Annotated in this window: 123 protein-coding genes, 1 pseudogene and 4 riboswitches (1 of these 128 cut by a window edge); of the genes and pseudogenes, 40 read left to right on the forward strand and 84 right to left on the reverse strand. The window is 46.5% G+C overall.

Going from position 1 to position 110,205, the window contains the following annotated elements:
- From ltrA (BQ4305_RS04735) to modA, 7 genes are all read right to left on the reverse strand, one after another.
- On the reverse strand, nt 1–33 hold the 5' portion of the coding sequence (ltrA, locus tag BQ4305_RS04735; protein ID WP_110926706.1) for a group II intron reverse transcriptase/maturase. 1,227 nt of this gene lie to the left of the window's left edge; only the first 33 of its 1,260 coding nucleotides appear in the window; its start codon is at nt 31–33; its stop codon lies beyond the left edge, outside the window.
- Between the two features lie 158 nt (nt 34–191).
- Entirely contained in the window at nt 192–362 is a 171-nt protein-coding gene (locus BQ4305_RS21300) for a hypothetical protein (protein ID WP_199880500.1), read from the reverse strand.
- 271 nt (nt 363–633) lie between these two features.
- Entirely contained in the window at nt 634–783 is a 150-nt protein-coding gene (locus BQ4305_RS04745) for a YvrJ family protein (protein ID WP_110926868.1), read from the reverse strand.
- Between the two features lie 87 nt (nt 784–870).
- Nucleotides 871–1,089: a DUF2922 domain-containing protein gene (locus BQ4305_RS04750; protein WP_110926707.1), complete on the reverse strand. Its 219-nt coding sequence runs from the start codon at nt 1,087–1,089 to the stop codon at nt 871–873.
- A gap of 35 nt (nt 1,090–1,124) precedes the next feature.
- Nucleotides 1,125–1,343 carry a DUF1659 domain-containing protein gene (locus BQ4305_RS04755; RefSeq protein ID WP_110926708.1) on the reverse strand — a complete coding sequence of 73 codons (219 nt, stop codon included), beginning with the start codon at nt 1,341–1,343 and terminating at the stop codon, nt 1,125–1,127.
- 128 nt (nt 1,344–1,471) lie between these two features.
- Nucleotides 1,472–2,128 carry a molybdate ABC transporter permease subunit gene (gene modB, locus BQ4305_RS04760; protein WP_110926709.1) on the reverse strand — a complete coding sequence of 219 codons (657 nt, stop codon included), beginning with the start codon at nt 2,126–2,128 and terminating at the stop codon, nt 1,472–1,474.
- Between the two features lie 5 nt (nt 2,129–2,133).
- Entirely contained in the window at nt 2,134–2,940 is an 807-nt protein-coding gene (gene modA / locus BQ4305_RS04765; RefSeq protein ID WP_110926710.1) for a molybdate ABC transporter substrate-binding protein, read from the reverse strand.
- A 215-nt stretch (nt 2,941–3,155) separates the two neighbouring features.
- Between modA and BQ4305_RS04770 the strand changes: the two genes are divergently transcribed.
- From BQ4305_RS04770 to BQ4305_RS04800, 7 genes are all read left to right on the forward strand, one after another.
- Nucleotides 3,156–3,632 (forward strand): GNAT family N-acetyltransferase, encoded by a 477-nt coding sequence (locus BQ4305_RS04770; RefSeq protein WP_110926711.1) that lies wholly within the window; start codon nt 3,156–3,158, stop codon nt 3,630–3,632.
- A gap of 171 nt (nt 3,633–3,803) precedes the next feature.
- Nucleotides 3,804–4,097: a DNA-binding protein gene (locus BQ4305_RS04775; RefSeq protein ID WP_110926712.1), complete on the forward strand. Its 294-nt coding sequence runs from the start codon at nt 3,804–3,806 to the stop codon at nt 4,095–4,097.
- A 256-nt stretch (nt 4,098–4,353) separates the two neighbouring features.
- Nucleotides 4,354–4,926, forward strand: coding sequence for a DNA-3-methyladenine glycosylase I (locus tag BQ4305_RS04780; protein ID WP_110926713.1), 573 nt, complete (start codon nt 4,354–4,356; stop codon nt 4,924–4,926).
- Nucleotide 4,927: 1 nt separating this feature from the next.
- On the forward strand, nt 4,928–5,242 hold the full coding sequence (locus BQ4305_RS04785) for a nucleoside triphosphate pyrophosphohydrolase family protein (RefSeq protein WP_110926714.1): 315 nt from the start codon (nt 4,928–4,930) through the stop codon (nt 5,240–5,242).
- 21 nt (nt 5,243–5,263) lie between these two features.
- Nucleotides 5,264–6,178, forward strand: a complete 915-nt coding sequence (locus BQ4305_RS04790; protein ID WP_110926715.1) for a helix-turn-helix transcriptional regulator — start codon at nt 5,264–5,266, stop codon at nt 6,176–6,178.
- Nucleotides 6,179–6,430: 252 nt separating this feature from the next.
- Nucleotides 6,431–7,561 carry a DNA polymerase III subunit beta gene (gene dnaN / locus BQ4305_RS04795; protein WP_110926716.1) on the forward strand — a complete coding sequence of 377 codons (1,131 nt, stop codon included), beginning with the start codon at nt 6,431–6,433 and terminating at the stop codon, nt 7,559–7,561.
- Nucleotides 7,562–7,742: 181 nt separating this feature from the next.
- Nucleotides 7,743–8,567 carry an exosporium glycoprotein BclB-related protein gene (locus BQ4305_RS04800; protein ID WP_234396874.1) on the forward strand — a complete coding sequence of 275 codons (825 nt, stop codon included), beginning with the start codon at nt 7,743–7,745 and terminating at the stop codon, nt 8,565–8,567.
- A gap of 174 nt (nt 8,568–8,741) precedes the next feature.
- On the opposite strand, the gene BQ4305_RS22205 is transcribed toward BQ4305_RS04800, so the two are convergent.
- The 5 genes from BQ4305_RS22205 to BQ4305_RS04825 all read right to left on the reverse strand — a co-directional run bounded on the left by BQ4305_RS22205 (nt 8,742) and on the right by BQ4305_RS04825 (nt 12,520).
- Nucleotides 8,742–8,876, reverse strand: coding sequence for a DnaA N-terminal domain-containing protein (locus BQ4305_RS22205; RefSeq protein WP_110926869.1), 135 nt, complete (start codon nt 8,874–8,876; stop codon nt 8,742–8,744).
- A gap of 3 nt (nt 8,877–8,879) precedes the next feature.
- On the reverse strand, nt 8,880–9,194 hold the full coding sequence (locus BQ4305_RS04810) for a hypothetical protein (RefSeq protein ID WP_199880562.1): 315 nt from the start codon (nt 9,192–9,194) through the stop codon (nt 8,880–8,882).
- A 21-nt stretch (nt 9,195–9,215) separates the two neighbouring features.
- A complete protein-coding gene (locus BQ4305_RS04815) occupies nt 9,216–11,627 on the reverse strand; it encodes a DEAD/DEAH box helicase family protein (protein ID WP_110926718.1) in 2,412 nt (803 codons plus the stop codon).
- The gene (locus BQ4305_RS04820; RefSeq protein WP_110926719.1) at nt 11,620–11,946 is read right to left on the reverse strand and encodes a nucleoside triphosphate pyrophosphohydrolase; all 327 of its coding nucleotides are present in this window, start codon (nt 11,944–11,946) and stop codon (nt 11,620–11,622) included. The genes BQ4305_RS04815 and BQ4305_RS04820 overlap by 8 nt, the downstream gene beginning before the upstream one ends.
- Before the next feature lie 175 nt (nt 11,947–12,121).
- Nucleotides 12,122–12,520 (reverse strand): hypothetical protein, encoded by a 399-nt coding sequence (locus tag BQ4305_RS04825; RefSeq protein ID WP_110926720.1) that lies wholly within the window; start codon nt 12,518–12,520, stop codon nt 12,122–12,124.
- A gap of 252 nt (nt 12,521–12,772) precedes the next feature.
- Between BQ4305_RS04825 and BQ4305_RS04830 the strand changes: the two genes are divergently transcribed.
- Nucleotides 12,773–13,171: a (deoxy)nucleoside triphosphate pyrophosphohydrolase gene (locus tag BQ4305_RS04830; protein ID WP_110926721.1), complete on the forward strand. Its 399-nt coding sequence runs from the start codon at nt 12,773–12,775 to the stop codon at nt 13,169–13,171.
- A gap of 19 nt (nt 13,172–13,190) precedes the next feature.
- Here the strand turns inward: BQ4305_RS04830 and BQ4305_RS04835 are convergent, their stop codons facing one another.
- From BQ4305_RS04835 to BQ4305_RS04855, 4 genes are all read right to left on the reverse strand, one after another.
- Nucleotides 13,191–16,001, reverse strand: coding sequence for a DEAD/DEAH box helicase (locus BQ4305_RS04835; RefSeq protein ID WP_110926722.1), 2,811 nt, complete (start codon nt 15,999–16,001; stop codon nt 13,191–13,193).
- A 178-nt stretch (nt 16,002–16,179) separates the two neighbouring features.
- Nucleotides 16,180–17,330 (reverse strand): IS3 family transposase gene (locus tag BQ4305_RS04840; RefSeq protein ID WP_110926723.1). Its coding sequence is split into 2 segments (ribosomal slippage): nt 16,180–17,057 and nt 17,057–17,330, totalling 1,152 coding nucleotides; the frame shifts between segments, so codons are not numbered across the junction.
- Between the two features lie 179 nt (nt 17,331–17,509).
- Complete coding sequence (locus BQ4305_RS04845; RefSeq protein WP_110926870.1) at nt 17,510–19,018, reverse strand: malate:quinone oxidoreductase; 1,509 nt, start codon at nt 19,016–19,018, stop codon at nt 17,510–17,512.
- Between the two features lie 713 nt (nt 19,019–19,731).
- A complete protein-coding gene (locus BQ4305_RS04855) occupies nt 19,732–20,079 on the reverse strand; it encodes a carboxymuconolactone decarboxylase family protein (protein ID WP_110926871.1) in 348 nt (115 codons plus the stop codon).
- A 156-nt stretch (nt 20,080–20,235) separates the two neighbouring features.
- Here BQ4305_RS04855 and BQ4305_RS04860 point away from each other — a divergent pair, with 156 nt between their 5' ends.
- From BQ4305_RS04860 to BQ4305_RS04870, 3 genes are all read left to right on the forward strand, one after another.
- Nucleotides 20,236–20,487 carry a transcriptional regulator SplA domain-containing protein gene (locus BQ4305_RS04860; protein ID WP_110926725.1) on the forward strand — a complete coding sequence of 84 codons (252 nt, stop codon included), beginning with the start codon at nt 20,236–20,238 and terminating at the stop codon, nt 20,485–20,487.
- Nucleotides 20,484–21,512 (forward strand): spore photoproduct lyase, encoded by a 1,029-nt coding sequence (splB, locus tag BQ4305_RS04865; protein WP_110926726.1) that lies wholly within the window; start codon nt 20,484–20,486, stop codon nt 21,510–21,512. Before BQ4305_RS04860 ends, splB begins: the two co-directional genes overlap by 4 nt.
- Nucleotides 21,513–21,597: 85 nt before the next feature.
- Nucleotides 21,598–21,771 carry an asparagine synthase gene (locus tag BQ4305_RS04870; RefSeq protein ID WP_110926727.1) on the forward strand — a complete coding sequence of 58 codons (174 nt, stop codon included), beginning with the start codon at nt 21,598–21,600 and terminating at the stop codon, nt 21,769–21,771.
- Between the two features lie 16 nt (nt 21,772–21,787).
- Here the strand turns inward: BQ4305_RS04870 and BQ4305_RS04875 are convergent, their stop codons facing one another.
- The 13 genes from BQ4305_RS04875 to BQ4305_RS04935 form a co-directional block, all read right to left on the reverse strand.
- Nucleotides 21,788–22,618, reverse strand: coding sequence for an ABC transporter ATP-binding protein (locus BQ4305_RS04875; RefSeq protein WP_110926728.1), 831 nt, complete (start codon nt 22,616–22,618; stop codon nt 21,788–21,790).
- Entirely contained in the window at nt 22,618–23,643 is a 1,026-nt protein-coding gene (locus tag BQ4305_RS04880) for a FecCD family ABC transporter permease (RefSeq protein ID WP_110926729.1), read from the reverse strand. The genes BQ4305_RS04875 and BQ4305_RS04880 overlap by 1 nt, the downstream gene beginning before the upstream one ends.
- On the reverse strand, nt 23,640–24,674 hold the full coding sequence (locus tag BQ4305_RS04885) for a FecCD family ABC transporter permease (RefSeq protein WP_199880563.1): 1,035 nt from the start codon (nt 24,672–24,674) through the stop codon (nt 23,640–23,642). Before BQ4305_RS04885 ends, BQ4305_RS04880 begins: the two co-directional genes overlap by 4 nt.
- A 1-nt stretch (nt 24,675) precedes the next feature.
- Complete coding sequence (locus BQ4305_RS04890; RefSeq protein ID WP_110926730.1) at nt 24,676–25,728, reverse strand: iron-siderophore ABC transporter substrate-binding protein; 1,053 nt, start codon at nt 25,726–25,728, stop codon at nt 24,676–24,678.
- Between the two features lie 415 nt (nt 25,729–26,143).
- On the reverse strand, nt 26,144–27,205 hold the full coding sequence (locus tag BQ4305_RS04895) for an enoyl-CoA hydratase/isomerase family protein (protein ID WP_110926731.1): 1,062 nt from the start codon (nt 27,203–27,205) through the stop codon (nt 26,144–26,146).
- 15 nt (nt 27,206–27,220) lie between these two features.
- Nucleotides 27,221–28,000: an enoyl-CoA hydratase-related protein gene (locus BQ4305_RS04900; protein ID WP_110926732.1), complete on the reverse strand. Its 780-nt coding sequence runs from the start codon at nt 27,998–28,000 to the stop codon at nt 27,221–27,223.
- A 15-nt stretch (nt 28,001–28,015) separates the two neighbouring features.
- Nucleotides 28,016–29,470, reverse strand: coding sequence for a CoA-acylating methylmalonate-semialdehyde dehydrogenase (locus tag BQ4305_RS04905; RefSeq protein WP_110926733.1), 1,455 nt, complete (start codon nt 29,468–29,470; stop codon nt 28,016–28,018).
- Entirely contained in the window at nt 29,467–30,372 is a 906-nt protein-coding gene (locus tag BQ4305_RS04910; protein WP_110926734.1) for an NAD(P)-dependent oxidoreductase, read from the reverse strand. Before BQ4305_RS04910 ends, BQ4305_RS04905 begins: the two co-directional genes overlap by 4 nt.
- A 20-nt stretch (nt 30,373–30,392) precedes the next feature.
- Entirely contained in the window at nt 30,393–32,096 is a 1,704-nt protein-coding gene (locus tag BQ4305_RS04915) for an acyl-CoA dehydrogenase family protein (RefSeq protein WP_110926873.1), read from the reverse strand.
- A gap of 73 nt (nt 32,097–32,169) precedes the next feature.
- Nucleotides 32,170–33,084: a methylisocitrate lyase gene (gene prpB / locus BQ4305_RS04920; protein ID WP_110926735.1), complete on the reverse strand. Its 915-nt coding sequence runs from the start codon at nt 33,082–33,084 to the stop codon at nt 32,170–32,172.
- A 15-nt stretch (nt 33,085–33,099) separates the two neighbouring features.
- The gene (locus tag BQ4305_RS04925; RefSeq protein WP_110926736.1) at nt 33,100–34,533 is read right to left on the reverse strand and encodes a bifunctional 2-methylcitrate dehydratase/aconitate hydratase; all 1,434 of its coding nucleotides are present in this window, start codon (nt 34,531–34,533) and stop codon (nt 33,100–33,102) included.
- Between the two features lie 85 nt (nt 34,534–34,618).
- Nucleotides 34,619–35,761, reverse strand: a complete 1,143-nt coding sequence (gene mmgD / locus BQ4305_RS04930; protein WP_199880582.1) for a citrate synthase — start codon at nt 35,759–35,761, stop codon at nt 34,619–34,621.
- Nucleotides 35,762–36,123: 362 nt separating this feature from the next.
- Nucleotides 36,124–36,320, reverse strand: a riboswitch (cobalamin riboswitch).
- Nucleotides 36,321–36,519: 199 nt separating this feature from the next.
- The gene (locus BQ4305_RS04935; RefSeq protein ID WP_110926737.1) at nt 36,520–37,407 is read right to left on the reverse strand and encodes an AbaSI family restriction endonuclease; all 888 of its coding nucleotides are present in this window, start codon (nt 37,405–37,407) and stop codon (nt 36,520–36,522) included.
- Nucleotides 37,408–37,840: 433 nt separating this feature from the next.
- On the opposite strand from BQ4305_RS04935, the gene BQ4305_RS04940 reads away from it, so the two are divergent.
- The gene (locus BQ4305_RS04940; protein WP_110926738.1) at nt 37,841–41,353 is read left to right on the forward strand and encodes a bifunctional 2',3'-cyclic-nucleotide 2'-phosphodiesterase/3'-nucleotidase; all 3,513 of its coding nucleotides are present in this window, start codon (nt 37,841–37,843) and stop codon (nt 41,351–41,353) included.
- A 55-nt stretch (nt 41,354–41,408) separates the two neighbouring features.
- On the opposite strand, the gene BQ4305_RS21305 is transcribed toward BQ4305_RS04940, so the two are convergent.
- The 4 genes from BQ4305_RS21305 to BQ4305_RS04955 form a co-directional block, all read right to left on the reverse strand.
- Nucleotides 41,409–41,561, reverse strand: coding sequence for a hypothetical protein (locus BQ4305_RS21305; RefSeq protein WP_199880564.1), 153 nt, complete (start codon nt 41,559–41,561; stop codon nt 41,409–41,411).
- A 110-nt stretch (nt 41,562–41,671) separates the two neighbouring features.
- Nucleotides 41,672–42,655 carry an aldo/keto reductase gene (locus BQ4305_RS04945; protein WP_110926739.1) on the reverse strand — a complete coding sequence of 328 codons (984 nt, stop codon included), beginning with the start codon at nt 42,653–42,655 and terminating at the stop codon, nt 41,672–41,674.
- 165 nt (nt 42,656–42,820) lie between these two features.
- A complete protein-coding gene (locus tag BQ4305_RS04950; RefSeq protein WP_110926740.1) occupies nt 42,821–43,012 on the reverse strand; it encodes a hypothetical protein in 192 nt (63 codons plus the stop codon).
- Between the two features lie 284 nt (nt 43,013–43,296).
- The gene (locus BQ4305_RS04955; RefSeq protein WP_199880565.1) at nt 43,297–44,109 is read right to left on the reverse strand and encodes an ABC transporter ATP-binding protein; all 813 of its coding nucleotides are present in this window, start codon (nt 44,107–44,109) and stop codon (nt 43,297–43,299) included.
- Nucleotides 44,110–44,395: 286 nt separating this feature from the next.
- Between BQ4305_RS04955 and BQ4305_RS04960 the strand changes: the two genes are divergently transcribed.
- A complete protein-coding gene (locus BQ4305_RS04960) occupies nt 44,396–45,187 on the forward strand; it encodes a peptidoglycan-binding protein (protein WP_199880566.1) in 792 nt (263 codons plus the stop codon).
- Between the two features lie 51 nt (nt 45,188–45,238).
- On the opposite strand, the gene BQ4305_RS04965 is transcribed toward BQ4305_RS04960, so the two are convergent.
- From BQ4305_RS04965 to BQ4305_RS04995, 7 genes are all read right to left on the reverse strand, one after another.
- Entirely contained in the window at nt 45,239–45,796 is a 558-nt protein-coding gene (locus tag BQ4305_RS04965) for a competence protein ComK (RefSeq protein ID WP_110926742.1), read from the reverse strand.
- 695 nt (nt 45,797–46,491) lie between these two features.
- Nucleotides 46,492–47,235 carry a CPBP family intramembrane glutamic endopeptidase gene (locus tag BQ4305_RS04970; RefSeq protein ID WP_110926743.1) on the reverse strand — a complete coding sequence of 248 codons (744 nt, stop codon included), beginning with the start codon at nt 47,233–47,235 and terminating at the stop codon, nt 46,492–46,494.
- Nucleotides 47,236–47,453: 218 nt separating this feature from the next.
- Nucleotides 47,454–48,440, reverse strand: a complete 987-nt coding sequence (locus BQ4305_RS04975; RefSeq protein WP_110926744.1) for a 2-hydroxyacid dehydrogenase — start codon at nt 48,438–48,440, stop codon at nt 47,454–47,456.
- 23 nt (nt 48,441–48,463) lie between these two features.
- The gene (locus BQ4305_RS04980) at nt 48,464–49,765 is read right to left on the reverse strand and encodes an MFS transporter (protein WP_110926745.1); all 1,302 of its coding nucleotides are present in this window, start codon (nt 49,763–49,765) and stop codon (nt 48,464–48,466) included.
- A gap of 250 nt (nt 49,766–50,015) precedes the next feature.
- Nucleotides 50,016–50,585 (reverse strand): MEDS domain-containing protein, encoded by a 570-nt coding sequence (locus tag BQ4305_RS04985; protein ID WP_110926746.1) that lies wholly within the window; start codon nt 50,583–50,585, stop codon nt 50,016–50,018.
- 123 nt (nt 50,586–50,708) lie between these two features.
- A complete protein-coding gene (locus tag BQ4305_RS04990; protein WP_324611562.1) occupies nt 50,709–51,140 on the reverse strand; it encodes a hypothetical protein in 432 nt (143 codons plus the stop codon).
- 2 nt (nt 51,141–51,142) lie between these two features.
- Nucleotides 51,143–51,343 (reverse strand): helix-turn-helix transcriptional regulator, encoded by a 201-nt coding sequence (locus BQ4305_RS04995; protein ID WP_110926747.1) that lies wholly within the window; start codon nt 51,341–51,343, stop codon nt 51,143–51,145.
- A gap of 298 nt (nt 51,344–51,641) precedes the next feature.
- Between BQ4305_RS04995 and BQ4305_RS05000 the strand changes: the two genes are divergently transcribed.
- Nucleotides 51,642–52,415: an acetoin reductase gene (locus BQ4305_RS05000; RefSeq protein ID WP_110926748.1), complete on the forward strand. Its 774-nt coding sequence runs from the start codon at nt 51,642–51,644 to the stop codon at nt 52,413–52,415.
- A gap of 46 nt (nt 52,416–52,461) precedes the next feature.
- Here the strand turns inward: BQ4305_RS05000 and BQ4305_RS05005 are convergent, their stop codons facing one another.
- Both BQ4305_RS05005 and BQ4305_RS05010 read right to left on the reverse strand, forming a co-directional pair.
- On the reverse strand, nt 52,462–53,535 hold the full coding sequence (locus BQ4305_RS05005) for an AAA family ATPase (protein WP_110926749.1): 1,074 nt from the start codon (nt 53,533–53,535) through the stop codon (nt 52,462–52,464).
- Between the two features lie 63 nt (nt 53,536–53,598).
- A complete protein-coding gene (locus BQ4305_RS05010) occupies nt 53,599–54,648 on the reverse strand; it encodes an aliphatic amidase (protein WP_110926877.1) in 1,050 nt (349 codons plus the stop codon).
- Between the two features lie 256 nt (nt 54,649–54,904).
- Here BQ4305_RS05010 and BQ4305_RS05015 point away from each other — a divergent pair, with 256 nt between their 5' ends.
- Together BQ4305_RS05015 and BQ4305_RS05020 are read left to right on the forward strand one after the other, a co-directional pair.
- Nucleotides 54,905–57,184, forward strand: a complete 2,280-nt coding sequence (locus tag BQ4305_RS05015) for a transporter substrate-binding protein (RefSeq protein WP_234396875.1) — start codon at nt 54,905–54,907, stop codon at nt 57,182–57,184.
- A gap of 72 nt (nt 57,185–57,256) precedes the next feature.
- Entirely contained in the window at nt 57,257–57,448 is a 192-nt protein-coding gene (locus tag BQ4305_RS05020; RefSeq protein WP_110926750.1) for a hypothetical protein, read from the forward strand.
- 44 nt (nt 57,449–57,492) lie between these two features.
- Here the strand turns inward: BQ4305_RS05020 and BQ4305_RS05025 are convergent, their stop codons facing one another.
- Nucleotides 57,493–58,458, reverse strand: a complete 966-nt coding sequence (locus tag BQ4305_RS05025; RefSeq protein WP_110926751.1) for a peptidoglycan-binding protein — start codon at nt 58,456–58,458, stop codon at nt 57,493–57,495.
- 145 nt (nt 58,459–58,603) lie between these two features.
- Nucleotides 58,604–58,663: riboswitch (Fluoride riboswitch) on the forward strand.
- A 43-nt stretch (nt 58,664–58,706) separates the two neighbouring features.
- Between BQ4305_RS05025 and crcB (BQ4305_RS05030) the strand changes: the two genes are divergently transcribed.
- Together crcB (BQ4305_RS05030) and crcB (BQ4305_RS05035) are read left to right on the forward strand one after the other, a co-directional pair.
- On the forward strand, nt 58,707–59,096 hold the full coding sequence (crcB, locus tag BQ4305_RS05030; RefSeq protein ID WP_199880583.1) for a fluoride efflux transporter CrcB: 390 nt from the start codon (nt 58,707–58,709) through the stop codon (nt 59,094–59,096).
- Nucleotides 59,093–59,452, forward strand: coding sequence for a fluoride efflux transporter CrcB (gene crcB, locus BQ4305_RS05035; RefSeq protein WP_110926753.1), 360 nt, complete (start codon nt 59,093–59,095; stop codon nt 59,450–59,452). The genes crcB (BQ4305_RS05030) and crcB (BQ4305_RS05035) overlap by 4 nt, the downstream gene beginning before the upstream one ends.
- 39 nt (nt 59,453–59,491) lie before the next feature.
- Here the strand turns inward: crcB (BQ4305_RS05035) and BQ4305_RS21310 are convergent, their stop codons facing one another.
- The gene (locus BQ4305_RS21310; RefSeq protein ID WP_199880568.1) at nt 59,492–59,647 is read right to left on the reverse strand and encodes a hypothetical protein; all 156 of its coding nucleotides are present in this window, start codon (nt 59,645–59,647) and stop codon (nt 59,492–59,494) included.
- A gap of 321 nt (nt 59,648–59,968) precedes the next feature.
- Nucleotides 59,969–60,059: riboswitch (cyclic di-GMP riboswitch) on the forward strand.
- 476 nt (nt 60,060–60,535) lie between these two features.
- Here BQ4305_RS21310 and BQ4305_RS05045 point away from each other — a divergent pair.
- Complete coding sequence (locus tag BQ4305_RS05045) at nt 60,536–61,711, forward strand: MFS transporter (RefSeq protein ID WP_234396876.1); 1,176 nt, start codon at nt 60,536–60,538, stop codon at nt 61,709–61,711.
- Nucleotides 61,712–62,037: 326 nt separating this feature from the next.
- On the opposite strand, the gene BQ4305_RS05050 is transcribed toward BQ4305_RS05045, so the two are convergent.
- Nucleotides 62,038–62,754 (reverse strand): 3-ketoacyl-ACP reductase, encoded by a 717-nt coding sequence (locus tag BQ4305_RS05050; protein ID WP_110926756.1) that lies wholly within the window; start codon nt 62,752–62,754, stop codon nt 62,038–62,040.
- A gap of 160 nt (nt 62,755–62,914) precedes the next feature.
- On the opposite strand from BQ4305_RS05050, the gene BQ4305_RS05055 reads away from it, so the two are divergent.
- Complete coding sequence (locus BQ4305_RS05055) at nt 62,915–63,238, forward strand: four-helix bundle copper-binding protein (RefSeq protein ID WP_110926757.1); 324 nt, start codon at nt 62,915–62,917, stop codon at nt 63,236–63,238.
- Nucleotides 63,239–63,413: 175 nt separating this feature from the next.
- Nucleotides 63,414–64,643 (forward strand): type I restriction endonuclease, encoded by a 1,230-nt coding sequence (locus BQ4305_RS05060; protein ID WP_110926758.1) that lies wholly within the window; start codon nt 63,414–63,416, stop codon nt 64,641–64,643.
- A gap of 8 nt (nt 64,644–64,651) precedes the next feature.
- Here BQ4305_RS05060 and BQ4305_RS05065 read toward each other — a convergent pair whose 3' ends face one another.
- Nucleotides 64,652–65,446, reverse strand: a complete 795-nt coding sequence (locus tag BQ4305_RS05065; RefSeq protein ID WP_110926759.1) for a DUF817 domain-containing protein — start codon at nt 65,444–65,446, stop codon at nt 64,652–64,654.
- 175 nt (nt 65,447–65,621) lie between these two features.
- Here BQ4305_RS05065 and BQ4305_RS05070 point away from each other — a divergent pair, with 175 nt between their 5' ends.
- Nucleotides 65,622–66,146: a hypothetical protein gene (locus tag BQ4305_RS05070; protein WP_110926760.1), complete on the forward strand. Its 525-nt coding sequence runs from the start codon at nt 65,622–65,624 to the stop codon at nt 66,144–66,146.
- A 15-nt stretch (nt 66,147–66,161) separates the two neighbouring features.
- Entirely contained in the window at nt 66,162–66,326 is a 165-nt protein-coding gene (locus BQ4305_RS21315) for a hypothetical protein (RefSeq protein WP_199880569.1), read from the forward strand.
- Between the two features lie 27 nt (nt 66,327–66,353).
- On the opposite strand, the gene BQ4305_RS05075 is transcribed toward BQ4305_RS21315, so the two are convergent.
- The 3 genes from BQ4305_RS05075 to BQ4305_RS05085 form a co-directional block, all read right to left on the reverse strand.
- On the reverse strand, nt 66,354–66,920 hold the full coding sequence (locus tag BQ4305_RS05075) for a YdhK family protein (RefSeq protein ID WP_110926761.1): 567 nt from the start codon (nt 66,918–66,920) through the stop codon (nt 66,354–66,356).
- 155 nt (nt 66,921–67,075) lie between these two features.
- Nucleotides 67,076–68,383 carry an ammonium transporter gene (locus BQ4305_RS05080; RefSeq protein ID WP_110926762.1) on the reverse strand — a complete coding sequence of 436 codons (1,308 nt, stop codon included), beginning with the start codon at nt 68,381–68,383 and terminating at the stop codon, nt 67,076–67,078.
- Nucleotides 68,383–68,745, reverse strand: coding sequence for a P-II family nitrogen regulator (locus BQ4305_RS05085; protein WP_110926763.1), 363 nt, complete (start codon nt 68,743–68,745; stop codon nt 68,383–68,385). Before BQ4305_RS05085 ends, BQ4305_RS05080 begins: the two co-directional genes overlap by 1 nt.
- Nucleotides 68,746–68,961: 216 nt before the next feature.
- Between BQ4305_RS05085 and BQ4305_RS05090 the strand changes: the two genes are divergently transcribed.
- The 4 genes from BQ4305_RS05090 to BQ4305_RS05105 all read left to right on the forward strand — a co-directional run bounded on the left by BQ4305_RS05090 (nt 68,962) and on the right by BQ4305_RS05105 (nt 71,801).
- Nucleotides 68,962–69,432 carry a helix-turn-helix domain-containing protein gene (locus tag BQ4305_RS05090; RefSeq protein ID WP_199880570.1) on the forward strand — a complete coding sequence of 157 codons (471 nt, stop codon included), beginning with the start codon at nt 68,962–68,964 and terminating at the stop codon, nt 69,430–69,432.
- Nucleotides 69,425–70,666: an MFS transporter gene (locus tag BQ4305_RS05095; protein WP_110926765.1), complete on the forward strand. Its 1,242-nt coding sequence runs from the start codon at nt 69,425–69,427 to the stop codon at nt 70,664–70,666. Before BQ4305_RS05090 ends, BQ4305_RS05095 begins: the two co-directional genes overlap by 8 nt.
- A 67-nt stretch (nt 70,667–70,733) precedes the next feature.
- Nucleotides 70,734–71,180 (forward strand): GNAT family N-acetyltransferase, encoded by a 447-nt coding sequence (locus BQ4305_RS05100; RefSeq protein ID WP_110926879.1) that lies wholly within the window; start codon nt 70,734–70,736, stop codon nt 71,178–71,180.
- Nucleotides 71,181–71,207: 27 nt separating this feature from the next.
- Nucleotides 71,208–71,801, forward strand: a complete 594-nt coding sequence (locus BQ4305_RS05105) for a YdeI/OmpD-associated family protein (RefSeq protein WP_110926766.1) — start codon at nt 71,208–71,210, stop codon at nt 71,799–71,801.
- A 64-nt stretch (nt 71,802–71,865) separates the two neighbouring features.
- Here BQ4305_RS05105 and BQ4305_RS05110 read toward each other — a convergent pair whose 3' ends face one another.
- Together BQ4305_RS05110 and BQ4305_RS05115 are read right to left on the reverse strand one after the other, a co-directional pair.
- Nucleotides 71,866–72,276, reverse strand: coding sequence for a GNAT family N-acetyltransferase (locus BQ4305_RS05110; protein ID WP_110926767.1), 411 nt, complete (start codon nt 72,274–72,276; stop codon nt 71,866–71,868).
- Between the two features lie 64 nt (nt 72,277–72,340).
- The gene (locus tag BQ4305_RS05115; protein WP_110926768.1) at nt 72,341–72,556 is read right to left on the reverse strand and encodes a hypothetical protein; all 216 of its coding nucleotides are present in this window, start codon (nt 72,554–72,556) and stop codon (nt 72,341–72,343) included.
- A gap of 200 nt (nt 72,557–72,756) precedes the next feature.
- On the opposite strand from BQ4305_RS05115, the gene tnpA reads away from it, so the two are divergent.
- The 3 genes from tnpA to BQ4305_RS05130 all read left to right on the forward strand — a co-directional run bounded on the left by tnpA (nt 72,757) and on the right by BQ4305_RS05130 (nt 74,766).
- Nucleotides 72,757–73,155, forward strand: coding sequence for an IS200/IS605 family transposase (gene tnpA / locus BQ4305_RS05120; RefSeq protein WP_110926769.1), 399 nt, complete (start codon nt 72,757–72,759; stop codon nt 73,153–73,155).
- A 10-nt stretch (nt 73,156–73,165) separates the two neighbouring features.
- Nucleotides 73,166–74,299 (forward strand): IS200/IS605 family element RNA-guided endonuclease TnpB, encoded by a 1,134-nt coding sequence (tnpB, locus tag BQ4305_RS05125; protein WP_110926770.1) that lies wholly within the window; start codon nt 73,166–73,168, stop codon nt 74,297–74,299.
- 212 nt (nt 74,300–74,511) lie between these two features.
- Nucleotides 74,512–74,766, forward strand: coding sequence for a hypothetical protein (locus BQ4305_RS05130; protein WP_110926771.1), 255 nt, complete (start codon nt 74,512–74,514; stop codon nt 74,764–74,766).
- Nucleotides 74,767–74,983: 217 nt separating this feature from the next.
- On the opposite strand, the gene BQ4305_RS05135 is transcribed toward BQ4305_RS05130, so the two are convergent.
- The 10 genes from BQ4305_RS05135 to BQ4305_RS05175 form a co-directional block, all read right to left on the reverse strand.
- Nucleotides 74,984–75,412 carry a hypothetical protein gene (locus tag BQ4305_RS05135; RefSeq protein WP_110926772.1) on the reverse strand — a complete coding sequence of 143 codons (429 nt, stop codon included), beginning with the start codon at nt 75,410–75,412 and terminating at the stop codon, nt 74,984–74,986.
- A gap of 19 nt (nt 75,413–75,431) precedes the next feature.
- On the reverse strand, nt 75,432–75,665 hold the full coding sequence (locus BQ4305_RS05140; protein ID WP_110926773.1) for a hypothetical protein: 234 nt from the start codon (nt 75,663–75,665) through the stop codon (nt 75,432–75,434).
- A 60-nt stretch (nt 75,666–75,725) separates the two neighbouring features.
- A complete protein-coding gene (locus BQ4305_RS05145; RefSeq protein WP_110926774.1) occupies nt 75,726–76,097 on the reverse strand; it encodes a hypothetical protein in 372 nt (123 codons plus the stop codon).
- Between the two features lie 43 nt (nt 76,098–76,140).
- A complete protein-coding gene (locus BQ4305_RS21985) occupies nt 76,141–76,269 on the reverse strand; it encodes a hypothetical protein (protein WP_267888090.1) in 129 nt (42 codons plus the stop codon).
- Between the two features lie 65 nt (nt 76,270–76,334).
- Nucleotides 76,335–76,958, reverse strand: a complete 624-nt coding sequence (thiE, locus tag BQ4305_RS05150) for a thiamine phosphate synthase (protein WP_110926775.1) — start codon at nt 76,956–76,958, stop codon at nt 76,335–76,337.
- Nucleotides 76,945–77,772 carry a bifunctional hydroxymethylpyrimidine kinase/phosphomethylpyrimidine kinase gene (gene thiD, locus BQ4305_RS05155; RefSeq protein WP_110926776.1) on the reverse strand — a complete coding sequence of 276 codons (828 nt, stop codon included), beginning with the start codon at nt 77,770–77,772 and terminating at the stop codon, nt 76,945–76,947. Before thiD ends, thiE begins: the two co-directional genes overlap by 14 nt.
- Nucleotides 77,769–78,521, reverse strand: coding sequence for a hydroxyethylthiazole kinase (thiM, locus tag BQ4305_RS05160; protein WP_110926880.1), 753 nt, complete (start codon nt 78,519–78,521; stop codon nt 77,769–77,771). The genes thiD and thiM overlap by 4 nt, the downstream gene beginning before the upstream one ends.
- Nucleotides 78,508–79,191, reverse strand: coding sequence for a thiaminase II (gene tenA / locus BQ4305_RS05165; protein WP_110926777.1), 684 nt, complete (start codon nt 79,189–79,191; stop codon nt 78,508–78,510). Before tenA ends, thiM begins: the two co-directional genes overlap by 14 nt.
- A gap of 156 nt (nt 79,192–79,347) precedes the next feature.
- Nucleotides 79,348–79,448: riboswitch (TPP riboswitch) on the reverse strand.
- Nucleotides 79,449–79,641: 193 nt separating this feature from the next.
- A complete protein-coding gene (locus tag BQ4305_RS05170) occupies nt 79,642–79,827 on the reverse strand; it encodes a hypothetical protein (protein ID WP_110926778.1) in 186 nt (61 codons plus the stop codon).
- 158 nt (nt 79,828–79,985) lie between these two features.
- Nucleotides 79,986–80,276, reverse strand: coding sequence for a hypothetical protein (locus BQ4305_RS05175; RefSeq protein ID WP_407640136.1), 291 nt, complete (start codon nt 80,274–80,276; stop codon nt 79,986–79,988).
- Nucleotides 80,277–80,453: 177 nt separating this feature from the next.
- Between BQ4305_RS05175 and BQ4305_RS05180 the strand changes: the two genes are divergently transcribed.
- On the forward strand, nt 80,454–81,041 hold the full coding sequence (locus BQ4305_RS05180; RefSeq protein ID WP_110926779.1) for an undecaprenyl-diphosphatase: 588 nt from the start codon (nt 80,454–80,456) through the stop codon (nt 81,039–81,041).
- Between the two features lie 60 nt (nt 81,042–81,101).
- Nucleotides 81,102–81,416: a PadR family transcriptional regulator gene (locus tag BQ4305_RS05185; RefSeq protein ID WP_110926882.1), complete on the forward strand. Its 315-nt coding sequence runs from the start codon at nt 81,102–81,104 to the stop codon at nt 81,414–81,416.
- A 324-nt stretch (nt 81,417–81,740) separates the two neighbouring features.
- On the opposite strand, the gene BQ4305_RS05190 is transcribed toward BQ4305_RS05185, so the two are convergent.
- Nucleotides 81,741–82,154 (reverse strand): PadR family transcriptional regulator, encoded by a 414-nt coding sequence (locus BQ4305_RS05190; protein WP_234396877.1) that lies wholly within the window; start codon nt 82,152–82,154, stop codon nt 81,741–81,743.
- 32 nt (nt 82,155–82,186) lie between these two features.
- Here BQ4305_RS05190 and BQ4305_RS21810 point away from each other — a divergent pair.
- A pseudogene (locus tag BQ4305_RS21810) lies at nt 82,187–82,312 on the forward strand (EamA family transporter); the annotation flags it as partial.
- Nucleotides 82,313–82,350: 38 nt separating this feature from the next.
- Here the strand turns inward: BQ4305_RS21810 and BQ4305_RS05200 are convergent.
- Both BQ4305_RS05200 and BQ4305_RS05205 read right to left on the reverse strand, forming a co-directional pair.
- Nucleotides 82,351–83,058: a DNA alkylation repair protein gene (locus tag BQ4305_RS05200; RefSeq protein ID WP_110926780.1), complete on the reverse strand. Its 708-nt coding sequence runs from the start codon at nt 83,056–83,058 to the stop codon at nt 82,351–82,353.
- A gap of 80 nt (nt 83,059–83,138) precedes the next feature.
- Entirely contained in the window at nt 83,139–83,756 is a 618-nt protein-coding gene (locus tag BQ4305_RS05205; RefSeq protein WP_110926781.1) for a LysE/ArgO family amino acid transporter, read from the reverse strand.
- A 126-nt stretch (nt 83,757–83,882) separates the two neighbouring features.
- Here BQ4305_RS05205 and pdxR point away from each other — a divergent pair, with 126 nt between their 5' ends.
- Complete coding sequence (pdxR, locus tag BQ4305_RS05210; RefSeq protein WP_110926782.1) at nt 83,883–85,331, forward strand: MocR-like pyridoxine biosynthesis transcription factor PdxR; 1,449 nt, start codon at nt 83,883–83,885, stop codon at nt 85,329–85,331.
- Nucleotides 85,332–85,381: 50 nt separating this feature from the next.
- Here pdxR and BQ4305_RS05215 read toward each other — a convergent pair whose 3' ends face one another.
- From BQ4305_RS05215 to BQ4305_RS05260, 9 genes are all read right to left on the reverse strand, one after another.
- Entirely contained in the window at nt 85,382–86,329 is a 948-nt protein-coding gene (locus BQ4305_RS05215; RefSeq protein ID WP_110926783.1) for an ABC transporter permease, read from the reverse strand.
- Nucleotides 86,313–87,266: an ABC transporter ATP-binding protein gene (locus tag BQ4305_RS05220; RefSeq protein WP_110926883.1), complete on the reverse strand. Its 954-nt coding sequence runs from the start codon at nt 87,264–87,266 to the stop codon at nt 86,313–86,315. Before BQ4305_RS05220 ends, BQ4305_RS05215 begins: the two co-directional genes overlap by 17 nt.
- A 361-nt stretch (nt 87,267–87,627) precedes the next feature.
- Nucleotides 87,628–87,915 carry a hypothetical protein gene (locus BQ4305_RS05225; protein WP_110926884.1) on the reverse strand — a complete coding sequence of 96 codons (288 nt, stop codon included), beginning with the start codon at nt 87,913–87,915 and terminating at the stop codon, nt 87,628–87,630.
- A 379-nt stretch (nt 87,916–88,294) separates the two neighbouring features.
- Nucleotides 88,295–89,002 (reverse strand): hypothetical protein, encoded by a 708-nt coding sequence (locus BQ4305_RS05235; protein ID WP_110926785.1) that lies wholly within the window; start codon nt 89,000–89,002, stop codon nt 88,295–88,297.
- Between the two features lie 288 nt (nt 89,003–89,290).
- Complete coding sequence (locus tag BQ4305_RS05240) at nt 89,291–89,995, reverse strand: hypothetical protein (RefSeq protein WP_110926786.1); 705 nt, start codon at nt 89,993–89,995, stop codon at nt 89,291–89,293.
- A 130-nt stretch (nt 89,996–90,125) separates the two neighbouring features.
- Nucleotides 90,126–90,890, reverse strand: coding sequence for a hypothetical protein (locus BQ4305_RS05245; RefSeq protein ID WP_199880571.1), 765 nt, complete (start codon nt 90,888–90,890; stop codon nt 90,126–90,128).
- 287 nt (nt 90,891–91,177) lie between these two features.
- Nucleotides 91,178–92,245: a SirB2 family protein gene (locus BQ4305_RS05250; protein ID WP_110926788.1), complete on the reverse strand. Its 1,068-nt coding sequence runs from the start codon at nt 92,243–92,245 to the stop codon at nt 91,178–91,180.
- A 371-nt stretch (nt 92,246–92,616) separates the two neighbouring features.
- Nucleotides 92,617–93,711, reverse strand: a complete 1,095-nt coding sequence (locus tag BQ4305_RS05255) for an L-dopachrome tautomerase-related protein (protein ID WP_110926789.1) — start codon at nt 93,709–93,711, stop codon at nt 92,617–92,619.
- 79 nt (nt 93,712–93,790) lie between these two features.
- Nucleotides 93,791–94,546 carry an AAA family ATPase gene (locus BQ4305_RS05260; protein WP_110926790.1) on the reverse strand — a complete coding sequence of 252 codons (756 nt, stop codon included), beginning with the start codon at nt 94,544–94,546 and terminating at the stop codon, nt 93,791–93,793.
- Nucleotides 94,547–94,823: 277 nt separating this feature from the next.
- Here BQ4305_RS05260 and BQ4305_RS05265 point away from each other — a divergent pair, with 277 nt between their 5' ends.
- From BQ4305_RS05265 to BQ4305_RS05290, 6 genes are all read left to right on the forward strand, one after another.
- Nucleotides 94,824–96,176, forward strand: a complete 1,353-nt coding sequence (locus BQ4305_RS05265) for a 6-phospho-alpha-glucosidase (protein WP_110926791.1) — start codon at nt 94,824–94,826, stop codon at nt 96,174–96,176.
- 143 nt (nt 96,177–96,319) lie between these two features.
- Complete coding sequence (locus BQ4305_RS05270) at nt 96,320–97,081, forward strand: MurR/RpiR family transcriptional regulator (protein ID WP_110926792.1); 762 nt, start codon at nt 96,320–96,322, stop codon at nt 97,079–97,081.
- A 79-nt stretch (nt 97,082–97,160) separates the two neighbouring features.
- Nucleotides 97,161–97,658: a PTS sugar transporter subunit IIA gene (locus BQ4305_RS05275; protein ID WP_110926793.1), complete on the forward strand. Its 498-nt coding sequence runs from the start codon at nt 97,161–97,163 to the stop codon at nt 97,656–97,658.
- A gap of 94 nt (nt 97,659–97,752) precedes the next feature.
- Nucleotides 97,753–99,333, forward strand: a complete 1,581-nt coding sequence (locus BQ4305_RS05280; RefSeq protein WP_110926794.1) for a PTS transporter subunit EIIC — start codon at nt 97,753–97,755, stop codon at nt 99,331–99,333.
- 13 nt (nt 99,334–99,346) lie between these two features.
- Nucleotides 99,347–99,628, forward strand: a complete 282-nt coding sequence (locus BQ4305_RS21320) for a hypothetical protein (RefSeq protein ID WP_199880572.1) — start codon at nt 99,347–99,349, stop codon at nt 99,626–99,628.
- A 410-nt stretch (nt 99,629–100,038) separates the two neighbouring features.
- Complete coding sequence (locus tag BQ4305_RS05290; protein WP_110926796.1) at nt 100,039–100,257, forward strand: hypothetical protein; 219 nt, start codon at nt 100,039–100,041, stop codon at nt 100,255–100,257.
- Between the two features lie 102 nt (nt 100,258–100,359).
- Here the strand turns inward: BQ4305_RS05290 and BQ4305_RS05295 are convergent, their stop codons facing one another.
- From BQ4305_RS05295 to BQ4305_RS21325, 11 genes are all read right to left on the reverse strand, one after another.
- The gene (locus tag BQ4305_RS05295) at nt 100,360–101,229 is read right to left on the reverse strand and encodes a cation diffusion facilitator family transporter (protein ID WP_110926797.1); all 870 of its coding nucleotides are present in this window, start codon (nt 101,227–101,229) and stop codon (nt 100,360–100,362) included.
- A gap of 192 nt (nt 101,230–101,421) precedes the next feature.
- Entirely contained in the window at nt 101,422–101,961 is a 540-nt protein-coding gene (locus tag BQ4305_RS05300; RefSeq protein WP_110926798.1) for a GNAT family N-acetyltransferase, read from the reverse strand.
- A gap of 100 nt (nt 101,962–102,061) precedes the next feature.
- Nucleotides 102,062–102,610: an NADPH-dependent FMN reductase gene (locus BQ4305_RS05305; RefSeq protein WP_110926799.1), complete on the reverse strand. Its 549-nt coding sequence runs from the start codon at nt 102,608–102,610 to the stop codon at nt 102,062–102,064.
- A 199-nt stretch (nt 102,611–102,809) separates the two neighbouring features.
- Complete coding sequence (locus BQ4305_RS05310) at nt 102,810–103,520, reverse strand: YjjG family noncanonical pyrimidine nucleotidase (protein WP_110926885.1); 711 nt, start codon at nt 103,518–103,520, stop codon at nt 102,810–102,812.
- A gap of 63 nt (nt 103,521–103,583) precedes the next feature.
- Complete coding sequence (gene tatC, locus BQ4305_RS05315; RefSeq protein ID WP_110926800.1) at nt 103,584–104,342, reverse strand: twin-arginine translocase subunit TatC; 759 nt, start codon at nt 104,340–104,342, stop codon at nt 103,584–103,586.
- A gap of 57 nt (nt 104,343–104,399) precedes the next feature.
- Nucleotides 104,400–104,606, reverse strand: coding sequence for a twin-arginine translocase TatA/TatE family subunit (locus BQ4305_RS05320; protein ID WP_110926801.1), 207 nt, complete (start codon nt 104,604–104,606; stop codon nt 104,400–104,402).
- Between the two features lie 17 nt (nt 104,607–104,623).
- On the reverse strand, nt 104,624–106,378 hold the full coding sequence (locus BQ4305_RS05325) for an alkaline phosphatase D family protein (protein WP_110926802.1): 1,755 nt from the start codon (nt 106,376–106,378) through the stop codon (nt 104,624–104,626).
- Nucleotides 106,379–106,756: 378 nt separating this feature from the next.
- Nucleotides 106,757–107,305 (reverse strand): hypothetical protein, encoded by a 549-nt coding sequence (locus BQ4305_RS05330; protein WP_110926803.1) that lies wholly within the window; start codon nt 107,303–107,305, stop codon nt 106,757–106,759.
- 83 nt (nt 107,306–107,388) lie between these two features.
- The gene (locus tag BQ4305_RS05335) at nt 107,389–108,000 is read right to left on the reverse strand and encodes a class I SAM-dependent methyltransferase (RefSeq protein WP_234396878.1); all 612 of its coding nucleotides are present in this window, start codon (nt 107,998–108,000) and stop codon (nt 107,389–107,391) included.
- 390 nt (nt 108,001–108,390) lie between these two features.
- Nucleotides 108,391–109,650, reverse strand: a complete 1,260-nt coding sequence (gene ltrA / locus BQ4305_RS05340; RefSeq protein WP_110926804.1) for a group II intron reverse transcriptase/maturase — start codon at nt 109,648–109,650, stop codon at nt 108,391–108,393.
- Nucleotides 109,651–109,808: 158 nt separating this feature from the next.
- Nucleotides 109,809–109,979 (reverse strand): hypothetical protein, encoded by a 171-nt coding sequence (locus BQ4305_RS21325; protein ID WP_199880500.1) that lies wholly within the window; start codon nt 109,977–109,979, stop codon nt 109,809–109,811.
- Nucleotides 109,980–110,205 lie beyond the last annotated feature (226 nt).

A 110,205-nucleotide genomic window follows, 5' to 3' on the forward strand; every position in this document is an offset into this window, starting at 1 on the left:
GTTTTCCCGTGACAGAATCAGATCCATTAACATGTGATATTTCCTTTCGACGTGAACGTAGAAATCTAATTATGTTATTCCTGCTCCACCCTCATGAAGTCCCCTGTGGAATTCACCACTTCCTCCTTCAAGTAAGTCCTTTCGGATTGTCTGCTTCTATACAGGAATTATATGCCTAGTTCTCGTTCTTCCTAATAGTTCAGTCCTTCCCATTCCATCTCGAGTTGGAATGGTACTATGACCTCGGCTGACTTCTGATTGTTCAGCTGTCCATCGCTGGATAGGTTACCAAGGGAACTTGGCGTTCCAATCAGACCTCCCCGGGTAAGAGTACAGTCTTTCCCTCCATCTATCTGCTTCATTTACTCTGTACCACCTTCGGCAGTAAGGACTTCGTTTTGTTGTGCAAACTCATCCAATGGTACCTAGCCTTATATGAAGTTCGTGTTCCTCAGACCGGAGGTTTGCCGCTCGCTTCCTTCAGATTCTGCGTCACCACAGACACCCTTGCGTTAAGCTAACCATTACTACTGCCTTCATGGTTCGGGACTCTCACCCTATAGACTGCACCCATGCCGGGCGCACACAAAAAAGCATCGTGAATGATTCCATTCACAATGCTTCTCTTTTCGGCTATTGCTGAAGTCCGTCTCTCAAGCGATCCGGCAGCTCAACGATGGTCTGATTCAATGTGTCCAGCTTTGTTTCAATCCGGTGAAGCAAATACAGGGTCACAATGATCGGAAACCCGATATCGCTGATAAATGGCAGGATTTGATCCACTTCAGTCACCTCCTCATTTTTTTGAAAAAAGCAGGCTCCCCGCTCTTCAGGAATGATCCCTCCAAACAAGAAGCCTGCCTTCATTGATTAGACGATTTCCACGTCCTCCACATTCCGTTCCACGAGACGCGCGCTTTTCGCACTGACGTAATCTCCTGAAGAAGAGGTGAAGATGTTCTGGGTCAGGATTTCCTCCATCGCCTGCTTGACCATTCCTGCATCAACCGGTTCAATCGGGTTGTCGAGGGCGATCGTTGCTGATTTCCCTTCTTCTGTCACAAACACCATTTCAAGTGTCTTCGCCATTCCTTTCACCTCCTTCCTTCACCGCCTGACGGATCTTAGTTGATCAGGGCGTGTGTGTCCTGACGGGAAACCTCGCTCAGCGGATAGCCTTGAAGGCCTGCGATCGCGCCGGCAGTCGCAAACAGCTGATCCGGCGTTGCATTCGTCTTGATGTTCGCAAAGGATTTGCGTTTGTAAACCGCTTCTCCCTTCTCGTTCACGCCGGCTTCGAAATCGAGCCGCAATGCGCTTGTTAAGATAACTTGGCTGGCCATGTGTCTCACCCCCTTTCGCTTTCGTCTTATATATCCATTTCGCAAAGGGGAAAGTAGCAACGTTTTTAAAAAAGGTTTTTGGCCAATAAAAAAAGACATCCTTCTCAAAAAGGATGCCTCGGTGAAAATTACGTTCTGATTAAATGCACACTGATCAGCATGAGAAAGGAAATGACAATCATACTGATCACCCACAGCCAGGCCAATTCCATATTGCCCGAATCAATGGCTACATAGATGGCGGTGGGAATGGTCTGTGTTTTTCCCGGAATGTTTCCGGCAAACATCAGGGTGGCGCCAAACTCGCCAAGCGCTCTTGCAAAACTGAGGATGGCCCCGGAAATGATCGCTTTAAGGGCAAGCGGAATCGAAATAAACAGCAGGATTTTCCATTCATTGGCCCCGTCTACGCGTGCGGCATTTTCAATATCCCGGTCGATCGCTTCGAATCCCACTCTTGAAGACTGATACATGAGCGGAAATGCAACGACAGACGACGCAATCAAAGCGGCCCACCATGTGAACATCACAGGCTGCTGAAAGATCCACTCAATCAGCTGTCCCGCCGGACTGTTCCGCCCGAAAATCATGATTAGCAAAAATCCAACAACGGTAGGCGGCAAAACGAGCGGCAACAGGAAAAGGGTATCAACCAGCACTTTTCCTTTAAATTCCCGATTCGCCATCAGCCTCCCAAAAAACAGCCCCAACAGCAGGACACAAACGGAAGATACAGAAGCAATCTCTACCGACAGGACAACCGGTTTCCAAAAACTAGTATCCATGATGATTACGTAAGGTCTTTAAATCCATACTTTTCTAACACCTGCATCGCCTTCTCACCTTGCAGATAGTCATAGAATAATTGAGCTTCTTTCACATGGGCGCTGTTCTTTATGATGCCGACTGGATAAATGATCGGGTCATGGGTGCTGTCCTCCGCAGCCGCTGCAATCTCCACCTTGTCGGAGGTCAAAGCATCTGTCTTATAAACAATGCCCGCATCCACATTTTTCGTCTCTGCATATGTAAGGACCTGGCGGACATCTTTCCCGTATACCACTTTGTCTTCGATTTCTTTCCAGACATCTGTATTTTTCAGTGTTTGCTGCCCATACTCCCCTGCCGGCACAGATTCCGGTGTGCCGAGTGCGATTTTATCGGCTTTTGTCAAATCTTCAAATGATTGAATTCCTTTGTCTGACCCTTTTGGCACGACCAATACAAGGTCATTTCCGACCAAATCGATGCCATTTTTCTTGTCAATATGCCCGTCATCGACCAAAGCCTGGAACTTATCCTGGGCAGCAGAAAAGAACAGGTCAACAGGCGCTCCCTGCGAAATTTGCTGCTGAAGGGCACCTGAACCGCCAAAGTTAAAATTCACTTGAACATCGGGATGTTCCTTCTCAAAGTCTGCCTTAATTTCGGTCAGCGCATCCTGCAGGCTTGCAGCCGCCGATACCGTCAATGCCGTTTTCTCTTTAGAATCTGTTTGCTTTGTCTCCTCAGATTTCTTTGTTTCATTCGCTGAACAGCCGGCAAGGGCCAAAAACAGAACCATTACAGCGAATACTAAGCCGTATAATTTTCTCATTTCTTTACTCTCCTTATAACTAGTTATATCTAAATATAATTCATTATAACTAATTATAACGAATAAAGGGACATAAATATGACTTTTTTTGATTTTTGAGCAAAATACTCGTTTTCCCCATGATGAAATAATGGTTGAAACCGGTGAATGGAAGCCCGTAAACTAAGGGGGACAAAATCTGAAAATCACTTGAATGCAGAGATGGGGATGAAATTATGCGGATTCGTGAAATCGAAGAAAAAGACAACCTGAAAATGGAACAAATCATTAAGAGCTCACTGGAATCGTTCGAGTTAAACATACCGGGGACTGCTTATTTCGACCCCCAGCTGGGCAGCCTCTCCCATTATTATGACCCGCAGCCCCAGGCAAAATACTGGGTGGCCGTGAATGAATGGGATGAAGCAATCGGCGGCGCGGGCATCGCCCCATTCGGGCAAACGGGCAGGATTTGCGAACTGCAAAAGCTCTATATCGCTCCTGAAGCCCAAGGCAAGGGCCTCTCCAAAGAACTGATGAACACAACCCTCGGCTTCGCAAAAGAGCATTTCACGCACTGTTACCTGGAAACGTTCGAGAAGCTCCGGACCGCCAACCGGCTGTACGTCAAATTCGGCTTCCGGCAGCTCGATCGGGCACTGGACGAAACCGAGCACAGTGCCTGTGACACTTGGTATATAAAAGAATTATAATGGCAGCGGGCGCACTTCTTTAATAGGGAGTGCCCCTTTTTTACGGAAAATATATTGAATCATTCTGTAAATCACGGAAATTAAACGTTGGGTTTTTATGGTAAAATAAATGAGGCATTCCGTCTTTGAATCGCAGGCAGGATGAATCGTTCGTTTTATGGAGGGGTAAGAATGGAGTGGGATTTTATATTAGCCATAGGGATTGGAGCAGCAGGATATTTTATTGGAGATGGATTAAAGAATTTTAAAAATCCAAATGCCAAGGGCCTAATGGATTCCTTAGAAGATGATGATGAACACGAACTGATTAAAGAAAGTAATGTGCATTATTTTATGGGGATATCGAAAGAAGATGCAAAGTCTCTCATTCAGGAGCATGCTGACATACCCCATATTATGATTAACGGCAAAGTCTATTACCCGAAGGCAAAGCTGCGTAAATGGTTATTGAGTCTGGGCGAGTGAACGAATACGGTTCATCAATCGGACGCTTTTGTTTACTATGCAGTTCTAAGCTTGTGTACATACGTTATTTTCCCAAGCAGAGTTGTTCTACAAAGAATAACCCTGCTTTTCTTTACTAATAGCGAACGATGACTTGTACAGTTCCCCCTTCATGCATGCTCCACAATAAGTTGCTCAGCGAACGGAAATATGACATACTGCTGTCTTATTATACATGGTAAAGTGAAGGCAATCGATTTGAAATGAGGGATAAGAAATGACATGTTTATGGCCGGGAAGCAGTGAAATGATGCAAGCCTATCACGATCAGGAATGGTGCGTGCCCAACCATGATGATCGCTATCTATTTGAAATGCTGACGTTAGAAGGCGCCCAGTCCGGGCTGTCGTGGAGCATTGTCCTGTCCAGACGAGACAGCTACAAAGAGGCGTTCCACAATTTTGACATTGCCTATTGCGCTGCGCTTACAGATGCAGACCTGGAAAATATCAAGGAAAATTGCGGCGTCATTAAACATATGGCCAAGCTGCAGTCCGTCCGAAGCAACGCCCAAGCAGTATTGAATATCCAAACGGAATTCGGCAGCTTTTCTGATTTTTTATGGCGGTATGCGGACTTCAAGCCGATCGTCAACGAGTGGGAAGCAGACGGACAGATGCCCGCAGAAACACCCCTGTCGAAGCAGCTGAGCAAGGATTTGAAGAAACGCGGTTTCAAATTCGTCGGCCCCGTTACGATGTATTCGTTTATGCAGGCCATCGGGATGGTCGATGACCATGTGAAAACATGCCCGTATCACACGTCCAATTCACCGGGAGCGGAGCGATAATATGGACATTAAGGAAGCAGCAGGCCGTTCGGTAAAAATCAGGGAACTCTATCATCAGCTCGAGAAAAAACACCATGGCAAGGAGTGGTCGATCGAGGAGGATGCCCTCGCCTTCCTGACCGATGCGGCCTTGGTCGGGCGGCTCACGATGGCCCAGCAAGAAAGATGGCCGACCGGCAGCAGCCCTGAACCGGAACTCAGGCACAAAATCGGCGAATCCATCTGGTGGCTGATCGTGTTAGCGGAACGGATGGGAATCGACAGTGGACAATCATTGAAACAGTTCTTGGAGCAAAAAGAAAAGCAGCTCGGGTGATGCTGATCAGGAGGATGTCTTATGAGCGTGAACAGGTATTTTGAAATCATTTATCTCTTATTGGACAGAAAGACCGTGACGGCCAAAGAATTGGCCGAACACTTCGAGGTTTCCACACGGACCATCTACCGGGATATCGACGCCTTGAGCGGAGCCGGCATTCCCGTGTATGCCACCAAAGGAAAAGGCGGAGGGATTTCCCTGCTGGAGGGATATTCCCTCAACACCTCCCTGCTGACGAACAAGGAACAGGAAGAGATCCTGATTGGGCTGCAGGCACTCGCAGCGACCGACTTTCCGAATGCGGATTCCGTATTGCCGAAGCTTGCCCGGTTATTTAAAAAAGAGGCTGCCAGCTGGATTGACGTCGACTTCTCCCCCTGGGGAAGCGGGCCGAAAAACAAACAGCTTTTCTCCCTGCTGCGGGAGGCGGTCACCCAGCATGCAGTCATCCGCTTCCGGTACTTCAATGCAGAAGGAGAGATAAGCGAACGCCGGGCGGAACCCATCCAGCTGCTCTTCAAGCAGAACGCCTGGTACCTTTCCGGTTTCTGCCTCTCGAAAATGGATAGTCGGGTATTCAAAATCAGCCGGATGAGAGACGTCACCCTTACAGGCGAAACATTCATCCCGAAGACCCCTCCTGCCGCAATCGAACAGGCCGAAAAACAGATGGCCGACACGTCCATCCCAATTACGCTCCGGATCTCATCCAAAGGCGCCTACAGGGTTTATGACGAGTTTGATGACAGCATGATCACAAAGAACGAAGGCGGCTCTTTCACCATCCACTGCCGATTTCCCGCAGGCCGCTGGCTCGACCAGTACCTGCTTTCATACGGAACATTATTAGAAGACATCCAGCCTGCAGAGCTGTCCGCGAGAATCGTCGCTATGCTGGATGAGCTAAGGGACAATCTTACCAATAACTTATAAGATACTTGGATAATGACTAGAAGCCCTCTTAGCGTAACCTTTTTAATTGTGGAGCAGAATTCAGACATCATAAAATATTTTTTATAAAATTTTTCTTACGGACAGCTTATCCTTAAATGGCATTTTTGCTTCGCATCAATATTCCATATTCCGTCAAAAGCTTAAATGAACCTGATAGTTTATGGAACAAAAACAGGGATTTATATATATTTCGTCGAATGGGTTAACTACCAATAATAAGGCGGGCTATTCATGGAATTTATAATACAAAAAGAATACTTTTACAAAGCTATATCGGATGTAAGTAAAGCTGTATCGGTAAAAACCCCCTTCCCCATTTTGACAGGAATAAAAATGACGGTTGATGATAGCGGCTTAAAACTTGTGGGCAGTAACTCGGATATCATGATTGAAAAATTCATTCCCATCACAATGGACGGCGAAAAGATTCTGGAGGTTTATGAAACAGGGAGTGTCGTTGTATCAGCAAAATATGTAAATGAAGTCGTAAAAAAATTACCCCATAAGATACACTTAAAAGTAAAAGAAAACCAACTAGTTATGATTCAATCTAATGAGATCAAGACTGCCCTGCACGGTTTTAATTCTGAAGAGTACCCAAGACTTCCTCAAATCGACGAAGCGAAGTGTATTCAAATTAATCGTAATAAACTAATAGAAATAATAAAACAAACAGCATTTGCAGCATCAAGGAGTGAATCGAGGCCTATTCTGACAGGAGTGAATATGTCATTCAGGGAAAATCAGCTTTCGTGTACTGCAACAAATTCACAACGTTTGGCTTCGAGAAAGATCCATGCAGAATCAAATGTAAAGGGTTCTTTCAATGTTCCAAGTGTAAGCCTTCAAGAACTTGCTAAGTTAATCACTAATGAAGCAGGGGTCATTAACATATTTGTCACGGACAGCTTTATGGTTTTCAAATCAAATACTGCCTCACTATATTCAAGATTAATTGAAGGGAATTACCCTAACACCTCAGGATTATTCCCCACAGACTTAAAGACAAAAATCATCCTCAGCACGCAGCCGTTTTTACAAGCGATCGATAGATCCTGCTTATTTTCGAGTGAAGGAAAAAATAGCACTGTCCTGTTAGAAATAATAGACGGTAAAAAACTAAAAATCTCCTCTGCCTCTTCAGAAATAGGTAAAATAGAAGAAACACAAAAGATTAAGGAAATTCAGGGTGAGACTCATTTAAGAATCTCACTTGATGGAACTTTTTTAATCGATGCTCTAAGAGGGATAAAAGAGCAAGAGATATATCTAAGTTTTAATGGTTCAATGAGGCCGGTATTAATTGAACCTATTAATAATGCTTCTTATTTCCAACTTATTTCTCCAGTACGGTCCTATTAAGAGGATCACTTGGACAGACTCCCTTCTGCTCTCATCTACCTTATATATAGCCAGTAAATAATACTAAATGCCGACGTGCATTTAGTATTTTTACTTCCATTAGGTTTTCGCCCACCCTTTTATCCATGATGTACATAGCCTAAAAGGAAAAGCGTTAGTTTTCTGATAAGGGGATAAAAGGATGAGACATAAATGCAGTAAATGCAAAAAATATAAGTGTACATGTAAAAATATTTATATCGGTCCACCAGGGCCTCCGGGACCTCCGGGGCCGGCAGGGGCGACAGGAGCACCGGGACCAGCGGGGCCGGCAGGACCGGCAGGAGCACCGGGACCAGCGGGACCGACCGGACTCTCAGGACCAGCGGGGCCAGCGGGACCGGCAGGACCAGCAGGACCGGCGGCAGGACCAGCAGGACCGGCGGGGCCGGCAGGCGGACCGGCAGGACCAGCAGGACCGGCGGGACCAGCAGGACCAATAGGACCGACAGGACCAGCGGGGCCAACAGGACCAACAGGGCCAACAGGACCGGCAGGACCAACAGGGCCAACAGGACCGGCAGGACCAGCGGGACCAGCGGGACCAGCAGGACCGGCAGGGATTGGCGCCATCATTCCGTTTGCATCAGGTCTTCCCGTTGCTTTAGGAACCGTTCTCGATGCCGTGGATACAGTCGGACTGATTGGATTTGGAAACTCGGCTAACACGGTACTTATCGGAGACACCACTGTAGATCTGACAGGTGCAGCCGGAACGCTGCTCAATATGGCCTTTTCTGCACCGCGCGCCGGGGTCATCACGTCCATTGCCGCTTACTTCAGCTCAACGGCCGCCGTTTCCTTATTAGGGGAAACAGCCACGATCACCGCTCAATTATTCAGCGCCCCGCAGGCAGGACCGGATCCTAACACATTCACGGCAATTCCCGGAGCTGAGGGTTACATTAGCTCCTTCCTTTACCGGAATAATAGGCATTGGCGAAACAGCCTCAGGCGTTATCGATGATTTATCAATCCCTGTAGCGGCCGGCGACCGCTTATTGATGGTATTTTCCGTTGACACAGCAGGCGGACTCCCTCTAGCTACGGCCATTGTCGGGTATGCCAGTGCAGGAGTGGCTATTAGTTAGTAAAAAAAAGTCTGGGCCAGTCACCCAGACTTTTTTTCATAGATACATACCTATCGAATCACCACTTCATAATCCTGCTCACAAATCTTTCTCGCCGTTTCCTTAATCAGTTCCGCATAACGCTCATTTAGCCAGTCACGATTAAATTCATCCGGAGTTTGTATAACTAATTTTTGATCAACGATACTTCAGGTCGTTTTCGAGAACCATGTTTCGTAGGAAGGCTTAGAGATCTTACTAGAAATCCTCAATAACACCTGGTCCCATAGCGAATCAGAATCGGCAGTCTCTTTTGGATTAGTAGACTGTTCCTTATTCGCTGACAAAACAGGCGGTTCAGAAGAGGACGGTTTATATCTGTCTTGTAATTCCAGATACTCCGCTTTCGTTAGCAAAGAGTATTCAAACAGGATTTCCGCCTTCACATCTTCCCCTCTCTTCATTGCTAAAATGATCCGCTCGACATCACTTCTATGGACAATGGCCGCTTCCTGATTCATCATTGCTCCTCCTTTTTATTCCCTCTATTTCACTTTCCGTTCAAAGTGATAATGCAGGCGGTACTCGCATATCTCCCTAGTCATTTGAAATAACAACTGCTTGTCTTCTTCCGCAAGTTCAAGATTTATCTTAAATGTATCGTTATCATAAGCGATTAATCCTTTCGAACTGCCGCTCCACTTTGTCATGGGCATAGTCGAAATGAGTTTTCCGACTCCATCCTCATCATATTCCCACAGTTTTTTCGCGCCTTTGTCAGAGAAATCGATTTGCTTCCGGTACTCCGTTTCCGTTAGATATTGATGGAAAAACGGAGCAGCTTCTTTCGATGTAATTGGATCGAACCAGTGATCCGCTCCCCTTTCGAGCATCGCCAGCAGGACAACCATTTTATAGCTTTTCGCCATACCGGTTTTCTCTACTTCTTTTATCCATGGCTGGAAACGCTCGAACACTTCACTCTCTTTTCCCGTAAGCTCTTCCGCCCAATCCAGAAAGCCAAGGTACGAGCCAAACTCCTGACGGTATTGCGGGGATTCTGAAGTCCCCTGAAGATGCAGCTCCAAATACGAAGGCCTTCTGCCCAATTCCCGCTTCAGCTCTTGATAATCATTCAACAGCTTTTCTCTGCGAGGCTGCCTCTTCCGGGCCATTTCCTTTAACAGATTAATGACCTTCATATCCAGCTCCACCTTGCATGAGTCAGGCAGCAGCGGTTCCGTTGCCGCTTTTTTCTCGCCATTCCCTCGTGTATCAAAAACGCTCAGCTTCACATCGGCATGGCGGTAATTCCCGATCAGGTCAATAATCACACAATGATCCTTTCCATCATGAAGCCTAAGTCCCCTGCCAATCTGCTGGGTAAAAATCGTTAATGATTCCGTCGGCCTTACAAACAGAAGTGTATCGACAGCCGGAATATCCACCCCTTCATTAAACAGGTTCACCGTGAAAACCGCATCAATCTCCCCGCTTTCAAGCTGGCTTATCGCTTCCTCTCTTTGGACATCTGTCTTAGAGTGCAAGCTGACCGTTTGAAAACCAGACTTGTTAAAATGAGTGGAAAGAAAATCTGCTTGTTTAATAGAAGAGCAGAAACCAATCGTACGGGTCTGCTTTTTCTCCTGCCAAGCATTGAGAATTCTTTCTGCCAGTTCGTCCCGCAGTTGAGCCTGCAAGAGCTGCTGTTCATCATAGCGGTTCCCTAGCCAGCTAATCTGACTGTAATCCGTGTCATCATACACCCCGTGATACTGAAAAGGAGCCAGCCAGTTCCGCTCAATCGCCTCCAAGAAATCCAGCCGAAAGGCCACATTTCCTCCGCAAAGCGCATACACATCCTTGTTATCATTCCGGTCGGGGGTGGCCGTTATCCCAAGCAGGAACTTTGGCTGAAAATAGTCTAACACCCTCTTATAGGTCGCGGCTGCTGCGTGATGGAATTCATCGACAATGATCAAATCAAATTCCTCAGGATCAAAGCTTTGAAGATGGCGCTGCATGCTTAAAGTATAGATGGAAGCAAAAATCGTATGTCCTCCTTTTTCCTTTAGCTTGCCGTTATAAATCGAAAATGTCTCTTCCGGCATGACCGTCTGGAACGACTTTTTCCCCTGATGCAGGATTTCTTCCAAATGGGCAATAAAGAGTACGCGTTTAAATTTCTTTGCAAAAAAACCGGCCAAATACGTTTTCCCAAGCCCCGTCGCCATGATGACAAGCGCTTTGTCATAGTCTTCTTCCAGCGTTTTATCAAGCTCTTCCAACGCCTCAATCTGGGCAAACCTAGGCTGAATCTCCCCATAAGCTTCCGGTTGTTCCAAAATGGTACTTGGATGCGGAGCATGTCCCGTTTCTTCAGGCAGCATAAGATCCAATTCCTCTGCCGCTGCCCATTCGCGGCCAAGGCTTGGACTTGAAACATGATACTGATTGTACCGTTCCTCGTATTCCTTTAACGTTTCTTCATTCAAAGGTACCGTCTGATCCGCATAAAAGGTTTCCAAAAAGAGATGCAGCCCTTCATTAAAGACCTCTTCATCCTCACTAACCGAAATGCTCCATTCCACCCCGTGATTCAAAGCCGACCTAGAAAGATTGGAGGAACCCACAAACAGGCAATCCTGATGCTCATCCTGAAACAAATACGCTTTCGGATGAAAGGACACCCCATTGCTTTTCCATAAGCGAACTTCCATTTGCGGACTGATCTCCATCAGCATACGCAGCGCCTCCGGCTGGGTGACAAATAAATAGTCTCCTGTACATACCTTAATATCTGCTCCACGCTCAGCCGCTTCCTGCAAGGACTTCCGTAAATACTGAACTCCTGACTTCATAACAAAGGAAGTGAGAATACAAATAGACGAAGCAGTATCCATCTGCTTCAACAAATGCGTTCCCAGCTTTCGAGTGATCAGCTGAACCTTACTCATCTTCTACCTCAATCAAGTAAATCTTCTCCTTAAATCCTCCGCGCTTTGCCGCCTTTTCTTGGCGGATTTTCTCCACTTCATCCATAGAGCTCCCATGATACTCAGCCAGCGCATGGATGATTTCCAGCACATCCGCAAGCTCTTCCATCGCGTCTTCCTTTGTTTCCGTCTCCATATACTCCTGCAACTCTTCAAAGCTCTTTTTCTTTAACTCTTGTATGTACTCCTGATCATCGAGTACCCGTGTCGTGAACTTCTTGCCGGTCCTCTCGATAATTTCCGGAATCCGGTCACGGACTAATTTGTTATGGATTGGCATAGTGGACCTCCTATTACTCTTGTAGATGTCCTTTTATTTTATCATCGATTGTATACCGATTGATGCAGAAAACTTCAGCAAAAAAGAGATTTTCATTTTTCCTTTGATGCCTCTTGCACCGCTTCTGCAAGACCCAAAAATCCTGTTATGGCCGGATTCATTTTTAAAAGACTATTTAAACCAATTGTCTTCTGATTCCTTTTCCTCGATTAATCTGCTCAGTTGTTAGAACAAAGAACTCCCATTGATCAAGATTTAACGGATTTACAACATTTCGATCTTGTTCTTTTAGTAAACAAAAGACATATACGTCTGCACTCCTCTTTATTTCTGTAAAATATGTATTCGTGCTAGATTCCCATCCCATTGTAGGGGCAATTCCAAAAGTAATGGATGAACTTTTTACCTGCTGCCATGACTGAACATAAGCAGCTGACTTAACTTCAATTTTTTTAATACCCTCCGGTGTTAAAAGGTCATAGGCATCCCACTCAACCCTCATTATATTAGTTGCATTTACTGCTTTTGCTACAATAAACTTCGCGAGTTTGCCAAAAGAGCCGATTGATTTCACTGCTTAAATTCTAAAAATGCATATCAGTCTCTGTATTTCCAATCAGAAATCATTCTTCACCAGTTTTCTTCATCCAGATTACTCCTTTATTAATGATTTTTCTGATACAAGCTTACTCCTAGTGCTATAAAAGATTGCATATATTACTATAATATCTTAAATAAAACATGAACCTTATTTTATACTTTTTTTCTTACTCAACTTTTATAGGAATGATATGATATCTATAGAAAGTGTGTTTAGGAGGCCCTCATGAAAAAGTCAGTTAAAGTAGTCGCAGCCATCATAGAAAATGAAAAGAATGAAATTTTATGTGCCTTACGTTCACCAGAGATGAGTATCCCAAATATGTGGGAGTTCCCAGGTGGGAAGGTAGAAATCGGTGAAGATATGTTCACTGCTCTGAAGAGGGAAATACAAGAAGAACTAGGGTGTGAGATTGAAACAGAAGGACTATTTAATGATAACACCCACGAATACGATACGTTTATCATTAATCTACTTTCAATCAAATGCAGGATTGTGGGAGGATCTCCTACAGCAAGTGAACATTCCAAACTTATTTGGCTTAAACGTGATAATTTAAGCTCACTAAAATGGGCTCCAGCCGATATACCGGCTGTTGAACAATTGATAGAGGAAAAGAAATAGTCTTCTCAAAATGAGAAGACTACACTTTTTTCGTAAACTCTGTATAAAGGGTAGCCGGAATCTCATGCTCTAATTCCATCTTAACGGTAATCGGCTTTTCTCCACGGAATTCCACTGTATTTCCCTTCCCTATATAAATATAAGGTTCTGTTTTTCCATCAATCTCTTTATACTTTCGTATAAATAAATGAAGAGCAATTCCCCTATCTTTATTGTATACGATATTCTTTCCTCGTTCCGAAGTAGGCGCTGTACTATTGGGCGTTTGCCATTGAAAAAATCGTTCGTTGATAAATTCATCATGATAATTAATACTTTCCTTTATATCCGCTTCTTTATGAAGATCAATGAACAAGAAGTAGTCCTTCCCATTGGAGAGTAAACCAGATCCTCTAAAGGCGCTATGGCTTTTCCGATAGTTTGAAAGTAACGCCGCATCCGCCATTTGATATTGCTCATATAACTTAAAGTGCGGTACCCCATAGTAATCTTCTTTAAATTCCTTTTCATAGCGGAAAATCCCATAAAGGATAATATCCTCGATAAACTTTCGAAAATCTTCATTCTCAAGTAGCTTTTGATAAGAAGGTGTTTTCGTTAGGTACCCGTCCATTAAAGAAAACAGTTTGAAATTCCGTTTCTTCTGACCTGGATCATAGTAGTCTTGGTTCCAGCATTCCATAGCATGGCGGACGCTATCTTCATCCACTTCTTTTACAAGCTTCAAAATTTCCTGCTTAGCAATATCTAATGAAATCTGCTCATGCTCTAGTAAGTACTTTGCAATCACAAACTCATAGACTCTTTTAAGTGGTAATTTACCTGATAGTTCCTTTAGTGCTCCTTCAAAGTTTTCGTTTAATAAAAGACCCTTTAAATGATCATCCTTCTCTACCTTCGCCACAAACTGAAGATAACTTTTATCCCGGTTAATAAACTTAATCGGATCAGGTGCCCCATCAAACTTTATATAATCCATTAAGTACAAAGGAATATGGCCATTGTTCATTTTCTTAAATTCAAAATACTCTTCTTTCAAATATTTTAAGGAATTAAAATTCTCCTTATCAATTTGGGAAAGAATCCGTTCAACTGAGATTTTATCCATTTGAATGTGAGTTGCACCGGGAATGTTTGCAAAGCCTGTCGCAATGGCTACTTTCAAGCTTTCCTTATCATAATAGCGGCTTCCATTTAAAGCGATCGCAATTAAGAAAGTTTTACTATGGTTCCCGATAAAATCAAGGACGGTTAAAAAAGTCTTATCCTTATGTTTGCGCAATCCCCGTCCAAGCTGTTGAATAAAGACGATGGGGGAATTGGTAGGTCGTAGCATTAAAACCGTATTAACCGATGGAATATCGACGCCTTCATTAAAAATATCGACAGAGAAAATAAACTCTAATTCATCATTGTCGTCTTCAAGCCTATGAATATAGTGCGCTCTTTGATCAACTGAATTCTCTCCAGATAAGCAGATACTTTTATAGCCTCTTTTATTAAATTCGTCTGCCATGTATCTTGCATGTTCCACCGTTACACAGAAACCCAGACCCTTCCTCTTTTCTCCGTCATGTCCATAAAAGTTCATATTTCCGATGATAAAATCTACTCGTTCATTTACTTTTAAACGCTTGGTGATTTCCGCAACATCATCAATATCTACATCACTTAAATCAATTCCTTCAATATCTGTTATACCAAAATAATGAAATGGAATTACTAACTCATCCTCTAGAGCCTCATGCAATCTTACTTCCAAAGCTACATTATTATCAAACAGGTCAAAGACATTTTGATGATCGCTTCTTTCTGGAGTAGCCGTCATTCCTAACGTAAAGCTTGGTTGGAAATAATCAAATATCGCTTGATAGCTTGGGCTCGTCGCATGATGTGCCTCATCAAAGATTATATAATCAAATTCATTAGGACTAAATTCGTGATAGCTGTTCGATATGGTCTGAATCGTCGAGAATATATAGTCTGCATTTCTTTGCTTTTGATTCCCTGTTAACAAGCCAAAGGTCAACCCTTCATTTAGAATCAACTTTGCAAAGGTCTCTTTTGCCTTTTTTAAAATTTCCTCTCTATGAACAATAAACAGCAATCGTTTCGGCTTAACGGCTTTGACGTCGAAAGCTGACATATACGTTTTACCTGTACCGGTTGCTGCGATCACCAATGCTTTCGTTTCTCCAAATGAACGAATTCGTTCCAAATTTTCAACAGCACGTCTTTGCATTGCATTCGGAACAACATAATCAGAGCTCTCATAAATAAATTGCTGCGTATTCTTATAGCCACTTAATTTGGATAAAAACTCCTCATACTTTCGAATAAAAATTTCATCTGCTTGTACACTGCTATTCCAAAGGGTCTCATATTCCTTTAAAACATCTTGAAGAAAATAAGCATCCTGTTTTGCGATAATCCCTACATTCCATTCGACATTACTTTTAAGTGCACTTTGAGTAATATTAGAAGAACCGATTATCACCTTATAATTTTCTTCATACTCAAAAATATAGGCTTTCGTGTGAAAACCAATTTCTTTTTCTGTATCAAAAATTTTCAGTTGTATATTTTCAAACTCATTAACCTTCTTGAGTGCCTTTGTTTCTGTAAAGTTCAAATAGGTTGACGTAATAATCTTTCCTTCTACGCCTCTTTTCTCTGCTTCCTTAAAAGAATCCAATAACAACTGCAGTCCACTAAAATTGATAAAAGCCACACTGAAATAGAATTTTTTACATTGTTGAATGGAAGAAACAAGTTCATTTAACAAATTCCCTTTATCTGAGTTCACAATTAATTTTTTCTCAACAGACATGTTAACTCCTAATCATTTTGATGAATTGGTAGATACATTATATAAGAATAATATACCATATTTTTCACAAAAAATGACAGACAACCACTTTTAAGGTTGATCCCTTCTTTCCATAAAAAAGAACCCCCAATCCTAAGAGGGACTGACCCCCGTTAGTGAGACAGGGATCAAAACACCTTCAATCAGCCAATTGCCGATATTGTATCGGTGATTGGTTGTTTAGTTTTGTTTGAATACGAATGTTGTTATAATAATAAATGTATTCTTCGACAGTTCGCTCTACGATTGCCGTCGTAGTTCGGTTCACGCTGTCGAGGTTGAACGTTTCAGACTTTAGTGAGGAATGAAACGATTCGATAGGGGCATTATCAGCGGGCGTTCCTTTCCGGGACATGCTCATGGTAATGCCTTTTGCTTTAACCGCCTGTTGATATTCGTATGAAGTATAAACAGAACCCTGATCACTATGTAATACACAATTCTCCGGTAAGGCCGGGAGCTGATCGAGTGTATCTAATACGAAGGCTGTATTCTGTCTATCTCCAATCGTTAAAGCAATGACTTGTCCGTTGTACAAGTCTAATATACTGGAAAGATACAATTGTTTCTGCCCATAAGGCAAATAAGTTATGTCTGTCACAAGTTTTTCGAGTGGACGATCGGACTGGAAGTTCCGATCTAATATGTTTTCTGCGACGGCATAAGGTTGGCCTGTGTTCGTTCGCTTCTTCTCTTTCACTCTGCACTGCCAGCCATTCTCCTGCATAATACGCTGCACCGCTTTACGATTAATGCACTTTTCCTGATTTAGTACCGCTGTAATCTTCCGATATCCATATCGAAATTTATGTGCTTTACACAACGCGCCGATCTGAGATTCAAATTCACGTTTCTCATGGTAGGTATTCCTGTTTGCCTTCCAACGATAATAGGTAGCTCTGGAAACCCCTAGATGAAGACAAATATCCTTGACACTCATCGTCTCACGTAATTCCTCTACAAGCTGGATTGTCGTTTCTCTATCAACATCCTTTCCAATTCCTTGTACTTTTTTAAAACTTCATTTTGTTGTCTTAAAAAGCGATTCTCTGCTTGTAATTTTTCCATCTCTGAAGAGTAAAAGGGCCCTTTCCCGAACGTATATTGCTTACCAACAGGCTGTTCAAACCGATTGATTTCTCCAGCTTTATACCATCTAACCCAGGTTTGAATCTGTGTTTTATTCTTGATATTTAACTCGTGCATTATCTCTTTTACGGACACCCCTGCCAGTCTCATTTCTACTGCCTTCTGTTTTATTTCCACTGGATAGCTCACTCTTGTCCCCATAAAAAAACACCTCCAAGTCTTATTTCGGATAACAATCATCCGTTTTCAACCTTGAAGGTGTTTTTTATTTGTCTCAACCTAAGGGGTCAGTCCCAGATTGAGGGTTCTTTTTCTATTTCATTATTATTCTCTGCCAAAAACCACGTGAGCTCTTTCACTAAACCCTTCGTTACTGGCAATTAGGAATTAACCAGTTGCTGCTTGGTTTCAGTCAGGCCCAGTGTTTCAGCGGTAGCTGCATGGACTTCATGGAAAAGGTCTGGGTGTTCCATCAAGGATATGCCGTACGTAGGGACCATTTCTTTGATTTTAGGCTCCCATTCCTTGATATGCTGCGGGAAGCACCGGTTGATGACATCCAGCATAACGTGTACGGCAGTAGAAGCGCCTGGTGATGCTCCAAGCAGGCAGGCGATGGAGCCGTCTGCTGCGCTGACAACTTCTGTACCGAATTGAAGGGTTCCTTTGCCGCCGGCTTCGGTATCTTTGATGACCTGAACGCGCTGGCCTGCTACGACGATGTCCCAGTCTTCGCTCTTCGCGTTCGGGATGAATTCACGCAGTTCTTCCATGCGTTTTTCGTGTGACAGCATGACTTGCTCGATCAAGTACTTGGTCAATGGAATTTCTTTGACCCCTGCAGCAAGCATTGTTAGGACGTTGCTCGGTTTCACAGAAGTGATCAGGTCCATCATGGAACCGGTCTTCAGGAACTTCGGTGAGAATCCGGCGAATGGTCCGAACAGCAAGGATTTCTTGTTGTCGATGAAGCGTGTATCCAGATGCGGCACGGACATTGGCGGAGCGCCGACCTTCGCTTTTCCGTACACTTTTGCATGGTGCTTCGCGATGACTTCTGGGTTCTTACAAACCATGAACAGTCCGCTTACAGGGAAGCCGCCGATGCCTTTTCCTTCAGGAATGCCTGATTTCTGAAGCAGGTGCAGGCTTCCGCCGCCTCCGCCGATGAAGACGAACTTGGCTGTATGGTATTCGATTCTTCCGTTCTCGATGTCACGCACCTTCAGTTCCCACAGGCCGTCCGCTGTACGCTTGATATCTTCTACGCCGTGGTTGTAGTTCATCACAACGTCTTTCTTCTCCAGGTGTTCAAACAGCATACGAGTCAACGCCCCAAAGTTGACATCCGTACCAGAGTCGATTTTCGTTGCGGCGATCGGCTCGTCAGATGTACGCCCTTCCATGATCAATGGAATCCATTCCTTCAGTTTCGCAGGATCTTCTGAGTATTCCATCCCTTGGAATAATGGATTGTTTGACAGCGCTTTAAAACGCTTCTGCAAAAAGGCTACGTTCTTTTCCCCTTGAACCATGCTTGTATGCGGCAGCGGCATGATAAAGTCATGCGGGTTGCTGATCAGTTTGCTTTTCACAAGGTAAGACCAGAACTGTCTGGATAGCTGGAACTGTTCATTCACCTTGATAGCTTTCGTAATATTTATCGATCCGTCCGGCTGTTCGACTGTGTAGTTCAGTTCGCAAAGCGCTGAGTGCCCTGTCCCTGCATTGTTCCATTCGTTAGAGCTTTCCTCTCCGGCTTTCGCGAGCTTTTCAAACACGGTAATTTCCCAATCCGGTGCTAATTCTTTAAGCAATGACCCCAATGTTGCACTCATAACTCCAGCGCCAATTAAAATAACGTCTGTTTGCTTCTGTATGTTGCTCATGATAACCATCCTTATCCCCTAGATTTGCAAAAGAGATGCTGGCGCTTCCGCCATGTGTCCCACAAGCAAAAGCGCAACCAACGAACACATCTTTTCTGTCCCAATTATAAATTATCACAATTATTTACATAATAAAATGCCTATTGCACGAAGAACAGTAGAAACTAGTCGAATTCTGGTGAAAAATATTAAATCGTCCGTAAAACCTGAATAATTGATTCAGAACCTTCCTCTTAGTTCAGCAGGAATATTCTGAACGGCTTCTCCTTAAAGATCCACCTTGGTTTATTTTAACATAAAATCACATGTCAGTCCTTGGAAATATCCCCCGTTTTAAAGGAATGACCGAATATTTCCTTCACACCTCAAGTATATGCCATCCGCCCGGTGAATGCATCCCTTTTTCAGGCTGCAAACCTTTCCATTGGCGCAAAGATGAAAAGACAGGAACCGCGGATAACTTTCGAACGGAAATGGAACAGAAGAAATATAGAAGAAGGATTGGAGCATGATCATAAGGAATCCATATCCTTAAAGTGGATGCCCGCTCTTTTAGCAATCGTTCAGGACAGGCTTGGCAGAAAGCCGTGTCATATGTATTGCATGCCTTTGTTACAGAGCATAAAGGAAAAGGATGAAACCTTTTACGATTTCATCCCTCCGTTTATCCCTATGGAAGCTTTTTATAAGGCCTGCATTTCCTGCAGTGCCCGCTAATTCATCTCATTCAGGCAGTCCTGGACAAGCGTAACGCCCTGGCTTACCGAGGCGCCGCCGCCTAATGCGGCCGTTACACATACAGCTTCAAGTATTTCCTGCTCTGAGCAGCCCTGTTCAAGACACCCCTTCGCATGATAGATGATGCAATATTCGTCTTGGGCATGAATACTAATTCCTAATGCGATTAACTGTTTTTGTTTTTGGGTCAATGCCCCTTCTTTAAAGCACTCTTCCGTAAATGCATTAAACTGACTGACAAACCCGGGGAGTTTTTCATTAAACCTGCCTATGCCTTCTTTATATTTTATCCGTGCCGCTTCAGTGAAATTTCCATCATTCATTTTCAATTTACAATCACTCCTGCATTTTTTTCAAAGCAACATGTAGTATGGACCAATCAGCGACCCTTTATTTATCCCCTGCCATAATCAAGAAATTATAATTTTGGAGCGGGAAGGAATAATGGTAATAATGACTGATGAAATGTAGGTGATGGAATGGAAAACCAGATTTACCAGGCCGGAGACATTGTCTATGTTTTTTACCGGAATCCGCATACCCAGGATGTGGCGAATGTCCAGGCGGCGGCCGTGGTCAACAGCCCCGATCAGGCGGATGAATTGGCCTTGTTCCTGTATGAAACGTATTATCCCCTGTCTGATGAGATGGCTGTCTATGCAACAGAAGAAGAGGCGAACCAGGCCTACTGCTATTATTACGGGACAGAATCAGACGGGATCTTGGAATGAATAATCCCTTCACACCGAAACTGGTGTACTTCGAACCTGCTGCACTGGATTACCCTTTAGGCCAAGAACTGTATGAGAAATTCAAAAAGATGGACATCGAAATTCGGGAGACCACTTCCCACAATCAGGTACGGAACCTTCCCGGCGATACCGACTTCAAAAAGTATCGCGTGGCGAAATCGACCCTTGTCGTGGGAATCAGAAAAACGCTTAAATTCGACACGTCCAAGCCTTCCGCCGAGTATGCCATCCCTTTTGCGACCGGCTGTATGGGCCACTGCCATTACTGCTACTTGCAGACCACCATGGGCAGCAAGCCGTATATCCGTACATATGTGAATGTCGATGAAATCCTCGAGGCGGCCGACCAGTATATGGAGGAGAGGGCCCCCGAAATCACAAGATTTGAAGCCTCCTGTACATCCGATATTGTAGGCATTGACCATTTGACCCACACACTGAAAAGGGCCATCGAGCATTTCGGGCAGTCCGGGCTGGGCCAATTACGATTCGTGACAAAATTCCACCATGTCGACCACCTGCTGGATGCCAAGCATAACGGGAAGACAAGATTTCGTTTCAGCGTGAACGCCGACTATGTCATTAAGAATTTCGAGCCGGGGACTTCCCCTTTGGCGAAACGGATTGAGGCGGCAGGAAAAGTGGCCAGAGCCAACTATCCGCTCGGGTTCATCGTCGCCCCCATTTACCTTCATGAAGGGTGGCAGGACGGATACTATCAGATGTTTGAACGTTTGGATGCCGAATTGCCTCCTGAAGCCAAAAAAGACCTTACCTTTGAGTTTATCCAGCATCGTTTCACGAAGCCTGCAAAAAGAGTCATCGAGAAAAATTACCCCATGACGAAATTGGAATTAGAAGAAGAAAAAAGAAGATACAAGTGGGGAAGGTATGGAATCGGAAAATATATTTACCAGAAGGAAGAAGAAGAGGACATCAAAAAACACCTGTACAGCTATATGGAGAAGTTCTTCCCCCATGCGAAATTGGAATATTTCACGTAAGGTCATTGAATGACAGACAAAAGGGAAGGCCACACTAAAAATGGCGGTGAAACACCGACTACTGGCGATGCGGGGGGATTTTACGATGAATGTTCGTGAAGGAATGATACCGACTGCACTGGGTACGGCTGTAACGGCTGCCGGATATGCGCTGAAACAAAGGCAAAGGTCCAATCAGATGATTGCCAATACCGTTTTCGGGTTTGGCTTGGCGCACGTGGTGCTGGGCGTCATTGACCTTGTCGAGCATCGCCGTTAAGAAGAAGAGGAGCCATTCATTTGGCTCCTCTCTTTATTTGAAAATCACTTTTCACGTGATACCGCCCTTTAGGGATGATCAGGGGCGTATCTGAAATCGGGTCGGGAATGACGGTACAATCTAAATCGAATACCGTTTTGACCAAATCGCTTGTGAGGACTTCCACAGGCTGACCTTCCGCGATCAGTTTCCCTTCCTTCACGGCAATGATATGGTCTGCATACCGCGCCGATAAATTAATGTCATGCAAGACCATCACAATCGTTGTGCCGTGTGTACGGTTTAAATGGGTGAGCAGGTCCAAGATTTCCACCTGATAGGTGATGTCTAAAAAGGTGGTCGGTTCATCGAGAAATAAAATGTCCGTCTGCTGGGCAAGTGCCATCGCAATCCAGACGCGCTGCCTTTGTCCGCCTGAAAGCTCGTCAATGTCACGGTTCGCGAATTCGATGATGTTCATGAATTCCATCGCTTCTTCCACCGCCTCATGGTCCTTTTTCGACCATCCGCTGAAGAGGGATTGGTGCGGAAAACGGCCCCTGCCGACTAAATCCGCCACCGTAATCCCCTCTGGAATCACAGGTGACTGGGGTAAAAGCCCCAGCATGCGCGCCAATTGCTTTGACGGGTATTGGTGAATCGCCTTGCCGTCCAGCGTGATTTCGCCTTCTTCAGGCTTGATCAGTTTGGCCATCGTTTTTAAAAGGGTCGATTTCCCGCAGCCATTGGCGCCGATAATGACACTGATTTTATTCTTTGGAATTTTCAGGTCGATTCCATGAATGATCGTTTTATGGTCATAGCCAGAAACGAGGTTATGGACCCGGAAGTCATGTGAGTTGCTCATTACAATTCTCCTTTTCGGTTCATTCGGATGAGTAGGAAGATTAAATAGGGCGCTCCGAGTATCCCCGTGATCACTCCCACCGGGAATCTGTATTCAAAGGCAAATTGTCCGATTAAATCTGCGAATAATACGAGAATGGCCCCCGTTAAACCGGCCGGGAGAATATTTTGCGCACTGGCACCGGCCAGCCGGTTGGCGATCGGGCCGGCCAAAAATGAAATAAAGGCAATCGGACCCGTGGTGGCGGTGGCAATGGCAATCATGATGACGGAACTAAGGATTAAGATCATCCGCATTTTATCGGTCGGCACCCCAAGGGATGTCGCCATTTGGTCCCCGAGTTCCAGCATGCTTAACTGCCTGCCAAGGATGAGCAGGATCGGCGTGCATACTGCGACAATGAGCATCAGCGGATAGGCATCGCTCATTTTGGAACCGTTCAGACTGCCGCTCAGCCACCTGAGTGCTCCGGCAATGTCCTGCTGGCCGCTTTTCAAAATTAAATACGAAATCACCGCATCCAGCATCGCCTGCATGCCGATCCCGATAATGATAATCCGGCCGATCGAGAAGGAGCGGCCGCGGGCTAAAAAGTACATGACGATGACGGTCGCCAATCCCCCCATGACGGCGGCAATGGATACCCCCGCATAGCTTGTATGCAGGACCGTGATACAAAACACGGCGGCGGCGCTGGAGCCGGAGGTGATCCCCAGAATATTCGGGTTCGCCAGCGGATTGCGCAGCATCGTCTGAAAAATATACCCAGCCGCCCCAAAGGCGAATCCCGCAAACAAGCCCGTCAGCATACGGGGCAGGCGCAGCGTGTTCACCGCAAAACTGGCTCCCGGGACGTCCTCGCCCATTAATACGCTCCACACGGCACTTACCGGGTAGATGGTGTTACCTAAGATGAGCATCGCCCCGCAGAGGAGAATCGCCGCGATTCCTAATAAGGAAGTCGCGAAAATCCAGCGCCGCCTCCTTTTGCGCATGCCTTCCAAAATTCGATTTGTTTCTCTCATAATGACCTCACCTTCGATTTCTTGGCTAATAAGATGAGGATGGGTGCACCAATAAAGGCCGTAATGACACCCACTTCAAGCTCCCCGGGGCTTCCGATCAGCCTGCCTGCCACATCAGAAATGGTTAAGATGATGGCTCCTGCCAATCCTGACATAGGAAGCAGGAAACGCAGGTCCGGTCCGATAATTAACCGCATTGCATGGGTGGCCATAATGCCAATGAACCCGATTGGACCCGCCAAGGCAGTCGTGACCCCGCATAGAATCACGCTTCCGAAAATGGCCGCTCCCCGCAGCACTCCCGGCCGCACGCCAAGCCCAGAGGCGGCTTCGTCTCCCAGTGCGAGCGCGTTCAATGCCGGCCCCGTGAAAATCGCGATAAGCAGGCCGATAAGCAAAAACGGAACAAAGGTTGTAATCGAGTCCCAGTTTCCTGCCCCGACACTGCCCACCTGCCAAAATCGGAATTGGTCCATGACATTCGTCCGGGGCAGCATGACCGCCATGACCAAGGACGATAAGATCGCACTCGTGGCGGCCCCTGCCAAAATAAGTTTAAGAGGCGTGGCCCCGCCTCGCCCCATGGACCCGATTCCAAAAACAAACAGCGAGGTAAGGAAGGCGCCTGCGATGGCCAGCCAAATATATTGATCGGCCGAACCGATATGGAAAAAGGCGATCCCGCAGACGACAAACAGCGAGGCGCCTGTATTCACCCCTAAGATGCTTGGATCTGCGATGGGATTTCGGGTGACCGATTGCATAAGCGCACCGGACACGCCCAATGCCGCACCGCACATCATACTAAAAACCGTTCTTGCCATTCGTTGTCTGACCACATTGGCCTCATGGGACTGGACGTCCGGATGGAAAAATCCATCCATCAGATCCGTCCAGCCGACCATCCGCGAGCCAAATGCAAGCGAAGCTGCTATACACACACCGAGTAAGATAAGCAGCGTGATAGCCGCCCGTGTGAAATGACGCGGAATATGCAGCTGCTTTTTTTCTGCCGCCGTTACATGGTTCATGTTACTTCTGCTTTTTCGCAACATCGGAGATTAAAGATAAGTACTCATCGATGGTGTATTCAATCGATAGCGGACTTGGAGTTCCGGCTGCAGCCAGCGGAGTGTTGTCGCCAATGATGACAACGGAACCGTTTTTAATGGCAGGCACTTTTCCTAAGATCGGGTCAGCCTGAAGGGCTTTTAATGTTTTGTCATTTCCGTAAGCGATGAACATGTCCACATCGTTCAGTGCATCCGCATTTTCAGCACTTAACTCGATATAGAAGCTGTTTGGGTCTTTAATTTGCTTTTTAATGCCTTCCGGATACTCCATGCCCAGTTCTTCAAGGAATCCTCCGCGCGGATCTGCCGGTGTATAAATGAAGAACTTGGACAGGTCGCTTGCATTGAACATCGCGAATGCTGCTTTCTTCCCATGAATTTCAGGATATTTTTTTACTTTATCTTGGATTAATTTTTCTGTATCGGCAATCAGCTTTTCGCCTTCTTTTTCCATGCCCATGCCCATTGAATCGTATTTAATCTGGTCGCGCCATGTTGTGGTCCACGGTGCTTTCGGATAAGCAACCACTGGTGCAATTTGAGATAATGTATCATAGTCTTCCTGTGTAATTCCTGAGTACGCCGCAAGGATGACATCCGGTTTCGCATCGGCGATCGCTTCAAAATCCAATCCATCTGTGTCTTGGAAGATGGTTGGTTTCTCTGCGCCCAGTTCATCTAATTTTTCTTTTGTCCATGGCAGCAGGCCGCTGTCATCCTGCACCCCGTAGTTTGCTGCTGAGAATCCTGCAGGCACTACACCCAGTGCCAACGGAACATCTTGGTTCGCCCATTGAATGGTAACCACTCTTTTCGGCTTGCTATTTATGACTGTTTCCCCAAAAGCATGTTTGATCTTAATCGGATATTCCGATCCGGCTTTCTCTGAAGCGGATGACCCTTTTTCTTCTGTCTCATCCTTTGAAGACTGGCCGGAACAGCCCGCCAATGCAAAAATCGCCATAATCGACGCCAGCAATAACAGCAGTGAAAATGATTTTTTGTTCTTCATATGTACCCCTACCTGCCTATTCTATAATTTTTTTAGATGTCCAATTGATTGTGCGTTTCACCGCCATCAATTGATAATGATTATCATCATCAATATAAACCCTGTTATGTCAAGCCGTCAATCATTATTTTTGCATTTTTGCAAACAAAGTGAAACTGGCACGATTTCGGTGGCCGGATCCATATGAGTGCAGATGCCAGCGTGCAGGTGCACATAAAAAATATCAAATTTCCCAAGAGAAATTTGATATTTTGGCTGATTCTGTATGAATTTCCGTACCAGGGGCACGGCTCAAGCCTGCAGTCTCTCCCTCGTGCTGTTTCCAAAGGAGCCGCCCCCACTCTCATCCATTCTTACCCTATTATTCCAACCAAATTTCCACTTCTGTCCCTGCCTTCTTTCCCCTCCCGAATTCCTAGGAACGAACCGATGCTGCGGGATCGAAGAACTGATGGACGGCTTCATCCGTGACATCTGATAGATTCTGATACATATAGTTCGGCGATTGATCCCGATCGATCAGCACTGACCGCACGCCTTCATAGAAATCGGGATGCCTCAAAAAGTTCCGCGCCAGCAGCAGATCCACCGCAAAGCATTCCTGCATCGTTTTATGCTTTCCGTCTGCCAACTGTTTTAAGGTGACCTTCAGGGAAAAAGGGGACTTGGAAAGGAGCTGTTCCTTTGTCTTCCGGCTGAATTCACTTCCCCCGCTGTCCAGCGACCGGATAATGTCTTCTGCGGTATCAAACCGGAAATGCCGGTCAATCTCAGATTGATACGGTGCAAGCCTGCTCTTTTCAGGCGGCTCCGACCGGAATAGATCGGCGAGCCGGTCCAGCTGTTCGGCCGCTTTCGCAGGATCCCATTCGGTTTGTTCCGCTTTTTCGATGAACCGCTCTAATGCCCCGCTCTCCATATAAAGGTCGGCGCCGTTCATATACAACACATCGGCAGCCGGGATGACTGATGCCGTTAAGGCAAGATAACGGCCGAGATAGCCGGGGGCTTGATTTAAGAAGTAAGCCGCCCCGACATCCGGGAAGAAGCCGATATCCAGCTCTGGCATCGACCATTTCGTCCTCTCCGTGACAATGCGGTGGCTGGCCCCGTACGTCAGGCCGGCCCCTCCGCCCATCACGATGCCGTCTAAGCAGGCAATGATCGGCTTCGGAAATGAATAGACGGCCATGTCAACCTCGTATTCTTCCTCGAAGAAACGCCCGGCCGCCTGTAAATCCGCCTCAGAAGAACGGGCCTTGTAGAGCGCCTTAATATCGCCGCCGGCACAGAATCCCTTAGGACCTGCTCCTTTCATGATGACGACAGCCACCGCCTCATCGGTCTCCCATTCTCGTAATTTTTCACCGATCAGCCGAATCATCGTATCTGAAAGCGAATTAAGGGCTTTCGGGCGGTTCAGTGTAATGGAAGCGATGCCATTCGGATGGACGGAAAACAAAACCTCATCAGACATCTCTTCTCCTCCTTTCTATGAATGGATAAAGTTTGGTTTTCGTTTTTCTATGAATGCCTGGATTCCTTCTTTGGCATCGGCGGTCAGGAACAGTTCAGCGAACCTCTGCCGTTCTCTTTCCAGTCCTTGTTCCAGGCTTTCCTTGCCGCCTTCGATAATGCATTCCACTGCCCGCATGACACTTGTCATGCTTTTGCCTTCGACAAAGGACTGCGCCACACCCGCCGCCGTCTCCAGAAGGTCTTCTTCCTTCACCGCACACTGCGCAATCCCAAGCTTCACGGCCTCATGCGCAGAAACGGTTCGGCCTGTGAGGATCAGATCAAGCGCTGTCGCCGTATCCGTCAGTCTGCTCAGCCGCTGTGTGCCGCCAAATGCCGGAATCAGGCCGAGCTTCAGTTCCGGCAGGCCGACCGCTGCCTCTTCGGCGATCATCCGAAAATGACACCCCAATGCCAGTTCAAGCCCTCCGCCGAGTGCCGGTCCATTGATGGCTGCAATGACTGGTTTTTTCATGGACTCAATTTCATCACAGAGCTTCTGGCCGCCTTCAGCAAGGGACAGCCCCTGCTCCCGCTCCCCTAATTTGGGCACGAATTCTTTGATGTCCGCCCCGGCCGCAAAGAAGCGGCCCTTTCCAGTAAGGATAATCGCCCTTGTTCCTTCATCCCGGCCGAGTTCCTGAAATATGGACCGCAGCTCCGCGATACAGGCTGCAGACAGGACGTTCGCAGGCGGGTTGTTCAGTGTAACCGTCGCTATATGCTCTTCTTTTTCAACCGATGCGCAGTTCATGAATCATCCCTCCCGTCAGAACCAGCGTTCCGTCACGACTTTTTTACGGGTGTAAAATTGGACGCCGTCTTTTCCGTTTGTCCCCAGGTCCCCATAGAAAGAAGCTTTGTTCCCTGCGAAAGAGAAGAAGGCCATCGGGGCCGGCACATTGACATTGACGCCGATCATCCCGGCGTCGATTCTGTCGCGGAACCGCTGGGCGCTTTTGCCGCTGGATGTGTAGATGACCGCTCCGTTGGCGAATTTGGACTGATTCGTCAGGTCGATGCCTTCTTCCAGGTCTTTGACGCGCACAACGCTTAGAACCGGTGCGAAGATTTCGTCCTGCCAGATTTTCATGTCCGGGGTCACATGATCGAAAATGGTCGCGCCCACATAGTATCCTTCCTGAACCTCCGGACGGCGGCCGTCTGCGACCAATGCCGCTCCTTCCCTTATGCCGCTTTCGATATAATCAAGGACGCGGTTCTTATGGACTTCCCGGATCAGCGGGCCGACAAAATGATTCTCGGACCGGCCGTCCCCTGTTTTCAGTTTGCGGGTTTCGGAGATAAGGAGTGCCATGAATTCCTCTGCAATCTCCTCGGCGACCGCTGCGACCGAGCAGGCCATACAGCGTTCGCCGCTGCTGCCGAATGCCGCGCCGATGATGCCCTGGACCGTTTTTTCAAGATGGCAGTCTGCGAGGACGACGGCATGGTTTTTCGCGCCGGCCAGTGCCTGAACGCGTTTCCCGTTCGCTGTGCCTGTTTGATACACATATCTCGCCACAGGCTCTGAGCCAACGAAGGAAATGGCTTTGATGTCTTTATTCTCCAGCAGCCCGTTCACGACATCCTTCGATCCGTGCACAAGGTTCAGGACGCCTTTCGGAAAACCGGATTGATAGAAAAGCTCCACAAGCTTCTCAGCCAGAATCGGGGTTCTCTCCGACACTTTCAGGACGAAGGTGTTTCCGCAGGCGATGGCGAGCGGGAACATCCAGAGCGGCACCATCATCGGAAAGTTAAACGGCGTAATACCGGCCGCGACCCCGAGCGGATAGCGCCAAATCGAGCCGTCGATCCCGTCCGCAATCCGGGGAAGGGCCTCTCCCATCATTAATGTCGGCGCTGCCGTCGCAAGCTCCACGACTTCGATTCCCCGCTGCACTTCGCCGCGGGCGTCCTTTAAGGTTTTGCCATTTTCCATTGTAATGATTTCCGCCAGCTGCTCTTTCTGTTCCTGAAGCAGCTGCAGGTATTTGTATAAGTATCTGGCCCGGTTCGGAACCGGCAACAGTGACCAGGTCTGGTATGCAGTTTCGGCCGCCTGTACGGCACGGTCCACATCCGCTTTCGTCGACAGCGGCACATAGGCGATCACTTTCCCGTCTGCCGGATTGACCACTTCCTCGGTTTCGGTCCCCTGAGAATCGACCCATTCTCCATTAATGCTGTTCTGCATTTTTTTACGGTTCGTTGTAATCATCGCTCCCCCGCCCCTTCGTTTAAAATAGCAGCCGCCTGGTCCTCTATTTTTTTGTATAAAACAGACATGTCCCTGTCGCCGTATCCATCCTGCTCCGCCTCCCGATACAGATCAAAGAGGATCTTGCTCACCGGCAGTTCCGCGCCGCTACTTTCCGCCAGATCCATCGCGAATCCAAGGTCCTTCCTGAGCAGTTTCAGGGAAAAGCCGGGTTCATAGTTTTCATCCGCTATGAAACTTTTATAATTGCGCTCATAGATCCGGCTCTGGCCATAGCTGACGTTCAGCATCCCGAACAATTTATCAAGGTCCAGCCCGCTGCTTTTGGCCAGATGGAGCGCTTCACTGACGCCTGCCGTATAAAACCCGATCAGCAGGTTGTTGATCAGCTTCGTCTTCGTCCCGCTGTCGACATTCTCGTTCACGTGAAAAATATTCTCGCCCATCGCGTTCAAAACCGGAAGCACCCGATCGAAAACGGACTTCGAACCGCCAACCATAAAAGTAAGGGTCCGGTTCACCGCCCCGATCACCCCGCCGCTGACCGGCGCCGCCAGAAAATCGATGCCTTTTTTCCCGGCCGCTTCCTCAATCCGAAGATTCAGCCCGGGAGCGACGGTGCTCGTATCAATCAGCACAATCCCCGGTTCAGCGTGGACGAGCCCCTTTTCTCCCAGATACACCTCCTCCGCCGCCTCTGATGAAGGAAGGCTTGTCAGGATGGCATCGCACTGCTCCGCCATTTCCCCCATGGACAAACCGATTGTCCCCCCTGCCTGGTGAAAGGACATTTCCGCTTCTTTGTTCAGGTCCATCCCATATACAGTGAAGTTTGACCGAAGTAAATTTTGCGACATAGGAAGACCCATATTGCCCAAACCGATAAACCCGATTTTTTTCACATGACCACTCCGTTCACATGTTATTTTTCCTGTTCGGCAATCTGTAAGGCAATTTCCCGCTTTTGCGTGAACAGGTTCCCGAAGAGAGGGACAGGGAGGCGGCGAGCCTCCTCCAAGGCTTGCTTTCTTTCTGTTTCTTCTGAGACAGCCCCTGATATCACGGCCGCCGCCATCTTTTCGATTCTGCGGAAGCCTTCTTCACACATAACGTTCGTCATTCGCTCTTTCAATCCCTCTTTTTCCCTGCCCCGCTTCCGGATCGCCTTCTCGGTCCGCATCACAGCCGATTCCATCACATAGAGGTCCATCTTGATATCCGCAAGCAAACGCGCATATTCCTGCTCCTGCTGGACATCCAGGCCGGACTGGTTCACGGTTTTCAGAGACTGCCGGAGCAGCTGATAGGCGTACTGGATGAAGGCCTGATTCCGGCTTCCGTGACCTGCCGTCCGTTCCGCACCCATGCCGTCCGTTTGGCCGGCGCTTTTCATGAGCCCTTTGGCGACCGTCAGGCGGTTGATCTCATTGGTCCCTTCAAAAATCCGGCTGATCCGGGCATCGCGATACAATCGTTCCACTTCATATTCCTGCATATACCCGCAGCCGCCATGGATCTGGACAGCCTCATCCACAATCCGCCCGAGTACCTCGGAGCAGTATATTTTATTGATGGCACATTCAGCCGCACAGGCGGCGAGCCTTCTCCATTTTTCATCTTCCGCGGCGGCGGAATCCACGATTTGATCCAGCCTGTCTGCCGTCCTGTAAGCGGCACTTTCCGCCCCGTAAACCGCAATCGCCATATCCGCAATCTTTTCCTGAATCATGGTGAAGCGGATGACCGGCCGCCCGAATTGTTTGCGCTGTTTGGCATAATTCACGGCAAGGCCCAGCGCCTGCTTCGATGTCCCGATGTTCGAGAAGGCCAGTTTCAGCCGCGCCATGTTCAAAATATTCAAGGCGACGCGATGCCCTTCCCCGACGGTCCCCAGCACATTCCCGGCCGGGACGCGGACCTCTTCCAGGATCAAGGCCGCTGTCGATGACCCTTTAATGCCCATCTTCTTCTCTTCAGGACCGACGGACACTCCAGGAAACGACCGTTCCACGATAAAAGCCGTCATGCCCTCACTTGTCCTGGCGAAGACGACATACACATCCGCGATATGGGCGTTCGTAATCCACTGTTTTTCCCCGTTGAGGATCCAGGCCGTCCCCTCTTCATTCATGACGGCCGCTGTTTTGGCATTCAGGGCGTCCGAGCCTGCGCCGGGCTCCGTCAGGGCATATGCCCCGACCCATTTTCCCGATGCCAGCTTCGGCAGGTAGTTTTTCTTTTGCTTCTCTGTGCCGTAATAGATGTACGGCAAGGTCCCCACGCCTGCATGAATATTGAAGGAGACGCTGAAGGAACCGCCCGCCCCCATTTTCTCGGCCACCAGACCGGAAAGCTTCTTATTGAGGGACAGTCCGCCGTATTCTTCGGGGACCTCGACACTGAGCAAGCCAAGCTCCCCCGCTTCTTCAAATAAGGTCTTTGCGCTTTCGCGGTCATGCCGGTCGATGGCGTCCAAAAGCGGCATCACTTCGTTTTTGACAAATAGTTCGGCCGTCTTGGCGACAAGCTGATCATCCCCGTTAAAATCCTCCGGCGTAAACACCCCGGATCCCTTCGTGTCACCTGACATAAAAGTTTGATCCTGCTGAAGTTCTGCTTCACCCATGACATTCCTCCTCCGTTCCTTCATCCCTGTCAGCAGGGCATGCATCCGGCTTTCCTTGCCTGCCCATTGCCGCTTACGATTTATGTTCTTCGGTCAAAACCGTTTTCGCCATTTCTTGATCGAGGTTTTCAAAATCATAGTAGGAAATTGTTTCATAGAGTTCGCTTCTCGTCTGCATATCCTGTAAGGCCGCCTTTTGCGTGCCTTCCTTTTTGATCAGCCCAAAGACCCGTTCATAGGCCTTGGCCGCCGCCCTCAGGGAGGTCACCGGGTAGATGACCATCTGGAAGCCCATGTCCTGGAATTGTTCTGCGGTATAGTAAGGCGTCTTGCCGAATTCGGTCATGTTGGCAAGCAGCGGAACCTGAACCCGGCTCCGGAACTGGCGGAATTCTTCCTCCGATTCCAGCGCCTCCGGGAAAATGGCGTCCGCTCCGGCCTCCGCATAGGCAGCCGCCCTTTTGACGGCGCCGTCCAGCCCTTCGATGCTGCGCGCGTCCGTCCGGGCCACAACAACCAAGGAAGGCGCCGCCTCTTTGATCACCTTGATTTTCTGGACCATCTCGTCTGCCGGAATGACCTGCTTCCCATTCAGATGGCCGCATTTTTTCGGGAGCTGCTGGTCCTCCAATTGGACTGCGGCAACATGCGCTTCCACCATTTCCCTCGCGGTTCGGGCCGCATTCAGGTAGCCCCCGTATCCCGTATCAATATCCGCGAGAACCGGCAGATCGGCGGCGCGCACAAGATCCCTCGCGCGCTCTGCCACTTCCGTTGAATGGATCAGTCCAAGATCCGGAAGCCCCCGGCTCGCCGTATACGCAGCCCCGGATAAGTAAAGGGCGGAGAATCCCGCCTGTTTGGCAACAAGGGCCGCCATCGCGTCATGGGCGCCCGGCATCTGCAAAATCTCTTCCCCTGTCATGAGTTTCCGAAATCGAGCCGCCAGCTCTTCCTGTGTTGACGGCTGATCTACAATCCACACCATGGAACCGCCTCCTTTTTAAATGAATAAATCGATGAATTCAGGAACGCTCATCTTTTCTGTTTGATCCTGGTCAAAGCAGACGGCCTGTATGGCCTGCTGCTGTTTTGCTGAAAAGCGGGTCTTGATATTCGCGATGAATTTGTCCTTGATCTTCGGAATCGCTTCGTCCCGGCGGAAACGGTGGCCCAACGGGTATTCAGCCTCTTCGGTTTCCGTCGCCGTCCCATCGCTGAAACGGATTTGGATGCTATTGGCGATTGAGCGCTTGCTCGAATCGAGGTAATCTTCACTGTAGGCTTTGTTTTCCGCGACTGTCATCTTGCCGCGCAGAGCATCGATTCTTGGGTCGAGCGCCGCCTCGTTCTCGTAATCTTCCGCTTTAATATCGCCTTTTAACAGCCCAATCGCCGTGATGTACTGCAGGCAATGGTCGCGGTCCGCCGGGTTATGGAGCGGCCCGGTTTTATCGATGATCCGGATGGCCGATTCGTGGGTCGTAATCTTGATCTCGGCGATTTCATCCAGCCGGTCCGCCACTTGGGGGTGAAGCCTTACGGCGCATTCTGCCGCCGTCTGGGCATGGAATTCCGCCGGATACGATACTTTGAAGAGGACATGCTCCATCACATATGAATCAAGCGGACGGCCGAGCACCAATTCTTTCCCTTTAAAAAGGACATCCTGGAAGCCCCAGCCCGGTGCCGTTAAGGCCGTCGGATAGCCCATTTCCCCTTGGACAGCCATCATCGCCAGGCGGACGCCTCTGCTCGTCGCATCGCCGGCTGCCCATGATTTGCGCGATCCCGTATTCGGCGCATGCCGGTAAGTTCGCAGTGATGAATTATCGAGCCAGGCATTGGAAAGAGCGTTCACGATTTCCTGGTGTGTCCCGCCGAGCATCTTCGTCACAACGGCAGCGGTGGCAATTTTCACAAACAGGACATGATCGAGACCGACACGGTTCAGGCTGTTTTCCAATGCGAGCACACCCTGGATCTCATGGGCTTTGATCATCATCTCCAGGACATCCCGGACATGCAGGGGCTCCTTCCCTGCCGCAAGATTTGCCCGGCTGATATAATCTGCCGCAGCCAGGATCCCGCCAAGGTTATCAGAAGGGTGGCCCCATTCTGCCGCAAGCCATGTATCGTTATAATCGAGCCAGCGGATGATGCAGCCGATATCGAAGGCCCCTTTGACCGGATCGAGCACATGCGGAGTTCCGGGCACCCGTGTTCCATTCGGCACGAACGTCCCCGGAACGACCGGTCCCAACAGCTTCGTGCACTCCGGATACTGCAAGGCAAGAATCCCGCAACCGAGCGTATCCAGCAGGACATAATGCGCGGTCCTGTACGCCTCCGCGCTCGTGATTTTTTTGTCCAGAACATAATCGGCGATTTCTTCCAACAATACATCGGTCTTCGTGTTCTCATTCGTTTTCAGCATGGGACACCTTCCTTTTCCAGTAAAAGTTGATTATGATAGACAGGGATATTCGCCAAAATATCCTGATATTTCCGGCGGGCGCCTTCTACAACTCCCCAGTTGTTTCATGCAGGGCGCGCCGCCCTCCTGTATAATGCACGCGCGGACGGAAAATCCGGTTATGGGCATGCTGCTCAATCACATGCGCGCAAAGCCCGACCGTCCTGGCACTGAAAAAGATCGGGGTATAAAGCGGAATCGGGATGCCCAGCATCCAATAGACAGGAGCCGCATAATAATCGAGATTCGGATAGAGCCCTTTCTCCCTCTCCATGACCCTTTCACCCGCTTCGCACATATCCAATAAGGTATAATCTCCTTTCATATCGCACAGCTCCTTCAGCGCTTCCTTCATCATCAAGGCCCTTGGATCCATTTTCTTCATATAAACCCTGTGGCCGAACCCCATGATCTTTTCTTTTTTGTCCAGCTTCGCCGCCAGCATCTCTTCAAATCTCTCGGCACTGCCCGCTTCATGAAGCATATACATGACCGCCTCATTGGCCCCTCCGTGCAGGCTGCCTTTTAAGGAAGCCGCCGCACCGGTCAAGGCCCCGTACAGGTCCGACTGTGTCGAGGCGATGACCCTTGCCGTGAACGTCGAGTTCGGCATTTCATGCTCACTGTACAGGACCAAGGAACGGTCAAAGATTTTTTCCTCCAACGGCGACGGCGCCCGGCCGGTGATCATATAAAAGAAGTTGGCACTGTAAGAAAGGCTTTCGTCAGGTCGGACCGGCTCCATCCGCTGGATGACCCGATAGCTGTTGGCCGCAATGTTCGGCACTTTCCCAAGCAATTGATATGCTCGGTTCTTATTCACCGGAAGCGAGCGTTCATCCAGGACGCTGTCATAGCCCGAGAGCGCCGAGATTCCGGTGCGGAGACCGTCCATCGGGTGCGTATTCTCCGGGAGAAGCGCAAACAGTTCCTCGAGGTCCGCCGGGATGTCATATTCCGCTTTCAGCCTCTGTTCCAGCGCCTCCTTTTCTGGAGGATCCGGCAATTTTTCCTCCAGCAGCAGATGGATCATATCGAGATACCCTTTTGACTTGGACAGTTTAATCAAATCATAGCCCTGGATCACAATTTCACTCTGCACCGTATCCAAAAAGGAAATTTTCGTTTCCGCCGCCACCACACCGTCTAACCCCGGCGAATACTGATCTTTTGCTTTCACGCCCTTCATCCCCCCATCTCCATTGTAAGCCTTTTCAAGATGAAGCAAAAAAATATCCCTTTCCTCGTCCTTCTCTGTCCGCAGCATAATGTCACTCACCTGACGGGCATAACAGGAAATCAAGGGCACCGACTTTTCGGCCATGAAGTTATTCATTACGCACGCTTTAAAACAATCGGTAAAATACTCAACAGTTCCAAACAAATCAGTCCACCTCAAATGTTTTCTGCCTAAAAAAACCATGAAAAAAACAACTCCCCTGAAAAGAAGTTGTTAAGATTCCGAATCGATACGTAAATAAACATGTTCTTATTCCATGAAAAAACATGCCTTCATCGCCCGCACTTAACACCCCCTATCCTCGTAGGTATTGATGTGTGCTGAAACAGGCAGGTCTCCTGGCTTATGGTCATCGCTCTTCGAACCTTCCCATCTTCATGTCGCTGAAAACAGTGGCCATTTCGAATCGCTCCCAAATACAGTTGCGGGACAGCGCCGGACTCCAACCGGTCTTCCCTATTAAGCAGAGGATCCGCGGATCGTCTGCACCTGATTCTACACGTATTTAGCTGTCACATTCAATATAGCAAATATTGGGATTATTAGCAATTTTTATTAACATTCTCCCTCACTTCTTTTATCAGAAACATAGAGTTCGATATGGAGAGATTCCGAGCGTTTTCGCCGGACATTTACACCGGCAGCTATCAGGCCCATTAACTTGAAAGAGTAAAAAGGGACGGCTCATCGGAAGCGTCCCTTTTGCTTTATTTCTTTATAATGTCCACTTTATCATCGATGCGCACATAGCGAATGCAGTTCTCATTTTCAGGAGAGATGCCGGAAACCTGGAACATGCCAACGAATCGATATCGGTTAAACCCGAGGCTGTCCTGGTACTTCGCAAAGACCGCCCGCTTCCGGCCGAGGTTCAGTTCTTCCATATAGCGTCGCTTTCGTTCTTCCACGACGGTGCCGTCTTCATGGGATTCATCAATATAAGACCAGTCCTCTGCCAGGAAGTTCAGCCAGCCCCCTGCTGCGGATTTGCCGGTCCCATCTATCATAATCGACAGTTTCGGACACCAAAGCCACGTATGCCCGATTATATTGAAAAAGCTTCGCTGATACCCTTTGGCGTTCTTTCCAAATACAGTGTTCGCAATATCCTTGATATACATGAAGGAAAAATTGTCATAGATGGATAAATGCCCCTGTTCCTTCAGCTGCAGAAGTTCTTCCTCATAGGTCCCCCATTCCAATTCCGTCTTGGAAGCCTTCTCTTTTATAAGGGCTGCAGCTGCCTCGATGGATGTATGGATTTCTTCAATCGATTGGGCTGCGTCGATTCGAATGCATTGAAAATCTTGGATTGCCTCCTCGTTAACTGCAGAGATGATATCATCCATGCGGAGCTGGTCCTCTGTTTGCCGGCCGCGATGGTAAGCTTCATCGACTTCGATGCCAATATGGAGCTGCGGGAAATAGAGATCAATCAATGCATATGTGCCATTTGGGCGTTTCACGTATTGCTGGCTGACCGGTTTGATGTCCAGGCTGTCCAGTTTATGCCAGATAGCCGTTAAAATATAATTCTCGTAATCTTTCCTTTTTGTCCGGGAAAACGTCTTGATTAAGTAATCACGTTTATTCAACTCTGTACACCTTCCAGATCTCTTTGATAAAAAACACCTTCAGCGAGAACTCAGGACATCGCCCGAATTCTTGATAAAGGTGGGTTTTTCTTCATTATACAGGATAAGCATGCCCCCCTGTCCGGAGCTGGCATGATTCTTAATATGTTTCTAGTATAATGGCCCTCCCCACGGTTTCCTTCTCCTTTTATTCGCCGCAAACGGGTCTTTCCCTTCTGCTAAACTAGGTATTTTTCCGTATTTTTTGAACAGCCGTCCTTTCGCAGCTCTAAAAACTGGCGCTGATTCCCCTGAAAATCCTGGATTTTTTCCATTTTGCTGACTAAATAGTTAATATTCCTCATTATTAGATACTTTATACTATTCTGAAATAAATCCTGTTATCATAAATTAGGAGTTTGCAAAACTTCTAAAATCACATAATAAGGATGGAATGAAAATGCCGGGTAAATTCATGGGTTATAAAGTATTGGCCAGTTCATTGGCCGTAATCCTGCTTGGAACAGCTTCTGGCGCCGGGGATGCCGATGCAGCCGCGCCAAAGAAGAAGATTCAGTCAACAGTGGAGCTTCGTTTAATGGAAACGACGGACATTCACAGCAATCTGCTCGACTTCGACTATTACAAGAATAGTACGGCGCCGAACCTCGGATTCTCCAAAACGGCAGCACTGATCAAAAAAGCAAAGGCTGAAGCAGAGAACTCTGTCCTTGTGGATAATGGCGATTTGATTCAAGGAACCCCTCTCGCTACCTACAAAGCAAAGATCGACCCTCTGAAAGACGGAGAAGTGCATCCGGCCATCAAAGCCATGAACCTGCTTGGCTATGACATGGCGACCCTCGGGAACCACGAGTTCAATTATGGGCTTGATTTCCTCGATGAAGTCTATGATGACGCGAACTTCCCTGTTGTCAATGCAAACGTGTACGCAGATGATCATGATGACAATCCGAACAACGACAAGAATCAATTTACGCCTTATCAAATCGTCAATAAAAAGGTGAAGGATGAGTCCGGCAAGACGAACGTCATCAAAGTCGGCTATATCGGATTCGTTCCCCCTCAGATCAATGAATGGGACAAGGCCAATCTCGACGGCAAGGTGATTACGAAGGATATTATTAAATCAGCGGAAAAATATGTGCCAGAGATGAAAAAGAAGGGCGCCAACGTGATCATCGCCATGGCCCACTCCGGATTCAACGGCAATGAGGCCAATACGGAAGACACAGTTTATTCTTTGAGCAAAGTGCCCGGCATTGATGCCATCACCTTCTCTCATACCCATAAAACATTCCCGGCCAAGGACGAAACAAGCCTCGATGCCCTGTTTAAAGATGCGGACGGCAAGCCCCTTCCCGGCGTGGACAATGAAAAAGGAACGATCAACGGCGTTCCTGCTGTACAGGCGGGTTACGGCGGCGGTTCCCTTGGCATCATCGACCTGACTTTAGAAAAGGTCACCGGCAAATGGTCTGTGGCGGACTCCCAGTCCGAAACAAGGGAAATCAATGCCGTTCAGCCGGACAAGGCCGTTGCAAACGCAGTCAAAGCCGAACACGAAGCAACGCTTGACTATGTCAATACGCCGATTGGCACGACGACAGACGATATCCACAGCAATTTCAGCCTTGTGCAGGATGACCCATCCATTCAGGTGGTCACCAATGCCCAGAAGTGGTATGTCGAACAATACATCGCACTGAATAAGCCGGAGCTGAAGGACCTGCCGATTCTGTCTGTGGGCGCCCCTTTCAAGGCAGGACGCAACGGAGTGGATGAATATACGGAAATCAAAAAAGGCGGCCTGACCATCCGGAGCGCCGGAGACCTGTACCTGTATGACAACACACTTAAAGCGGTTAAGCTGAAAGGCTCCGATGTGAAGGAATGGATTGAAATGTCTGCCGGAAAGTTCAACACGATCGACCCGGACAAAGCAGGCGAACAGGAACTGCTGAACCCTTCATTCCCTGTTTATAACTTTGACGTAATCGACGGCGTCGAGTACCAAATCGATGTGACGAAACCGGCCCGTTACGGAACGGACGGCAAATTGATCAATCCAGATTCAAGCCGTGTCATCAACCTTCAGTACAACGGAAAAGCGATTGACCCAGATCAGGAATTCGTCGTGGTTACGAATAATTACCGCGCCGGCGGCGGAGGAAACTTCCCAGGCTTGAAAGGCAGCGAATTGGTTGTCGATTCTGCGGATGAAAACCGTCAAGTCTTAATGGACTACATTTCCGAAGAGAAGGAAATCACGCCGACTGCCGACAATAACTGGTCGATCGCTCCGATTTCCGGAAATGCAGATGTGACGTTCACGACTTCCCCGAAAGCGGAAGCATACGTGAAAGAAGACGGCCCGTTCTCTTACACAGGAAAAACGGACAGCAAAGGCTTTGGCATTTTCAAAATGAATCTGAATAAGGAAAAAGAAAACGTGAAAGTCCAGCTCTTAGGCATCAATGACCTTCACGGACAGCTGGACACCATCACCCAGGTGAACGGACAGCCGGCCGGCGGCATTGAATACACGGCCGCTGCTCTCAGAAAAGAAGAGGCGACAAATCCGAACACGCTTGTGCTTCATTCCGGCGATATGATCGGCGGCAGTCCGCTGATCTCGGCGCTTTTCCAGGATGAACCGACCGTTGAAGTGATGGAATCCATCGGGTTCGATGCCGGAACGCTCGGCAACCATGAATTCGATGAAGGCATCGACGAGCTGCAGCGGATGATCCGCGGCGGCGAGCATCCAAACGGAACAAAAGGCTATGACGGAATGGACTTCCCGGTTGTCGCAGCGAACGCTTATGACACAAGGGACGGCAAACTGATTGCCGATCCATACACAGTCTTGAGCGCAGGCGGCCAGAAAATCGGTGTCATCGGGGTCGTCACCCAGGAAACGCCATCTCAAATTGTCCAAAAAGGCAATGAATCACTGAAAATCACCGACGAAACCGAAGCAATCAATACGTACACAGAAGAGCTGAAGGACCAAGGGATTGAGGCCATCGTCGTCCTTGCCCATAACCCCGGAACCCAAACGGGCTATACAGATGCTTTTGATGTCAGCAAAATCGCCGAACAGGCCGATGATGAAGTCGATGTCATCTTCGCCGCCCACAACCATGTGATGATGGACCGGGTTGTCGACGATAAATTGATTGTCCAAGCCTACTCATACGGCTCCGCTTTCTCTGACGTCGATATCGAAATTGACCCGGAGACAGGCGATATCGTCAAGAAATCAGGTGAAATCAAGACCGTCTTCCAAAAAGACTATACACCGGATCCGGAAGTGTCGGACATCCTGAAGAAATACAGCGATCAGATTGAACCGATCAAAGCAGAAGTCGTGGGCAAATCCGCAGCTGCCCTTCCGAAAGGCTATCCGACAACAGCCACTGAATTCGGCGACTTTGCCCTTGGCAACCTGATTGCCGACGGCATGAAGGCTGCGATGGATTCCGACTTCGCCCTTATGAACGGCGGTGGTGTCCGCGCCCCGCTTGATGCAGGCGATGTGACATTTGGCGACCTATTCGCGATCCAGCCATTCGGAAATGTCCTGAACAAAGTGATGCTGAGCGGCGCCGATCTGGAAACAGTCCTGAACGAACAGATTACAGCCAAAGGACTCGATTACCATATCGCAGGCTTCACCTACACATACACCTATGACGACGCGGCCAAAGCCGGAAAAGTGGCCGACATCTTCCTTCCGGACGGAAGCAAGATCGACAAATCGAAGGAATATTCCGTTGTCGTGAATAACTACATGTACGGCAATATCGATGCAAGCATCGGCGCCCTTTCTGAAAACATGGAAGTCGGACCGGTCGATCTCGATGCCACGGCAGACTATGTAAAATCCCTTCCGTCACCATTTGAGTACAAGGCAGAAGGAAGAATCAAACGAGTGAACTAATACAGAAAAGGACTGCAGCGAATCCCTGTGATTCTTCTGCAGTCCTTTTTACATCTTATTGATCCGCTTTTCCGTCAGTACGCTCTTCCTCCATCTGTCCGCTAAGAATCTGTTCTTCCGAGGCAATGCCGCCGACAAGATAGCTCGCAAGCTTGTGGTCTTTTTTCTCCTTGCTCTCTTCACAGTTTCCGAATAATGGCTGATCCATCCTATCACCTCCAGAAGTTAGGGTCCCTAAACCCGGAAGGATTATGTACAGACTCCGGGCTCCTTATTAGAAGGTTTACCCGTTTTCAGCCGTCTTACGCCTCATCTCAGTTAATAGGCGCCCCGAATCGAATCCTTTACTTTTTCCTGATAAAAGACTGCAAGCCGCTGCCGCTCCTCTTCCGTAAAAGGCGCGGTCTCTAATGCCGCCAGATTTTGCTCCACTTGTTTCAGATTCTTAAATCCAGGGATAATGCACGTGATTTCCCGGTGATCTAAAATCCAGCGAAGGGCGGCGCTCGCCATGGTGCCTCTGCCTTCTGCTATCCATGTCAGCTGATCGGCTAACTCAACCCCTTTTTGAAATCCCAGTCCGGCAAAGGTTTCCCCTACATTAAAAGCCTCGCCATTTTCATTAAAACGGCGATGATCGTCTTCTTCAAAGACATGGTCACTGGTGAATTTTCCTGTTAGCAGTCCGCTTGCAAGCGGCAGTCTGACCAGCAGGCCGACCCCTTTTTTATAAGCTTCAGGGATTAGCTGTTCTAATGGCTTCTGGCGAAATAGATTAAAAATGATTTGCAGGCTCTTCACATTCGGATGCTCTAAACAAATAAGCCCTTCCTCCGCCGTCTCCACGCTTACGCCGTAATGGCGGATTTTCCCTTCGCGCTGCAGCCGGTCAAGCACCGCAAACACTTCGCCATCCCGTAAGATCTCAGTAGCCGGACAATGAATTTGATATAAGTCGATGGCTTCCCTGTTCAAACGGCGAAGACTGTCTTCGCAATAGGCCCGCACCGTTTCATAGGTGTAATTCTTCGGGTCCGAAATATCCCCCTGGCGGCAAAATTTAGTGGCAATATGGATCTGATCTTCCCGCCCTTTTGTCGCCTTCGCTAAAAGCTCTTCACTGTGGCCGTCGCCGTACACATCAGCCGTATCAAAAAAATTCACACCCTGGCCAATGGCATAATCAAGTGATTTAAGCGCTTCTGCATCGCTCGTCTTCCCCCAAGAACCCCCAATGGCCCATGTCCCAAAACTGACCTCGCTGATCTGCAAACCGGTATTTCCTAACTCACGATACTTCATCGTCACAAACCCCTCATTTCTGCTCATTTCATTGATATCTCATTTTACCATTTATTTTAATATTTTGATAAATAGAAAGGCTGCCTGTCACACGAGTATTTTCTCCAAACAAAAACCCCTGCATGGCCAAATACGGCGAATCCCAGGGATCGTGACAAGATCGTTTTACGGAAAATACTTCTTTAGCTTTTCATCCCAGCCTGTAAAAAGCATGATGGCTGTTATTGGTAAACCGACAAGTATAAGCACAGGAATCGATGTATCTTCAGAAGGCCCGAGGATGAAGGAAAAGAATAACATGATCAGTTCTAATTCAATATAGGCCTTTAAAAATGCCTGCCAAGAGACTTTTTTCATGAGCAATCCCTCTTTCATTTACAATTCCGCTTCGCCGGCAGCCTGACCTTAATAATGAAAGACTCTATCATGACGGTAAGACCTGTCAGCAGGTACAGCTCGCCTTCAAACCCTTTGACCGTTTTAAGGCTGCAGAGATGGTGCTAATCCGATAAGGTACCCCAGATATGCCGGTTTGGCGGTCTTCTTTAACAAAAGCGAAAGAATGAGAACGGCAAAAAACAAATCCTCCCTAAAAACCATCCGCTTCAATACTTTATGTACGCTTAGACACAAAAGTCCGCTTACCCCTTCTCCACCCGTTCCCTTACCCGGATCCACGGACGGCCGTTCTCCCATTCCATCGCCACCGGCACTTGGAAGGTTTCCCCCAGCAGCTCTTCCGTCAGGGTTTCCCGTTTTTCGCCGCCTGCCACCGCCTTCCCTCCCTTAATAAGCAAGGCATGGGAGATGGAAGGAACGATTTCCTCGATATGGTGTGTGACATAGATGATGGTCGGCCCGGCCGGTTCGGCTGCGAGCTGTTCAATCATTCCAAGCAGTTCTTCCTTCGAGTAGATATCCAGCCCGTTGCATGGCTCGTCTAAAATCAATAGCTTAGGCGAAGCCATAAGCGCCCTCGCAATCATTACCTTCCTCCGCTCCCCCTGTGAGAGCGTATGGAGAAACTGGCTGGACAAATATTCAATCTTGAATTGACGGAGCAAATCCGATGCTTTCTTCACATCTTCCTCCGTAATTTCTTCATACAGCCCGATTGAGGCGAACTTGCCGCTCAGCACCGCCTGAAGCGCTGTATCATGGGCACGATCCTGGTAATCCTGGTCCAGCGACGTACTCACCCAGCCAATCGACTTGCGCAGCTCGGGGATATTCACTTTCCCAAACTCATGTCCCAGCACCGACACTTTCCCTGCATTCGGCCATTGATAGCCTGTCACCATTTTCAGCAAAGACGTTTTGCCCGAACCGTTCAAACCAAGCAGGGCCCAATGCTCCCCTTTTTTAACCTCCCATGAAACACCGTCTAAAATCATTTTCCCCTTCCTCTTCCAGCCGATCTCCGCAAGCTGGATGATGCTCGGATTCTGATCCATTGCCACTCCTTCTTTCTGGTTGAATTTTCTGAATTTATTCTATCGTATCATTTCTTTTCCTGCATCTCCTCTTTTCTGTACGAAACCGCGATATGGTCTTTGCTGCCCTTTTCAGGCTTTTCTTCCTATTGCCCTGCACATCCATATTCATATAAATCCCTTCCAGCACCTCCTGATTTTGACAATAAACCGGTCCATTCTGATTGTTTTCTCCGTTTTCTCCTGTAAAAGCGAGCAAGCAGCCGAATGGTATGACTGGAAAAACATTTTAGGAGGTACATACATAATGAAGAAATTCGTATGCAGCATGCTGACGGCCCTTTTCTTAATCGCCGTCCTTCTTCCAGCGGCCAGTGAAGCCGCAGTCGGCGACCGGACCCTGACAAGAGGCATGAGCAATAGTGATGTAAAAGAATTGCAGGAATTATTAATGGCAAAGGGTCTGTTCCCTTACCATGAAGCGACGGGCTATTTCGGCCCGATTACCCAAGAATCGGTGAAAACATTCCAAGCTGAATCCAGACTGGCAGCGGACGGAATAGTCGGAGCGCAGACAAGCAACAAAATCAAAACCTTGCGAAAAGGGGATATAGGGAAACCAGTCGCCCATCTCCAAAGACTGCTAAAAGCATCTGGCGTCTACTCTTCAACCGTTGACGGCATCTACGGAAGCGGAACCGCACAGGCAGTCGAGAGTTTCCAGAGACAAAAAGGACTTGGGGCTGACGGCATCGCCGGAGCCCATACATTCAGCAAGCTGAATGCGACAGCAACAGCAGCCTCCCCTGTAAAGGAATTGACAGTGGACAGCACAGCATATACAGCGAGCTGCGAAGGCTGCTCCGGTGTAACCAAAATGGGCGTGGACTTAAAGAAATATCCGGACGGCAAAGTAATTGCCGTTGACCCAAACGTGATTCCGCTCGGCTCTACAGTTGAAGTCGAAGGCTACGGACGGGCCATTGCCGCTGATACCGGCGGGGCAATCAAAGGAAACCGAATCGATGTCTTCATCGCCAATGAATCGAATGCCCTTGTATGGGGGAAAAAGCAAGTGAAAGTAAAAGTCATAGATTAATAGATAAAGGAGCCCGGTTTGATCCGGGTTCCTTTTTTTATGTCCAGCCGTTTATTCCTCTTCCTGCATCACCCTGTATTGCAGGTCGCCCGGCTCCCGGCAAAGGGTAATCCCGCTTTTTCGTTCATAAAAGAACAATTTCTTGCCGGTCGTCCGCTCATGGAGGGTGTTCAGGAGAAAAGCCGTTTGGTTTCTTTTATAAATCAATTTGTTCTGGCTCAGGGGAACCGGCAATGCATGGCCGTACCTCGTATGGACCATCGTTTCCGTTTTGGTAATCCGTTCGAACTTGTCCACATGAAGATAGGAGAACATGACTCCATTTTTCCGGAAAGAGCTGCAGGAAAACCAGGCCATTTTCTGATAGGCACAGATACAGATTGGCAGCATGTAGCCTTCTCCAAGAACCGCCTTCGCTCCCGTCAGCGCCCCTTCCACATCAGAACCAAAATATTTCAGCGTATCATTCATGATCTCCAGCGGTTTTTTCGAAACATAAAAGGACACCTTTCCCTCAAGCACCAGCGTCTGCTCATTGCCCTCTGAATCGTAGGCGACAAGCAGCGCCACCGTTTCCGGATTGATCAAATAACTGTTCAGCATTTCCATCCCGCATTCCCCCTATTATTTAATTTTCATTTTTATCTAATAGGAGTATACTGAACTAGAGTCAGGCATACTCCTGCTCGCAAAGCCCTCAGATGAAGTCTTCCCGGACCCAGTCACCTGAGGGTTTTCCTATCTTGTTCATTTCCGCATTCCCCATGCCTCCTTCATCAAGACTTCTTTCACCTATGTAACGAACACCTATAATTATCCCTCTTTTTTCTTTTTTTGTAAAATTGAAACAACTTAAATAAGGTACTTTTTGACTATATATTATAGGTCATTTTGAATATTCTGTATATATTCTTCCGCACAAACGTTATATTTCTTTACATCATGAGCTGTAACAGCCACCAGGAAAAGGTTCTTGCTTCCTATTAAATCCGCCGCTTATTATGTACAATCGTTGAAGAAAGAGCTTTTCTGTTCGATGACCTTCTTTTCCAATCCCGGTTAAAAAGCTATCACCTCCATTCCTGCCGGAACGTAAAACATCGGCCTATTCCTGTTACCCCCCCCACTCTCTCGCATTATCCAAATTCTAACATACATTCTTCCTTGATTTGTCCTAAAATTGGATTCAGCTCCGCATTTTCCCATCAATGTTTGACGGAGAAAAGCAGGATAAGAGAATGATGAATTTTACTTGATAGAAGACAAAAGGCACCCGGATGAGTGACCAGGCGCCTTTCATCTATTTATTCGGTTAGACCCAGCATCCTCATTAAGGCGATGATCAACAGCCCGCCGATCGTCAGAACCGTATTGTTGACAGCATGGATCAACAGGACATGCCAGATGTTCCTTGTCCAGAGATACATCAGATTCAGGAACAGTCCGGCAAACATGTACGGAACTGTGCCCATCACACTGCCAAAATTATAATAATGAACAAGACCGAACAGGATGGCATTCAAAAGCACAATGCATGCCTTTCTGAAAAAACCGCCCCGGAATATCTTGCCAAGCAGCGTATAGCGGAATATCGTATCCTCAATCAATGACGTCACAATAGGACCCAACGCGATGTAAAACAACAGAGCAAACATCTCAGGGCTTGCCGATAAAGGATCGATTAAAGAGGGGGCGTCTGTTTCCGCACCGTTTCCCTGATTCGGAAGGAATGAGCGAATGGCACTGATCATCACCTGCAGGACGACAGCACCGCCCAGGATTACGAGCACCGAGCGTTTCCAGGCCCGTGCAAAGCGGTTCCAGTGTTTGCGGAGCATCGGGCGATACATTGCGATAAGAAAGATAAACATGATTAAGCGCACGCTTGTATCAATAATGACAGGCCAAACCGTGCCTGCTGAAAAGTGCTGACTGATCAAGCCCGCAAGAAAGATAATCGGGATGAGCAGCAGGACCATAAAATCCTTCTTCTCCCAGACCTGATGTGAAAAATCTTCTATGCTGACCGATTTTATAAATGGCTTCATAGATTGCTTTAACTCCTAACCTTGATTTAATGATGATTTCATTTATATCTGACATTCGTCCCCATTTTAGCATAAAACTCGCTGCCGCTCCGTCTGTTCAGCCCAATTCCGTAAAAGAAAGCACCGAATCACCCTATTAACGAAGAAGGACAGCTTCTGACGAGAGAGGCAAAAGAAAAAAGCTACCCGCAAGCGGATAGCCTTTCGAATGAAATCGGTCACTGCTTAATACTCTGCTGCCCCTTCAGTTCCGGGACGACATTTGGCGGCTCTTCGCCGGTTACCGCCGCGACGAGGTTTTTCGCTGCAAGCAGCGCCATGGCCGACCGGGTTTGATGGGTCGCCGAACCGATATGCGGCAGCGTCACCACATTCGGAAGCTTGAGAAGCGGATTATCCTTTGATACAGGCTCCTGCTCGAAGACATCAAGCCCGGCCGCAAGGATTTCCTTTGTTTGAAGCGCTTCGGTGAGCGCCTCCTCGTCAACCGTCTGGCCGCGGGAAGTGTTGATGAAAATCGCCGACTTCTTCATCATTCGGAACTGCTCCCGCCCCATCAGCCGCCGCGTTTCCGGCGTGAACGGAACCATCAGCAGAACGAAGTCGGACGTCTGGAGCAAATCATCGAACGGCGCATAGACAGCACCAAGCGTCCCTTCCATCTCCGGCTTCCGGCGCCGGTTATAGTACTGGATTTTCATATTGAAGCCGAGTCTCGCCCTTCTTGCAATGGCTTCGCCGATCCGGCCCATCCCGATGATGCCGAGCGTTTTGCCGTGAACGTCGACTCCGTAGAGCGGCTCCTCATCGCCCTTCTCCCATTTGCCTTCCTTGACCATCCTGTCGAGTTCCGGAACGCGGCGCGCTGCTGACAGCATGAGGGCAAGCGCCAGATCCGCAACGGTTTCATTGAGGACATCCGGCGTGTTCGTGCCGATGACGCCCCTCCGTTTCATCGCCTCGAGGTCAAAGTTATTGTAGCCGACGGAGATGTTGCTGACGGCCTTCAATTTCGGAGCATGGTCCAGGAATTCATCATCAATCCGTTCACCGGTGATCAGCAATCCATCCGCATCAGACAGGCTGCGCATCAGTTCTTCTCTCGTAATCTGCCCGTCGCCCTCCCATTTTTCATATTCGCAATGCTCTGCAATATAGGCTTCCGCTTCGGGCGGTATCGGCCTTGCTACATATACTTTCGCCATGAATGAATTCCCCCTTCATCACACTATTCTTCTTTAATCGGATCTTTTACAATAAACCAATAACAGATGGCCGCACCCCCTGCAATGAGACCGCCGGAGATAAAGGCCAGCGAGTAGGAGCCCGTAGCATCCACAATCAGCCCTGCGACAACCGGAGAGAATGCCCCTCCGAAATACCCTCCGAAGTTCTGAATAGCCCCGACAGAAGCGACCATCGAAGGCGGTGCGATATCACCCGCAAGCGCCCAGGCACTTCCGGTAATCGATGAAATAAAGCAGAGGGCAAGTGTCAAAAGAGCGATGGTGATGGCAAGACCTTTCACGAGCGGCACAGCACAGACCACAATGGTCGTCATAATGGCGGCGACACTGATCAGGATCCGCTTCGCTTTTACCGGCGTCGTCTTCCCGGTATCCACCCATTTCTTCGTCAGATACCCTCCGAAAATATTTCCGAAAATCCCGCCGAGCCACGGAATCCCTGCATAGATGCCCATTTCCGTCAGGGAGACATGGTGGACATCAACCAGGTACAGCGGCAGGAAGACAAGGAAGATGTTCCAAATCCAGATCGTACAGAAAAAGCCGAGGATCATCCCCCACATGCTGCGGTATTTAAATAAGGCGCCCCACTTGATCTTGGACGACTGGATGCCCTGCTCGGCCCCGCCGCCTTCCGATTTGATGTAGTCGAACTCTTCCTTCGTGAGCCGCTTGCTTTGTTCCGGATTTTTATAAAAAATCATGAATCCAATCGCAAAAATGATGCCCATCAGGCCGGTAATATAAAACAGCGCCCTCCAGCCAAACGTCACCATGATGAACACAAGCAGCGGCGGCGCAAGAGCCGGACCCCATTTGGACGAAGAATCCCAAATACCGGTCGCCAGGCCTCTCTCCTTCTTCGGGAACCAGTTGGCGGTGATTTTCGCCATCGTCGGAAAACACGGCGCTTCCCCCACACCAAGCAGAATCCGGGCGGCAATAAAGGAGCCCATCTTATGGACCGCCCCCGTCAGCATGGTCGCTCCGCTCCACCAAATTAATGCGATGGTATACACTTTTTTCGTTCCAAACCGGTCGATCAGCCAGCCTGCGGGCAGCTGCATCAGCGCGTAGCTCCAAGAAAAGAAAGTGCCGAGAAGACCGATTTGCGTAACGGTCAGGCCGAGCTCCTTCATCATTTCCGGTGCAGCAATGGACAGGTTGGCCCGGTCGAGATAATTGATGATTCCCCCGATCAGGAGCCAGATCACGACCGTCCAGCGAAACTTGCGAGCAATGTTCAGCGGTTTCCCTTGCTTTGTTTCAATTCTTGCTTCCATTCCCATTTCCCTCCTTCATTCGATAAAACGCCAAAATGACAACGCTTACAAATTGCACATCTGTGAAAACAAGGAGGCATATCCGATGAGTTTGATAATATAAAACCAGGTTTTAACATTTATGTAAAAATATTATGTGGTACATATCGTATTATGCCGGCTGCCCTCTGTCAATCTGCATTTTCGTTTTAGGAAAATGGTCCCGCACATAAAAAAGGGCGCCGCAGCAGGCACCCTTCCAAGAGAAACATCAGGACCGCAGACGGTTTGTCAGCGGCGTGATTTTTTCATCCGTCAGCATGATGTCATGGCATCTCTTCAGCACGTTCAGAATGGACTCCGTAGTCCGCTTGGCGCTGTACGCACAAACCGAAATCAAGCCTTTTTCCCTGATAATTTGATCCACTTCTCTTTCGTATTGCCCGATGAGCTCAGTGAATTCCTGTTCGTCCCCCCACTCAACCAGCCCCCATGTGCTGAGGGAAAAACCAGCTTTCAATAACGGCTCAATTTCATTCAGGAAATATCTCAGAACTGTCTGTGGATGAAAATTCCCATGTGAATAGTAAAAATCATAATTATTGGTGACATGCAGCTTCGCAAATTCATCCTCGCTCAGCTTCTCCTTCAATTGCTGTTTGATTTTTATCATATGCCGGTCATTTTCCAGCAGCACCACATGACGTCCGTCTTTTATCGCTGTAACAATGTAGGAAACAGCAAGATCAATGTAGCTTTCTTCACTCTTATAGTGATAAAAGATATGGCAGCTGTCTTCTTTATCTATTTTGTTAATCAATCGATTGATTAAATTAGGCATAAGCAGACTCCTTCAACAAATTGGTCATGCGTTCGCATAACTCCAGAGTATTCATTACCCTATTCTATGGCACGGCAAAACCTTTCGTCAAACTTAGGATATATGCCGGTTCATTAGGTCCTTTTACTCTTCTGTATTTTCATCTTGACGATCCGTTCTTAATTTATAGATATACAGGATTGGAACGAGACCGCAAATCAATACGATACCCCCTGTGATGACCCCATTCATTACCGTAAAGCCACCCGTGCGTGAAACAAAATAGCCGATAACCGCTGAAACCAAAAGAAGCCCAATCAGGGAAGCAGTCAGCCTTTTTTGTGGATGGACAGTTTTTTCGTAATCTACACTGCTATTCATGGATAAATAGGCAGAAACGACGGTCGTGATGATAAACACAAGCCAGAGAGGATTTTCCCTCATTCCGTCGATTCCTTTGGTTGCATAGTCATATCCTAAAATTCCAAGAATGCCGACCGTTTGGATGATGTAGGCAATGCGGATATTTTTTAAATTTTGCACAACTAAACGTTCATCGGTCACTTTTTTAATCATCCTTACCCCTCCTTTTCCTGCCAGAATACTTCATCTAATGTTTTATTAACGGCATAACAAACCTCCAGGCATAGTTTTAGCGATGGATTATATTTCCCCTTCTCAATCAAACTGATCGTTTGGCGGGTAACCCCGATCTTTTCCGCGAGCTGCTGCTGTGTCAGTCCCGCCTGAACCCGGGCGATTTTCACGTTATTCTTCAAATATGATATCCCCTCTCCATCCAACTGTAACATATATATTCCATAATTCAATATATATATTACATTATAAAGAGAGCAAAATCTCGCTTCTTCCCCTCATTCCGTTTATTTCGTCTCTATATATAAGCGTTTCAAGAACAAAAAATTTCCATTATCTGTTATAATAGACCCGTCTCCATTTGAACGGAGGACACACCATTGTCTCAACAGCATTCTTGCCGGCGTTTAGGGATGAAGGCCGGGAAAAGAAAATGATCATAGTGTCAGATTATTATTTTTTCAAAAAAGGAGAATGATTATGAGCAAAGTAGCGATCGTTACCGGTTCTGCCGGCGGATTAGGGAAAGGCATTGCTGAGAGGTTGTGTCAGGACGGCTTTCATGTTGTGCTTCATGATATAAATGAAGCGTTACTTAACGAAACAGTTTCCGAATTCAAAGAAAAAGACTTTTCTGTAATCGGTGTCAGAGGAGATGCATCTAAACGGGAGGACCAATTTTCCTTAGTCCAGGAAGCAGTCGATGCATTTGGCCATTTAGATGTTTTCGTCAATAATGCAGGTGTCGAATCTGTTGCTCCATTTTTGGAAATCACCGAAGAACAGCTTACTCAACTTTTCAGCATTAACGTAAATGGGGTGGTATTTGGAACCCAGGCTGCCGCAGCGCAATACATGAAACAAAAAACAAAGGGCAAAATCATTAATGCATGCAGTATAGCAGGCCATGAGTCCTATGAAATGCTTGGCACATACTCCGCTACCAAGCATGCGGTGAGATCCTTTACACACTCATCTGCGAAAGAACTGGCCCCCCATAAAATAACAGTCAATGCTTATTGCCCCGGTGTGGCGAAGACAAAAATGTGGGACAGAATTGATGAAGAAATGGTGAAACACAGCGATCATTTAAAACCAGGAGAAGCGTTTGAAGAGTTTTCTTCAGGAATTGCCCTTAAACGATATCAGGTCCCCGAGGATGTCGCTAACTTAGTTTCCTTCTTAGCTTCTGATGATTCAGATTATATAACGGGTCAAGCAATCATAACGGATGGCGGTCTTGTTTATCGATGATGAGCGGGAATCCGCCAAGGAAGGACCTCCTTCACAGGAGGCCCTTTTAGTTTGCCTGCAGTTCCCGGTCAAGACCCTTTGCCCATACAAGGCCTTCCTTTTCCGCTGTCACCTGAAGACAGCCTATTCCCTCCGAATCTTGCAGCAGCCGGGCCACCGGTATTTCAATAAATTGGCGAATGGCTCTCTTGACGGACCTCGCCCCATATTGCCGGCTGAATCCCTTTTCAATCAGATAGGTCTTTGCGCTCTCATCGAGTTCAATCTGAATCCCATGCTTTCTCAGCCGTCCATTCAGCCCTGAAATCTGCTTATCGATAATAGAAAGTCCAATATCGCCCTGTAAATCTTTAAAAATGCATATGTCATCAATCCGGTTCAAAAACTCCGGCGTGTATTTCTTTTCCAGTTCGGTCTGAATCAAACTTTCCAGCTCCTCCTCCCGAATTCCGGGCTTCAGCTGCTGTTTCAGACGCTTCCAAGGCGATTTCTTTTCTTTTGAGAAAAAGTCAGACACTTGTCTGGAGCCGAGATTGCTCGTCATGAAAATCAGTGAATTTCTGAAATCGATGGTTCTCCCACCCGATGAGACAACTAATTTTCCATTATCGAAAATATTGAGCAGCGTTTGAATCACACCATCATCCGCTTTTTCCATTTCATCAAATAAAACAATTCCCGGTTTGCTGAAAGAGCCGGCGATCTTTTCTTCGTCAAACAATGTGTGCCCTTCTTTGCTCCCCACATAGCCGGGCGGCGCCCCGGTAATGGCAGCTGCATAATGCTCCTGTGTCAAAGTGTTCATGTCGATTCGGCAAAAGCGGTCCTTCTCGCCATAAATCGCTTCTGAGAGTATTCGGATGGTCTCCGTTTTTCCGACGCCGGTAGGACCGAGAAACATGGCCACATACAGCGGACGGTCCGGTTCAGAGATATCCGCATGCACAAGGTTCAGCATCCCTTCCAGACGTTCCAGCACCTCTTCCTGTCCGAAGATGGCTCGTTTTAAGCTCCCCATCACTTCTTCTGGATCAAAGGTATAGCGGGAAAGTGTTTTTCTTTGTCCTTCCCCTTCCTGCCGGTTTCGATAGTCATTCAGTTTGTCATTCACAAAGGGCATCTCCTTTTCCCCTTTCCTATATAAATAAATGAAACCGGGAACTTGTCCCGGCTTCTATGTCTGTTATTTTACGCCGGCTTCCTTTTCCAGCTCTTCATGCGGGATTCCTTCAATCGGGCATTCCGCCGTACCGGCATGTTTCCGAGTAAGAGCTTCCACGTTTTCTCTCGCCTTCTCCGCATCGAGCACCCATGTCCGGTAAAAGTCAAACGGACAGTCGGCCACACCTTTATCTCCGTCACCTGACTGAATAGTTCCCGTATAGCCCCGGTGGAGCAGCTTGAACAAATGATTCTGCGACTGCCAATTTTTCCGTGCATCCCGAATCTGGGAGACTGACAGTTCTGCATACTGGATGCCATACTCCTCAGTGCCGCATTCACCCAATGTGCTTCCGTCAAAACCGACAATACTGGAATGGCCGAAATAGGAATAAACTCCGTCAAAACCAGTCGCATTGGCTACAGCAACGTAGGAGGTATTCATCCAGGCCATCGTCTTCGCCACCATGATCTGCTGCTCTTTCGACGGATACATGTAGCCTTGGCAACGGACAATCAGCTCTGCACCCTTCATCGCACAGTCCCTCCAGATTTCGGGATAGTTGCCGTCATCACAGATGATCAGGCTGACCTTCATCCCTTTCGGACCTTCGACCACATGTGTCGTGTCGCCCGGATACCAAGGTTCAATTGGATTCCACGGCAGGATCTTTCGGTACTTCTGCACAATTTCCCCCTGGTTGTTAATTAAGACGAGTGTATTATAAGGCGTTTTATTCGGATGGTCCTCATGCTGCTCACCGGTAATGGAGAAGACTCCCCATACGTTGGCTCTTTTGCAGGCCGCTGAAAAGATCTCTGTCTCAGGTCCCGGAATGGTTGTGGCTGTATCGTACATTTCCTGCTCATCATACATAATTCCCTGTGTACTGTATTCCGGAAAAATGACAAGGTCCATGCCAGGAAGTCCTGTCTTCATCCCCTCCAGCATGCTGGCAATGTTATGGCAGTTCTTCATGACATCCTCTTTCGTATGTAACCGGGGCATCTTATAATTGACAACCGCTACCCCCACCGTATCGTTACTGCTGCTGATATCTCCATGTCTCATTTCACATTCTCCTCTCCGCTTCCGTATTTTCGCAAAAGACTTTTGCTGCAAGAAAGAAAATGCAAGTTCTATGCCAACCGCATAAAATGAGGAATCCCGCAGAAGGATGAAAAATCTCATCCAAAAAATTGTCCCATTTTAGAACATAATATTAATTAGAATTTTCAAAATAATCATTTCCCGCTATACTGGAAGAACAAGCCCCTTTTGTTTCAAAATGATACAGGGCAAAAACCATCCAGCAGGAGGAATCAATGTGAAAATCGGAATTCTCTTTTCCTTGACCGGAACGACTTCTCTTACGGAAACCGGTCAATACCGGGCCGCTTTATTAGCCTTCGAAAAATTCCAGGAAAAAACGGGGAAGGAAATCGACTGGATTGTCCGGGATATTCAATCTGATCCCTCCGAGGCATACAGACAGGCAGAGGATCTTGCCAAAAATGGCGTCAGGCTGTTTGTCGGAACTTATACTTCGGCCTGCCGCCAGGCCATCCTCCCCATCCTTGAGACATACAATGGCCTGCTGATCTATCCGACTTTGTATGAGGGCAATGAATCCCATCCCCATGTCCTCTACACAGGAGAAGTACCCAATCAGCAGGTCTATCCTCTGTTAAAATATATCCGCCGGCATATTGGCTCAAAAGTGTATCTTCTTGGGACAGATTACATCTACCCCAGATCGACCAATCAGGACGCCCGTGAATATTGGCGGTTATTAGGCGGAACGGTTTGCGGTGAACAGTATGTCCCTTTCGGCCATGCGAATTTCGACAGCATTTTTCAGGAAATCATCCGAAATGGCGCAGATGCAATCGTTTCCACCCTTGTGGGGACCAGCCTTGTTCATTTCTATCGCTCCTTTGCCGAATCAGGCTTCCAAGCAGATTCGCTCCCAATTTTCAGTCCCATCACCAAAGAAACAGAGATCCAGGCAGCCGGACCGCAGGCTGCAGCAGGCCATTACAGCAGCGGCAGCTATTTTCAGTCACTTGATTCTGCTGAGAACCTGCAATTCATCCGGGATTTCAAACAGCGTTTTGGAAGCCGGACCGTTGTGTCCTCCGTCATGTTCAATACCTATCTTGGTGTCTTCCTTCTGCTCGACACCTTACAGTCTCTCCACACAGCAGACAGCCGGGACATCCGGGATGCCTTAAAAGGCAAAAGGTTTCCAACTCCCTGCGGCACCGTTCAAATCGACGGAGACAGCCGGCATCTTTCCCGTCCAATCCGCATCGGGAAAATAAAGCCGGACGGGCAGTTTGAGATTGTATGGGACTCGAAAGAACTCATCACCCCGGATCCTTTCCTCCGGATGAAGCATTCACCGATTGATTCTCATATCCCCCTCCTGCCGGAAAAGGATGGTTTACTGGTGATGAACGCGAAACAGGAAGTCGTCTATACAACGGACAGCGTGAATGAGCAGCTCGGCGTTTTTGAAGGGGACCGTCCGGAATCCGATGATCTGAACCGGTGGGATCAGCATTTTGCGATAACCGAAAAGAAACTCGACACTGCTGGATATACCGTAATGAACTTCGAAAAGAAAGAGTTCGAGCCCGCCCCTTATTCCTTTGACCGAATTCGCACTAGGACCCCCGTATTCCAAGAGGAATTGAAAACCGCCCAGGCTGCAGCGAAATCCCGCGCTAACATTTTGCTGCTTGGCGAAACGGGCTCCGGCAAGGAAGTGCTTGCCCGGGCCATCCATCATCAAAGCCTGAGGAAGGATGGCCCGTTTATCTCGGTCAATACCGGGGCGATTCCCAGGGAACTGATTTCAAGCGAGCTGTTTGGTTTTGCAGACGGCGCTTTTACAGGCGCGAAAAAGGGAGGTTCAGCCGGCAAATTCGAGCAGGCCCACCAAGGGACACTCTTCCTCGATGAAATCGGGGAAATGCCTCCAGATTTGCAGGTCGCCCTGCTACGCATTCTTGAAACAAGAACGGTCACTCGCCTGGGGGATCATCGGGAACGAAAAATTGATGTTCGAATCATTGCGGCCACCAACCGGGATTTGAAAGAGGAAATCGCCTTTCAGGGCTCTTTCCGTTCCGACCTGTTTTACCGCCTGAACGTCATCAGCATTCATATTCCGCCGTTAAGAGAATGCATCGCTGATATTGACCTGCTTGTGCAGCCCTTCATTTCCCAGCTCCGGGAAGAATATCAATCAGGTCCCTGCTCTATATCCAAGGAAGCACTTAAGCTGCTTAAGCTTCACTCTTGGCCGGGGAATATCCGTGAATTAAAGAACTGTATCGAACGGGCCTTCATCCTCTCTCTTCGGGACGGTGACCGCTTCATTAAAAGCAGGCACCTTCCAAAGGAACTGACCGGCAGGAAACAGTTTGCAGCAGATACGGGCTTTTCTCTTCAGGAGGCCGAGAAGCAGGCGATCCATAAAGCGTTAGTGGCTGCATCAAGTCTGACACATGCAGCTCAATTACTCGGCATTTCACGAAGTACCCTGTATCGGAAACTGAAGGACCATTCCATTGACTCAAGCAAGTTTTTCCTTCCCTAAGAAGACCTCCCATGAATAACTGATCCAAAACTCCCTATACTACCAAAGACACCACTTCGAGGAGGAAAATCCATGACAGACCGCCATTCTTTCAAAAATGATAAGACCGTCTCTGAAGCCAATGACGGCACTTATTCGTATCCAGATTCCCCTGAAGAGGGCTACAGCGGCAATACAGGAAAAGCCGTTCAGCCGAATCGTGAGGAATCCATCAAAAATGCCCCTTTGAATCATGATACGTATAATTTCACAAAAGAACATTGATCGTATGTAAGCCATCTAGATCAAAAGCATCTAGATGGCAGCCTTTATTGGAACAGCTCTTCAAATGTCTCTTTCCCAGCAATCCCATCCGCACGAAGGCCCCTTGCTTTTTGGAACGATTTCAGTGCCTGTTCGGTGTCAGGACCGAATATGCCGTCGATATTTCCGGGATTGAAGCTATTCATATAGAGTGCAGCTTGCAGAATGTAGGTGATGTTGCCTTTTGCCCCTTTTCTGACATTTCTTACAGCCGCCTTTGTTTTTGGTCCCCATATGCCGTCCACCGATAACTTGGCATTGTACTGTTTATTCAACTCAGTCTGGAAACCTGTAACTAGGGCTTTTTTTGTTTGGGGGCCATAGAGTCCGTCCACTGTTAGATTTGTTTTGTATCTGCTGTTCAGTTTGAGCTGGATTCCTTTGATGACAGAATTGCCTTGCGGCGCATTCTGCGGCTTGTCATCATTTTGAACTGGATTCGCCGGGCTCAGCGGACTCTCGCCGGCATTATTGAAGTTCAGCTTCAATGCCGGCTTTTGTCCGGCCTGCAGCTGCCTGTAGGTTAATCCGCCTGTCATTTCCAAGTGAGGATAGTCTTTGAAACTTGTCCAATCCCCGCCCCAGGCAAATCCGAGTTCCTTGCCGATTGCAGCAACCCGCCGCCACCTGCTGTCCACCGTCCAGATGGCGCTTCTGCCGTCATCGCTGACGATAAAGAAGTCGACGGCCAGTCCAAAATTATGATAAGACTCTCCCGGTTCCGCGTTCGTAACAATAGGCTTTGCCATATTGCTGTAGTTTACGCCCTGATATGTGTATCCAAGTCTTCCCTGGCCATACAGCCTGGCCTGTTCTGTCATGGAACGGTATCCTGCGCTGATTTGTACATAAATCCCTTCTGCATATGCCCGTCTGATCATTTCAAGAGCCGATTCTTTCACAACTGGATGGATGCCGCTTCCCATGTTCTTCACAGATCTTTCTAACAACGTCTCCAGTTTTACAGCCATAATGAATCACCTCATTATGTTATATGAAAAAATAGCAAGCGTGCTTGTACAAGTAACCAAGGAGCACTGATATTCCGGATTTTCCCCGCCTCTTTTTTCCTTCGGTTGCCCGATAACCGGAGTTTTGGTAAGATACGGGTATCGAAATAAAACCGGCGATGGAGTTCGCCATAACCGCTGAAAAGCTAATGACTCCTACCAGAAGAACTGGTAGGAGTCTGTTTATGTTGAAGGGAGAGGTGAATGGTTTGGTTTATGTATTAGTGGGGATTGCGGGAATGATTGGCGCTTCTCTGCGCTATCTGCTTGGCGTCTTTTTCAATCAATGGTGGGTGCATGGCTTTCCCGCCGCCACTTTCACCGCAAATATAGCCGGAAGTTTTATCCTGGGCTGGTTCACAGTCTTCCTGCCGCGCGTGAAGGCGCTGCATCCCCATCTTGTTACAGCACTCGGAACAGGTCTGGTCGGCTCATTCACGACCTTCTCCACCTTCAGCATCGAAACAGTTCGGCTGCTGAAGGACGGGGCTTGGGGAACGGCCCTTCTGTATGTGCTTCTCAGCCTTTGGGGAGGCCTCCTGTTCTCCTGGGCAGGCTTTCGGCTCGGACAGGCTAAGGAAGAGGTGAAATCTTCATGATATCCCTTCTCCTCGTTGTCATTGGCGGATTCTTTGGCGCCATTTCCCGTTTCGGGGCAAGCGGCTGGATTAAACGGAAGTACCCGTCCCGGTTCCCATACGCCACGCTTTTCGTCAACTTGACCGGGTCCTTTTTATTGGGCCTGCTGCTCGGGGCCCATCCGGGATCGTCTTGGGAACTGCTTTTTGGCACCGGATTTTTAGGAGCCTTCACGACCTTCTCCACCTTCAAACTGGAGAACATCCAGCTCCACGCTGAACGGCACTGGAAACTCTTAGTCCTGTATCTCGGAATCAGCTATACATTCGGGATCCTGCTCGCATTTCTCGGACTGAAAATCGGAAGCGCCCTTTAACTCAAAAAATCAGCAGACCCTTGTCAGGCTGCTGATTTTTCATGTCGGGTCGTTTTCATCAAGAGATAAGGTCGTCACTTTCGTATAATCCCCTTTGGCAATCTCTTCAGGTGTTGCCTTGCGGTTCAGGATGTCCTCCGTATTGATTCCTTCTGCAATGGTCGGTTCCTGGGCGTTTTGTTCTTCCTTCTTCATCGTCCGCCCTCCTTTTAGGGATAGGATATCCAGGGCGGACTTTTTCATACGGCATTCACAATTCTTCACAAAGCATCAACATCAGCCTAACATTGTCCGCTTATACTGAAATCAGGAGGACGGCACGCGTGGCCGTCATGGTATTGGCGAAGGCGGGGCCAATGCTGTTCAGCATGCTTTTTATCGTCTCTTTGCCGCATTGAACGGCTAAAGAGACCTGTTGTAACAGTCTCTTGAACATTTTTTGTATATCGGTCAAAATACTGTTTTTTTGTGAAGGTTTTGTGAACTTCACCAATATTCCTAACCATTTATGGTAAGATTATCCCTGGGCAAATTTTATGAAAATAAAAGACGCAAAGCCACGGGCCTAAATCAGTCAGCGGACTGACACGGCAGCCGAGCCGCCAGGATCTATTTTCTGCTAATGATACGGATGATGATTACGTCCTTTCTCATTTGCCTAAATTTTGCAAAAAGAAGGTATACGATGATTCTCCCTACTATTTATTCAGCTGTCGATCACACCAGACACATCGTGAAAGACAAGCAAAGCTGCGAATGCGGCGCCAAGCACAACCTGTTCCCGAACATCACCAGAACGGAACTCAGAAGCATTAAATTCATGCATGAAAAGGACGTTACATGTCCGAAATGCAAAATGAAAATGAACTGAAAAACCGCCAGTCCAAACTACATAACCGTATTTTCCCTTCCCGAACGAAGGTCAACAATACAAACAAAAGGAGCCGCTTTCGCACATGGAAAGCGGCTTTTATGATCTTTTCCGCCAGTTCCAAATCTTAGGTGTTCACTCCCCCAAAAATCATTTACAATAAGGAAAGTTACATACAGCACATGACAGACTTCCGGGAAGGAGAAAGTCTTTTGAAACCACACGTGTTATTAAAGGGGTATAATTTTTTATTTTTTGGTCTCTTGGCCCTTTTCATTCCCTTTCTGCCAGTCTACCTGGAAGAACAGGGACTGTCGGCCAGCGAAATCGGCCTCATTGTCGGAACAGGGGGATTCGTCACCTTGCTGGCCCAGCCGTTATGGGGATTCATAAGCGATAAAACAAAGACGATCCGCAAGGTCATGCTGCTCCTCGTCTGCCTGACAGCGGTGTTCGGCTATTTCCTGTTCAGCGTGGACAGCTTCCTTTTACTCGTCCTTTTCGCGCTGCTCGTTTATTTCTTTTTAATGCCGCTTGACCCGCTGACCGAAAGCCTGAACTTCACGGTCTCGGAAATGGCCGGCATCAGCTATGGATCAGTCCGTACATACGGTGCCCTTGGCTATGCCGTCCTCTCCCTGATTGTCGGCTTTGCGATGGATTATTTCGGCATGAGCAGTGTCTCGATTCTCTTTGTCCTATTGGGCCTGATTTCCTTCGGAGTGATTTGGCTCATGCCCGATGTGCAGGCCTCAAGCGAACCTGTCACAATGAAAGGACTGAAGAGCGTCCTCGCCAACCGGGAAATGCTGCTGTTTCTGATTCTCGTATTCATCAGCTCGGTTCCGGCCAGGATGAACGATACCTTTTTAGGCATTCATATCCGTTCCCTCGGCGGGGACACATCCCTGGTCGGCATCGCCTTCTTCATCTCGGCCATCAGCGAAATCGTCATCTTCGCCTTAAGCTTTTGGTGGCTGAGAAAAGGCCGGGAGCTCGAGATCATTACGGTCGCGACATTCGTGTACTTCCTGCGCTTCTTTGCATCTGGCTTCGTCACCAGCCCCATGGCTCTGACCCTTTTGCAGATTTTGCAGATGCTCACCTTTCCGGTCTTCTATACGGCGGCTATTCAGTACTTATACCGAATCGTCCCGAAAGAATGGCGTGCCACCGGCCAGACAGTACTCGCCCTGCTCTTTTTCGGGCTGTCCAGCATCCTTGCCTCCTACATCGGCGGCTACCTTTATAAAGGATTCGGCGGACATATCTTTTACTTCGTTATTTCGGCGCTGTCCTTCACTGGGTTTGCCTTTGGTGTCATCCTGACCATCCGCAAGCGAAGAATCGGCTCCGCCATGAAGAAAGAGGCCGGGCACAAGGCTTAGCCAACCGGGAGTGTCACGATTAAATTTTAACTAGCACCTATTTTTGATTCCAAGAGGAAAACTTATTGCAAAAAGGGAATGCCCAATAAGTGGGCTTCCCTTTTTTATGCATTCATATTCTCTCCCCGTAATCAGCCCGTAAAAACAAGGCAAGGACAGAAATGGATCCTTTATAAACACAGTGGACGGCTGACTCCTGAGGCATAGCACAAAGAAGAGACTGGAGACCCAAGCCATGTCCCCGAAAAGAAAAAATCCATAGCCAAACAAAAAACCAGATGAGAAGAGAAAACTCTTTCTCATCTGGCTTAAGGATAGCCCCTTTTTTATGGATTAGTAGACCATAATCCAGCTGATTTCAGAAGAACGCGCTGGTTCATTTTCAACTGGGCTACCATGAAGTCTGCCAAATCTTCCGGCTGCAGGACTTTTTCCGGATTGCCGTCAGTCAAGTTCAGTTCGATCGCCATATCTGTAGCGGTTGTGCTTGGTGTCAATGTAGTCACGCGGATGTTCTGTTTGCGGACTTCCAGCATCAACGATTCGCTCAAGGCAATAACCGCCGCTTTTGAGGCGCTGTAAGCACTTGTCACCGGTGCGCCTTTTTGTCCGGCTGTAGAAGAAATGTTGATGATTTCCCCTGATTGACGTTCGATCATTTCAGGCAATACCGCTCTTGTTACATAATAAACGCCCATAACATTCACTTGAATAATACGCGCCCAATCCTCGGGATCCACTTCAAGGAAATGGCCGAATTTAGAGATACCGGCATTGTTGACCAAGATTTCAATAGAGCCAAGTTCTTCACGGATTTTGGCAACCGCTTTGTTCACAGATTCCATATCAGATACATCAGCAGCAGCGATGGAAACCTTCACTCCGAATTCCTTTAACTCAGCAGCCACCTTTTCCAGGTTTTCAACTGAACGTGCAAGCAATCCGACATGAATCCCTTCCTTCGCAAACGCAATCGCTGCAGCCCGTCCGATTCCGCGGCCGGCGCCCGTAATGAGGGCTGTTTTCCCTTTAATATTCTGCATTCATCATCTCTCCTCTTCATATGTACATTTAACTGTATATAGGTTACCCTCCTCTTTTAAAAAAGTATACTAATTTGCTTAGGAACTCTACTTATTACACGTTATAAAAAGAAGAAGCCGGGTACAGATAAAGGAGACTGATTTTCAAGGAGGATTTCCCATGAACACATATAAAGAATGCATTCAGGCCTGCCTCGAATGCATGGAAGCCTGTAACCACTGCTATGACGCTTGTTTAGGAGAAGAAGACATCAAAATGATGGCCGGCTGTATCCGCCTCGACCGGGAATGTGCAGACATCTGTGCCTTCGCCGTCAAATCCATGCAGACAAACAGCCCGGTTGCCAAGAAAGTTTGTCAGCTGTGCGCCGATATTTGCGAAGCCTGCGGATATGAATGCCAGAAGCATGACCATGACCACTGTCAAAAATGTGCCGAGGCCTGCTTCCGCTGTGCCAAGCATTGCAGAGAAATGGCTGCTTAATCTATTTATTAAAGAACCCCCTGCCGCTATTGCGCGGGGGGTTTTTAGTCTACATAAACAAGTATCAATTTCCATATTTATAACCATTTGTCTAGTAATTGTATTATAGTGTAACTATTAGGAGTTATTTCCGACCCAATACAATTTATATATATTACTATAGGGAGATGACAAGATGAACTTGAAAGACACGCTGGAAATGTTAAACAAAGTAATAAGCGACAGCCGAGATTTAATCAAAAACGAAGAATCAACTAAACAATTTTTAATCTTACCGCTACTGCGCGGATTAGGATATGATACTTACAGCCCACAGGAAGTCACTCCTGAATTCACAGCTGACTTTCTTAAAAAAAAGGAAAAAGTGGACTATGCGATCTTTTTGAACAACACCCCCAGTATATTTGTCGAAGCCAAACCTATGAACCAGCCAATCACTAAAAGCGCCCCTCAGCTAAGCAGATATTTCAGCACCTTCCCCAGTGTTCGATTAGGAATATTAACCAACGGAATAGAGTATCACTTCTTTACAGATCTCAATAACGCAAACATCATGGATTCTAAGCCTTTCTTCATTTTTAATATCCAGAATTATAACGAAGAAGAATTTAATAACCTAGTCAAGTTTTCCAAAAATCTCTATGATTATGAAACGATTAAAAAGCTGGCAGAAACTCTGATGTATTATCAATCTTTTAAATCTGTCATCAAAGAAATCTTTGAAAGCCCAAATGATGACTTTATAAAATTCGTCATAAAAGAACGGTTCAGCTTCAAGGTGACTCAGCAATTCATTAATACTTCCCGGCCTTTAGTTCAAAAATGTATTCAAGAGACCTTGACGGAGATCATCAGTGAAAAATTTGATGTAGCGGCCAATTACCAGGAAACTCAAGAGATTGCAGCTGATTTAGAACCTATACAGCAGGAAGAGAAAAAAGTGTATTACACAGCGGAAGAACTTGAATCACTGGGTACCTTTGAAGAGTTTGAAGGAATTCATGTGTTCCTCCCTAATCCAGACTCCTATAAAAGTTTACTGAAAATCTCAACAGAAGAATACTCAGTAGAAAAAGGCAACCCTTTGAGCAACTTTTTTGTATCCTCTGTTCTGATACAAGGTAATGTTATTACTGGGTACTTAATTGGGCAATATTCCAATCAGCTTCGAGATACAACACTGTATACAGTAAGGTCGAATGAAATTGCCAAATTCCTTCATGAAAACCCAGTAGTTAAACAAACCGGCTTCATCAATGCGCGTCTCAGCTTTAGAACCAATAAAAACACAAATGATAAAACCTACTTCTTAAAAAGTGCTTTAAACAATCTCTCATTTAGAGATATCCCAAAGCTGGTCTCAAAAGTTGATAATGTTGAGGAATTCTTTAAAAATATCAAATAAATATTCTTTTAATCTATCCTCAAATTCGGCTTCTGGTTTATGCCGCTAGTCATCCGGTTCCCCTTGATAAGCTTAAGCAGGGCGACAATCAGGAAGCTGACGATGACAAGCAGCAGCCAGGAGCTGATTTTCCCAACATGGACGAGCTGCCAGTGCTGCTCCTGCCCCGGATACTGCCAGGCCCCGAAGAATGTCGCGATATTTTCCGCGACCCAGATGAAGAACCCGATCAGAACAAATGATAAGGCAAGCGGCATCTTATAGCTGCGTCCCCTGATGGAGAAATGGACAAATGTCTTAAAGAAGATCAGCAGGGTCAGCACCTTCAGAACCCAGCGGAAATCATAGATGACATGGTGTGTGAAGAAATTGAAATAGATGGCTGCACTCAAGGCGGCCACTATCCAGGTCGGCGGCCAATTCGTCAGGCGCAGGCTCAGCCGCCTCCATGCCTGGCACATATAGCTCGCCACACTTGCATACATGAAGCCGCTGTACAAAGGGACACCCCACACCTTGCTCACCGCCTCCTCCGGATAACTCCATGACCCCATATGGACCTTGAACAGTTCCAACCCAAGGCCGATCAGGTGAAATACCCCGATTACCTTCACTTCATCCATCGTCTCAAACTTACAGGCAACCATCAGCACCTGGGTCAGCAGGCAAATCAAAAGAATTAAATCATAGCGGGCGATATACGGGACATCCGCCAGCTTTGTAATGGCGAGACTCAAAAAGATCACAACCGGAAAGATACAGGACTTCGCCTGTTCAATTCCGAAGAAAAACAACTGTTTCATTCTCATACTTCCTATCTGACGGCTCTAGTTATCCGCCTTTTTCTTTATAGGAATTATTCCAGACTCTGACAGAACCTTCAAGCTTTTATTACTTTTCATTTGGAAAAAATAGGTTTATGGAGACAAGAAACTGTGTTACCTTTTACATAGATGTACGGGAAAACGGAGGGTGTTCATGCTGAAGAAATGGATGATCTACAGCCTGCTTTTCATCATAGCGATTGTTTCCATTTCAGGAGTTGTCCTGGCTGATAACCAGAAAACCCGGGAAACAAAAGAAGCCGAAAAACAATTCGATTCAGAGCAAGAAGCACTAAAGTACGCGAAAAAGAAAAACCCCTATATGGAAGAAATCATCGGCGAGACAAAGATCACCAATCACGAAAAAGTGGTCCTCTACACGTTTCAGCATGAGCACGAGACAGGTGTGGGCACGGGAACGTTAACGTATAAAGACGCCAAAGTGGTGTGGGAGAAAAATGGTGCCGATCTCGTGATCTCCAACTCTAAAAATCAGCAGAGCACCAATCTTTCAGGCGACGTTACAACACCTTCAGGGAATCGATACACACTCTATGCCGGTGCAGCTGATTCGAAAAAAATAAGGATCGAGACAGAAACAGACAACGGCCTAACTCCCCATATAGACCGGAAACATAAGATCTACTATTTACTGATTCCGAAATTAGGAAAATCATAGGGAAGGAGTGTGGGTATGGATCAAATCCTCGCATTTTCTGTGATTGCTTTCCTGCTCATCACATACAAGTTCATCCAAGCGATTCGAATCAAGGAGGCACCTGCTGCGAATAAGATGCTGGCCTGGACGCTGTATGGTCTGTATACGGCCGGACTGATCACAGCGAATCTGCTGATCTGACAAACTCAAACAATGAAAAAGCCGCCCTCATTCGGCGGCTTCTAATTCGTCTTCCGTTACCCACTTATGATTTTTCACTTCTTCCCCGCCGTCCGTCGGCGTGTAATCCACCATATAAACGACGGTCTGTTCACCGGATTCAATCTCAGCGGCAGCCCCTTTCATCCCCTCCATATGGTCTGCCTCCAGAGTTACTTTCGTCCCCGCCTCCAAAACTGTATCACCAGCCTCCTTGATTTCCTCCTGGATCACCCATTTATGATCCGTTACCCTTTCTCCTCCGGTTGTCGGTTCATACGAAACAATATAGGCGGCGGTATCATAGGCCCCGGTCACTTTAGCCTTTGCCCCCTTCATCCCCTTCATATGCCCTTCCTTCAGGATTACTTCGCTTCCTACTTCATATTTGGGATTCTCCGCTTCTTTCAGTCCTTCAGGAACCTCACCCGACTGGGTATGCTCCATCTCGCTGTGGTCCATTTCACTGTGATCCATTTCCTTCTCGCTTCCCGTGCTTTCCCCGCCATCGCTGGAACAGGCACCAAGCACAAGGATGATTGCCGCAAACAAAGAATAGATAAGTGATTTCTTCATCCGATCTCCTCCTTTATCGTCTGGAAAACCAATTCACTGTCTCTATCATTCTGGAAAATCTCCGCTGATTTGTCCAGAATTTAAAGTTGAGGGAAAACAATCTCCCAATAAAAAAGCTGCCGATTTTCATCAGCAGCCCCAATACCATATAGAATCTATTTAGCCGCCGCTTTCTTTTCAGGGAGTGGCGCTACCGTAATCCCGGTTGTTTCTTCAAAATCGTACAGATTGCTTGGCATATCGGTAAACCGTTCAAGCTCGTTGTACGCCGGAATTCCGTGGAAAGACATATCGAGCCCTTCCTCTTCCTCCCGCTCGCTCACTCGGAGACCGACCGTTTTTTCACAAAGGACTGCCAGCACATGACCGGCCGCAAGTCCCCAGACTACAACCGTGACCGCTCCGAGCGCCTGAACGCCGAGCAGCTTTGCATCCCCTGTGGTGAAAAGCCCTTCAGTGGTATCAAACAAACCAACGGCAATGGTTCCGAAGACCCCGTTGAACCCATGAACGGCCACCGCCCCGACAGGGTCATCCACTTTCAGGCGGTCGACAAGCAATGTAGCATAAATCACAATGATCCCAGCCAGAATCCCAATGACGATTGCGCTCCAGCTTTCCACAAAAGCACAGCCGGCTGTTACGGCGACAAGACCGGCCAGCACGCCGTTCATCGTCATACTCGGATCCGCTTTCCCGAACTTGCTCATCGTCAGCAAAAGCGCTGCCGTTCCGCCGCCCGCACCGGCCAGCATCGTATGCAGGGCAATGGCTCCCAAGGAAGCGTCGGTTGCATCGAGCGTGCTTCCCGCATTGAATCCAAACCAGCCGAACCATAAAATGAATGTACCGGCGGAAGCGAGCGGAATGTTGCTCGGTGCAAAGACATTCGCGCTTCCGTCCGAATTAAACCGCCCCTTTCTCGCTCCGAGGCGCCTTGCCATCGCAAAGGCCGCAAAGCCGCCGAGCGCATGAATCGCCGCAGAACCGGCAAAGTCCTTCATGCCAAGCTGCGCCAGCCAGCCTTCACTGTTCCAAATCCAATGGCCGGACAGCGGGTACACCAGCACGCAGATCGCCAGCACCGTGACAATATACGCTTTAAAGCTCATCCGCTCGGCTACCGCTCCCGATACAATCGATACGCAGGCAACCGCAAAGCCCATCTGGAACAGCACATACGCCGCACTCGGCAGATCAACAGAAAGTGCAATATGTTCCGGCCCGCCAAACAGGCTTGTCCCAATCAGGCCGAATGCATCTTTTCCATACATAATGGCGAAACCGATCACCCAAAAGGCCAGTGCACCGATTGTCAAATCAACAAAAATCTTCATCGTCACATTGACAGCATTTTTCGTCCGCACAAAACCCGCTTCCAATAAGCTGAAGCCGCCTTCCATAAACAGCACCATAGCCGCCGCAATAACGACCCAGATTGTATTTAAATGGATGACTTCCATCAGCTTGCGCCTCCCTGCTTGAGATCATCAATCTCGATGTCCGGCAGGCCTGTACGGATATTATAGGCCTCCAAAATTGGATAGACAAAAATCTTCCCGTCCCCGTCTTCCCCCGTATGGGCTGTTTTGATAATGGTATGAATCGTCGGTTCCACCATATAATCCGACAAAATAATTTCCAGCTTTACTTTCGGATGCAGAGTGACCTTGTAGCTTTTCCCGCGATACACACCTTCTGTATCCTTCTGTTTCCCCCTGCCAACCACCTGCGAGACGGTAAAACCTGTAACCCCAATATGTTTTAATCCCTTAATCGTTTCCGTAATTTTCTCCGGCCGAATAATCGCTTCAATTTTTTTCATGTTCCTCACCTTTTGTTAGATTTCCTGACATACATATGTAAATAATTATAACTAAATTTTAAGTTGTGTCAATGATTAAAATCTTCTGAATATGATTCTTTCGATTAATCAGAACTGCATCGGTCCATATGTAAAAAATAGGATTTACATATGAAATTGATTGAAATATAATGAAAACAAATGAAATTATTAGAAAATAAAGAAAGGGTGACGAAAATGGTTAAGCCTTTATACACGGTGGAGGAAGTGGCCAAAATGACCGGTCTGACAAGCCGCACCATTCACAACTACATCCGAGACGGCAAGATCAAAGGAAAGAAAATTGGTGTTCAATGGAGATTTACCGAAGAAAATATTGAAGCCTTATTTTCAGATGCTGACGCCAAAAAAGATGTTACGGATGCGCAAAACCAGGCCGTTCTCGAATTTCTTGAGCAAACCGGCTCCCCAACAGAAACGGAAATGTGTACCGTCATGGATGTCTCTGCTTCCGATCAAACAGCCATCGAGCCGCTCGCACAGGATATGCTCGCTTTCGTGAACGCCCATCAAGAAACAGGCGTCCGTAATTTTTCCTATCAATATATCGAAAAAAGACAGACCGCCCGGTTTATCGTGATTGGTGAAATCGAAAAAGTTCAAACGTTAATCAGTATGACCCGTGAGCACGAGAGAAAAAATGAATAGAAACCTCTCGATTCTTACAGTCAATCAGTTTCTGACGAATATGGCGGACAGCATCTTTCAGATCGTGCTCTTTTGGTATATCTATCATCAGACCGGTTCCGCCCTCAGCGCGTCATTGGTTACGGCCATCAGTTTTACCATCCAGATCTTTGCCGCACCCATCATCGGTGTGTTTGCAGACCGTCTCCAGCCTAAACGCTCGATCTTACTGTCTTTTCTTTTATTAGGTTCCATCGGCATTCTGTTCGTCCCTTTTCACTTCCTATCTGAATCTTTCACCATCATCTACATTTACACCGCGGTCATCATCCATACGTGCTGCATGATGTTTGAAACCTCTTCCAAGACTCGGCTGATTCCGCTTTTTACAGGCCCTCAAAACATTATTAAAACAAACGGCTATCTTTCTTCAGCCGGCAATCTGGCGGAACTCCTCGGCAGCAGCTTCGGCGGAGCCCTTTTAGCCGTTCTGTCCTTAACCAGCGTCATGCTCATTCATTCGGGGTTCTATTTCCTGGCCGGGTTGCTCTTGCTGTTTTTAGTAAACGCGAAACAGGCGGAGCCTTCCGCTTCCGGGGAGAAGCCCGCTGAATCCGCGGATCGGCCCAGCTTCTTTCAGGATCTGCTGGACAGCCTGAAATTAATAAAAACGAACCGGCCTTTAGGTAAATTCATCATTCTGTCGTCTGTCCTGAATATTTCCATGCTGAATGCTTCTTTGTTAGTCGTGCTGGTAAGCAGCCATTATCACGGTTCCTCTGCCGCTTTCGGTTTATTCACCATGTTCGGCGTGCTCAGTTCTATTTTGATAGGATTGGCCATCACTCCCTTAACTTCCAGGCTGAACGCCAGAACTCTGCTGACGTCTGGATTGCTGCTGAATGGAGCTGCCACCCTGATGATGGGCATCACGGATTGGATGATAGGGGGGATTCTGCTCAACATGCTCGTTTTCGCTTCCGGCTCTGTTCTGCGCATCACGTTCCAATCCTTCATGATCCTGTGTGTGGAAGACCGGTTCCGCGGAAGAATGATGTCCCTGGCCATCGCCATCTCGGCCGTCGTCGTCCCGCTGGTCTCCCTTTTAGGCGGATATTTGAGCGATCATTTCAGCGTCGGGCTCGTCTATATCCTGTCTGGTACCTGGATCCTGATGTGGGCGCTGTTTCCCCTTCTCGACCGGGATCTCCGGACCATGGATCTAAGCAGCCGGACCAAGCCGCTGTCTTTATAAAATTGATTTGAGTTTGCAGGAAAAATTTGTACAATAGACGTAACAAGACACAGGAGTGATCAGGATGCTGCAATACCGGAAAGCAACTCTGCATGACATCGGCACGTTGATTCAGGTAAGAAAAAAGCAATTAGCCGATGAAGGACTGGAACCCATCAATATCGATCAGGAGCTGTTCACTTTTTTTCAAAATAAGCTAAGCGACGGGACACTTCTCCAATGGCTGGCAGAGGATGGGCAGGAAGTGATTGCCTGCGGGGCTGTCCTGTTCCATGACTTTCCGCCAAGCTTCACAAACCGAACCGGAAAAAAGGCGTATATCACCAACATGTACACGGCACCCGCATACCGCGGGCAGGGAATTGCCACTAACCTGCTGTCCAAATTAGCCGATGAAGCAAAGAGCGCGGGCGTTTCGAAAATGTGGCTTGGGGCCTCTGAAATGGGCCGGCCGGTGTATAAGAAATTTGGGTTTACAGAAACCGGGGAATATTTAGAATTGGATATGCAGTAATCATTCAATAGAAGAGGAGCATTTTTCATGGAGAACAGGCAAATCAATCCGAAGGTGGATGAATTTCTAAGCAAAACGGAGAAGTGGAAGGAAGAATTCGAGAGATTGAGATCGATCATCCTGGACTGTCCGGTAACGGAGGAATTGAAGTGGGGCACCCCCTGTTACACGGCCCACAAAAAGAACATCGTGTTAATGCACGGCTTCAAAGAATACTGTGCCTTGCTGTTTTTCAAAGGCGCTCTGCTGCAGGATCCTCACGGCATCTTGATCAAACAGTCGGAGAATGTCCAGGCAGGACGCCAAATCCGCTTCACCCATGTCCAAGAAATAGATGCCATAGAACCTCTGCTGAAAGACTATATACATGAGGCAATCGAAGTGGAAAAAGCAGGGCTGAACGTAGAATTTAAAAAGCATACCGAGTATGCCATCCCTGTGGAATTCCAAAGCGAATTAGAGGAAGACCCCGCCTTGAAAACAGCGTTTGAAGCCTTGACTCCCGGACGTCAGCGGGCATACCTCCTCTACTTTTCATCAGCCAAGCAAGCCAAAACCCGAACATCCAGAGTCGAAAAGTACAGGCAGCACATTCTCAACGGCAAAGGATTGCATGACTGACAGAACCATTCGGCAGCTGAACGTTTCCACCTTATAAAATGGCTCAGCTGCCGCATTTCCTTGATTATCTTAGTCTCGGAATCTTATATCCATTTTCAATTTTATCGAATCCGATGTTCGGATAATAATCCATGGCTGCAGGAGATGCCAGCAAAATGAGAGCAGTCTCTTCACCAATCTGCTCTTGCACCAGCCTCACCAATTCCTTCCCTATTCCTTGTTTTTGATAAGCTCTGTCGACAGCCAAGTCTGATAGATAACAGCAATAAGCATAGTCCGTCACAGCCCTCGCCACACCGATGGGCCTCTCCTGCTCCCAAGCCGTAATCAAAAGATTCGAATGTTCCATCATCCGCTTCAGCCTGTCCAGGTCATCAGCCGGCCTCTTGATGCCAGACCCCTTGAAAATCTCAGAAGAATCCTCTGGCCGTATCGCTTCATTCACTTTATACGTTATTGCAGCAATTGTACTCATCTATTGTCACCCCGTCTTTTTGTCTATATTATAGAATATTAAACAAAGGAAAAACATGGTAAAATCAAAATAAATACTTAAGGATAAAAAAGAGTCCCGCACAGGCGATGCCAAATTCTATGGCCGTTTTCCACCTTCCTTTTTGATCGGTCTTCTGAAAAAAGCTGGGTAAAAAGATCAAGACGGCCATCACATATAATAAGGAACTCATTTTTGTTATGCCTATGGCGAGTATGCTTACAGCCGCAACGATCCCTTGGTATATTTTCATTTTATTCACTGTTGGCTTTTCTCCTTCTTCTCTGGATTCTTCTTTATCATTTTCAGACAGAAGACTCCCTCCTCAATCGTGTGAAGGGTGAAGCCCAACGATAGGCGGGAGATGAATGTCAGTTAGGCGACAGCCTAAAGGCTTTTTGTTGCTCACTCCATACCTTATTGATATAATCAGTCTTATATAAAGGAAAGGCTGATATTACAATGAAATTAGACAGTAACAATCATTCAGTGTTCTTAATGTATTATCATCTTGTGCTAGTTGTGAAATATCGCAGAGAAGTCTTTGATGACAAAGTATCTGACTATGCTAAGGATATGTTTGTAAAGCTAGGCGAGAAATACAATATCTCTCTAGTTGAGTGGAATCATGATAAAGACCATATTCACATCTTGTTCAAAGCACACCCTAACACTGAATTATCAAAGTTCATCAATGCATACAAAAGTGCAAGTTCCCGTCTAATAAAACGTGACTTTCCACAAATAAGAAAAAAGCTATGGAAAGAAATGTTTTGGTCAAGAAGTTTTTGCTTACTAACTACTGGCGGTTCTCCCATCAATGTAATTGAGAAATATATTGAAAATCAAGAAATGAAGTGAGGTGGAAACAATGTTAGTTAACAAGGCATACAAATTCCGTATCTATCCAACCAAAGAACAGGAAACTCTCATTACTAAAACAATCGGATGCTGTCGTTTCGTATTCAATCGCTTTTTAGGACAATGGAATGACACATACAAAGAGACTGGCAAAGGATTAACGTACAATGCCTGTTCTGCTGAACTAACTCAAATGAAAAAGGAATTCGTATGGCTAAAAGAAGTTGATAGCATTGCCCTTCAATCCTCACTGAAAAACCTTGCTGATTCATATACGCGTTTTTTTAAGAAACAGAACAAAGCACCACGCTTCAAGTCTAAAAAGAATAAGGTACAATCCTACACGACTAAAGAAACAAACAATAACATTGCCATTGTAAGTAACAAAATCAAGTTTCCTAAACTTGGGCTTGTTCGATTTGCCAAAAGTCAAGAAGTTAAAGGTCGTATTCTGAATGCTACTGTTAGGCGAAATCCAAGTGGCAGATATTTTGTGTCCATTCTTGCAGAAACAGAAGTACAACCGTTGAAGAAAACTGGATCATCTATTGGCATAGACTTAGGCATTACTGACTTTGCCATCTTTTCTGATGGTCGTAAAGTTGATAATAATAAGTTCACGTCCAAAATGAAGAAGAAGCTGCAACGTGAACAGCGTAAATTATCAAGACGAGCATTAAGTGCTAAGAATAATGGCATCGACCTTCTTGATGCCAAAAACTATCAGAAACAAAAACGAAAAGTGGCTAGATTGCACGAAAGAGTCATGAACCAACGTGACGATTTCCTTAACAAGTTGAGTACAGACATCATCAAAAACCACGATATGATCTGTATCGAAGATTTGAATACAAAAGGAATGTTGCGTAATCATAAGTTAGCTAAATCTATCTCTGATGTATCATGGTCTGCTTTTGTATCAAAATTAGAATACAAAGCCAAATGGTACGGTAAAACAATCGTAAAAATAAGCAGATGGTTTCCATCCAGTCAAATATGTTCCGATTGTGGACATCAAGACAGCAAGAAATCTCTTGAAATAAGGGATTGGGCTTGTCCTATTTGTCATGCTCATCATGACAGAGACATAAATGCTAGTAAAAACATATTGGCCGAAGGATTGAGAACATTAGCTTTGGCTTAGATAAAATATAGAACCGTAGGAATCTACGGGGATAGCTTGGTTAATAAGAGAAACCTCTGTTGGTAAAGAAATACGCTAACAAGTATGCTCTGTTCCCAAGAATCTCCCACTTCAAACAACCCGTAAGGGTGTTAAGTGGTGAGTAGTTCAAAGTATATAGAATAATTCCCATTAAGATATGGATTGATTTTACATAGAATGGGGCGTTATACATGGCGGAATTTGTATTGGATGTATTAGCAGCGGTATTTGACGGACTGGCAGACCTGCTGGATTTCTGGAAACGCCGGCCGAATACGAAGAAAATCGACAGACATCTAGATTGGCTGAAGCAGAAGGGCTGGTTTAAGCAGCTGTATGAAGATGGTGCTTGTACGAGGAAATCAGGTGATAATTCCATTCCTCTATCCAGGGATGAAATTCCCGAGGACCCAGCCCGGCTGCTTTTTCCTCAAAGAAAGGAATGATCTTTCTAAGAATAATAGGATGTTTTTGATAATCCTTGCACTCCTGCTTCATCTTGTTGAGGAGTTCTTCGTCATCCATCTTCTTTTTACTAAATAATTTCTGTAAAAAAGACATTGAGGCCCCCAAACTGATTTTTTATGGGTTTTTCGCTTTCTGGAATTAACTCAAGTGTCAGGATAACTGCTATGAACCAAACCCCAGTGTCTTATTAACAGCCTAATATGGAAGTGAATTCGCCACAATATCCCTGATCATTAGGGCGGTCACAAAATAAGCACTCCTCTGTTCTGGTTCGAATTGATCCACTTCCGCCGGGTATTTTTCCTCTTCAATCAATGCTTCACTCATTGCTTCTGCAGCATAGTAATCATAATTACCCGACTTTTCCCTGGCCAATCGGGAAAGTTCCTCACGGGTGAAATGAGTATGGACAAACTCAAGCAGCTGCGGCGAGTAATGCCACTCATTCATCCAGGGGTGGAATTCACGCGGGGCAGACTGACCTGCTTTCTCTTTAAAAAAGGGATTGGCTTTTTGAAGGATAAGCTCATCGATCCCTAAATCCCTGCCACTGCTTATAAGTTTTTCTAATAGCTCATCATTTTCTAATTTAGGTTTGCTGAACCATCTTTGAAATAAGGACATAGCCTTTCTCCTTGCCTGTTTAATGTTTTTTCGCGGGTTTTATCTTTACTATTAATACAGTCATTAACGTGACTAGCTCGAATCCTAATACCATAAGTAAAATGGCAAACCACGCATCGTCGCTCCAGCGGTTTATATTGACCAGCAGTAAACAGAGCAGGATTATGATGCCTATATTCCCTTTTATAAAGAAAGATAGAGGACTGGCTTGAAGTGTTAGAGCGGTGCTTTCTGATTTCAATTGTGTCTTCAATTTATGGCCTCCTTTCCTTACAATTATGTATGCAATCCCGCAAAAACCATGGTATATGTATTAGCCCAGAACCATGGTTAACAGGATCATCTGCCAAAGCAGGAAGGCAAAGAAGCCAATGCTGAGCAGCCTGCTTAAGACAAAAGGCACTCTGTAGATCGCATTCTGTGCGTAATAGTTCAAGCCGGAAAAAGCCATGGCAGTCACTTTAAAGAAATAAGACATTACGCTATCTTTTTCCTCGAATGCATTCATTTCATAGAGATAGAGGATAGGCCTTGGCAAAAATATAGAGAATAAGGCAAACAAGCTATTTACGAATAAAATGAGCCACACATAACTGGTTGGCAGCGGTACATCAACACCAAGCAGCATGGAGGCCAGTATGGTTAAGAAAATGATCCCAGCCCCATAGCCAATAACTTTCTTCAATACAATCATCCTTACACTAATTTTTAAAGTAATCCATCACGATTTAAAAGATTAAACGATTGAAATCATGGATCAGCAGCGGCAGAACATACAGTTCATTTTCTTCAACCTTATCATAATCCAGCAGCCAGATATAACTGTCTGTATTCAGGAAAAAATACACCTGATTCACAGCCAGGCAATCCCAGGTTTAAAAAGGGATCCCGATGAATCATCCATCAGAATCCCTTCCTGTTTTCATGCCATGCGCAGTTTCTTTACCGTCTCCGCACGGGATGCAGACCGGCAAATTGCGGAGATGACGGAAACTCCGTCCGCTCCGGCCTGAAGAGGCACGCCTGCATTATCCGCTGTGATGCCGCCGATCGCCACAATCGGGAAATCCGGGTATTGTTTTCGCGCCTCGCTTAAAAAAGCAATGCCTGCCGGCGGCTTGGCATCGGCTTTAGAACGGGTCGCAAAGATCGGCCCGATTCCGACATAATCGGCGCCGCCCTGAACAGCCGCGGTCATTTCCTCCGCTGTATGGACGGAAACGCCAATGATTTTTCCGGCAAATGTCTCGCGGATCTCTGCAAGTGACGTATCATCCTGGCCGACATGGACGCCGTCCGCCTCCAGTTTCAAAGCCAGTTCTATGTCATCATTGATGATGAACGGGACGCCATACTGCCTGCACAGCGTCTGGCATTCCCGGGCAAATCGTTCCAGTTCTTCCCCTTCAAGCGGCGACTCTCCTTTTTCCCGTAGCTGAAAACAGGAAACCCCGGCCTTCAAAGCATCCTCCAAAACAGCGAGCGGCTCTTCCAGGCAGTCCGCCGTCCCCATGATAAAGTAAACCGCTAAATCACTTCGTTTCAACGATCTTCACCTCACATGCGCCATTCTGTTTTTTATAAGCAAAATGGTTGGTCGGTCCATGTCCGTGACCGATGTGGAGCGGGTTCGCAATGGCCAGCTGCACGAACTTCTTCGCTTCGATAACCGCCTCGCGAAGTGCAAGCCCCTGTCCTAAAAAGGCCGTAATCGCCGATGAGTATGTACAGCCTGTCCCATGTGTATCCTTCGTATCGATTCGGGCGGTTTGCAGGGAAAGAGATCCGCCGTCCGCGAAATAGACCCGGTCTGTTGCCGTTTCCTTTTCATCTAAATGGCCGCCCTTCATTACGACACAGCTGACGCCCATATCCAGGATGATCTTGGCTGCTTTTTCAATGTCCTCAGCCGTCTCAATCTGGATTCCGCTGATGACTTCCGCCTCCGGAATATTCGGAGTCAGCACTGTGGCAAGCGGCAAAAGCGACTCTTTCATAGCCTGGACCGCTTCCTCCTGCAGCAGGCTGGCACCGCCCTTGGCAATCATCACCGGATCGATGACAAGCTCCATTCCGCCTGCCTCGAGCTTGCGGCTGACCGTTTCGATAATCTCGGCCGAAAACAGCATCCCCGTTTTCGCAGCCTTTACGTTAAAATCATCTAAAACAGCCTTCAGCTGCTGTTCCACGAAAGCCGGCGTTGCCGGGTAAATCCCATGTACCCCCATCGTGTTCTGTGCCGTCAGCGCCGTGATGACAGAGGTGCCGAATGTGCCCAGCTCCTGAAATGTCTTCAAATCCGCCTGGATGCCGGCGCCGCCACCGCTGTCCGATCCCGCAATCGTCAATACCGTATTCATCGCTCTCCCTCCAGTGATAATCGATGTAATCCATTCAGCACTTCTGCCTGGAACGACCCAAGATGCTCAGCCTGAACCGCCCATTCGGCCACCTGTTTATAATCAGCAAGCACATCGCGGAGATTGGCGATTGTTTCTCCGTCTAAGCTTAAAGCCGCCGCACAGATTGCGCTCAGCAGACAGCCTGTCCCCGTCACTTCGGTCATGCGTTCATTGCCGCCCGCCACAAAGAACTCCCAATGTCCGTCTGTCAGGTAATCCGAAGGCCCGGTCACAATCACCAGGCAATGATGCTGTTCAGCCACCTGCTTAGCGACGGCCGCCACATCCATCTCGCCTTCCCCGCTGTCGACGCCCTTAGCTTCCCACTGGACGCCGGCAATGGTCGCAAGCTCCCCGGCATTGCAGCGGATTAAGGTAAACTGAACCCCATCCAGCAGCTCACGGACGGCTTGCTTTCGGAAGGATGTCGCCCCAACTCCGACCGGATCAAGCACAACTGGAATGCCAAGCTCATTCGCCCGTTTTCCGGCAAGCAGCATCGCTTCCTTCGTCCGCGTATTGATCGTGCCGATATTGATCAGGAGGGAACTGGCGATTGATACCATTTCCTCCACTTCCTCCGCCTCATCCGCCATCACAGGCGAAGCCCCGATGGCAAGCAGTCCGTTCGCCGTGAAATTGGCGACGACATAGTTGGTAATGCTGTGGACAAGCGGCTGTTTCTTCCTAATTTTAGATAGAGACATAATCATTCACTTTTCCTTTCCAATTTTCCAGGGTCCAAGGCATTTCCCAGAACTTCCATTCATAATAGCAGCTTTTTTCAAAATGGCTTTTCAGCTGGCGGACCTTCTTAGGGTTCTGTTCCGCATACCGGTTCATCATCACTTTCTCGCGCTCGATCGTTTCCTTAAAATCCGCTGAGCTGTACATCGCAATCCATTCTTCATACAGACGGACGCCGGGCTTGGCCTTGCGGTATCGTTCACCAATTTCCTGGTACAGCCACGGGCACGGCAAAACCGCCGCAAACGCCTCCGCCAGATCCCCGTTATAAGCCGTGCTGTACAGATGGCTTACATAATTATATGCGGACGGAGCCGGCTCAAAGTCCTTCAGGTCCGCCTCCGTGACCCCCAGCTGCCGGAAGACCGTGCGGTGAAGGCCAAGCTCCGCTTCATGGACCGAATGGGCCTTCTCCAGGAAATAGGCAATCTCCTCATTCGTCTCTGCCTTGGACGCCATAATCGAAAGCACCTTCGTATACGCTTTTAGATAATAGGCGTCCTGCATCATATAAAACTTGAACTTCCCCATTGGCAGTGAACCATCCGCTATCCCCTTCACAAAAGGATGCTGAAAACTCCGCTCCCAATACAGATCCGTTTCCTTCCGTATTTCCCTGCAAAATGTCATACAGCTCCTCCTTTTTCCCAGACCGGCCAAGATGAAAAAAAGCTCGCATGAAGGCGGCTGCAGCAGCCTTCGCTGCCAGTTCACGAGGCAATGGATACAATAAAAAAAACTCTCCATCATAGGAGAGCTCTGTACAAAGGAAACGCATCCGCTTCGATGCTTATGTACTTTGCTCCCTACGCTCGTCTTAACGAACAGGTTCTAAGGGTCAGGTTTTACCTTCTCAACGCCTAAATCGCGTCCCCCTGCAAATCTATTAATCGATTTCATCGTACCACAAATGGCCCAGACCCTTCAAACTATTCTGACGACAGAAAGAGCATCTCCTGCCATGAACCTAGTAAACTTGCAGCATGGTGTTTACCCATCCAAAACTCAAGGGAATAGCGGAGCCCCTTTCTTTGGCTGCTCATCATCTGCCGGTCCGGCAAGCTTTGGCCATGCCTGGTTTCAGCTTCTTTTCCAAAAGACTTTTCTTGCCGTAAAAGCGAGGGCGGAAACAGCCACTCCCAAGATGAATGCATGGCGAAAAGATCCCGAATTTAAATCAATATAATGCGGTGCTGCCATAAACCCGCCAAGAAGAATCAGCGTCACCATAAACCCTGTCCATTCCAATGATTTTAATGCATTCATCTTATCAACCTTCCTTCTCTATTTTCACTTTATCCTTTGGAAATCACGTCCTTTTTATGTATAAAATTTCCCAGAACACAAGAAAACTCCCTCAGCTTAAAAGCACTGCGGGAGAATGATTGATCATGGTATATTTTGCTTATATTCCCATCATCCGTTTAGAAAAAGACTGGGTAGCCAAAGCCGAAGCCTGGTCCCCATCCAAATCCTGGAGTGAGCAATGCGCCTGTCGCAAGACCGCCTAAGAATCCAAGTCCGACACCTCCGCCGAAGCCGAAGCCCGGTCCCCATCCAAATCCAGGCCTGCCAAAGCCCGGGCGTCCAAACCCTGGTCTTCCGAAGCCTGGCCGCCTGCCGAAGCCCGGACGGATACGCTGGTCACTCATATTGATGAAATCCTGCTGCCCATATCCGTACGGCGGTGTAATCCATTGATAATCGTAATTCAAGGTAATTCCTCCTCTATATTTTTAATACAATAAAAGAATATGCCGAAAATGCCTACCGCGATTGGGTAGCCGCCCCTCTCTTAAAATATTGCCTTGTCTTTTCACCCACATTACTTTATATTATTAGGTAGTCAAAATTACTCAATAATATTAAGTACAAAAAGGCGGGAATGATACATGAACGATATAAATCTTTTTCTATTCAGAACGATTAACGATTTAGGCTTTGATCTTACATTTTTGAATCCAATTGCCTTCTTTCTGGCAGAATATGCTTTGTTTGTCCTGGCATTGTGGATGATTGCAAAATGGATATTTACGAAAGAAAAAATCCGCACTCGGCTTGTGCTGGCAGGAGCCATTCTCTCCTTTTTGTGCGGGGAAGTACTCGCAAAAGGGATCGGGCATTTTATTTCCCACCCCCAGCCATTTGCTTCGCTGTCCCATGTCAATCAGTTAGTCGCACACGAAGTTGATAATTCCTTTCCAAGCGACCATACGCTTTTATTTTTCAGTATTTGCATGATGCTTTTCTTGGGAAGCACATCCAATAAAAGGATCATCTATCTGATTGCAGCCGTGCTTGTCGGCCTGTCCCGCATCTGGGTCGGCGTCCACTATCCTGTCGATGTTGCAGCAGGCGCGGCTATCGGGATTCTCGCATCCGTTCTTTTATATCCGCTCGTAATCCGTTCCAAAATGCTTACAGCGGTGATTCAGAAGTACAACCGCCTGTCCGGAAGTTCGGGAAACACGCAGATTTAAATTGGAATAGGGAACAGATTTGCGTAAGATAAGAGAAAAGACTGTAAAGGCATGATGCATATGAATAAAGAGATGTTAAAGGGGACGATCGATTTATTGATTCTTTCGACCTTATCTGCTGCGGATAATTATGGGTATGAAATTTCAAAGGAAATCAAGGAACGGACGGACGGCATGTTCGAAATCCAGGAAGCGACTCTCTATTTGGCACTGAAAAGGCTCGAAAAACAGGGATTTATTGAAGCTTACTGGGGCAAGGAAAGTCAGGGCAGCAAGAGAAAATACTACCATGTTACCGAAATCGGAACTGATCAGCTTCAGCAAATGAAGACCGATTGGACAAGCATTTCGGAAATGGTCCGCCGTTTTTTATAAGGAGTGAGTAAGACATGTTTTTTTCCCTTAAACAAGTGAAGTACAAAAGCATCTTACGCCTGCGGGTTTTGGCTGCTCTTCGTCCTTTATAAGTTTTTAAATATCAGCTTACGGAAAAAAGAAAGAAAAGGATGAACAGTTCTCATTGACCGAATCTGTTCACCCCTTTTGTATTTGCCCTGTGTCTGCAAACCTAAAAAAACAGGCGGAGATTATACTCTCCGCCTGTTTGATTTGCTTATTAGATGTCCCCTTGCTCAATACGCTTGATCAATTCCTCCAGCCAATAGACGGTAAACTCGGCCTTTTGCATGGAGTATCCGCTCATGAAATCCACGAATTTTTCTTTCGTTTCATCGACCTGGACAGCCTCTTTGAAATTCGTAACGTACTCCCAGCGTTCTTTATATTTTTGCAGCTTCTTTTCAAGAACGCAAGGACTTTATCCCTGTCCACATAGTGCAGATTCATGATTCCGACCGTCATCTCGCTGATCGTTTCAGAACTTTCAAAGGATTTATAGATTTTTTTCGGCAGCGCTTCCCGGCCCTTCTCCGTAATGGCGAACACCTGCTTATCCGGCCGGTGCTCTTCCCGAATGACCTCAACCACCTCAATTAATCCCTGCTTGGCAAGCGACTCAAAATGATAATAGAGCTTGCTTTCCGTGAGTCCGATCAGTTCATCAAAAGGGATTGGTTCTGACAGCTGTTTTTTGCTGACATGGCCAAAAAACAAAGAAGGCTCCGAGACTGCACTATACAGCACCCCTTGGCTGGCTGATGTTAGGGGAAAAGCTCGGCCTCATGTTTTGGATCGGTTCCGTCCTCATCCTTACCGGTGTGTTATTTGTCATTACAGAGAAAAAAGAGACAGCAAAAACCCCTTCCGTATAGGAGGGGGTATTTAAATGGAAGTCTGGATTCCGTGATGGCTAACATCTGACATATTTACGTTTGAAGCCAAGCCTGCCTCTGTCCACTTCCTTTTGGATCGTTTCAGACGCCTTCAGCACACTGGTTTTCTTCGTGCCAGTCTTCATTTCCACCGGGCCTATTTCCTCAGCCGTTTCCACGGCCTTTTCGTGGAGCGGCACATAGGAAATCGCAACCGTATAGATGAAATTATTCATCGAAGACTTCACCCGCTCCGGTGCATCCTGTATCGTCTCTTTTACCTGCTCCAGCATACCGGCAAGCTTGGTCCTGCTGAATTCCTCATCCGGCCGGCTGCCCAGCAGCCAGCAGTAACAGCTCCAGCCCGCCGACATTTTCAGTTCATCGCCGCTTGCAATCCACTTATCCGCCACCTCCTGGGCGATATCGGTTTCCGACAAAGTAACCGCCACCACATAGTCAGACAGCATATAAAAATACGCTCCGTCGATCCAGCGCCCGAAGTCTTCCTCCGTCATGATTTTTGGATCTGCAATGACCCCGGCAAAATACATGGCATCATAGTTCCCGGTGGCATAAAGCTCCTCGGCCAAAGCCTGGTCCTTCTTGATTTTCTTCGCAAGCGGCTTCATCGCTCCGGTTGGCGTGCCAAACAGCGGCTCATGGGCACCGCTGTTGAGATAACGCTTTTTTGTCCGCTCCGTGCCCAGCGCTTCCAGTTCCTGCATCACATCTTCTATCTTCATTTTCCCTTCCCTCCTGTGTTCTGTCTCCTCTATCCTATCATCCCTGGTTCACATTCTCCAAGATCGTCAAAAATGCCTGCTTACTGATGAAAAAAAGAAAATCCAAGGTAGACGGCCGCTCCCCACATGACCAGGGCCGAGATTTTATTCAAAACCCGCATAAACCGGCCGGACGGATCGAGTCTGCCGCTCATCCGCCCCATGACGGCAAGGCCCAGAAACCACAGCCATGAAACGAGAATGCAGGCAGCCGTAAACAAGATTTTCTCCTCCCCTTCGTACCGAATCGAGCTCGGCCCGATCACGCCGGCTGTATCCATGATCGCATGCGGATTCAATAAGGAAACCGAGGCCGCAAACATCACCTGCTTTTTCACCGAAAACCGCTTGGACACCTCTTCCTTTTCCTGATCCGGCTGGCTGTTCCATGTCGTCCAGCCCATATACAGCAAAAAGAGCATGCCGCCTCCGGCAAGGATCATCTGCATCCACACCGAACTCAAAATCAACAGGGACACACCGAGCACAGATACCAAAATCAAAAAGGTATCACACAGAGATGCCGTCAGCACCACCGGCAAAGCCCGAAGCAAACGCGGCTGAAGCGCCCCCTGGTTAAAAACAAAAATATTTTGAACGCCGAGAGGCAAAATGAGCCCAAGAGCGAGAATCAAGCCATGAATAAAGGCTGCAGTCATAATAAGTCCCCCTTCCCATACTCATTGTAAGCGGGTTCCTCTTCCCTGTCTCCAGCCAATTGGATGGATTTGAACCCAGCCAAGTTATATACTGATGAAAATGATTCAAAAAGGAGATGCCCTCTGATGGTTTCAATCGACTGGAAGCCAAATAAGTCTTCCCCCGTCCCCCTGCATCAGCAGATCACCGAGTTTATAAAAGGAAAAATAGCTGGCGGCGAGTGGACGATCGGCTATAGACTTCCGCCGCAGCGTCAGCTCGCCAAAGCCTTTAACGTCAATCGAAGTACAGTCGGCTCCGCCTATGATGAGCTGACGGCAGAAGGACTGATTGAAGGCAGACGCGGGAGCGGCACGCGGGTCGCGAATACTACATGGAACTTGCTCGCATCAGCTCCCCCGCCCGATTGGTCCTCCTATGTCCGATCAGGGATTCACAAACCCAACCTGCCAACGATACAGGAAATCAATCAGGCCGAGTTCGTTCCGGGCATCATCCGGCTCGGAACCGGGGAACTGTCTCCTGACCTGCTGCCCGGCGGTGCAATGAAAGAAATTTTTGCAAGACTGTCGGCCAAAGACCTTTCCTATGGCTACGAAGAACCGAAGGGATTATGGACGTTAAGGAAAGAAATCAGCACCTATTTGCAGACGATCGGCATTCAGGCTTCCCCTTCGTCCATCTTAATCGTTTCCGGCGCCCTTCAGGCCCTGCAGCTCATCAGCGTGGGACTTCTGCATAAAGGCGCCGCTGTTTTTACAGAAAAGCCGTCCTACCTTCAGTCCCTGCATGTCTTTCAATCTGCCGGAATACGTTTATCCGGCCTCCCAATGGACAAGGAAGGCATACAGGCGAAACAGATTCCGGACTATAAGAAACAGCAGAGAGGGGCCTTGCTGTACACCATCCCTACCTTTCATAATCCGACCGGTACCTTAATGACCGCAAGGCGGCGCAAGGAATTGCTGGACATCTGCCAGCAGGAGCAGCTGCCCTTGATTGAGGACGATGTCTACCGGGAACTATGGTTCGATGAGAAACCGCCCGAACCGCTGAAAGCCTCCGATCAGCATGGGCTCGTCCTCTACCTGGGCAGCTTATCAAAAACCGTGAGCCCCGGACTCCGGATCGGCTGGGCAGTCGGTCCGGAACCGGTCATTGACCATTTGGCGGACATTAAAATGCAGACCGATTACGGTTCCAGCTCCCTTTCCCAATGGGCCGCAGCCGAATGGTTCGCAAGCGGAATGTATGAAAAGCACCTTACAGAAATCCGGGCACAGCTTACACAGCGGAGAGATTTCACCTTGAAGCTGTTACAGCAGCATTTTTCGGATCTGGCAGACTGGGAAACCCCAAGCGGAGGCTTTTATGTATGGCTCCGCATCCGGCCGGCCATCTCGATTCGGCAGCTGTTCGAAACCGCACTGGCCGAGGGAATCCTGCTCAACCCTGGAAATGTCTATGATAAACAGGCCGAGCAGTCCCTGCGCATTTCCTATTCCTACGCCTCTCTGACAGATCTGGAAGACGGCCTGCGCCGACTGGCCGGTATGATAAGAGAGCTTGTATAAAACAAAAAAACAGCGAAAAGGATCAGATCCTTTTCGCTGTTTTTGAATCATCAGAAACTAATATCCCGTTTTTGGAAAAAGGTGAACGTTAACACCATGAATATGACATAATACACGGCCAAAATGGCTAATGAAACCGGCAGGGTCACGCCGTCCAGAATCTTATCCTGTAATGCATAGATGGTGAGGTCCATGTGCGGGAAGATTAAGAACTTTGCCCATGAAAATTTCTCTGCCAATAAGACGATGACGCCGCCAAGTGAAGAAGACAGGAAGAGCACAAAGATCCCAATCCCCACTGCCAATGCCTGACTTTTGAACAGCGTGGACAGCATGAAGGAAATCGTGATCGTGACTAAAAGGCTCGGCAAATAGTAAAGAACCTTTAACAGGAACTGAGGGCCGACCTCAGCCACTTTTTCTCCTCCCTCCAAACCGAATTCAAAAAGCTTCGCATGAAAGTCTCCATTCCCAAACAGAAGCGTCCCGACAAGATAGCCTGCGGCGAGAATAACCAATAATAAGATGGCAGAATAAATCAGGTTGGAGATGTATTTCGACAGCAGGATTGCCCACCTTTGATGCGGCCGAATTAATAACTGCTTAATCGTGCCATCCGCAAACTCCGATGACACACTGGCACTGCTGACAATCACGGAAAACAGCGTAACCAGCACCACCAGCCCGACAACCGTTCCATTCATGAAATGCCAGTTGCTGTATGCATCAGGATTCACATTTTCATCCAAATATTTTTGCTGCTCACTAATCTGTTCCTGAATAAACTCTTTATCCTCTTCAGGCGCACTCTTCAAATCTGTTTGCAATCGCGTAATCTCGGCCTGTGTATCTTCACGCCAATTCTCATTGGGATCCCCCTGGATTTTCTGCTGAATAAAGCCTCCGGCAATAACCGCTAAAACAAGGATAATCATATAAACCAAACTTGCCTTTTTTCCAAAAATCTTTCCCATCTCGTTCTTAATGAGAGACAGCATTCGCCTTCACCTCCTGATCGCCTTTGCCAGTCAATTCTAAGAATCGGTCTTCAAGCGTTGTCGTCACTTGTTGTATTCTGAATACACTCACGCTGTGTTCCACCAGCAGCTGATTCACAGCCGCAATCGTGTCCCGATCGACCTGTACGGAAAACTGCTGGGCATTCAGTTTCTTCAGTTCTTGACTGATTTGCTTTTCCCCAAGAAGCTTTATCGCTTCCTCTGCATTGCTGACTTCAAAAATGACAGGCTTCAGTTCAGCCTCTTCATCAGCCGATTCATGCATGGAAGAAACATGAATTAATTTACCTTTTTCAATAATCGCAAACCGGTCGCACATCAATTCCATTTCTGAGAGTAAATGAGAGGAAACGACAACGGAAATCCCATCTTTCGTTAAAGAACGCAAGTAATCCCTTAGATCCCTGATTCCTTGCGGGTCCAATCCATTTGTGGGTTCATCGAGTATGAGAAGAGAAGGGCTATGTAATAAGGCCTGCGCCACACCTAAACGCTGACGCATCCCAAGCGAATATGTCTTCACCTTTTGATGAATCGCCTCTTCAAGGCCGACTAATTGAATCACTTCATTAATCCGTTCCTCTGAAATCGGAGTTCTGGCCATATTCACATAATGCTTCAAGTTCTTATAGCCGCTCATATACTTATAAAATTCCGGGTTCTCTACAATCGCCCCAATTTCGCTCATCGTTTCTTTAAATTGCTTATCTAAGCTAAATCCATTCACAATTACATTTCCATGCGATCTGCTTTGAAGGCTGACAATCATTCGGATGATCGTCGTCTTACCGGCGCCATTCGGACCAAGCAATCCGAAAATTTCACCCTTCTCCACCGCAAAGCTCACATCATCCACAATCGTCTTGCTTTTAATCCTCTTCGTTAAGGACTGTACTTCCAGTGCATGTTTTGCCATATACTGCATCCTCTCCCTTCCGTCATTCCATTCCCCTTAGCCCCTCACTCTTTACCTGAAGCTAAAGAACATACCTATGAGTCTATAAACATATATGACTCTTTGTCTTGCTTAAACATGGACCCTTCATTTCCCTCACTCCAAAACCCAACGTGTTAAATTTTACCATAGAATGGTTTAAGAATCTCGGGCGTTTTTATTTTTTTACATTTTTTAATAATACAGGACATTTTTACAAGATTGGTTGTAATACGTTTGATAAAAATTGCCTGTTATCGCTGAACGGAACGCCAACGTATTCCATTCCTGAGAAGTAGGTGAATTCAAAAAAGACCCGTCCATTGGAAGAGTCTTTCAGGTTTTACTGCATAAACGGAGCGATAACAACCATAAGCACCGAACAGCAAAGGAGGCTGAAACTAACATATCTCGGCAGTTTCACCTTTCCTTCCCCTTTGTAAAAACCAGAAAACTGAAGCTTATTCCGATACAGGACGAAGAGCGAAAGAAGAACAGCGATCCCGATCAGCAGACCTCCATTCGTGTAATCCAGGTCCACTCCAAAGCTCGCATAAAATGCCTTTATCAATTCAGTAAGCAGCAGCCCTCCAATAAAAAGGATAGCCGCAATCCTCACTAATTCCAACATGACCCGCACTCACTTCACCCCCATTTAATCCGTCTTTCTCTATCCTTATTTTACCACAAATCAAAATGTCCGTTTCAGCTGACTAAAAAAGAGCTTCCCCATATTGGCAGGAGAAGCCCATTTTGTCGACAGCCCCATCATCTTTGTCATTATTTCTCGGGAAATAGCCGAAATCGAAAAAAGATGAAGACAGTGAGACAGGAAACGGACCTTGTCTGACACATATCGGGTTATCGTGTTGGATATTGAATAAATGAATGGTATGCAGCAAAACAGCACTCTTTGTTCACGAGATTCCCTGAGGTTTTCCGTATCACGGGGCGATATAAGAGGTTTTTTGATGTGGCATAATGAAACCAAAAGACCCTAAACAGGCCGCCTATTTGCGGAATAAAGAGAGCAGCCAGTCCCATTTCGAATCGCGTTTTTGGATGACCACTTCTAACTGCCGATTGAATTCACTTTGTGAATCCCACTCTTTTTTCTGTTCATCCCGTATACTTTGCAATTCTTGCTGCAGGAATTCGCTTCTTTCTCTTTCCTGCTCCAGCAGTGCTTCATACTGTTCCTTTTGCTGTTCGCTTAATTTTTCAATTTTCCCCGTCATTCTTTGCGAGGCATTGCCAATGCTCGAACTGATCACATGATGATCCTGCTGAAGCTGGGCCACCGTTGTTTTAAGCTGGGCCATATCGTTTGTCAGCTGGATATTCATTTCCCGTGCAGCTGCAAGCTCATTGACGACAAACAGTAAGACTTCTTTCAATTGTTCCGGGTCTTGCGGCAGATTGCTGTATGTATCGCCTGTCGCTATTTCCGTTCCATTCGATTCTTCTAATCTATCTTTCTGCTGGATGACCAAATCCTTTGCCGTATCATCCAAAGGCTTGTCTGTATCGCGCAGCGCTATAAGCGCTTGAATGTCCGCCTGGACAAAAATCCGCCGGTCTCCATCCTTTAAAAACTCGTAGCCATTGCGCTCTAAGATTTGTCCATACTTTCGGACCGTAGGAGTCGCAATTCCCAGTTCAGCGGCCACTTCCTTTGAAGAGAAAGCCCGTTCATTCGGCTGTATATCATGTCGCATATCGCACCTCCCCCTGTCCAATATGGCGGGTCTCTTGTTTTTTGGCAAGAGTCCTAACGCCCATGCTGATTCCAGCGGGCGTATCGCCGATATAGGATTCTATTTTTTTATATTACCATACTCATTCCTCTATTGGATGAAAAGTGCAAAGACTGAAAAGAAAATGTTACCTTCTTTTAATCCTTCGGCATTTTTTACAAAAATAAAAGAACCTGCTTTGAGTCGAGATGACTCAAAACAAGTTCTGCAATCTTCTTTTATTTATAATGGTGGCCATTTTCAAAATTACTACTCTGTCTCATACCACTCCATCTCTTCAAACATTTTTACAATCCGCGGTATAAAGCCCTCTTCAAACTCCACTGGATAGTGGACAATGGCATAATAATAGCGGCCGCTATGTTGAAAAATCGATACAGTACCTACAATAGTATGTTCATTGCTGTTTTCTTTGGCAATATCAAATTCAGACTCTGACCAGCTGAACCGATTCGGCCTATTGTCGGTCCGTTCTTCAATCTTAAAACCGTCACTTTTCACTGCCTCTTTTGCTAACTCTGTCTGTTCCTCTGCTGTCAAATTAGTTCCAGCACTTTTAGCAAATATCTGCACCCTGGCATCCTTATTTTTCTGCCCCGCAAAATTGGCATACACATTCATCGTGTTACCTTCCTCAGAACTCTCCTCTTCCACCAGCAGATCCTGAACGATGTAGGTTGAAAATCCCAATCTTGGACTGTCATGCAGTATAAATTGAAAAGATTCTTCAATGCCCTCAAGCTGAATCGTATCGGATTTCTCTTTTGGCCGATCTTTTGCCGGGTTTTCACTAGAATCTGTTTCAGTTGAATTTCCCTTAGAATTCGATGCTGCAGGCTCTTCCTTTTGATTAGGACTCGAAGACTCCGCTTCTCCGTCTTGATCTCCGCTGCAAGCTCCCAGTCCCATCACCAATAGAATAGAGGCTATGGATGCCCATGTGTTTTTCTTCATAGAAACCCTCCTTACTTATTTATTAGATGGTCTGGATCAAAAAAATAGTACACCTGCCCTAAACTTATCGAAAGAGCCTTTTTAGAAAGTAAAAAAAGCAAAATGCTGATCAGCATTTTGCTTTTAGTTTTTATTTAAACGTAACCAGCCAGTCAAGGGTTTGATCGCCAAAGTCCGTCATGGTATACACAATGTTTTGCTTTTGCCATTTGGCCAGGCTGCTGTCGCCTTCTGCATCCATATGCAGCTGTCCATACGGTTTAGGAATCGGCAGGGAATGCGTCTCCAGATAATCCACCGTTTCTTTTGCCGTTGCTGCACTTTCTTCGGATTTTTCTGTCGTTGAGCGTGCTACAAGCGCCCAGCGTCCTTCATTCCAGCTTGTGAATTGGGAGCCAGCTCCCGCATCCTGATATCCGGTTATGCCATGCCCTAAATCAACCTTTTCCCCTTGGGAGAACTTCGTTTGGTCGATTTGTTCACTTGCCATTTCTTCTGTTTCGTAATTAGTAACGGCTAATTGGCCAACATATTGCCCAGAATCTTTGATCGCCGAATCGTTGATTTCCAGTTTTTTATCTGTTTCATAAAAATCAAACGTGATCTCATCCTGCTCTTTTGAAGTGACAGCTGTTAAAAACTTCCCTTCCGACACCGGGAAATTGATTGGCAGGGTCACATTCCAGTCATTCGAAATCTCGCTGTTGAAATCCGATTCCTTTGTACTGTTTTCCCTTCCTTCCGCACTCGTTTCACTTGCTGCTTCCTTCTGGCCGGTATCCGTTTTCATTTCGTCCGCTGTCTGTTGAGATGGCTGGGTTTGTTCCGCTTCGTCATGATTTCCGCAGCCTGTCATCACCACTGCAGCAAACGTGAGCATCCATAACTTCCTCATCGCATTCCCTTCTTTCTTTTTTTCTCCGTGGCTGTTTATAAACCCCTTACTTATCACTACCCTGCCTGTTTATCCTAAAACTGGATATTCTGTAATTATCTCTTTCTCTTACATAGGATGATTGTGAACATCCATGACAGACCAGATCATTGAACAATCAAACAACAGCATCTTCTCCATAGTTAGAGACCTCTTTCCTTAGCTTTAGCTAAAGAAAAAGCAAAATGCCCGATCAGCATTTTGCTTTTATTGCTGCCTATTGATATTTGAACTAACTGGTTCTCAGCTTACTTATCTACTTTAACAGACCATTTGCCGTCAGCCGTAATAACTAAGCCATAAACACCATCTGTTGCTAATTGTTTTCTAGTGGAACCTTGGTAATTTCCTATTTCATTTACCATCAAATCAGAACCGTTTAATAAAACAGCAAAGTTACTGGAACCTGAATGACTAAAAGTAAACTTATGATTACCAGAGGCTGTGTTAAAGAAAACGACATCATCACCCGTACCGGTTATTGTAAGAGGAGCATCTTTCACTTCTGCAGGCGGTGATTGATAAATGTTAAAGTTCCATTTTCCATCTGCTGTAACATTCAAGTAATAATCTCCATCGGCAGGAATCTCAGCAAATGTCTTTCCTTTATAATTCCCAATCGTATTCACTAACAACTCCATATCATTTCCATTTTCATCTTGGAGTTTCACCGCAAAATTTGAACCCCCAGTATGAGCACCGTCAAAAATGGCAAAACCAGACTTTAATTTAACAGCATCTGTTGCAGTATCTCCTGACCCGCTAACAGGTATTTTCGAATCTTCATATTCTTTTTTCGCACGTTCTTTGGCTTCCGCTTTTGCCTTTGCCACTGCATCGCTTTCATACTTGTCTACTTCGTCCATTGTTTTAAACTCATTTACTTCGAATATCTTTTTCCCATCAGTATTAGCGACTAGAATTCCATCGGTCGCTTGCAGAACGTATCCTACATTTCCATCACCAATAGAAATACTTTTTGGATGTTCAACATTCAGTTCTTCCTTAGCTTTTTTGAAATCTGCATCTGATATGCCCTTTGTAATAGCTGCCTTAACTTCTGAAATGGTTGCAGCGGGTTTTGCTGCTTCCTTCTTTTCTTCTTTTGCCGGTTTTTCAGTAACTTCATCTTTAACATCATCTTCCGTATTTGCAGAAGGTGCATTAATCACACCAATTAAAAAGAGTACGAATAAGACAATCGCAATACCGAATCTCTTTTTAGCTTTTTTATTTCTTTTGATAAGAGCAATAATCCCCAAGACTATAAAAACGATAAAACCAATAAAGCCTACAATGGCTAAAAAATTGAACAAAACGATCTCTCCCTATACCAATATAATATATTAATCACTTTATCCTAACACGACTACTAGTTATAAAGCATTATAAAATCTCATAATGTTGTATATTTATAGATCGTTTTATTTCCTCTAAATACTTTTTTAATAAAATGAATTAATATCCTTCTCCATTGCTTCAAACCACATAAAAAACCTTCATTCAATGAAAAGCCATTCACTGAATGAAGGTTTAACCCGACTTCTTATTATGATGTACATCCTAGATAGGGCCATCATTCCCCGACAGTGTTTCCTGTGAATTCTGCACCATTTATCTCTTTCTTGTCTTATTCTGCGAAATTATTTCTCAGGAAATGTTGAATAGTGAAAGACGATGGCATCATTTAAAAAGTCGGCGCAGGTCCTTCGTCAATTTTCATCCGCAGCAGGCTATACGGTTTTTCCCGCAAGTCTTTGCCGTAATGAAACCTTGCCTGCCGGTGCAATTGGTTCACAATCATATATAAATAACAATCCGGGCCAATTGAAAAGGTATCGGGCCACAAAATCCGTGGATCGTGGGCAATCGTTTCAATTGTTCCATTCGGCCGGATTTTCCGAATGCTGTTATTCTCGTAATCTCCGGCATATACATTTCCAACTGCATCCGTGATCATCCCGTCAGATGCCCCTTTTTCTCCCCAATATTCCACCCGATACAATAAATCGCTGTCCGATATGGTCCGGTCTCTTAAGGCATCCGTTGAAATCGAGAACAGATGGCGGCTGCTGAGCGGACAAAAAAACAATTCCTTGCCATCGGGAGAAATGGCAATGCCGTCAGCCGCAAACCCTAATGGGGACACAGTGCCATCCTCGCTTCGATTCATCAAAATCTTTCCCTCCACCTTTGGCAGGAAATAGGGATCCGGTGAAGTCGGCTTAGCCCCATTCAGTCTCCTGAACGCCTCGCCAGTATCCAGGTTGACTGCGATAATCGCCCCCGGTCCCCTAGAAGAAGAATCCGTTATATAGGCATACCCCGCTTTCCCGGCCCGAAAATCAAAGCGGACATCATTCAAATACGTCGTCGGCAGGACCACATCCGCTGAAAATGGATAGACCCTTCTAATACGATTCGTTTTCAAATCAACAGCGACTAATTTCGCTCCCCCGATCACCGGCTCCGAAAAATTTGGTGCCGCCGTATCCAAGACCCAAAGCGTTCCCCGTCCATCCGCTACAACACTTTGGACACTGATAAACGTCTCCGCCGCATTCTGAAAGCTTGCTTGGTTCGTTTCTGCATTCGGATATGGCCGCAATTCATCCCCGGCGAGTTCCGCCACCGTGAATGTAACATCGTCTCCCCACTTCGGAAAACAAATGAAAATACGGCCCTTTTCCGAAACCGTAACTCCTGTAGGCATTGCCCCGTAAAAAGCATAAACTAGCTCCAGCTTCCCGAAATATGTTTCCAAAGGCAGTATAGGCTTCATGATATCCCCCTTATCCTGTTCACATCAGATATCACTCATATATGTGGAAGACTGGGTTCCCGTGCCTGGCTTTTCAGGCTTATTGAAATAAATGATGCAATAACCGCTCCCGATCCTCAAAAAATTGCTTCATGATTGCATAATGGTCCGTCCGTTCCAGCACTGTTTCTTCCATTCCTTCCTCACTGAGCTGAATCATTTTCGAATGTGGATAAGCCATCAGGATCGGTGAATGTGTGGAGATAATGAATTGGGAGCCTTCTTGGACCAGTTCATGAATGCGGGAAAGCATCGACAGCTGCCGTAAAGGAGACAATGCCGCTTCCGGCTCATCGAGAATATAAAGCCCATTCCCTGCAAATCGATGGATGAACGCCGCAAAAAAAGATTCACCATGCGACTGTTCATGCAAGGAAGTCCCGCCAAACGAATCGACAATTCTCCCTCCCAAAGACGGAGTCTGGTCCAATTCTTCAATATTGGTCGCTACATTGTAAAACGTCTCCGCCCGAAAGAAAAAATGATCCTTCGGCTTAATCGCCCCCTTCGAAACACGCAAATACTCATCCGAATTAGAATGGGAATCAAAACTGGAAAAATTAAAATTAAGCGTTCCGCCCTCTGGATTGAAGCCAAAGTTGATCGCAATCCCTTCCAGCAAAGTCGATTTCCCCATTCCATTCTCCCCGACAATATATGTCACATTCGGATGAAACACCAGCTCTTCAAAATGTCGGATTGCCGGAAGATTAAAAGGAAAAGACTCGTAGGAAGGTATATTCTCTGACTTCAGATTGAGTCTTTTCAGATACTGTGTGTCTTCGTTTAATTTCACCCTTTCAACATTCCCCTTTCCGCTTGGCTGTTCAATCCAGCCAATGTCTACCGTTATTCTTAAACATATTTGCCTATTAATCCTTTATTTCCTTCCATTTCATGCTCTTTTCCCAACTATCAATCTTCTGACAAGGCCTGTGAGAAAATTCTCAGGAAATGAGAAAAAGAACAGAAATTGAGAACGGGCCCTTAATTACTGTACTTTATTGTTCCAATTTTTTGAATATGCTATTAATTGTGTTGTAGATAGATTCAATAATCGAGGAGGAATACACATGAAGAAATTTTCCATTGTTATTGCAGGCGGAGGAAGTACTTTTACACCAGGAATTGTCTTAATGTTATTAGATAACCTGGATCAGCTGCCTATTCGCAAACTAAAGTTCTACGATAATGATCAGCAGCGTCAAGATTTAGTAGCCGGCGCTTGTGAAGTGATTGTCAGAGAAAAAGCCCCAGATATTGAATTTATCGCGACGACTGACCCGGAAGAAGCCTTCACAGATGTTGATTTTGTCATGGCCCATATCCGCGTTGGGAAATATGCAATGCGTGAATTAGATGAGAAAATTCCACTCAAACATGGCGTTGTCGGCCAGGAAACTTGCGGGCCGGGCGGAATCGCTTACGGCATGCGTTCCATCGGGGGCGTGCTTGAACTGATTGATTATATGGAGAAATATTCTCCGGACGCCTGGATGCTGAACTATTCCAATCCGGCAGCCATTGTAGCGGAGGCAACACGCAGACTGCGTGCGGAATCTAAGGTATTGAATATTTGTGATATGCCAATCGGAATTGAAGATTTAATGTCGAAGATCGTTGGCCTGTCATCCCGCAAAGAAATGGTTGCCCGTTATTATGGACTGAACCATTTCGGATGGTGGACAGATATCCGTGACAAAGATGGAAATGATTTGATGCCGAAGCTGAAAGAACATGTCAGCAAATTTGGCTATGTACCGAACGCAGGAAATAATGACCAGCACGGAGACGCAAGCTGGAGTGATACCTTTGCAAAAGCCAGGGATGTATATGCGGTTGATCCGACTACCCTGCCGAATACGTACCTTCAATACTACTTCTATCCAGATTACATTGTAGATCACTCCAATCCGAATTACACGCGGGCGAACCAAGTCATCGAAGGCCGTGAGAAATTCGTATTTGGCGAATGCAAAAAAATTATTGAACAGCAATCAACAGAAGGCAATGCACTTCATATTGATGACCATGCCTCCTACATTGTCGACCTTGCCAGAGCCATTGCCTATAACACGCACGAGAGAATGCTGTTAATTGTCGAGAACAATGGTGCCATTGAAAACTTCGACTCAACAGCTATGGTAGAAATCCCTTGTATCGTTGGCAGCAACGGACCTGAGCCTCTGTCGATCGGAAAAATCCCGCAATTCCAGAAAGGCTTAATGGAGCAGCAGGTATCCGTAGAGAAACTAGTGGTCGAAGCGTGGGAACAAAAGTCCTATCAAAAACTATGGCAAGCTTTAACTCTATCGAAAACCGTTCCAAGCGCGAAAGTAGCGAAGGAAATTTTAGATGATTTAATCGAAGCAAACAAAGACTACTGGCCAGCGCTTGATCAAGAAGAAGCTCTTGCTACTGTGTAAATAAAATAGATAACACAATCTGTCGAAACAAAAAGTACAACCCTATTAAATGAGTTGTGCCTTTTGTTTCCCCATCCCTATTCCTGTTCAAAATTCTAAAATTCCTATGGTAAGATAAAAAGAAACAGGAGTAGGTAGTAATCATGAAAATCGAAGAATTAATCAATAAACATTATCATCAGCTTCATGAAAATGACCTTCATATTTTAAAATATACGCTTAATAATAAAAGCACATGTTATCGTCTTGGAATCAACCAATTGGCAGATAAATGCAATGTTTCCCGTTCATCCATTCTTCGTTTAGCACAAAAACTGGGTTTCAGCGGGTACAGTGAGTTTCGTGTTTACTTGAAATGGCAGGATGAAGAAGATGTGCAGCAAGAAAAAAAAAGCAGTGTAGATCGTTTAAATGAAGATATACAAGAAACAATCAAATATGCAAAAACAAAAGATTTTAGTGAGATATGTGAGTTAATAGATCGTTCTGAGCGAATTTTCATTTACGGAACAGGCAGCTTGCAATTAAACTGTGCAGATGAATTGCAAAGAATGTTTCTCAGCATGCAGCGTCATTTATATGTTATAAGAGCACTGGCAGAATTCGAAATATTACTCAGAAGTTTAACCATCAAGGACCTTATCATCATCATTTCCTTTTCAGGAGATACACCGGTCATATTTCCAACTGTACAATCGCTGCAAACAAAAGGAATCCCCTTTGTTTCCATTACAAACCTGAAAAATAATCGATTAGCTACAATGACTCCTTACAATTTATATGCAAACAGCTCAGACATTCCAGTAAGTGACGGTATTACAAGCGTCTCTTCCTCTTCCTTCTTCTTTATTGCAGAGACACTGTTTCGGCACTATGTGGATTATCGGCATCAATTACAAGAATAAGCATGATAAGAATTAATCGTGAATTGGCGGACCTGTCTATTTTAAACATACAATTCTATAAAGAGAGCGGGCTGATTTTATGCTGCAAAACTTATTTCAAAAAAAGGCAAAAACGACAATAGAAGAAATCTATTCCCCCCTTTCCGGAGAAATTATTCCATTAGCAGAAGTTCCTGATCAGGTATTTGCCCAGAAAATGTTAGGTGATGGTGCAGCGATCATCCCAAGGGAAGGAAAGCTAGTTTCACCAGTAGATGGTGAAGTTATCCAGGTATTCCCTACTAAACACGCCATCGGTATTAAATCGACAAAAGGCTTAGAAATTCTTCTTCATATCGGATTAGATACTGTGGAACTTAAAGGGGAAGGATTTGAAGAACTTGTCAAAGAAGGACAAATGATACAAAAAGGCGATGCCTTATTAAACTTCGACATTGAATTTCTGGAAAGTAAAAACAAAGAAATTATTTCTCCCATTATTATTACCAATACCTTGGAAAAATTAAAAGGAATAGAGCAAATCTCTGCTGGAGAAGTGCTGGCACAGGAGCCTCTTCTAAAGTGCAGCATAAAGTAGTTCATTTTCCACACAAAAATATCCGAAAATTCGAACAAATATTTCCTATTAAAAAATTAAAGCGTTTACATCTAACTATATTGGGGGGGTTAAAATGAAAGATAAAGTGTTAAACAGCATGCAGATTTTTGCAAGGGCTATCGTTGCTCCAGTATTGTTTTTACCTATTGCAGGGATCATTTTAGCTCTTACGTCTATTCTCAGTAATCCAGTCATTGTAGGAGAAGGAAGTATTTTAATCCATGCAGGTGAATTTATCGCAAGCGGGCTTTGGCCAATCCTGATGAACTTAAGCATTATCTTCTGTATAGGAATCGCGCTCGGCATTGCGAAAGAAAAGAAAGCAGAAGCAGCACTTGTTGCCTTGTTTTCCTTTTTAGTTTTTTTGGGGGCAAACAATCAATGGCTTGCTTTAACCGGCAAACTCATCGCTTATAAAGACTCGTCTGATTTATATGGTACGGGTCAAACTGTCATCTTAGGTTTCCAAGTGGTTGATATGGGTGTTTTCTTAGGGATGATCCTTGGCGTAGTCGTTGCCCTTGTTCATAATAAATTCTGCAATAAGGAGCTGCCTGGGGCCATTGGTGTATATGGTAATACGAAACTCGTATTTATTATTTTACTGCCGATTTTACTGGTTTTAGCAATAGCATTCAGTTATTTTTGGCCGTTTGTAGCAGCCGGCATTTCCGCTTTGACAACTTTTATAAACGTATCAGGATCGATCGGAATCTTTTTATATGGATTTTTGAATCGATTCTTAATTCCAACAGGATTGCATCACTTAATATGGGCTCCCTTCTCCTATTCTAATATCGGAGGGGAACTGGCTGTCAACGGCAAAATGTATTCCGGAGCAGTCAATATCTTCTTGGCTCAAATAGCGGATCCATCTGTGAAGCTGTTTGATTCATCTACAAAGTATTTACAATATGGCATGGTCAAAATGTTTGGTCTTGCGGGCGCCGCTCTAGCCTTTTATAAAACAGCTAGACCAGAAAACAAGAAGAGATTAAAGGCCATTTTAATTCCGGCGTTAGCCACTTCCGTTTTAGCCGGGATTACAGAGCCTATAGAATTCACCTTTTTGTTTGTCTCTCCTCTTCTATGGCTTGTTCACTCTGTTATGGATGGTCTCTTTGAAGCTGTTACCGTATTACTCGGAGTTCGGACGTATGGAGCCGGAGGTCTGATAGAATTTCTATCCTTTAACCTGCCAGCCGGAATGGAAAGAACAAAATGGCCGCTCTATGTCCTGGTCGGGCTCGTCCAACTGGCGACATACTTTGTTGTTTTCAAATTTTTAATTCAAAAATTAAAACTGAAAACCCCTGGCCGAGAAGAAGATGAAGAAGTTAAATTATTCACGAAAAAAGATTACAAAGAAAAGGTGGCCGCTGGTTTAGGAGAAGTAGCGGCTATAGCAGACAAAGATTCAGACCTTGCTGCCGTCATCGTTCAAGGACTTGGCGGAAAGGAAAATATCGAAACGGTCGACAATTGTTTTTCCCGTTTGAGAGTCAAAGTGACAGACCCCAATATAGTTGATGAAATTACCTTAAAAGGTACAGGAGCTGCAGGTGTCATAAAAAATGGTGAAAATATTCAAGTCGTATACGGACCAAAAGTAAATGGAGTCAGGAATTCTGTCGAGAAATATCTTGCTAGTTAAATAGAGGATTATCATGAAAACATTACGTATATTTTACTCGAAAATTCCTATACAAAAATTTGCGCAAAGAAAAAGAACTGCTTCGGCAGCTCTTTTTTTCTTATTATCAACATTTTACTTTGATCACCCAATCTCCTTATTAAATAAAGATATGCCTTTTATATTTTCTATCCATCGCTTACTGGAAATTTTCTCTTTCTTAAAAAATAAGTCCCTGACAACTAAAGCTGCTATACACGAACCGTACAGTCCAAAAGACTCAATAGATAAGGGAGCCCATTCTTTTGAAAGCTGATCTTCGGGTATGAGCCAAAAGATTACGGTTGACAGCGTGGCTGTACCGTTGATCCCCATAAAGATGCTATAAGCGTATAGATTTTTTAACTGGGGCTTATACGGAAACATGATAGGCCCTCTCCTGCCTTCTCCATATAAGCTTCTGCTTTTCTTTCATTGTAAATTCGTCCGCCGCTATGGCTGCTGTGCCTTGATGACAAGGCCTCCCTGTTTTATTACACCAAGAAGGAAGCCCAATCTTCAAGATTTACTTCTCTAATTCAATAGACTACCGCACTATGTTTACCATTTATATTCAGAAGCATCAAACCGCCCTGTGATTCCTTCTATCATTCATACTTTTTTACAGGAATTTAACGCTATAATTAGCATTAATTGTATTATATTTATAGATTGGAGAGATAATCTATGGCTCAATGTACAAACTGTCATTACAAATGGAAAGTGAAAGAAATTTGGTCACTCGGATTTTCAAAAAAGGGGAAAAGCTGTCCGAACTGCGGGGTTACGCAATACATTTCTTCCGAATCGCAAAGAACTTTAACCATAGGCTATATCAGTCTTTTATTTATTGTCATTTTCCCTTTCATCATCAAGCTGAGCAATAAAGACGAACCATTACTGTAGATTACCTATGGCCGTTCCTTATAAGGCACTGTTTCATTTCGCGCCATATAAAAAAGCATTCCTGCTTATTGCAGAAACGCCTCCGTTTTATTGGCCGCTGGGTTAATTGGGTTCCACATGCACATGGACATCATAAACACCGTATTCGGTCATCAGCCGTTGTTCCACCTGGTTCGCAATATTGTGGGCTGCTGTTATATCCAACGTTGAATTGACGAGGATGACTACATCAATCACTTCATTATTTCCATAGTTCCTGCCCCTAACTTCCTTGATCCCTTTTACGCCATCTATTTTTGAAATTTCATCTGTATACTGCTGAATTTTATTTTCATCAAAGCCGTCTGATAGATCATGGGAAGCATCCCTGAAGATTTCCCAGGCAGTCTTGCAGATCAAGACCCCGACAATGAACGCCGTAACGGTATCCAGCCAAGGCATCCCCAGCTGAGAACCAAAGATTCCGATCGCCGTGCCTATACTCACCCACGCATCGGAAATATTATCTTTTGCGGCAGCCATCACAGACTTGCTATTAATTTTATTAGCTAAATTTTTATTATACCGGTAAACAAAGTACATCGCGGCGGCCGAAAAAATCCCTACATAGGCGGCCATAATATCAGGAGTCTCTTTCTCTCCACGAAACAAAGCAGTTGCTGCGTCCATCAATACCTGTACTCCTACCACCATCATAATAAAGGAAGCAACCATAGAGGCAATCGTTTCGCTTTTCCAATGGCCGTACCCATGGTCTTTATCAGGCGGTCTTTGAGACAGCCTTAAACCGATAAGTACTGAAATAGAAGCAATGATATCGGTGGTGTTATTTAATCCGTCCGCTTTTAGGGCAGCAGAATTACTTGTATATCCGACTATTAACTTTACTATTGAAAGGCATATGTAAGCTGAGATGCTTATCATAGCTCCGCGTTCTCCTAATTTGAGGTTTCTGTACTTTTGGTCCTCCACCTTGATCCATCCCCTCCAGAAAGTGCTTTGTTATAATAGCAGGAGAGAAGCGGGTGGGTCTATAGAAACCTTTTTGCGTGTTTTTATATAAGTAAGTACAAGTTAACTAAGTTGTACAAGGTGAAGTTTTCAAGGAAATATTGGATATAATAATTCTTCTCTTCTTGCTTTCCATAATGGAGGGAGAGGTCTTCAGGGATTGCCGAATGAGTCTCCCAGCTGCCTCTTTCTCCTATTGAATTCAGAATAGATCCAATGGTTTTTCCCAAAGATGAAGGATTCTTTCTCTTTGGTGAACCCCAGTTTCTCGGCCACACGGATGGATGGCAGATTTCCAGGGTCAATGATGCTGATCAGCTTATGTAAACCTAACTCCTCAAAGCCATATTTCCGGCAGGCCTTCGCCGCTTTTGTGGCCAATCCTTTGGACCAGTATGATTTATGAACATGGTAGCCAATTTCCGCTTCCTCTTTGCCATCCACTGTTTGTTTTACTAGCCCGCAGTCGCCTATTAATTCGTTCGTTTCTTTCAGGTATATGCCCCATAAGCCGTATCCATCCTTTTCATATCTTTCCTGGTTTCTTTTCACCCAGTTTCGCGTTTGTTCCAAGGTAAATGGCGCCGGGTAATATGCCATGGTTTCGACATCTGAAAAAATGGCGTGAAGCACAAGGATATCTTCTTCCCGAAACGGTCTGAGCGATAATCTTTCCGTTCTCAAAATCTGCATGATGGCGGGAATCCTTCCCTTTCTCTGTGCATAGAAAAACGAATACCAAACCCTGCACGAAGCAGGATCTGATATTCGTATGGCCCATCTTAGAAAGTGATTATTTTCTTAGCGTTTTTAACGCTCCGCTCCATGCAAGCACTTGGTCCAGCATGGCATTGACATTCGTAAAGTGCAATTCAGCCGGTTTGAATGTCGTGAAATTTTCAAAATCCGTAAATAGAGAAAGTGTTGGGTGAACGCGGACGTCGGCAATCAAGAGCTCACCCAGGATTCCGCGCAGATGTTCCGCCGCACGGGCGCCGCCGGTTGAACCATAGCTGACGATTCCCGCCGCTTTGTTATTCCAGGCTTCACGGGCTAAATCAATCGCATTTTTTAACGCCCCAGTGATACTGTGATTGTATTCCTGAACGATAAATACGAAGCCATCCAGGCTGTTCAATTTCTCATTCCAGGCAGCAATCCCTGGTTCCGTTCCATCCGTTGTTCCTAAGAACGGCAACTGATAGTCCGCTATATCCACAATTTCATAGTTGGCATCTCCGCGCTGGTCGGCAAGTTCCTTAATCCACTCTCCGACTTGCGGACTGACCCTTCCCTCTCTTGTACTGCCTAAAATAATTCCTACATTCAATTTTTCAGCCATTGCGCTCTTCCTCCCACTTTTCATTTATTTTTTCCAAATCGTTGCACCCATTCCCCTGTTCAAGAAATAACGGCTGCATGTTTGAGAAAAATTCCTCAACCTTTTTTATATTCTCCACAACCGCTTTGGAAGCCTTCTAAAAAGGAGACAGAAGGCAAAAAAACCAACCCCGTTTCTCGCAATGGGATTGGTTTGCACCTTATACCTCTAACACAGGAGCTTTTACCTGCAGCAGGTCATATAATTCATTCAGATGATGAATTTCATAGGTAGGGAGGATGTCCGTATCATTCTTCTCATTTTTCAAATTGGCCCAGCATGTATCAATCCGCGCTCTCATTCCGCCTGTAATGTCCGCGCTCAGCGAATCACCGACAATCAGCGTATGGTCGAGGTCAAAGCACTCAATCCGTTCAAAGGCATAATCAAAAAATTCCTTCATCGGCTTTTGATACTGCGCATCTTCAGATACAAATACATCTCTAAAATACGGATGTAAGCCCGAATCGTTCAGCCGCTTATATTGCGTGCGGGATTCCCCGTTTGTCACAATATATAAATCAAATTGCTTGGAAAGCTGTTTAATCAATTCCATAGCGCCTTCCATCAGCTGATGCCCTTCCGCTAAATAGCTGCGGTAGCTCGTTTGCAAAGCGGCTCCGTCTGCCTGAATGCCATATTGATCAAACAGCAGGGAAAAGCGGGTGTTCACGACTTCATCCCGACCGATTTTTCCATCCTCAAATGCTTTCCATAACCGGCGGTTGATCGTGTTATATTGCTCTTTCATTTCCGGTGTAAAAGCTAATTCCCGGTCTTTGAATAACTGGATCAATGCGCCATGTTCCGCGGCCCCAAAATCCAATAACGTATCATCCACATCAAATAGTAATGTTCGATATTGTTTCACCATAACGCCTCCACATTCTTCGCTGCAATCAGATGCTGTCTCCCTTGCATTATAACACTCTTTTTATGCATTCGAAGACTGCGCCCCGGAGTAAGACTCCCCTAAAGCTGCTTCCAGCTTCAGTTTTTTCCGGTAGACAATTCTTGAAAGCGTGACACTCACTTCATACAGCACAAGCAGCGGCACGATGACCAAAATGTCAGAAATCAGGTCCGGCGGAGTGATCAGGACAGAGAGGACAATCAGACCAAAATAAGAAAACTTCCGCGCCTTGGCCAGCCTGTTCGGATTCAAAATTCCCAGTCTTGTTAGAAACATGACGACAAGCGGCATTTCAAACAGAAAGCCAAACGGCAGGGTCAGGTTGATCATGAAGCGGAAATATTTTTCCGCGGTGAACATCGCTTCAAACTGTCCGTCGGAAAGGCTGGTCAAAAATCCGAGCACCATCGGAAACAGGACGAAATAGCCGAAAGAAATCCCGGCAATAAACAGCAGGAAGAGTCCCGGGATAAAGCGTAAAGTGACCTTGCTTTCCTCCGGTTTCAGCGCAGGCGCCACGAAACGCCATGTCTGATAAGCGGCGATTGGAATCGTGGCCGCAATCGCACATACGGCGGCAATCACCATGTATACCCACAGAATGTCGCCCGGCCCAAGGATGGCCAATTTGCCGTCCAAATCGGCGACAAGCCACTGATACAAATCCTGGACAAATATAAAACTGATGATCAGGAAAGCCGCAAACGAAAGCAGCGTCATGATAATCCGCCGGCGAAGCTCCTCCAGATGGTCCGCCACATGCAGCTCCTTCTTTTCCATTCCTAAAGCCTCCTTTTGATAAAGAGAGAGCAGACGGCTGCGCCTGCTCTCCTCTGCTTATTGTTCTTTTTTCACAGCCGTCAGTGCTGGCTTTTTTGCCTCTTCTGCGCTGTCATCGCCCACTAATTCCTTTGCGCCGTTTTTAAATTCATGCAATGTCCGGCCGAATGCCCGGCCGATTTCCGGCAGCTTGGAAGGCCCGAAAATAATCAGGGCGATTACAAGCACGATAATGAGTCCTGGAATCCCAATATTCGAAAGCATGCTGGTTCATCTCCTTTTTAATTTGTAACGGCATGGCGTTTGCGTTTTTTCTCCACTTGCTTCTTATGGGCGCGGTCATGGGCGCGATGGCGGTCATCCTCCACCTCATTGGACTTTTGGATCCCCATCGGTACGGAGGATGCCTCGACCTCCACAATCCCTTGCCGGTCTTTTTTATATACGAAGGAAGCCCTTGTCGAAATGTCGGCTCCGGTCTTGCTGACGAATGGAACGACCCGGTAATCAGCACGCCATTGGTCCGGCGTCACCTGGCAGCGGACGTAGCCGCGGTAATTATTGAAAAATTGGATGTGCGGGTTGTCAGCCAGCGTTTTTTCCGTATCAGCACGCACATCTGAGCCGTCCCCTCCGGATGTAATCGAAGTGCCGACGAATTCCGCTCCGAATATCGGTGCATCCGGATTGCTGTAATCCGTCGTCAGGTTGGAAGCCCAGCTCGCATGGACATCACCGGTCAGCACAATCATGTTGTCAATATTTTTAGCGGCTGCAAAATCAGTGATATGCTGGCGCGCAGCCGGATAGCCGTCCCACGAATCCATGCTGTATTTCGGTGCAGCGGCCGTTCCTGTTTTCCGCTCGGCAAAGAAAATCTGCTGGGCCAGGACATTCCAGTGAGATGTCGAGCGATCCAAGCGATCAAGCAGCCATTTTTCCTGGTCGGCCCCAAGCAGTGTCCGATTTGGATCCAGCGATTCTGCTGTATGGGCTTTCGTGCCGTCGCCATTGGCCTGATCATCCCGGTACTGGCGCGTATCCAATACAAAGAAGTCAGCCAAATTCCCATAACTGAAATCACGGTATAACTGCATGCCTCCATCCTTAGGCAGCATAGATTTGCGGAGCGGCATATGCTCATAGTACACCTGGTAGGCTGCGGCCCGGCGCTTGATGAACTCCTCCACCGATTGGTCTTTCTCCGGATAAATGCTCGCATAATTATTTTCCACTTCATGGTCATCCCATGTAACCACCCATGGGAATGCAGCGTGGGCCGCCCGCAAATGTTCATCGGAACGGTACTGGGCATAGCGGTTGCGGTAATCCTCCACCGTCATGATTTCATCGCCGGAATGGGCACGGACATTGCCGGTTTCCGCTACATATTCATTTGTCCCGTATTCATATATGTAATCTCCGAGATGGATCACTAAATCAAGATCCTCTTTCGCCATATGCTTGTACGCTGTATAAAAGCCGTGCTCAAACTGCTGGCAGGAAGCAAACGCAAACGTCAGGCTCCTGACACTGGCACCAGGCTTCGGAAGCGTTTTGGTCCTGCCGATCGGGCTGCGCTCCTTTCCGCATTTGAACCGGTAATAATACACCGAATCCGCCTTCAGGCCTTTCACTTCCACATGGACAGAATGCCCCAGCGCCGGTGAAGCGTGCTCCGTCCCCCGCTTGATCACATGGCGGAAGTGCTCATCTGTCGCAAGCTCCCATTGAACCGGAATAATACGGGATGGCATTCCCCCGCCATTCAGCGGATCCACCGCCAGCCTTGTCCAAAGAACCACACTGTCAGAAAGCGGATCACCTGACGCAATACCAAGCGTAAACGGATATTCCTTGAAAGACGGTGCAGCCTCTACCTCAAACCCGCCCAGCGAATTCGCAATCACAAGACCCAAAGACAAGCCGGCAATCTTTCCCGCCCCCTGCAGGAAACGGCGGCGGTCCACATTCTTCTTCATATTCTCCTCCGTATACTTCCTCACCAAATCATCAAGCGGTCTCTCATTCATCATCTTTTTCTTCTCCCCTTTAGAATTGAATTTCCTGCCCACGCCGTCGATTATAGGGGAAATTTGTTAATTGGCTGTATGGATTTGTAAATAGAGGGAGAGATACAGAGCCAAGTTTCTGATACTTGCAGGGCCTATCAGGGGATATTTTTCATTAAAAAAAGAACCGCTACGTGCTGCTCAACAGAATATTTTCCTGATTTCAGGCGGTTCCTTTCACCTATTTTTATTCACGATATCTTCAATCGAAATTTACAAAGTTTGGGGTTTGCGGGGGATATAAAAAAATCCACTCCAAAATAGAGCAGATTTTTTCGCCTAATCAGCCGAAATTAATACCCGTCAGATAACCTATAGGAAAAGGGTAAATGGAATACTCCCCTAAATTCTATCTAAATTATGAGGGCGCATCGGAAGTGTAAGTTTCTCCTTATCGATAATCGTTTCAAAATAACCTGGGCATTCAAAAATTTGGCCTTTAGTATTTAAAAACCACTCATTACCATTAACATCTGTAAATAGAGCAGAAACTACAGGATATTTAGACATACCGTTCTGATATAATTCTCCAAATTCTATTTTATAATCCCCAGAAGGTATAGTAGGAACCCATTTAACATTATTACATTCCCATGGGAACTCAAGTAAGTCATCAAAAATTGGCCCTATATTATTTTGGGTTATGATTATAACAACATTTGATATAGCTGAATGTGAATTATTAGAAATAAACACATCGTATTCCCTATTTCGAAAATTAACACGTTCACATTGGTATCGAAGCTGGGCCATCGCTTCTTTTTCTTGTTTTTCTCTGGATAATGCATAATTGCTGCGGGCCATTTTATAGTTAGAAAACGCTATTATCACATTGGTAACCGTAGCTAAAAGTGTTATAGCTGTCGTCATGGCAGGTAAAGAAATATTCATTTATCTGACCTCCAATCTATCATTTATGGATTGGCAGCCTATTAACATCCGCTAGCCAAACCCTTCAATATTCCTTAACCAACTCATCCCCCGCATAATATAAAACTATTTAATGACTGTTCATCCCCATTTGACGCATTCATGATTTCATAGCAGCTGGCAGCCAAGGTTTGAATCGTGGGCGGAACGTTAACAAACTCGCTGCGAATACTATTGGCATAGCTCTTTTCCCACTGTGCATCCTGTAAATACGAAGCATCCACTCCCTCTTCTTTCATGATTTGAAAGCCTGCTTGTTTCAGCATGTCCCGAATTTGTTTTTTATGAAACACATTTTGTATATTCCCATCATTTTTCACAAAATTTGAATACAAGGCAAGAATCGTCGCTGCACAAAAATGGGCACGCTGAGATTGATCACTGAATTCAAGATCCCACTCGGCAAAGCCTATGCATTTGGTGATCTTCCGCAACTTTTTAAAATAACGGGACAGCACTTCAGGACTTTTAAAATACCAGGAACAATGAGATAAAATAGCGATATCAAATGACTCGCTAGAATGATAGGATTCAAAATCCATGTCAAAATGAAAGGTGATCCGCTCTCCCAATGCCGAACCCTTGATTCGGTCCGCCGCCTGTCCCAATGTCAGCGGGGCTCCGTACTCCCGGCTTGCCATATCCATCGCAATCACGTGACCGCTATCCCCTACGGCATCGGCTAAAGCAACCGTTGTGTCCCATGCCCGCAGCCAATCTCCAGGACTCTCATCCCTTTTTTCACTCTAAATGCTTCCGTTAGAGCTAACCGGTGCTGCAGCTGAACCTGCTGCACGTCATCCGTTTCGAAAAGCTTATATCTTGATAAAAACGCTGAAGTTTTACTGTTTAAGACAACCAATGTTTGGGTCTCACCTCCAGAATATAATCTTTTTATATTTCTTTACTCAAAAACGATTTTCCTTCAATAAAAAAACGGCATCTAATGAAATTCACGAACCTGTTAATCAAATCGAGTAGGAGGGGGTGATTAACCCACGACCTCTCACACCACCGTACGTACCGTTCGGTATACGGCGGTTCCATTAAGTTTGACGCAGAAATTCATATCGATTATATAAACTTTTCAACCCTCGGTGACTCCAATACAAGTTATTGAGGGTTTTGTGTAAGATTGGACTACAGGCTATTCTCCAATATTTCTTTCTGGAGTTTCCCCATTCATATGCCTTTTGGTCAGGGACACCTAGACCTTTGAGTTTTCTTACTCTTGTCCTCGGTTTCTTCCATTGTTTCCATTCAAGCATACGGAGTCTCCGTCTAATCCACTCATCAAATTCTTTAAATTTACTTGGTGTATCAGCCAATGCAAAATATCCACACCATCCCGTTAGATATTGATTTAGTTTCTCGATTCTAACTTCCATAGGAATTTGTTTAGAACGGGAGGTTAACTCCCGTATTTTAGCCTTAAGCCTTTTAATACTTTCATTGGCTATTCGAACCTTCGGTTTCTTATTGACCGTAAAGCTAAAGCCAAGAAACTTTCGTTTCCACGGGCGATCAACTGCTGACTTTTCTCTATTTACTTTGAGCTTTAATTTCTGCTCAATAAAGCATGTAATTGAGTTCATCACTCGTTCTCCAGCTTTCTTCGATTTCATGTAAATATTACAATCATCGGCGTAGCGGACAAACTTGTGACCTCTCCTTTCTAACTCTTTATCAAGTTTATCCAAAAGGATATTCGAAAGAAGGGGGCTCAGTGGACCTCCTTGTGGTGTTCCTTCTTCTGCATCATAGACTACACCATTCATCATAATTCCTGCTTGGAGATACTTCCGTATAAGTTTCAAGACCAGCCGGTCTTGGATTCTACTTGCTAATATCCCCATTAACTTATCATGATTGACTCTATCAAAGAATTTCTCCAAGTCCATGTCAATCACCCATCTATAACCTTCACTTATATATTCCCTTGCTTTACGAACCGCATCATGACCTCTTCTATTTGGTCTAAACCCATAACTATATTCTGAGAAGGTTGGGTCAAGAAGTGGGGTTAGAACTTGGGCGATAGCCTGTTGAATGAACCGGTCTGTCACGGTAGGTATTCCTAGTAATCTTACTCCACCGTTCGGTTTCGGGATTTCGACTCGACGGACTGGGTTAGGTTGATAGGTACCTTCCCTTAATGAATCACAAAGAGTTTCCCAGTTCTCATAGAGATGTCTTCGTAGGGATTTTACGGACATTCCATCTATGCCGTGACTCCCTTTGTTCTTCTCCACACGTTTAAGTGCTTCTATTAAGTTTTCCCGTGACAGAATCAGATCCATTAACATGTGATATTTCCTTTCGACGTGAACGTAGAAATCTAATTATGTTATTCCTGCTCCACCCTCATGAAGTCCCCTGTGGAATTCACCACTTCCTCCTTCAAGTAAGTCCTTTCGGATTGTCTGCTTCTATACAGGAATTATATGCCTAGTTCTCGTTCTTCCTAATAGTTCAGTCCTTCCCATTCCATCTCGAGTTGGAATGGTACTATGACCTCGGCTGACTTCTGATTGTTCAGCTGTCCATCGCTGGATAGGTTACCAAGGGAACTTGGCGTTCCAATCAGACCTCCCCGGGTAAGAGTACAGTCTTTCCCTCCATCTATCTGCTTCATTTACTCTGTACCACCTTCGGCAGTAAGGACTTCGTTTTGTTGTGCAAACTCATCCAATGGTACCTAGCCTTATATGAAGTTCGTGTTCCTCAGACCGGAGGTTTGCCGCTCGCTTCCTTCAGATTCTGCGTCACCACAGACACCCTTGCGTTAAGCTAACCATTACTACTGCCTTCATGGTTCGGGACTCTCACCCTATAGACTGCACCCATGCCGGGCGCACACA

Origin of the sequence: Bacillus massiliglaciei (assembly GCF_900098925.1) — a bacterium.
GTDB lineage: Bacteria > Bacillota > Bacilli > Bacillales > DSM-1321 > Peribacillus > Peribacillus massiliglaciei.

Excerpts from the sequence above, each read along its gene's own strand:
- tnpB (WP_110926770.1), top strand. The coding sequence starts at position 73,166 with ATGTTAGTTAACAAGGCATACAAATTCCGTATCTATCCAACCAAAGAA.
- BQ4305_RS04965 (WP_110926742.1), bottom strand. The coding sequence starts at position 45,796 with ATGGAAATGCTGAACAGTTATTTGATCAATCCGGAAACGGTGGCGCTG.
- dnaN (WP_110926716.1), top strand. The coding sequence starts at position 6,431 with ATGGAATTTATAATACAAAAAGAATACTTTTACAAAGCTATATCGGAT.
- BQ4305_RS05245 (WP_199880571.1), bottom strand. The coding sequence starts at position 90,890 with ATGAGGAAGTTATGGATGCTCACGTTTGCTGCAGTGGTGATGACAGGC.
- BQ4305_RS04950 (WP_110926740.1), bottom strand. The coding sequence starts at position 43,012 with ATGAAAAAAGTCTCTTGGCAGGCATTTTTAAAGGCCTATATTGAATTA.
- BQ4305_RS05075 (WP_110926761.1), bottom strand. The coding sequence starts at position 66,920 with ATGAAGAAATCACTTATCTATTCTTTGTTTGCGGCAATCATCCTTGTG.
- BQ4305_RS21325 (WP_199880500.1), bottom strand. The coding sequence starts at position 109,979 with ATGAAGCAGATAGATGGAGGGAAAGACTGTACTCTTACCCGGGGAGGT.
- tenA (WP_110926777.1), bottom strand. The coding sequence starts at position 79,191 with ATGACATTTTGCAGGGAAATACGGAAGGAAACGGATCTGTATTGGGAG.
- BQ4305_RS04775 (WP_110926712.1), top strand. The coding sequence starts at position 3,804 with ATGGAGTGGGATTTTATATTAGCCATAGGGATTGGAGCAGCAGGATAT.
- BQ4305_RS05180 (WP_110926779.1), top strand. The coding sequence starts at position 80,454 with ATGAACGATATAAATCTTTTTCTATTCAGAACGATTAACGATTTAGGC.
- BQ4305_RS05085 (WP_110926763.1), bottom strand. The coding sequence starts at position 68,745 with ATGAAAAAAATTGAAGCGATTATTCGGCCGGAGAAAATTACGGAAACG.
- BQ4305_RS04990 (WP_324611562.1), bottom strand. The coding sequence starts at position 51,140 with ATGATTAAAAAAGTGACCGATGAACGTTTAGTTGTGCAAAATTTAAAA.
- ltrA (WP_110926804.1), bottom strand. The coding sequence starts at position 109,650 with ATGTTAATGGATCTGATTCTGTCACGGGAAAACTTAATAGAAGCACTT.
- BQ4305_RS05240 (WP_110926786.1), bottom strand. The coding sequence starts at position 89,995 with ATGAAGAAAAACACATGGGCATCCATAGCCTCTATTCTATTGGTGATG.
- BQ4305_RS05005 (WP_110926749.1), bottom strand. The coding sequence starts at position 53,535 with ATGCCCTTTGTGAATGACAAACTGAATGACTATCGAAACCGGCAGGAA.
- BQ4305_RS05330 (WP_110926803.1), bottom strand. The coding sequence starts at position 107,305 with ATGAATATTTCTTTACCTGCCATGACGACAGCTATAACACTTTTAGCT.
- BQ4305_RS04970 (WP_110926743.1), bottom strand. The coding sequence starts at position 47,235 with ATGAAGCCATTTATAAAATCGGTCAGCATAGAAGATTTTTCACATCAG.
- BQ4305_RS05010 (WP_110926877.1), bottom strand. The coding sequence starts at position 54,648 with ATGAGACATGGAGATATCAGCAGCAGTAACGATACGGTGGGGGTAGCG.
- BQ4305_RS04785 (WP_110926714.1), top strand. The coding sequence starts at position 4,928 with ATGGACATTAAGGAAGCAGCAGGCCGTTCGGTAAAAATCAGGGAACTC.
- BQ4305_RS04880 (WP_110926729.1), bottom strand. The coding sequence starts at position 23,643 with ATGAGAGAAACAAATCGAATTTTGGAAGGCATGCGCAAAAGGAGGCGG.
- BQ4305_RS05305 (WP_110926799.1), bottom strand. The coding sequence starts at position 102,610 with ATGGCTGAAAAATTGAATGTAGGAATTATTTTAGGCAGTACAAGAGAG.
- BQ4305_RS21315 (WP_199880569.1), top strand. The coding sequence starts at position 66,162 with ATGGATCAAATCCTCGCATTTTCTGTGATTGCTTTCCTGCTCATCACA.
- BQ4305_RS05095 (WP_110926765.1), top strand. The coding sequence starts at position 69,425 with ATGAATAGAAACCTCTCGATTCTTACAGTCAATCAGTTTCTGACGAAT.
- thiD (WP_110926776.1), bottom strand. The coding sequence starts at position 77,772 with ATGAATACGGTATTGACGATTGCGGGATCGGACAGCGGTGGCGGCGCC.
- BQ4305_RS05290 (WP_110926796.1), top strand. The coding sequence starts at position 100,039 with ATGGCTCAATGTACAAACTGTCATTACAAATGGAAAGTGAAAGAAATT.
- BQ4305_RS05215 (WP_110926783.1), bottom strand. The coding sequence starts at position 86,329 with ATGCTGTCTCTCATTAAGAACGAGATGGGAAAGATTTTTGGAAAAAAG.
- BQ4305_RS05020 (WP_110926750.1), top strand. The coding sequence starts at position 57,257 with ATGACAGACCGCCATTCTTTCAAAAATGATAAGACCGTCTCTGAAGCC.
- crcB (WP_110926753.1), top strand. The coding sequence starts at position 59,093 with ATGATATCCCTTCTCCTCGTTGTCATTGGCGGATTCTTTGGCGCCATT.
- BQ4305_RS04900 (WP_110926732.1), bottom strand. The coding sequence starts at position 28,000 with ATGAACTGCGCATCGGTTGAAAAAGAAGAGCATATAGCGACGGTTACA.
- BQ4305_RS04955 (WP_199880565.1), bottom strand. The coding sequence starts at position 44,109 with ATGGATCAGAATCCGAGCATCATCCAGCTTGCGGAGATCGGCTGGAAG.
- BQ4305_RS05080 (WP_110926762.1), bottom strand. The coding sequence starts at position 68,383 with ATGGAAGTCATCCATTTAAATACAATCTGGGTCGTTATTGCGGCGGCT.
- BQ4305_RS04770 (WP_110926711.1), top strand. The coding sequence starts at position 3,156 with ATGCGGATTCGTGAAATCGAAGAAAAAGACAACCTGAAAATGGAACAA.
- BQ4305_RS05090 (WP_199880570.1), top strand. The coding sequence starts at position 68,962 with ATGGTTAAGCCTTTATACACGGTGGAGGAAGTGGCCAAAATGACCGGT.
- BQ4305_RS04830 (WP_110926721.1), top strand. The coding sequence starts at position 12,773 with ATGAAAAAGTCAGTTAAAGTAGTCGCAGCCATCATAGAAAATGAAAAG.
- BQ4305_RS05320 (WP_110926801.1), bottom strand. The coding sequence starts at position 104,606 with ATGCTTTCGAATATTGGGATTCCAGGACTCATTATCGTGCTTGTAATC.
- BQ4305_RS04855 (WP_110926871.1), bottom strand. The coding sequence starts at position 20,079 with ATGAATGATGGAAATTTCACTGAAGCGGCACGGATAAAATATAAAGAA.
- BQ4305_RS04810 (WP_199880562.1), bottom strand. The coding sequence starts at position 9,194 with ATGATGAATCAGGAAGCGGCCATTGTCCATAGAAGTGATGTCGAGCGG.
- prpB (WP_110926735.1), bottom strand. The coding sequence starts at position 33,084 with ATGGTGTGGATTGTAGATCAGCCGTCAACACAGGAAGAGCTGGCGGCT.
- BQ4305_RS04945 (WP_110926739.1), bottom strand. The coding sequence starts at position 42,655 with ATGAAGTATCGTGAGTTAGGAAATACCGGTTTGCAGATCAGCGAGGTC.
- BQ4305_RS04960 (WP_199880566.1), top strand. The coding sequence starts at position 44,396 with ATGAAGAAATTCGTATGCAGCATGCTGACGGCCCTTTTCTTAATCGCC.
- BQ4305_RS04940 (WP_110926738.1), top strand. The coding sequence starts at position 37,841 with ATGAAAATGCCGGGTAAATTCATGGGTTATAAAGTATTGGCCAGTTCA.
- BQ4305_RS05070 (WP_110926760.1), top strand. The coding sequence starts at position 65,622 with ATGCTGAAGAAATGGATGATCTACAGCCTGCTTTTCATCATAGCGATT.
- BQ4305_RS05300 (WP_110926798.1), bottom strand. The coding sequence starts at position 101,961 with ATGCAGATTTTGAGAACGGAAAGATTATCGCTCAGACCGTTTCGGGAA.
- BQ4305_RS05060 (WP_110926758.1), top strand. The coding sequence starts at position 63,414 with ATGAACTTGAAAGACACGCTGGAAATGTTAAACAAAGTAATAAGCGAC.
- BQ4305_RS05255 (WP_110926789.1), bottom strand. The coding sequence starts at position 93,711 with ATGAAGCCTATACTGCCTTTGGAAACATATTTCGGGAAGCTGGAGCTA.
- BQ4305_RS04780 (WP_110926713.1), top strand. The coding sequence starts at position 4,354 with ATGACATGTTTATGGCCGGGAAGCAGTGAAATGATGCAAGCCTATCAC.
- tatC (WP_110926800.1), bottom strand. The coding sequence starts at position 104,342 with ATGGAAAAGAAGGAGCTGCATGTGGCGGACCATCTGGAGGAGCTTCGC.
- BQ4305_RS05130 (WP_110926771.1), top strand. The coding sequence starts at position 74,512 with ATGGCGGAATTTGTATTGGATGTATTAGCAGCGGTATTTGACGGACTG.
- BQ4305_RS04790 (WP_110926715.1), top strand. The coding sequence starts at position 5,264 with ATGAGCGTGAACAGGTATTTTGAAATCATTTATCTCTTATTGGACAGA.
- BQ4305_RS05000 (WP_110926748.1), top strand. The coding sequence starts at position 51,642 with ATGAGCAAAGTAGCGATCGTTACCGGTTCTGCCGGCGGATTAGGGAAA.
- modA (WP_110926710.1), bottom strand. The coding sequence starts at position 2,940 with ATGAGAAAATTATACGGCTTAGTATTCGCTGTAATGGTTCTGTTTTTG.
- BQ4305_RS05110 (WP_110926767.1), bottom strand. The coding sequence starts at position 72,276 with ATGAGTACAATTGCTGCAATAACGTATAAAGTGAATGAAGCGATACGG.
- BQ4305_RS04975 (WP_110926744.1), bottom strand. The coding sequence starts at position 48,440 with ATGGCGAAAGTATATGTAGCAAGGCCGATACCGCCCGAAGCGGAAGCC.
- BQ4305_RS05105 (WP_110926766.1), top strand. The coding sequence starts at position 71,208 with ATGGAGAACAGGCAAATCAATCCGAAGGTGGATGAATTTCTAAGCAAA.
- BQ4305_RS05135 (WP_110926772.1), bottom strand. The coding sequence starts at position 75,412 with ATGTCCTTATTTCAAAGATGGTTCAGCAAACCTAAATTAGAAAATGAT.
- BQ4305_RS21305 (WP_199880564.1), bottom strand. The coding sequence starts at position 41,561 with ATGGATCAGCCATTATTCGGAAACTGTGAAGAGAGCAAGGAGAAAAAA.
- BQ4305_RS05225 (WP_110926884.1), bottom strand. The coding sequence starts at position 87,915 with ATGTTGGAATTAGTGAGGATTGCGGCTATCCTTTTTATTGGAGGGCTG.
- modB (WP_110926709.1), bottom strand. The coding sequence starts at position 2,128 with ATGGATACTAGTTTTTGGAAACCGGTTGTCCTGTCGGTAGAGATTGCT.
- BQ4305_RS05170 (WP_110926778.1), bottom strand. The coding sequence starts at position 79,827 with ATGAATGCATTAAAATCATTGGAATGGACAGGGTTTATGGTGACGCTG.
- tnpA (WP_110926769.1), top strand. The coding sequence starts at position 72,757 with ATGAAATTAGACAGTAACAATCATTCAGTGTTCTTAATGTATTATCAT.
- BQ4305_RS05025 (WP_110926751.1), bottom strand. The coding sequence starts at position 58,458 with ATGGCTGTAAAACTGGAGACGTTGTTAGAAAGATCTGTGAAGAACATG.
- BQ4305_RS04925 (WP_110926736.1), bottom strand. The coding sequence starts at position 34,533 with ATGCTGAAAACGAATGAGAACACGAAGACCGATGTATTGTTGGAAGAA.
- splB (WP_110926726.1), top strand. The coding sequence starts at position 20,484 with ATGAATAATCCCTTCACACCGAAACTGGTGTACTTCGAACCTGCTGCA.
- BQ4305_RS04870 (WP_110926727.1), top strand. The coding sequence starts at position 21,598 with ATGAATGTTCGTGAAGGAATGATACCGACTGCACTGGGTACGGCTGTA.
- BQ4305_RS05200 (WP_110926780.1), bottom strand. The coding sequence starts at position 83,058 with ATGAAGATAGAAGATGTGATGCAGGAACTGGAAGCGCTGGGCACGGAG.
- BQ4305_RS04915 (WP_110926873.1), bottom strand. The coding sequence starts at position 32,096 with ATGGGTGAAGCAGAACTTCAGCAGGATCAAACTTTTATGTCAGGTGAC.
- BQ4305_RS05325 (WP_110926802.1), bottom strand. The coding sequence starts at position 106,378 with ATGATGAATGAGAGACCGCTTGATGATTTGGTGAGGAAGTATACGGAG.
- BQ4305_RS21310 (WP_199880568.1), bottom strand. The coding sequence starts at position 59,647 with ATGAAGAAGGAAGAACAAAACGCCCAGGAACCGACCATTGCAGAAGGA.
- BQ4305_RS21300 (WP_199880500.1), bottom strand. The coding sequence starts at position 362 with ATGAAGCAGATAGATGGAGGGAAAGACTGTACTCTTACCCGGGGAGGT.
- BQ4305_RS04835 (WP_110926722.1), bottom strand. The coding sequence starts at position 16,001 with ATGTCTGTTGAGAAAAAATTAATTGTGAACTCAGATAAAGGGAATTTG.
- BQ4305_RS05235 (WP_110926785.1), bottom strand. The coding sequence starts at position 89,002 with ATGCGACATGATATACAGCCGAATGAACGGGCTTTCTCTTCAAAGGAA.
- BQ4305_RS05205 (WP_110926781.1), bottom strand. The coding sequence starts at position 83,756 with ATGACTGCAGCCTTTATTCATGGCTTGATTCTCGCTCTTGGGCTCATT.
- BQ4305_RS05220 (WP_110926883.1), bottom strand. The coding sequence starts at position 87,266 with ATGGCAAAACATGCACTGGAAGTACAGTCCTTAACGAAGAGGATTAAA.
- BQ4305_RS04895 (WP_110926731.1), bottom strand. The coding sequence starts at position 27,205 with ATGTCTGATGAGGTTTTGTTTTCCGTCCATCCGAATGGCATCGCTTCC.
- BQ4305_RS04875 (WP_110926728.1), bottom strand. The coding sequence starts at position 22,618 with ATGAGCAACTCACATGACTTCCGGGTCCATAACCTCGTTTCTGGCTAT.
- BQ4305_RS04815 (WP_110926718.1), bottom strand. The coding sequence starts at position 11,627 with ATGAGTAAGGTTCAGCTGATCACTCGAAAGCTGGGAACGCATTTGTTG.
- BQ4305_RS05065 (WP_110926759.1), bottom strand. The coding sequence starts at position 65,446 with ATGAAACAGTTGTTTTTCTTCGGAATTGAACAGGCGAAGTCCTGTATC.
- BQ4305_RS04890 (WP_110926730.1), bottom strand. The coding sequence starts at position 25,728 with ATGAAGAACAAAAAATCATTTTCACTGCTGTTATTGCTGGCGTCGATT.
- BQ4305_RS04980 (WP_110926745.1), bottom strand. The coding sequence starts at position 49,765 with ATGGAAGCAAGAATTGAAACAAAGCAAGGGAAACCGCTGAACATTGCT.
- BQ4305_RS04905 (WP_110926733.1), bottom strand. The coding sequence starts at position 29,470 with ATGATTACAACGAACCGTAAAAAAATGCAGAACAGCATTAATGGAGAA.
- BQ4305_RS05280 (WP_110926794.1), top strand. The coding sequence starts at position 97,753 with ATGAAAGATAAAGTGTTAAACAGCATGCAGATTTTTGCAAGGGCTATC.
- BQ4305_RS04885 (WP_199880563.1), bottom strand. The coding sequence starts at position 24,674 with ATGAACCATGTAACGGCGGCAGAAAAAAAGCAGCTGCATATTCCGCGT.
- BQ4305_RS04845 (WP_110926870.1), bottom strand. The coding sequence starts at position 19,018 with ATGAGCAACATACAGAAGCAAACAGACGTTATTTTAATTGGCGCTGGA.
- BQ4305_RS04755 (WP_110926708.1), bottom strand. The coding sequence starts at position 1,343 with ATGGCCAGCCAAGTTATCTTAACAAGCGCATTGCGGCTCGATTTCGAA.
- BQ4305_RS05270 (WP_110926792.1), top strand. The coding sequence starts at position 96,320 with ATGAAAATCGAAGAATTAATCAATAAACATTATCATCAGCTTCATGAA.
- BQ4305_RS21320 (WP_199880572.1), top strand. The coding sequence starts at position 99,347 with ATGAAAACATTACGTATATTTTACTCGAAAATTCCTATACAAAAATTT.
- pdxR (WP_110926782.1), top strand. The coding sequence starts at position 83,883 with ATGGTTTCAATCGACTGGAAGCCAAATAAGTCTTCCCCCGTCCCCCTG.
- BQ4305_RS04750 (WP_110926707.1), bottom strand. The coding sequence starts at position 1,089 with ATGGCGAAGACACTTGAAATGGTGTTTGTGACAGAAGAAGGGAAATCA.
- mmgD (WP_199880582.1), bottom strand. The coding sequence starts at position 35,761 with ATGAAGGGCGTGAAAGCAAAAGATCAGTATTCGCCGGGGTTAGACGGT.
- thiM (WP_110926880.1), bottom strand. The coding sequence starts at position 78,521 with ATGTCTCTATCTAAAATTAGGAAGAAACAGCCGCTTGTCCACAGCATT.
- BQ4305_RS05265 (WP_110926791.1), top strand. The coding sequence starts at position 94,824 with ATGAAGAAATTTTCCATTGTTATTGCAGGCGGAGGAAGTACTTTTACA.
- BQ4305_RS04985 (WP_110926746.1), bottom strand. The coding sequence starts at position 50,585 with ATGCCTAATTTAATCAATCGATTGATTAACAAAATAGATAAAGAAGAC.
- BQ4305_RS04860 (WP_110926725.1), top strand. The coding sequence starts at position 20,236 with ATGGAAAACCAGATTTACCAGGCCGGAGACATTGTCTATGTTTTTTAC.
- BQ4305_RS05055 (WP_110926757.1), top strand. The coding sequence starts at position 62,915 with ATGAACACATATAAAGAATGCATTCAGGCCTGCCTCGAATGCATGGAA.
- BQ4305_RS05185 (WP_110926882.1), top strand. The coding sequence starts at position 81,102 with ATGAATAAAGAGATGTTAAAGGGGACGATCGATTTATTGATTCTTTCG.
- BQ4305_RS04820 (WP_110926719.1), bottom strand. The coding sequence starts at position 11,946 with ATGCCAATCCATAACAAATTAGTCCGTGACCGGATTCCGGAAATTATC.
- BQ4305_RS05275 (WP_110926793.1), top strand. The coding sequence starts at position 97,161 with ATGCTGCAAAACTTATTTCAAAAAAAGGCAAAAACGACAATAGAAGAA.
- BQ4305_RS05050 (WP_110926756.1), bottom strand. The coding sequence starts at position 62,754 with ATGCAGAATATTAAAGGGAAAACAGCCCTCATTACGGGCGCCGGCCGC.
- BQ4305_RS04800 (WP_234396874.1), top strand. The coding sequence starts at position 7,743 with ATGAGACATAAATGCAGTAAATGCAAAAAATATAAGTGTACATGTAAA.